Source organism: Albimonas pacifica (assembly GCF_900113695.1).
GTDB classification, from domain to species: domain Bacteria; phylum Pseudomonadota; class Alphaproteobacteria; order Rhodobacterales; family Rhodobacteraceae; genus Albimonas; species Albimonas pacifica.
On the sequence record NZ_FOQH01000001.1, the window covers coordinates 454,872 to 569,223 of the forward strand.

Consider the following 114,352-nt stretch of genomic DNA (forward strand, 5'->3'; position numbering starts at 1 on the left):
GGCCCGCGTCACGTCCTGCCCCGCGATCCGCACCTTCCCGCCCGCGATCCTCCCGTTGCGCTCCAGCAGCCCCGCGGCGGCCAGCATGGTCACGGTCTTGCCCGAGCCGCTCTCGCCCACCAGCCCCAGCACCTCGCCGGGGGCGACGGAGAGCGACACGCCCTTCACCGCCTCGCTCTCGCCGCCGCGGCCGGAGAAGGCGATGCGCAGGTCCTCGATCTCGAGGATCGGGCGCAGGGCGGCCTCGGCCTGGACTTCGGGGGACATCTTCACGGGCGGGTCCTCGGGTCCAGCAGGTCGCGCAGGCCGTCGCCGGCGAGGTTGAAGCACAGCACCGAGATCGTCAGCGCCAGCCCCGGGAAGGCCACCAGCCACCATTTGCCGGAGGTGATGTAGGTCGCCCCCTCGGCCACCATGATCCCCCACTCGGGCGTCGGCGGCTGCACGCCCAGGCCGATGAAGCTCAGCCCGGCGGCGTTGATGATCGCCCAGCCGAGGTTCAGCGACAGCTGCACGGCGAGGATCGGCAGCACGTTGGGCAGCAGGAAGCGCAGCACCGCCTGCGGATGCGAGGCGCCGGCCAGCCGCGCCGCCTCGACCCAGCCCGCGCCGCGGCGCGCATTCACCTCGGCCCGCACCACGCGGATGTAGAAGGGCAGGTTGATGACCGCGGTGGCGATGACGATGTTCACCGCCGAGTTCCCCAGCGCCGCCACCAGCGCCATCGCCAGCACGAACAGCGGGAAGGCCATCATCACGTCGACGATGCGCCCCACCACCCGATCCAGCCGCCCCCCGGCATAGCCCGAGAACGCCCCGATCACCGAGCCGACCAGCCCCGAGACCGCCACCGCCGCCACCGCGATCGTGAGGTCCAGCCGCGACGCCCAGATCAGGCGCGAGAACACGTCCCGCCCGATCTGGTCCGTCCCCGCCCAGTTGGTCGCGGAGGGCGGCGACAACGCGGGCCCGGTCCCCGACTGCAGCGGATCGAAGGGCGCGATCCAGGGCGCGAAGATCGCCACGCAGGCCAGCAGCGCGGCCCCGATCAGCGCGATCAGCGTCACCGGGTTCTGCCTCAGCACCCAGAAGGCGGCGCCAAGCCGAGAAGGGGCGCGAGGGTCCGAAGAAACGCTCATGACAGGCTCACCCGCGGGTCGATGACGGCGTAGAGCAGGTCCACCACCAGGTTCACGAAGACGAAGATGGTCGCCATCAGCAGAACGAAGCCCTGCACCGGCGCATAGTCCGAGGCCATCAGCGCATCCAGCGCGTAGCGCCCCACGCCGGGCCAGGAGAAAACCTTCTCCACCAGCACGTTGGCCCCGAGCATGGTCGAGAAGATCGACCCCGACACGGTCACCACCGGGATCAGCGCGTTGCGCAGCGCGTAGGTGACGATGACCTTCCAGCGCGGCAGGCCCACGGCATCGGCGGTCCTCACGAATTCCGAGGTCAGCACCGCCAGCATCGAGCCGCGCGTGATCCGGGCCAGCGGGGCGATGGTGAACAGCGCCATGGTGCAGGCGGGCAGGACCAGTCGGCTCAGCGAACTCCACCACGTGTCCCAGTCGCCGGCCAGCAGGCAGTCGATCAGCAGGAAGCCGGTGACGGTCTCGGGCGGGAAGGCGAAGATGTCGAGCCGCCCCGTCGGGTCCGGCGCCCAACCCAGCCAGTAATAGAAGATGTAGATCAGCAGCAGCCCCGAGACGAAGGTCGGCAGCGACACGCCCGCAGAGCAGATCACCCGCACCCCGTGGTCGAAGACCGACCCCGGCCGCAGCGCCGCCAGCACGCCCGCGGGCACCGCGATCGCCACCGCCAGGAACAGCCCGGCCAGAGTCAGCTCCAGCGAGGCCGGCAGCCGCTCCACCAGGTCGTCCACGACGGGCCGCCCGGTGGTCATCGCGGTCCCGAAATCCCCGGTCGCGAGGTCGCGCAGATAATAGAGGAACTGCATCGGCAGCGGGTGGTCGAGCCCCATCCGCTGCCGCACGATCTCCAGCTCCGCCTCGCCGGCGGTGGGGGAGGAGACGAAGAAGCTCGCCGGGTCCCCGGGCAGCACCCGCATCAGGATGAAGGTCAAGGCCAGCACCCCGAAGAGCGCCGGCAGGGCGGAGAGCAGACGCCCCCCGACCCCCTTCAGCGCCGACAGCGCCCCCCGGGAACCCGCCGCGCTCATGCCCGGTCCAGGGTCCGGAAGTCCGGGCCGAAGTGATACCACATGGTGTAGCCCGTCACGCCCTCGGCCATCGCGGCCTTGGTGGTGGGCTTCCACAGCATCACCATCGGCGTCTCCTCGAACGCCAGAGACACCAGCTTCTTCGTCATCTTCTCGTATTCCGCCGCATCGGCCTCGTAGCGGGCCACGGGCAGGATCTCGGCCACCTCCGGGTTGGCCCAGCTCGAGAAATTCCAGCGGCTGTCGCCGTTGAGGAAGATCCGGAAGAAGTAGTCGGGCGAGGGCAGCAGCGCCAGCGAGCGCTCCAGCAGCATCGGCGCGGTCTTGGCGGTGACGATCTCGGCGTACTGGGCGTCGGGGGTCTTCTGGATCTCGACGGTGATGCCGATCTTCGCCAGCGCCTCCTGGATCAGGGCCGCGGCCGGGTCGAAGTCCCCCGCCTTGCCGACGGTGTAGTAGAGGGGGACGGTGAGGCCGGCGTGGCCGGCTTCCTCGACCATCGCCTTCGCCGCCTCGATGTCGACGGTGTAGGGCATCGGCTGGGGGAACACGCCCGTCTCCGGCTCGCCCTCCCAGGTCCCGTCGTAGAGCTTCAGGCCCTGGCCGTTGGCGGCCGTCTCGAAGATCTGCTCGTAGGGCAGGGCCATCGAGATCGCCTTGCGCAGCTTCGGATCGTCGAAGGGCGCCATCTGGGTGTTGAACACCAGCGCCGCGAAGCCCGAGGGCTGCGGGGTCTGGATCACCTTCACCCCGTCCGCGGCCTCAAGCACCTCGAGATCCGTGGGCGAGAAGTCGAGGCACAGGTCCGCGTCGCCCTTCTGCAGCAGCGTGGCGCGGGTCGAGGCCTCGGGCACGCCCTGCACGATCACGCGGGCGAAGCCGGGCAGGGGGCCGCCGGTCCAGGCCTCGTTGCGGGCCAGCACCACCTGGGCGCCGTCGGGGGACATACGCTCGACCGTGTAGGCGCCCGAGGCGGCGGCGTTGGTGCGCAGCCACTCGATCGCCCAGGGGTCCGCCTCGGTCGCGTTGGCCTTCGCCAGCGTCGAGTTGATCATCGGCGCGAGATACATGGCGAGGTTGGGCAGCGCGAGACGGTCGGCCTGGGGCAGCGTCACCGTCACCGTGGTCTCGTCCACCACCGCGATCTGGTCGGGCGAGGTGATCGAGCCCGAGGCGAGCTGGCTCTTCGACATCGTCTCGGCCGAGACCGCGCGGTCGAGCGACCACTTCACGTCCTCGGCCGTCACCGGCGAGCCGTCATGCCACTTCGCCGCCGGATCCAGCGTGAAGGTCAGCACCAGCCCGTCGTCGGAAATGGAAAAACTCTCGCACAGCTCCGGCTCGATCACGTCGAAGTCGAACTCGAAGCCGCCGCCCGGCGCCTCCTTGCGGCCGAAGCGCACCAGGCGGTCGTAGACGTTGCAGCTCAGCGCCAGCGAGGCGCGGCTGCCGGTCAGGTCGCCCGCCGTCAGCGCGGTCCAGACCGAGCCGTGGACGAAGCGCAGCGTCTCCTCGCGCGACTGCGCGAGCGCGAATTTGGGCAGGCTGGCGGCGGCGGTCGCTGCGGCCGCGGCCATCAGCACCTGGCGTCGGTTGAACTCGGTCATGGGGCCCCCTTCGTGTGATCCCTGTCGGCGGTGGAGGTGGAGATGCGGGTCTCAGGCGCCCGCTTGATTAAGTATCTCAAAGGCTTCCGGGTAGTCCCGGGCGGCCGCCTCTGGCGTGACGTAACCCGCCGCCAGATCCGCGCGCAGCGCCTCGGGGTCCCGCTCGGCCGGGCGCCCATAGCCGCCCGAGCCGGGCACCTGGAAGATCAGCAGGCTGTCCTTGGGCGCGGCGAACCCGCCCTTGCCTTCCTTGCGCTCGCGGGTCCCGTCGGGCAGCACCAGCGTGACCTCGGCGCAGGCGCCCTCGCGCCCGCCGTCCAGCCCGAAGGCCGGGGTCATGGTGCGCTCGACGCAGGTGGCGCAGTTGGCGTCCGCCCCCAGCACCCGCCAGATCCGGCGCACGCCGAGGCCGCCGCGATACTTGCCCGCCCCCCCGGTGTCGGCGGCGAGCGTGTATTCCTCGATCCGCACCGGGAAGCTCATCTCCATGATCTCCACCGGCGTGTTGAGCATGTTGCCGATGCAGGTCGAGACGCCGTTCATCCCGTCCATCATCGGCCGCGCGCCGAAGCCGCCCTTGGTGACCTCGTAGGAGATGTAGGTGTTCCCGTTGCGGTAGTCCTGGCCGCCGAAGATCGTCACGCCCCCGGTCCCCTGGGACCCCGCGGGCGTGCGCCCCGGCGCGAGATCATGCAGGCAGCGGAACACGATGTCCGAGATCCGCGCCGACATCTCGTGGTTGGCGTAGGTCACCGGCGCCGGTTCCTGCGCGTTCACCACGCAGCCCTTGGGCGCGGTCACCGTCACCGGCCGCCAGGCGCCCGAGTTCGGCGGGATCAGCGCCTTGGGATCCAGCGCCCATTTCAGCGCCGCGAAGCAGCCCGAGGCGGTCACCGTCAGCGGCGCATTCATCGGCCCCTTCACCCGCGGGTCCGAGCCTTCGAAGTCCAGCGTGATCTCGTCGCCGGTCTTGGTGAGCGTCAGCGCCACCTTGAAGGTCTGGTCGTGGGCCTCGCCCGGCTCGACGATGCCGTCGCCGTCGATGGTGTCGACGAAGCGGGCCGTCCCGTCGGGGATCCCGCGCAGCGCCGCGCGCATCATCACCTCCGAGTAGTCGAGGATCGCGTCCATGATCCTCAGCAGCTCGTCGGTCCCGTATTTCTTCGCCAGCGCCCCCATCCGGTCGACGGCGCGCCTGTTGGCCGCCACCTGCGCGCGCAGGTCGCCCTGCCGCTCCGACGGCGCGCGGACGTTGGCGAGGATGAAGCGCTCGATGTTCTCGTCGGGCTTGCCGTCGACATAGATCCGGGTCGGCGGCATCCGCAGCCCCTCGCCGTAGATCTCGGTGACGGCCGAATAGGACCCCGGCGCGCCCCCGCCGATGTCGGGCCAGTGCGCGCGCACGCAGCCGTAGCCCAGCAGGCGCCCCTCGTAGAACGCGGGCATCACCACGTTCACGTCGGGCAGGTGCGAGCCGCCGTGATAGGGGTCGTTGTGGATGTAGACCTCGCCCTCCACCGGCTCCGGGAAGGTCTGCACGACCGACCTGACCGCATCGGGCATGGACCCGAGGTGGATCGGCAGGTCCGGCCCCTGCGCGACCATGTCCCCGGTCGCCGAGAAGATGCCGCAGGAATAGTCGCCTGCCATCTTCAGCAGCGGCGAGTAGGCGGTCTTGGCGAGGACGATCTTCATCTCCTCGGCCGCCGAGATCAGGGCGTTCTTCACGACCTCGAAGCGGGCCGCGTCGATTCCGGCGGTGGGGTTCGGGGTGTCGAAACCGGCCATGGCTCAGGCCCTCCGGGCGTGCAGGAAACCGTCGGCGTCGACCTTCACGGTCCAGCCGGGGGGGACCACGGTGGTGGCGTCGAGCGACTCCACGATCGCCGGCCCCGCGAACTCCGCGTCGGCGGCGATGCCGTCGCGCCAGATCACCGGGCAGTCGACCTCGCCCGCCTCGGGGAACCACACGGGCCGCGTCTCGCGCCGCGCCGCGGCGGGGTCGATGTCCATCGACAGCCGCAGGGACGGCAGCAGGCCGAGCGCCGAGAGCCGGATGTTCACCAGCTGGATCGGCTCCGCCTCGTTGGCGTGGCCGTAGGTCTGGCGATGCTTTTCATGGAAGGCCGTGGCGATGGCCTCCATCGCGGCGTCGTTCAGCTCCCCTTCCGGCACGTTCACGGTCAGCTCGTAGGCCTGGCGGCGATAGCGCACGTCGGCCTGGCGGACCAGGCGGCGGCGCGCCTCGGGCACCTTGGCGCCCTCCAGCATCTTCAGCCCGTCGGCCTCCATGGTGGTGTATTCGGCCTGCAGCGCCTGGGGCGTCATCCCGGCGAGGTCCGCATAGACCGTCTTCGACCAGTCCCGCTTGAGGTTGGTGGTCACCAGCCCCAGCGCCGAGAACACCCCCGGCGCCGGCGGCACCACCACCGAGGTCATCCCCAGCTCCTCGGCGAGGAAGATCGCGTGGATCGCCCCGGCGCCGCCGAAGGCCATCAGGGTGAACTCGGTCGGGTCCAGGCCACGTTCCACGGACACGATGCGCAGCGCCTGGGTCATGTTGGCGTTGACCACCTGCACGACCCGCTGGGCGGCCTCGTGGGCGCTCAGCCCCAGGGCGGCGCCGACCTCCGCCTCCATGGCGCGCACCGCGCCCTCGCGGTTGATCTTCAGCTCGCCGTCCAGCAGCGAGACGGGGTTCAGATACCCCAGGATGACGTTCGCATCCGTCACCGTCGGCTTGTCCCCGCCGCGCCCGTAGGCCACCGGCCCGGGCAGGGAGCCCGCCGAGTGCGGCCCCACCTTCAAGGCGCCTCCCAGGTCCACCCAGGCGATCGAGCCGCCGCCCGAGGACACCTCGGCCAGGTCCACCACGGGCACCCGGATCGGATGCCCCGACCCGTTCAGCCAGCGCTTGGCGTTCGAGGTGCCGCCGACCTCGTATTCCGCCGTCACCTGGATCTCGCCGTCCACGATCACCGAGGCTTTCGCGGTGGTCCCGCCCATGTCGAAGGACAGCACCCGGTCCAGGCCCAGCTGCTCGCCCGCCAGCGCCGCGGCGATCACCCCGGCCGCGGGTCCGGATTCCACCGCCTGCGCCGGCATCCGCAGGCACTCGGCGATGTCCACGACCCCGCCCGAGGAGCCCATCACATGCAGCTCCGGCAGCCCGATCCCCTCGACGGCCGAGGAAAGGCGGGTGAGGTAGCTCTCCAGCAGCGGGCCGACATATGCGCAGACGGCGGTGGTCGAGGCGCGCTCGAACTCCCGGATCTCCGGCAGCACGTCGGAGCTGAGGAAGATCTGCACGCCAGGCAGGGCCTCGCGCAGCAGCGCGCCGACCCGCTGCTCATGCGCGGGATTGAGGAAGGAGAACAGGAAGCTCACCGCGACCGTCTGCGCGCCGCTCGCCTTGATCTGCGCGACCAGCGCCGGGATCTCGCTCTCGTCGAGCGGGGTCACCACGTCGCCCTGCGCATCCACCCGCTCGGTGATCTCGAACCGGTTCTGGCGCGGGATGATGACCGGCGGCGGATCCTGCTCGAGGTCGTAGAGGTCGATGCGGACCGAGCGGCGCAGCTCCAGCACGTCGCGATGCCCGCGGGTGCCGACGAAGGCGCAGGGGGCGCCTTTCTTCTCCAGCAGGGCGTTGGTGACGATGGTGGTCGCATGGCTCAGCAGCGTCACCGCATCCGCGCCGACCCCCTGCCGCTCCAGCCCCTGCGCGAGGCCCGCCAGCACGCCTTCCGCGAAATCCAGGGGGGTCGTGGGCACCTTGGCGATGCCGATGCGCCCCGTCTCTTCCTCGACCATCGCGACGTCCGTGAAGGTGCCGCCGATGTCCACTCCGATGCGCCAGGCCACTGGGGCGCCTCCTTGTTCTTGTTATGGGTCAGACGGCGCGGGCGATGGCGCGCGGCGCCTCGCCGGCGTCGCCGAGCTCGGAAAGCGGGCCCACTTCCGCCTCGACCAGCGGGATCACCTCGGCGCCGAAACGCTCCAGCGAGGCCGCGGCCATCCGGATCGGCATGTCGCCGAACTGGAAGAAGCAGTTGTAGTGCACGGGGCCGAGCGTGCGGATGTCCGTTACGATCCGCTCGGCCACCTCGTGCGCGTCGCCGATGACCATGTTGCGCGCCAGATCCTCGAGGCTGGGCTCGTCCGGCAGCTCCAGCGGCACGATCTCGCCCTTGTCGGTCAGGTCGATCTTCGGCTGGCGCAGCGCCCAGACCATGCGGGCGTAGGAGCGGGCGCGCTCCGCCGCCTCCAGCGCCTCGGCGTGCGAGCGCACCACGGCGATATACTGCTGCATGGCGATGCGCATCGTGTCCTCGGGCAGGCCCGAGGCGATCCAGTTCGCCCGCAGCCCCGCCTTCGACTTCACCAGCGCGTCGGCCTTGCCCGACCAGGCGCCGGCGATGAAGGCGGTGGGCTCGTGCGGGCCCACGGCCTTCAGCACCTCCGGCGCCTGCGTGGTCAGGAACAGCGGCGGCAGCTTGCCGGAGGCGGGCCGCATCGCGAACACCGTCGAGGGCGCCTCGAAATGCCTGCCCCTGAACTCGACATGCCCCTCCTCCATCGCCTGGCGGAGCACCTCGAAATACTCGCAGAACACCTCGTTCTTGGCCTTGATGTCGATCTTGAAGCGGTCGAACTCGTAGGGCTGGTAGCCCGAGCCCAGTCCCAGCAGCGCCCGCCCCCCCGACATCTGGTCCAGCAGCGCGATCTCCTGCGCCACCCGCAGCGGGTTGTGCAGCGGCAGCACGACCACCGCCGGCCCGATCTTGATGGTCGAGGTGCAGGCCGCCATGTGGCTGGCCATCATCAGCGGGCTGACCGACAGCGAGTAGTTGGTGAAATGGTGCTCGGCGAACCAGGCGGCGTGAAAGCCCGCCGCTTCCGCGAGGCGGACCATGGTGCGGCCGTCCTCGATCACCCCGGCGATGCCGCCGGGATTGTCGCGATAGGTCAGCAGGTTGAACAGGCCGAACTGCATGGCTCTCCCCGGAAGTCTGGGCCTGGCGCGCTGGGGCGCGCCGGTCTTGGGGGCGACGGGGGGCGGGCTCGCCGCAGGGGCGGTCATGGCGCCGTCGTCGTCCTGTCATGAAGTCTTCGCTGCATCGCACCCTTGCGCAAACGAGAATTGCTGCGACGCAAACAAGCTGACCTAATGTCTGGACAATGGGCAAGCGCAGCTAATCCAAAGCGACGATTTTCCCGGCCGACCGGTCAGGGCATGGTGATCGGATGGGGCGGCGCGGGCCGGCGCGCGCCGCCTCTCACGACGCGGACAGGGGGCGCTCCCGGCGCCCGATCGTCGCGGCAAATTTCGACGGGCGGAATTATATTTCGCACCTCCGTCGCTTTCGATACGCTGCCCGGCAAAGAGGAACGCCGCGGCCGACTCGACCCGATACGGGCGGTCGCCGCCAGAAAACCGGAAGGACCCTGTCTTGAGCCTGCCCCCGATCCTGCAGAACCTGCGGCTGCCCGTCATGGCCTCGCCGCTGTTCATCATCTCCTATCCCGAGCTGGTCATCGCCCAGTGCAAGGCCGGCGTCGTCGGCTCCTTCCCCGCGCTCAACGCGCGCGAGAAGGACGGCGAGCCCCCGATGCTCGAGACCTGGCTGAAGCGGATCACCGAGGAGCTGGACCGCCACAACCAGGCCAACCCCGACGCGCCGGCGGCCCCGTTCGCGGTCAACCAGATCGTGCACAAGTCCAACGCCCGCCTCGACCGCGACGTCGAGCTCTGCGTGAAATACAAGGTGCCGCTCTGGATCACCTCGCTGGGCGCGCGGACCGAGGTCTACGACGCGGCCCACTCCTGCGGCGGCTTCGTGGTGCATGACGTGATCAACAACCACTTCGCCAGGAAGGCGATCGACAAGGGCGCCGACGGCCTGGTGGCGGTCGCGGCCGGCGCCGGCGGCCACGCGGGCGCCCAGTCGCCGCTGGCCCTGGTCTCCGAGATCCGCGAGTGGTTCGACGGCGCGCTGCTGCTCTCGGGCGCCATCGGCAAGGGCGATTCGATCCTCGCCGCCCAGGCGATGGGCGCCGACATGGCCTACATCGGCTCGGCCTTCATCGCGACCGAGGAAGCCAACGCGGTCCCCGGCTACAAGCAGATGATCACCGAGGCGGGCGCCTCGGACATCGTCTACTCGAACCTCTTCACCGGCGTGCACGGCAACTACCTCAAGCCCTCGATCCGCAACGCGGGCATGGACCCCGACAACCTCGAGACCTCGGATCCCTCCAAGATGTCGTTCAAGCTCGACGAGTCGGGCGAGCGCGAGAAGCCCAAGAAGTGGAAGGAGATCTGGGGCGCCGGGCAGGGCATCGGCATGGTCAAGGAGGTGGTGCCGACCGCCGAGCTGGTGAACCGGCTGGAGCGCGAGTACTTCGCCGCCCGCGCCCGCATGGACGCGACCGGCCCCAAGGCCGCGAACCCCGGCTACGCGCGCCTGTCGACGGCCGAAGCGGCCGCCGGCTGACGCCTGCGGGGGGGCGGCGCCGACGGGCCGCCTCCCCCTTTGACCGGAGCCCAGATGCGCAAGCGCTCGGCCATCCCCGAACACTCCGACCTGGCGGTCGGCCAGAAGCCCTTCGAGGGCGACCGCCAGTTCGTCTCGGCCCTGCATCGCGGCCTCGAGGTGCTGCGCGTGTTCCGCCCCGGCGACGAGGGTCTGGGCAACCAGGAGATCTGCGCGCGCTCCGGCCTCGGCGCCTCCACGGTCTCCCGCATCACCTACACGCTGACCCGGCTGGGCTACCTGCGCTACGACCCCCGCGACGGGCGCTATCGGCTCGGGGTGGCGGTGCTGGGCCTCGGCTACGCCTGCCTCGCGGGCCTGAAGATCCGCGACACCGCCCAGATCCACATGCAGGAGCTGGCCGAGCGCGTCGGCGGCGGCGTGGTCATCGCCCTCTCGGCGCGCGACAACCTGCGCATGACCTACATCGCCTGCGCCCGCTCCGAGGGGGTGATGAGCCTGCAGCTCGACGTCGGCTCCCGCATATCCCTCGCCCGCTCCGCCGCCGGCCGCGCCTGGCTGGCGGCGGCTCCGGAGGACGAGCGCGAGCGCCTGATCGAGGAGATGGAGGCCCAGGCCGACCCCGCCACCTGGCCCGCGATCCTGACCGGCATCCGCGACGCGATCCGCATGGTCGAGGAGCGCGGCTGGTGCATGTCGCTCGGCAACTGGCGCGCCCAGGTGAACACCGCCGGCGTGCCCCTGCGCACCGAGGGCGACGGCCAAGTCTACGCCCTGACCTGCGGCGGCGCGAGCTACACCCTCCCCCGCCTGCGCCTGGAAAAGGAGGTCGCCCCGATGCTCCAGGAGATGGCCGCCCGCATCTCCCGCGGCTGACCGCGCCGGCGCCGCGTCTCCCCGTGCGCCCGTGGCCGCCCCCTCGCCCGCGGCGCGCCCCCGCGGCGGCGGCCGCCGCCCCCGTCTCTCCGCCGGCCGACCTGGCGCCTGCGACGCCCGCCCCGATCGCCCCCCGGCAGCGCCTGTTCTCCGGAGCCGTCTCTCGCGGGCGCCGTCAGAGCGACTCGCCCCCTCCGGTCAAGGATCGCGAAGCGACCCCCCGAAGGGGGGCTCGTCCTTGACCGGAGGGGGCGAGTCGCTCAGGCAGCCCAGGCGAGAGACGGCTCCGGAGAACAGGCGCGGGCTTGTTCTTGGGTGAGTCAGGAGCCCGCCGGAGGCTCCCGCTCCGCTGGTTCCTCAAGACCTCCCCCCCATGCGCGGACCCGGCCAAGCCCGCCCGCAGGGCGCCTGTAGACCGCTGCTTCGACAAGCGGTCTACAGGCGCCCTGCGGGCGGGCTTGGCGGCGTCGCGCCGGCGTCCGACGCCGGGTCTCAGACGTCCAGCGTCCAGTCCCGCTCCCACGTGGTGAAGGCGGAGACGTAGCTCTGCCACTCCTGCCGCTTCAGCTTGAGGTAGGCCGTCGAGAACGCCTCCCCCAGCGCGCCCTGCAGGGTTTCGTCCGCCTCGAAAGCGCGCAGGGCGTCGAGCAGGTTCAGCGGCAGCCGCTGCGCCCCCTCGGCCTTCTGCGGCTCGGCGTACATGTCGAAGTCGCAATGCGCGCCCGGGTCCGCCTTCGTGGCGATCCCGTCGAGCCCCGCCGCGATCACCGCCGCCTGCAGCAGATACGGGTTCGTCGCCCCGTCCGCGAGCCGCAGCTCGAATCGCCCCGGCCCCGGCACGCGCACCATGTGGGTGCGGTTGTTCCCCGACCAGGTGATCGTGTTCGGCGCCCAGGTCGCCCCCGAATGCGTCGCCGGCGCGTTGATCCGCTTGTAGGAGTTCACCGTCGGATTGGTCAGCGCCGTGAGCCCGGCCGCGTGCTTCATGATCCCGCCCAGGAACCACCGCCCCTGCTCCGACAGCCCGAACTCGGCGGCCGGATCCGCGAAGGCGTTCACCTCGCCCGCCAGGTCCCAGACCGAGACATGGATGTGGCAGCCGTTCCCCGTCAGCCCCGCGAAGGGCTTGGGCATGAAGGTGGCGCGCAGCCCCGCGGCCTCGGCCTGCGACTTCACCATGAATTTGAAGAACGAGTGCCGGTCCGCCGTCACCAGGGCATCGTCGAAGTCCCAGTTCATCTCGAACTGGCCGTTCGCGTCCTCATGGTCGTTCTGGTAGGGGCCCCAGCCCAGCTCCAGCATCCCGTCGCAGATCGCCGAGATCACGTCGAAGCGCCGCATCAGCGCCTGCTGGTCGTAGCAGGGCTTGTCGGCCTTGTCCTGGCCGTCCGCGATCTCCGCCCCGTCGGCCGAGACCAGGAAGAACTCCGCCTCGACCCCCGTCTTCACCCGCAGCCCCAGCGCCGCCGCCTTCTCCACCTGCGCCTTCAGCACCTGCCGCGGCGACTGCGCCAGCGGCGCCTCGTCCAGCAGCAGGTCGGCGGGGACCCAGGCCACCTCCGGCTTCCACGGCAGCTGCATCACCGCATCCGCATCCGGGACCGCGAACAGGTCCGGATGCGCCGGCGTCAGGTCCAGCCAGGAGGCGAAGCCGGCGAAGCCCGCGCCGTCCTCCTGCATCATGGCGATGGCCTGCAGGGGGACCAGCTTCGCCCGCTGCCCCCCGAACAGGTCCGTGTAGCCGATCATGAAGTAGCGCACCCCGCGCTCCTTCCCCCAGGCGGCCAGATCCTTGGTCATCCGTCTATCCCTGTCGGTTGCTCCGCGCGGGGTTCCCCCGTCGTTGGTTTTTTCCAAGGGCGGTCAGAACCCGCCGCCCCCCGGAATCCAGCTGGTCCCCGCCAGAGGCACCCGCGCCATCGCGGCCGCCTCCATGGTCAGGGCGCAGAGGTCCTCCGGCTCCAGGTTCCTCAGGTCGGACTTGCCGCAGGCCCGCGCGATGGTCTGCGCCTCGAGCGTCATCACCGCGAGGTAGTTGGCCAGCCGCCGCCCCGCCGCCACCGGATCCAGCCGAGCGGCCAGTTCCGGGTCCTGCGTGGTGATCCCCGCGGGATCCTGCCCCGCGTGCCAGTCGTCATAGGCCCCGGCCGTGGTGCCCAGGGCCCGATACTCGGCCTCCCACCGGGGATCGTTGTCCCCCAGCGCCACCAGCGCAGCCGTCCCGATGGACACGGCATCCGCCCCCAGCGCCATGGCCTTGGCCACATCCGCCCCGTTGCGGATCCCGCCCGACATGATCAGCTGCACCTTGCGATGCATCCCCAGGTCCTGCAGCGCCTGCACCGCCGGCCGGATGCAGGCGAGCGTCGGCAGGCCGACATGCTCGATGAACACCTCCTGCGTCGCCGCGGTGCCGCCCTGCATCCCGTCCAGCACCACCACGTCCGCGCCCGACTTCACCGCCAGCGCCACGTCGTAATAGGGCCGCGAGCCGCCCACCTTCACGTAGATCGGCTTCTCCCAGCCGGTGATCTCGCGCAGCTCCCCGATCTTGATCTCCAGGTCGTCCGGCCCCGTCCAATCCGGATGCCGGCAGGCCGAGCGCTGGTCGATCCCCTCCGGCAGATCGCGCATCCCCGCGACCCTTTCGGAAATCTTCTGCCCCAGCAGCATCCCGCCCCCGCCCGGCTTCGCGCCCTGGCCGACCACCACCTCGATGGCGTCCGCCCGTCGCAGATCCCGCGGGTTCATCCCGTAGCGCGAGGGCAGATACTGGTAGACCAGCAGCTCCGAGTGCCCCCTCTCCTCCTCCGTCATCCCCCCGTCGCCGGTGGTCGTCGAGGTCCCCGCGATCGTCGCCCCGCGCCCCAGCGCCTCCTTCGCCTGCCCCGAGAGCGAGCCGAAGGACATCCCCGCAATGGTGATCGGGATCTTCAGATGAATGGGCTTCGAGGCGAACCGATCCCCCAGCGTGACGGCGGTGTTGCAGGCCTCCCGATACCCCTCCAGCGGATAGCGCGAGATCGAGGCCCCGAGGAACAGCAGGTCGTCGAAATGCGGAACCTTCCGCTTCGCGCCCCCGCCCCGGATGTCGTAGATCCCCGTCGCCGCCGCCCGGCGGATCTCGGAGAGGGTGTAGTCGTCGAAGGTCGCCGACTTGCGCGGGAAGGTGGGCGGGTTGTCGTAGGACATCAGTAGTCCCCCGCGTGATCGACGTTGAAGTGATAGAGTTTCCGCGCGGACCCATAGCGCCGGAACGACGCCGGATCCGCCTCGACCCCGGCGCGGGCCAGAAGATCCGAGAGCTGGGCCACATGCTCCGCCCGCATCTCCTTCTCGATGCAGTCCGCGCCCAGCGACTTCACCGAGCCGCGCACATACAGCCGCGCCTCATAAAGCGAATCTCCCAGCGCCTCGCCCGCATCCCCCAGCACCGCCATGGCGCCCTTCTGGGCCATGAACGCGCTCATGTGCCCGATGGAGCCCTTCACGACGATCTCGATCCCCTTCATCGAGATCCCGCAGCGCGAGGCCGCGTCCCCCTCGATCACCAAGAGCCCGCCGCGCCCGGTGGCGCCCGCATACTGGCTGGCGTTGCCCTTCACGGTCACCCGCCCGGACATCATGTTCTCCGCCACGCCCGGCCCGGCCGAGCCGTGCACGGTGATCTCGGCCGCCTCGTTCATGCCGGCGCAGTAGTAGCCGACGGACCCCCGCACCTCGACATGGACGGGCGCCATCGCGCCCACGGCGACGGAATGCGCGCCGCGGGGGTTCAGCACCTCGAACGCCTCGTTTTCGCCCTCGCGGACGCTGTGCAGCGCGCGGTGGAATTCGCGCAGCGGGGTGGTGGCCAGGTCGAAGACGGGCATCAGCGTTCCCAGAAATAGACGGTGGCGGGCTCCGGCTCCCAGACCCGTGCAAGGTCCATGCCGGGCAGGCCGACGAGGGCGCGGTATTCCGAGCCGAAGGCGACGTAGCGGTCGGTCTCGGCCATCACCGCGGGCTTGCAGGCGACCGGATCGCGCAGCACGCCGAACCCGTCCCGCGTCCCCACCACGAAGGTGTAGAACCCGTCGAGATCCCCCAGCGCCCCCTCCAGCGCCTCGCCCAGGTTGCGCCCCTCGGCGAGCCGGGCGGTGAGGTAGGCGGCGGCGACTTCGCTGTCGTTCTCCGTCTCGAACCGGATCCCCTCGCGCACCAGCTCGCGCCGCAGGTTGTTGTGGTTCGAGAGCGAGCCGTTGTGCACCAGGCATTGGTCCGCGCCCGTGGAGAACGGATGCGCCCCCAGGGTCGTCACCGCGCTCTCGGTCGCCATCCGCGTGTGCCCGACCCCATGGGTGCCGGCCATCCCCCGCACCCCGAAGCGGGTCACGACGTCGGCGGGCAGCCCGGTCTCCTTGTAGACCTCCATCGCCTCGCCCGTGCTCATGATGCGCAGGCCCGGCACGGCCTCGACCGCGGCGCGAAGCCCGGGCAGGGCCTCGGCGGGCAGGGTCAGGACCGCATGGGTGTCCTTGCGGGCCATCGCCGCGCCATGGGCGGCGGCGAGCTCCGCCAGCTTCGGGAACTCGCCGCCCGGGTCGGCCGACTGCACGGTCAGCCGCACGCGGCCGGGCTCCGTCCCGCCGTAGATGGCGATCCCGGCGCTGTCCGGCCCCCGGTCGGTCATCGTCACCAGCATGTCCGACAGGAGCCCGCCCAGCTCCGGCTCCAGCGTCTTGTCCTTCAGGAACAGTCCGACGATTCCGCACATGGCGCGCGCTCCCGCAAAATCCGCGAGGAAGCTAGCGAGCCCCTTGCGACTCGGCAAGATTTCAGGAAAGAAATTTTCCCCAGAGGCAAACCTGTCGCATCACCCCCCCGCGCCGCGGTAGCAGATGATCGACAGATACCTCGCGGGCAGGGCGGTGAGCACCTCGGGCCCGTGGGGGGCGTCGGCCTCGAAGTAGAGGCTGTCGCCCGGCAGCATCTGGTAGAGGCGATCGCGGTGACGATACTGAAGCTCCCCCTCCAGCATGTAGAGGAACTCCATCCCCTCGTGCTGGAAGGTGGGGAACACGTCCGACTCGTCGGTCAGCGTGATCAGGTAGGGTTCCACCACCACCCCGGCGGAGGCGTGATCGAGATGGCCGAGCAACGTGTACTGGTGGCCCGAGCGGGTGCCGCGCCGCTCCACGTCCACGCCCTCGCCGGCGCGGACGTGGACGGCGCCGCGGGTCTCCTCGAAGCGGCGGAAGAAGGCGGTCAGGGGCACGCCCAGGCCCTTGGACAGGGCCTGCAGGGTGGCGAGGCTGGGGGAGATGTTGCCGTTCTCGATCTTCGACAGCATCCCCAGCGACATGCCGGTCGCGGCGGCGAGGTCGGCGACCGTCACCCCCATCTTCTTGCGATAGGCGCGGACCTCGTGGCCGATGGCCTGCTCCAGGCTGTTCTCCAGCGCCTCGCGGGTGGCGTGGGGGTCCTGTTTCAGTCCGCGGCGTGGGGTCTCGGTCATGCTCGGGCCTCCGCTGATCCTGTCGTCTGGGTAAGGTTTCTTTCGCCCCGGTTGAAGGGGGCGCGTCTTCTCGCCCCGGCTCCGGGGGCCGGCGCATGAGCCGCTATTCCGCCCTCGCCCTCCTGCGCGAGGCGCTTCGCGGCAACGCCGGCTGGGCGCCGGCCTGGCGCGAGCCGGAGCCCGCGCCCGCCTACGACGTGGTGATCGTGGGCGGCGGGGGCCACGGGCTCGCCACCGCGCATTATCTGGCGCAGGTCTACGGCCTGACCAATGTGGCGGTGCTGGAGAAGGGCTACGTCGGCTCGGGCAACGTCGGGCGCAACACCACCATCGTGCGCTCGAACTACCTGCTGGAGGGGAACAACCCCTTCTACGAACTGTCGATGAAGCTGTGGGAGGGGCTGGAGCAGGACCTCAACTTCAACGCCATGGTCTCCCAGCGCGGCGTGATCAACCTGTTCCACACCGACGGCCAGCGCGACGCCTACCGCCGCCGCGGCAACGCCATGCGCCTGCACGGGGTGGATGCGGAGATCCTCGACGTGCCGGCCCTGCGCCGCATGCTGCCGATGCTGGATTTCGACACCGCCCGCTTCCCCATCAAGGGCGGGCTGATACAGCGCCGCGGCGGCACGGTCCGCCACGACGCGGTGGCCTGGGGCTATGCGCGGGCCGCCTCCTCCCGCGGGGTCGACGTGATCCCCCACTGCGAGGTCACCGGCATCCGGCGCGAGGGCGAGCGCGCCGTCGCCCTGGAGACCACCCGCGGCACGATCCGCTGCGGGAAGCTGGCGCTGGCCACCGCCGGCCACTCCTCTGTCACGGCCGCCATGCTGGGCCTGACGCTGCCCATCGAAAGCCACGTCCTGCAGGCCTTCGTCTCCGAGGGGCTGAAGCCCTTCATCGACCACGTGGTGACCTTCGGGGCAGGGCATTTCTACGTCTCCCAGTCCGACAAGGGCGGCCTGGTCTTCGGCGGCGACATCGACGGCTACAACTCCTACGCCCAGCGCGGCGGCCTCGCGGTCGTCGAGGACGTGATCGAGGCCGGCGTCGCCATGATCCCGGCGCTGAGCCGCGCCAAGGCCCTGCGCAGCTGGGGCGGCGTGATGGACATGTCGATGGACGGCTCCCCGATCATCGACCGCGCCCTGGAAAACGTCTACCTCAACGCCGGCTGGTGCTACGGCGGGTTCAAGGCGACCCCGGCCTCCGGTCTCTGCTTCGCCCACCTGATCGCCACCGGCGAGCCCCATCCCACCGCCCGCGCCTTCCGCCTGGACCGCTTCGCCTCGGGCGCGGTGCTGGACGAGAAGGGCGTGGGCGCCCAGCCGAACCTGCACTGAGGCGCGCATGGCCAGCCTGATCGACTGCCCCCACTGCGGCCCCCGCCCGCGCGAGGAATTCTCGGTGCGCGGCGACGCCGCCGCGACCCGCCCGGACCCCGAGGCGGGGCCGGAGGCCTGGCACGCCTACCTCCACCTGCGGACCAACCCGCGGGGCCTGCACAGGGAGCACTGGCGCCACTCCGGCGGCTGCCGCCGCTGGCTGGTGGTGGAGCGGGACGTCGTCACCCACGCCGTCCACGCCGTGCGCGACGCGCAGGAGGGCGCGCAGTGAGCGGCCGCCGCCTTCCCGTCGCCGCCCGCATCGACCGCGGCCGCCCGATCCGCTTTCGCTTCGACGGGCGCGAGCATCAGGGGTTCGAGGGCGACACGCTCGCCTCCGCCCTGATCGCCTCGGGCGTCGGGATCTTCGGGCGCAGCTTCAAGTATCACCGCCCGCGCGGCGTGCTGGCGGCGGGCTCCGCCGAGCCCAATGCGCTGGTCACGGTGGGGACCGGCGGGCGGCAGGAGCCCAACGTCCGCGCCACGATGCTGGAAATCTTCGACGGCCTCGAGGCGAGGAGCCAGAACGCCTGGCCCTCGCGCCGGCTGGACGTCGGCGCGCTGAACGGCCTGCTGTCGCCCCTGCTGGGCGCGGGCTTCTACTACAAGACCTTCATGTGGCCCCCCAAAGCCTGGGAGCGGGTCTACGAGCCGCTGATCCGCCGCGCCGCCGGCCTCGGCCGGGCGGGGATCGAGCCGGATCCGGACCGCTACGAAAAGACCTGGGCGCATTGCGACCTGCTGGTGATCGGCGCGGGGCCCGCGGGCCTCTCGGCCGCCGTCACCGCGGCGCGCGCCGGCGCCCGGGTGATCCTCGCCGACGAGGGGGCCGAGCCCGGCGGCTGGCTGCTCGACGACGGCGGCGACGCCTCGAGCGCGCTGCGCGAGGACCTGCTGGCGGAGCTGCGGGCCGCCCCGGAGGTCCGCATCCTGCCCCGCGCCACGGTCTTCGGCTGGTATGACGACAACGTCTTCGGCGCCCTTGAGCGCGTCGGAAAACACCTCCCCCCCGATCCCGACCGCCCGGTCGAGCGGCTCTGGCGGATCGTCGCGCGCTCGGCGGTGCTGGCCTCGGGCGCCGAGGAGCGCCCGCTGGTCTTCGCCGGCAACGACCTGCCGGGGGTCGCCATGGCCTCGGGCATCCGCCGGCGGCTGGTCGGGCAGGCGGTCGCGCCGGGGCGGCGCGTGGCGGTCGTGACCAACGGCGAGGCGGGCTATTCCCTCGCCGCCGCGCTGGAATCGCGCGAGGTCGAGGTGGCCGCGATCCTCGACTGCTCCCCGCCTTCCGCCCACGACCCCGAGCGCTATGCCCCCGCCCGGGGCGACTGGCGCGGCGGCCAGGCCGAGGACTGGCGCGGCGTCGCGCGCATCGTGCGCGGCCGGCCGCTCCGCGCGGTGGGGATGCGCGCGGTGGAGGCGCTGGAGATCGAGCGCCGCGACGGCTCGCGCCGCCGCCTCGCGGTCGACGCCGTGGCGATGTCGGGGGGCTGGAGCCCCAACGGCCAGCTCGCCTGCCAGCGCGGCGCGCGGCCGGAGTGGTCCGAGGCGCGGCAGGCCTTCCTGCCCCCGATCGACCAGCCGGGCCTGCATGTCGCCGGGGCCGCGGCGGGGCTGGTCGGCCGCGCCGCCTGCCTCGCCGACGGCGCCCGGCAGGCGGTCGCGGCGCTGGGCGAGATCGGCCTGGCCGCCGCCCCCGCCTTCGACCCCGCCCCCGAGGACGCGCCCCCGCCCCGCGCGCTGGGCGCGCAGGGCTCCGGCAGGGGCAAGAGCTTCGTCGATTTCCAGAACGACGTGACCGTCGACGACCTCGCCCGGGCGCGGCAGGAGGGCTACGGCCACCCCGAGCTCGCCAAGCGCTACACGACCTCGGCCATGGCCACCGACCAGGGGCGGATGGGGGCGGTGAACGCCGCCGTGATCCTGGCCGAGGCCCAGGGCCTCGCGCCCGGCGCCGTGCCGCTGACCACCCAGCGCCCGTTCTTCTCGCCCGTCTCCTTCGGCGCGCTGGCGGGGGCGGCGCGCGCGGAGGCGTTCCGGCCCGCGCGCCGCTCGCCGCTCCACGCCTGGTCGCAGGCCCGCGGCGCGGTCTTTCTCGAGACCGGCGCCTGGCTGCGCCCCGCCTGGTTCCCGCGCGCCGGCGAGCCCGACTGGGCGACCGCCGTGGCGCGCGAGGCGCGCATGGTGCGCCTGGCCGCGGGGCTCTGCGACGTCTCGTTCCTGGGCAAGATCGAGCTGACGGGGGCCGACGTGCCGGCCTTCCTCAACCGGGTCTACCTCAACGGCATGGCGAAGCTGCCGGTGGGGCGCGCCCGCTACGGGGTGATGCTGCGCGAGGACGGGTTCGTGATGGACGACGGCACCGTGGCGCGGCTCGCCGAAGACCGCTGGGTCCTGACCACCACCACCGCCAAGGCCGAGGAGGTCATGGCCCATCTCGAGTTCTGCGCGCAGGTGTTGTGGCCGGAGCTCGACGTGCGCCTCGCCTCGGTCTCCGACGCCTGGGCGCAGATGGCGCTGGCGGGGCCGAAGGCGCGCGAGATCCTGGGCGCGGTCGTGGACCTGGATCTCTCCGACGCGGCGATGCCGTTCATGGGCGCCGCGCAGGCGCCGCTGCGCGGCGCGCCGGGCGTGACCGCCCGGGTGTTCCGCATCTCGTTCTCGGGCGAGCTCGCCTACGAGATCGCGGTCCCCGCCGACCTCGGCCCCGCGGTCGCCGACGCGATCATGGCGGCCGGGCAGGGCGCGGGGATCTGCTGCTACGGGGCCGAGACGCTGGCCGTCCTGCGCATCGAGAAGGGGCATGTCACCCACGCCGAGATCGACGGGCGCGTGACCGCGCACGACCTGGGGATCGGGCGCATGGTCTCAGCGAAGAAGGCCGATTTCATCGGGCGCGCGATGCTCGGCCGTCCGGCGCTGACGGCGGCGGGGCGCCTCCAGCTCTGCGGGCTGCAGGCGGTGGACCCCGCGCAGGCCTTCCGCGCCGGCGCGCAGGTGCTGAACGCCGGCGCCGCGCCGAGCCTCGAGGGCGCGCAGGGCCATGTCTCCTCGACCTGCTGGTCGCCGCACCTGGGGCGCACTCTGGGGCTGGCGCTGGTGAGGGACGCCCGCGCCCGCCACGGCGAGGAGGTGCAGGTCTGGGACGGGCTGCGGGGCGAGACCTGCGCCGCCCGGATCGTGCCGCCCGTGCATTTCGACCCCGAGAACCGGAGGCTCCATGGCTGACGCGCTGACCCGCACCCCGGCGCTGGCCGGCGCGCCCTCCGGGCGGTTCGGACTGGCGGCGGGCGCGGCCCCGCAGGTGGCGGTGGAGGCGCTGGCCGACCTCGCCATGGCTCAGGCCTTCGCCGCGCCGGGCGTCGACCTCGACGCGCGGCTGGCGGGGCGGGGGGAGCTGCGCCGGCTCGGCCCCGGCCAGCGGCTGGTGATGGGCGCGACGGCGCAGGCGCTGGGCGATCTCGCGCCCGAGGTCTCGGCCGTCGAGCAGAGCGGCTCGCGCGCGCGCATCGGCGTCTCGGGGCCCGGCGCGGCGGTGCTGCTCGCCCGCGGCGTGGGGGCGGACCTGCACCCCTCCCGCTTCGCCGAGGGCGCCTCGGCGCCGATGCTCTTCGGGCGGATCGGGATCGTGCTGGCCCGCCAGGGCGCCGAGCGGTGGGAGGTCCTGGTCCCCCGCAGCTACGCCCTCTCCCTGTGGGAGGAGCTGCTGGAGGCCGGACGCTCCCTCGGGCTCGAGGCGCGGGGGCCGGGCGGGCGCTGACGGCCCGCGCCCGGCGGCCGAAGCCGCCGGGCGGGCGCGCTTAGGCGAACAGGAAGTCCGAGGCCGAGAGGTCGTCGAGGTCGGTGTCGACCAGCTTGATCCAGCCCGCGTCGGTGTCGAGGATCACGTCGCCGCCCTTCTGGCGGGCGTCCTCCATCAGCGCGCGGAAGCCGGCGTAGTCGTCGGCGTCGAACACGGCCTTGTCGCGGCCGGTCTGGAAATCCTGCACGATCTCCTTGCCGTAGCCGTTGGAGGTGAAGTCGAAGCGGTCCTTGCCCGGCCCGCCGACCAGCACGTCCGTGCCCGGGCCGCCCGAGAGCACGTCGGCCCCCTTGCCGCCGTAGAGCTTGTCGTCGCCGCCCCCGCCCGAGAGCACGTCGTTGCCGCCGCCGCCCTTCAGCACGTCGGCGCCGGGCCCGCCCAGGAGCTTGTCGGCCCCGCCGCCGCCGAGCAGCTTGTCGGCGCCCTTGGCGCCGCGCAGCACGTCGTTCCCGCCGCCGCCCTTGAGCACGTCGTTCGCCGAGCCGCCGGCGAAGACGTCGCGCCCGGCCCCGCCGATGAACTTGATCTTCTGGCCCCAGATCTCGTCGCGCAGGGCCGAGGTGGCGGCGCCGTCGCCGTCCTCGTCGAAGCCCATCAGGTCCACCAGGATCGAGCGGGCGAGGTCCTCGTCGCGGATGGTGCGCCCGAAGCTGATCTCGAAGTCGGTCCGCGCCAGCGACAGCTCGCCCGAGTCCGCGTCCTGCGCCGCGCCGTAGCCGAAGCGGATCGCGTCCATCGTGCCGCCGAGGCGGTGGGTGGTGATGTCGTAGCTGAGGTCGCCGTCGACCAGGAAGGCCTGCGACCGCCGCGCCGGCGTGTCGGTGATCGCGGTCTCGGCGCCGGCGTAGTCGCCCTCGGAGTCCTCCGAGAAGGTCCCGAAGCCCATCAGCGCGAAGTCGGCGTCGAAAGCGTCGAGATAGCGCTGGAAGTTCGTCTCGGAGGAGTTCCGGGAGATGATCTTGACGGTCATGTGGCCTCCGGCGCCCGCGCGGCGCGGGCGGCGTGCTGGGGCGCCGCGCGGAAGCCCGCGTCGGACGCTCGGGGGGGGAATCGGGGGCTGGGACGGCCGGGGCTGGCCCGTCGCCCGGGCGGACGAGGTCGGGCCGGCGCGGCGCCTGGCGACGCCCGGAACCTCGGATAACCGACGAATGAAGTCAAGAATGCCCGAAGCCGGTTGAAACCAAAGTGAAACGGTCGGATAAGGGCGCCGCGAGCCGATGGGCGGCTCGCCGATCCACCCATCCGGGGCGCGTGTGCGCGGGCTGGTCCTGAGCCGGCGCGCCTGTCCGGAGAGGCAGACGCTGCGATCCGGGTGGAGCGATGATCAGATTTCCCTGGGCGGCCTCGGCCGTCGCCGTCTCGGCCGCGGCGCTTTCCGCGGGCCTCGCCGCCGCGCAGGACCGGGCCCCGATGGCCGAGACGCCCGCGCCGGGCGCCGAAGCGCCCGCCTCCGCCATTGCGGACGACGGCGGCGAGGCGGTGCTGCTGAGCCCCATCGACGTCGACGCCCTGCAGCCGCCCCCCGCCCAGCCCCGGGCCGAGATCGGGCGCGCGGCGCTGGCCCGCACGCCGTTGCGCTCGGTCGGCGACGCGCTGGCGGACACGCCGGGCGTGACGGCGGTGGACGACCGCCGCAACCCGGGCGTGGCGGTCGAGGTGCGCGGCCTGCGCGACCGCGGCCGGGTGACCACCACCATCGACGGCGCGCGGCAGAACTTCCAGCAGGCGGGGCACGGCTCCTCCTCGCTGGCCTACGTGGATTCGAACCTGCTGCGCGCCATCGAGGTCGAGAAATCGGTGACCGCCGGCGTCGGCGGGGCGGGGGCGCTGGCGGGCTCGGTCGGGTTCCGGACCATCGAGCCGGACGACGTGATCCCGGCGGGCGACGACTGGGGCGCGCAGGGCAGGATCGGGGCCGGCGACAACGCCTATCGCTTCGACGGCTTCGCGGCCGGCGCCTGGCGGCCGAACGCCCGCGTCGCGGCGCTGCTGGCGATCTCGCGCAAGGAGTTGGGCGACTACGCCATCGGCGAGGCGGGGCGGGTCGAGACCTCGCCCACCTCCTTCGTGCCCACCGCGGACCCGGTCTCGCAGACCGGATCCGAGGAGGTCTCGGCGCTCGCCAAGGCGGTGATCTCGCTGACGCCGGCGGCGGACCTGACGCTGAGCTACCTCGACTACCGCGCCCAGTTCCAGACCAGCGCGGCGGGGGCGGTGGACGACCAGGACACGACCAACCGCACGGCGACGGCGCGGCTCGACTGGGCGCCGGCGAACTCGATCCACGAGGTGGAGACGACGCTCTACTGGAACGGGGTCGAGAACCGCCAGGACCGCGCGCCGCGGGCCTCCTACGGCGGGTTCAAGCTGGACTATGCGCTGGACACGTTCGGCGGCTCGATCTCCGACACCATGGGCTTCGAGACGCGCTTCGGCGTGCTGGAGCTGACGGCGGGGGGCGAGGCCTTCGGGGACGAGACCTCCACCGCCTCGGTCGCCGAGGATCCGACCGACGATCCCGACGACGTGTGGTTCTCGGGCGCGAACCCGGAGGGCGAGCGGCAGGTGGGCGGGCTCTTCGCGCGCGCCGCGCTGGCGCCGGCCGACTGGCTGCGGCTGCGCGGCGGCCTGCGCCTCGACGGCTACCGGCTGGAGGGGACGGCGAGCGTCTACGGCTGGCGGCGTGGGACGGCGGGCTACAGCGATCTGCCGGTCAGCCAGTCGGACTGGCGGCTGGTCCCCTCGGTCGGGGTCTCGGTCCTGCCGGCGCGCGGCTGGGAGGTCTTCGCCGACTACACCGAGGGCTGGCGCCCGCCGACCCTGTCGGAATCGGTCTTCGGGGGCAGCCACATCGGCTTCCTGCAGCCCTTCGCCCCCAACCCCGGCCTGCGGCCCGAGACCGCCCGGATGCTCGAGAGCGGCGTCGCCTTCGAGGAGCGCGCCCTGTTGCGCGACGACGACCGGCTGCGGGTGCGCGCCAGCGTCTACGCGCGGGACGTGAGCGACTACATAACCTCGCAGGAGGTCCTGCGCCGCGCGCCCGGCTTCGGCGACCTGCGCTACATCGCCTATGTGAACATCGACGGCACGACCCGGTTCCGCGGGGCCGAGCTGGAGGCCGCCTATTCCATCGGCCGCTTCGACCTCGGCCTCGGGCTGGAGGCGCTGGACGTCAACCTCGACGGGACCTTCGACGAGCGGCCCTGGAACGGCCGCCCCGACCCGAAGGCGGTCGCCGCCGCGCCGTCCTCGCCGCCGTCGTTCCAGGCGAGCGTCACCGCGCAGGCGCGGCTGCTGGGCGACCGGCTGACGCTGGGCGGGCGGATGCGGCTGGCGGGCGATTCGACCGACAGCCTCTCGGCCTACCGGCTCGACGGGTTCATGACCTTCGACGCCTGGGCGAGCCTTGCGATCACCGAGACGGCGGCGGTGCGGCTCTCGGCCGTGAACCTCACCGACCAGGCCTATGTCGATCCCAACGGCTCCACCGCCTACCCGGCCCCGGGCCGGACGCTGGCGCTGTCGCTCGAGGCGCGGTTCTGATGGCGGGCGGCGGGCTGCCCCCGCGTCCCGCGCGCCCGGCTCTTGACGGCGCGGGCGGAAACGGTGAATTCCTGAAATCACCGTGCGACCCCAGCCTCCGCCAGGTCCCCGCGCTTCTCCCTCACCGCTGGACTGGACGCGCCCTCCGCGGCGCGCGGAGGCTGCCTTGACCGACCTGGCCGCGACGCCGCTCGACTTCGCCGCGATTCTCGCCGCGATCCCCCCTGCATCCGACGCGGCGCCGCCGCCCCGCGCGCGCGATCTCGCCGACAGGCTGGGCGTGCCCGAGGCCGCGCTGTCGGAGGCGCGGCGCGCCACCGGCGAGACCCGGCGCCTGGCGCGCGGCGATCACAAGGGCGCCTTCCGCGACCTGCTGATCGGCGTGGGCGGGGTGGGCGAGGTGATGGCGCTGACCCGCTCCGACCATTGCGTGCACGAGAAGCACGGGGAATATCTCGCCCCCGAGATCGAGGGCCCCGTCGGCCTGTTCCTGGGCGAGATCGACCTGCGCCTGTTCCTGTTCAACTGGAAATACGCCTACGCGGTGAACGAGGTCACCCGATCCGGCCCGCGCCGCTCGCTCCAGTTCTTCGACGCCGCCGGCGAGGCGATGCACAAGATCTACGAGACGCAGGCGACCGATTCCGCGGCCTTCACCGCCCTGATCGAGGCCCACGCCGAGGACGACGCCCCCGCGGCCGAGTTCGCCCCGATCCCGCCCGCCAAGGCGCCGCGCCCGGACGCCGAGATCGACGTCGCCGCGCTCCGCGCCGACTGGGCCGCGATGAAGGACACGCACGAGTTCTTCGGCATGCTGCGCGCCCACGACGTGGCCCGCGAGCAGGCGATGCGCCTGGTGGGCGCCGACTGGGCGCGTCCCGTGCCGCTCGACGCCTGCCGCCATGTGTTCGAGCGCGCCTCCCAGACCGGCCAGCCGATCATGGTCTTCGCCTTCAACCGCGGCTGCGTGCAGATCCACACCGGCCCGGTGTCGACGATCAAGGTGATGGGCCCGTGGCTGAACGTGCTCGACCCCCGCTTCAACCTGCACCTGCGCGAGGACCGCATCGCCTCGGCCTGGATCGTGCGCAAGCCCGGCGACACCGGCGACGTGACCTCGCTGGAGCTGTTCGACAGGGACGGGTTCTGCTTCGTGCAGCTCTTCGGGGAGCGCAAGCCCGGCAAGCCCGAGCGCGAGGACTGGCGCGCCCTGCTGGCCGAGCTGGAAGGGGAGCCCGCATGAGCTCCGCCGCCCTCTCCCGCCGCGCCCTGCTCGCGCTGGGCGCGGGCGGCGTGCTGGCGCTGGGCCGGCCCGCCTTCGCGCAAGGCCCCGAGCGCCTGGTCGTCGCCGGCGGCGACCTGACCGAGATCGCCTTCGCGCTGGGCGCGGGGGAGCGGATCGTGGCCGTCGACACCACCTCGATGTTCCCGGCGGAGACCGGCCCGCTGCCGAAGATCGGCTACCTGCGCCAGCTCACGCCCGAGGGCATCCTGGCGCTGGCCCCCGACGCGGTGATCGCCTCGGCCGACGCGGGCCCCCCGCCGACGCTGGAGCGGCTCGCGGCCGCCGGCGTGCGGGTGGAGGTCGCGCCGGAGGGCAAGGACACCTCCGTGATCCCCGCCAAGATCGCCTTCATGGGCCGCGCGCTGGACCGCGAGGCCGAGGCCGAGGCGCTGGCCGAGGCCTTCCGCGCGCAGATGGGGGCCCTGCAGGCGGCGCTGGCGGGCGTCGAGACCCGCCCCGCCGTCATGGTGCTGCTCGCCGCCGGACGCGGGGCGCCTCTGGTCGCGGGGACCGGCACCGCGGCGGACGAGATCGTGGGCCTTGCGCGCGGGCTCAACGCGGTGACGGGCTACGAGGGCTACCGGCCGCTGTCGGCCGAGGCCGCCATCGCCGCCGCCCCCGACGTGCTGCTCGTGCCCGACCACGCCATCGGCATGATGGGCGGGCGGGAGGCGCTGCTCGCCCGGCCGGAGATCGCCGCCACCCCTGCCGGCGCGGCCGGCCGGCTGGTGGTGATGGACGGGCTGAAGCTGCTGGGCCTCGGCCTGCGCACGCCGCTCGCCATCGCCGAGCTCGCCCGGGCGCTGCACCCGCAGGCGCGGATCGAGGTCGCCGGGATGGAGACCCCGGGGTGAGCCTCGCCGGCGCCGAGGGCGAGGTCCGCGCCGCCGGCGCCCCCGGCGCCCGAGAGCCCCGGACCCGCAGGCCGGGTCTCCGGGTCGTCACGCGTCCTGCCCTGGCGCTGGCGGCGCTCGCCCTCGCCGCCCTCTGCGCCCTGCTGGCGGAACTGGTCTACGGCCCCGTTCACATCCCGCTCGCGGACATCCTCGCCGCCCTGCGCGGAGAGGCCGACCGGGCGACCGAGGCGATCCTCCTCCAGATCCGCGCGCCGCGCGCGGCGCTGGGCGTCGCGGTCGGCGCCGGGCTGGCGCTGGCGGGGACCGCGCTGCAGGGCGTGCTGCGCAACCCGCTGGCCGATCCGCAGCTGATCGGCGTCTCGGCCGGCGCCTCGGTGGGGGCGGTGGCGGTGATCGTCTTCGGCGGCGGGCTGGTCGCGGCGCTGCCCGCGGGCCTGGGCCTGTGGGCGCTGCCGGCCGCGGCCTTCCTGGGCGCGGCCGCCGTCACCGCCTTCGTCTTCGGCTTCTCGCGGCGGGCGGGCGAGACCTCGGTCGCCACGCTGATCCTCGCAGGCGTCGCGGCCAACGCCATCGCCATGGCGGGCGTCGGCGCGATGGTCTTCTCCGCCGACGACCAGCAGCTGCGCGAGCTGACCTTCTGGACCATGGGCGGCCTCGGCGCCGCCGGCCCCGTGCCCGTCGCCGTCGCCGGCGGCGCCGCGTTGATCGCGGGGGCGGGTCTCATGCGCATGGGCCGCGCGCTCGACCTCCTGCAGCTCGGCGAACGCGCCGCCTTCCATGCCGGCCTCGACGTCGAGCGGGCCAAGTTCGCCGCCGCCGGCTGGTCGGCGCTGGCCGTCGGCGCGGTCACCGCCTTCGCCGGGCCCATCGGCTTCATCGGCCTCTGCGCGCCGCATCTGGCGCGGCTGATGGTGGGCCCGGGCCACCGCGCGGTCCTGCCTGCCGCGGCGCTCGCCGGCGTCGCCCTGACGCTCGCCGCCGACCTCGTCGTGCGCACCGCCGTGCCCCCGGCCGAGCCCCCCATCGGCATCGCCACCTCGCTGATCGGCGGGCCGTTCTTCCTGTGGCTGCTGATGTCGCGCCTGCGGAGGTCCCATGCTTGAGGCCGTCGCCCTGACCGTCCGCCGCGGCGGGCGCGAGACCCTGTCGTCGGTCTCCCTCGCCCTCGCCCCCGGCGAGGTGCTGGCCGTCTGCGGCCCCAACGGCGCGGGCAAGTCCACCCTGCTGGCCGCCCTGGCGGGAGACCTGCGCCCCGCCTGCGGCGAGATCCGGATCGACGGCGCCCCCGCGGCCCGCCTATCCGCCCACGCGATGGCGGTGCGCCGCGCGGTGCTGGAGCAGGCGCCTGCCCTCTCGGCCCCCTTCACCGCGCGCGAGCTGGCGGCGCTGGGCCTCGTCTCCCGCATCCCCACGCCGGCGGAGGCCGCCGCGATGGTCGCCCGGGCGCTGGAGGCGACGGGCCTCGCCCGCCTCGCCGACCGCCCCGCCACGGCGCTGTCGGGCGGCGAGCAGGCCCGCGCCCACTTCGCCCGCGCCCTCGTGCAGATCGCCTGCGGCCGCGCCGAGGATCCCGCCCGCGGCGGCCGCTACCTTCTGCTGGACGAGCCCACCGCCAGCCTCGACCTCGCCCGGCAGGCGGGCGCCATGCAGGCGGCGCGCCGGGCGCGCGACGGCGGCGTGGGCGTGCTGGCGGTGCTGCACGACCTCAACCTCGCCGCCGCCTTCGCCGACCGCGTGGCGCTGCTCGCCGCCGGCCGCCTGGTCGCGGTGGGGACGCCCGCCGAGGTCCTGACCCCCGGCCTTCTCGGCGAGGTCTACGGCCTCCCGATCTCCGTCGGCACGGGCCCCCGCGGCGGCCCCGCCATCGCCCCCGACTTCTCGGCGGCGGCGGCCACCTGAGCCCGCCGTCGACGGGGACGCAGGGCGGGGCGGTCGCGGCCGCGCAGCGGACGCGCCGGGGCGCCCGCGTCCCGGGCGGGACGGCTCACCCCAGCGCCGCGTCCACCTCGGCGCGCATCGGCGCCGAGGCCGCCGCCCCCGGCCGGGTCACCGAGATCCCCGCCGCCGCATTGGCGAAGCGCACCGCCTCGACCGGCGCCCGCCCCTCGGCCAGCGCCGTCGCATAGGCCCCCGCGAAGACGTCGCCCGCGCCGACCGTGTCCACCACCGGCCCGCGCCCCAGCGCCGGCAGCCGATGCTCGCCGGAGGCCTCGCACAGCAGCGCCCCCCGAGACCCCATCGTCAGCACCACCGTCCCGACCCCCATCGCCCGCAGGGCCCGGGCGGCGCGGCGCGCGTCCTCCTCGCTCTCGACCGAGAGGCCGGTCAGCGCCTCCGCCTCCGGCTCGTTGGGCGTCAGGTGATCGCACAGCGCCAGCAGGTCGGCGGGCAGATGCGCCGCGGGGGCCGGGTTCAGGATCGTCGCCACCCCCGCCCCGCGCGCGATCTCCAGCGCCCGCCGCGTGGCCGGCAGGGGGTGTTCGAGCTGGGCGAGGAACACGGCCGATCCCTCGATCTGCGCCGCGAAGCCCTCCACGTCCGCCGGGCACAGCTCCGCCGCCGCGCCGGGGTGCACGGCGATGGCGTTCCGGCCGCTCGCCGTCTCCACCAGGATCAGCGCCGAGCCGGTGGGCTGCGTCTGAGAGACCACCACCAGCGGCTCCACCCCCGCCTCGGCCCAGGTCTCCCGCGCCAACGCGGCGCCGGCGTCCTGCCCCAGGCGCGTGATCAGCCGCGCCTTCGCCCCCAGCCGCGCCGCCGCCACCGCCTGGTTCGAGCCCTTGCCCCCCGGCCCCTCGTAGACCGCGTCGGCGAGCAGCGTCTCGCCCATCCGAGGCTGGCGGGGCGCGAGGCAGGTGACGTCGCGCGCGAAGATGCCCAGCACGCACACGGCGCCGGAACGGGGGTCGGTCATCGGGCGGGCTCCTCGAGCGGGATCGGGTCGGGCGAGGCGGCGGGGGCCCAGCCCTCGCCCTCCCGCGACAGAAGGGGCGTGCGCAGGACGCCGTGGATGCGGGCGGGGGCGGAGGGGAACTCCGCCGCCAGCGGCGCCCGCCAGCGCTCGGTCTGCAGCATGGCGCAGCCGATGGCGACGGGTTCGACGCCGATGCCGTGGAGCAGCCGCAGGCCCGCGGCGATCGAGGCGCCGGACGAGATCACGTCGTCCACCAGCGCCACCCGCCGTCCCTGCAGCAGCGGCAGCATCCGCGGATCGACATAGAGCCGCTTGCTCCCGCCCGGGCTGGTGATCGAGCTCAGCGGCGTCGACAGCGCCTCGTCGTACCAGAATTTGCGCGACGTCCCGAAGGGCGCGTAGCGGGCGTGGCCGAGGCGCTCGGCCACCGCGCGGGCCAGCGGCAGGCCCAGGGTGGGCAGGCCGGCCACGATCTCGGGGGCCGCGGGGCGCAGCAGCCCGGCGAGCGCGTCGGCGAGCGCGGCCTCGACGGCGAAACTGGCCTGGTTGAGGATCAGCGAGGCGATCCCGTTCGCCGTCCCCGCCAGCGGGCGGATCGGCAGGAACAGGACCCTGCCGTCAGGCAGGGAGGCGGGGAAGCGGTCGGTCCAGGGGGGCGGGGCGGCCGGGGGAGGCGCGATCTCCTGCCAGAAGTCGTGAGGCTGCATCGGGGGCCCTTGCGTGGAAGTCGCGTGGGTCTAGCATGCGCGGCCATGAGCCAGCCACTCCCCCCCGCCCCCGCCCCCGACCCGACCCCCGACCCGACCCCTGACGTCGACCCCGCCCACGTGCCGACCCGGGGCCCCGCCTCCGGCGGTCTGCCCGAGGGCGTTCTCGCCGATCTCGTCGCCCTGCGCCGGGACCTGCACGCCCACCCCGAACTCGGCTTCGAGGAGCATCGCACCGCCGCCATCGTGGCCGCGCGCCTGCGGGCCCTGGGCCTGGAGGTGGTCGAGGGGATCGCGGGCACCGGCGTGGTGGGCACGCTGCGGGCCCCGGGCGGGAACCGCGCGGTGGGCCTTCGCGCGGACATGGACGCGCTGGCGATGCCCGAGGCGGTGGGGCCGGAGCTCCGCCCCTGGACCTCGACGGTTCCGGGGAAGATGCACGCCTGCGGGCATGACGGCCACACGGTGATGCTGCTGGGCGCGGCCGAGCGGCTGGCGGCCGATCCGCCGCCCGGCACGGTGCATTTCATCTTCCAGCCGGCCGAGGAGGGCCGCGGGGGCGCGAAGAAGATGGTCGAGGAGGGGCTCTTCGAGCGCTTCCCCTGCGACATGGTCTTCGGGTTGCACAACATGCCGGGGCTGGCGCCGGACGAGATGGCGGTGGTCGCCGGGCCGCAGCTGGCGTCTTCGGATTCGTGGAAGGTCACGCTGCGCGGCGTCGGCACGCATGGGGCGAAGCCGCATCTCGGGCGCGATCCGGTGACGGCGCTGGGGGCGTTCCTGAGCGGGCTGCAGAGCATCGTGGGCCGGGTGGTGGACCCGCTGCAGCCCTCGGTGGTCTCGGCCTGCTCGGTGCAGGCGGGAGATCCGCGGGCGCTGAACGTGATCCCCGACGAGGTGCAGGTGGGCGGCACGGCGCGGGCCTATACGCCCGAGGTGCGCGACCAGCTGGAGGCGGAGATCGGGCGGCTGGCGCACGGGATCGCCGCGGCCTACGGGATCGCGGCGGAGTATGACTTCATCCGGCGGATCCCGCCGGTGGTGAACGATCCGGCGGCGACGGAGGTCGCGGCGGCGGCGGCGGGCGGCGTGACGGGCGCCTTGCGGCGGGCGTTCGCGCCCTCGACCGCGGGGGACGATTTCGCGTTCTTCGGGGCCGAGGCGCCGGGGTGCTACGTGTGGCTCGGGAACGGGCCGGCGCGGGACGGGGCGCTGCACCACAACACCGGCTACGACTTCTGCGACGCGGCCATTCCCACCGGGGTCGCCTGGTGGGCGGAGGTGGCGAGGCGGGCGCTGGCCTGAGGCGGCCCGCCCGGGACGCGGGCGCCCCGGCGCGTCCGCTGCGCGGCCGCGACCGCCCCGCCCTGCGTCCCCTTCGACGGCGGGCGTGCGCCCGCCCCGGGGAGGCGCGGACGTCGGAGGGGCGAAACGGCCGCCGCCGGGCGGCGCCCCGGGCTTGACCCGGGGCCTCTCGCGGTCCGCATCGGGCGCGGCGGCGCCGGGCGGGCGCTAGGCCAGCCCATCCTCCAGGACCGGGGAAGTCAGCAGGCGGCCCGCCTGCGGGTCGGCGATGCCCAGGTCGGTCTGGTGGGGGCCGGCGTTGCACGCCAGCGTCGCGCCGACCAGCGCCTTGAAGACCAGGTAGGGGGGCTGCCAGTCGACCACCGCCTCCATCGCCTCGCGCACCCGCTGGAAGGCCTGCGCGACCTCCGCGAGGGGGGCGTCGGAGACGAGGCCGGCGATGGGGAGGGGGAGTAGGGCCGCGACCTCTCCGTTCCGGACGACGGCCATGCCGCCGCCGGTCTCGGCCAGCGCGTTGGCGGCGGCGGCGAGGTCCGCGGGGTCGTGGCCGAAGACCGTGAGGTTGTGGCTGTCGTGGCTGACGGTCGTGGCGAAGGCGCCGCGCCACTCGCCCCAGTTCCCCAGGAAGCCGATGCGCGGGACCGCCGGGGCGTGGCCGTGGCGGTGGATCACGGCGATGCGGGTCAGCTCAGGGGGCAGGGCGAGGCGGCCGTCGCGGACGGGGACCTCGCGCTCCGCCCATTCGGTGAAGCGGGGGCGGTCGATGACGGCGATGCGGGCTTTGGGGCCGGCCGCCGCGGTCTCGAAGTCGGCGGGAGCGAAGCGGGGAAGGCTCGGGGCGCCGAAGTCGGGGCGCGGGGCGGCGGGGACCGGGAGGCTCGGGGGGCGGCCGTCGCGCAGGACGTGGGCGGGGGCGAAGTCCCGCAGGTCCCGCAACAGCGCCAGGTCCGCGCGGCGGCCGGGGGCGACGAGGCCGAGGTCGCTCCGGCCCAGCCGCTGGGCGGCGTTGAAGGTGGCGGCCTGGAGGGCGCGCAGGGCTGGAAAACCCTCGGCGACCAGGCGGCGGAGGAGGGCGTCGAGGCCGCCCGATTGCAGCAGGTCGTCGGGGAAGACGTCGTCGGTGCAGAGCGTCAGCGTGGGCGGGCAGGCGGGCAGGGCGGCCAGCGCCCGGGCGATCTCGGGGAGGAGATGGGGGTGGGAGCCGCGCAGCTCCACCCACAGGCCGGCGCGCAGTTTCTCGAGGAGGTCGTCGGCGGAGGTCAGCTCGTGGTCCGAGGTCACGCCGGCGGCGGCGTAGGCCTGCAGGGAGGGGCCGGTCAGGCCGCGGGCGTGGCCGCAGACGGGTTTGCTGGAGGCGAGCCCGGCCTGCACGATGCCGCGCATCCGCGGCGCGCGGGAGGTGACGGCGGCCATGTCCATGACCTCGGCCAGGCCGTGGATCCCGGGGCGGGCGAGCAGCAGGCCGATCTCGGCAGGGCCGAAGTCGGCGCCGGCGGTCTCGTAGCCCGGCGCGGAGGGGACGCAGGACGGGGCCAGCGGCAGGATCCGCAGGGGGGAGCGGGCGGCCTCGGCCACGGCCCAGTCGACGCCTTCGAGGCCGGCGACGTTGCCGAACTCGTGCGGGTCCCAGACGACGGTGGTGGTTCCGCGGGGCAGGACGGCCTGCGCGTAGACCGCGGGCGTGACCATCGAGCTTTCGACGTGCATGTGCGCGTCGATCAGGCCGGGGGCGACGATCAGGCCGGCGGCGTCGATCGTGCGCGCGGCGTCGGCGCGGGCGCCGGGGGCGTGGACCGAGGCGATCAGGGGGCCGACGACGCCCACGTCGGCGGGGCGCAGCTCCTGCATCGCGACGTCGGCGACCTGGCCGCCGAGGATCAGCAGGTCGAAGGGCGCGTCGCCGCGGGCGGCGGCGACGGCGCGGTCGCGCAGGGCCGCGTCGTCGAGGTCGTGGGGCTCGCTCATGCGGCCTCCACCAGGGCGGCGAGGCAGAGGGCCTTCACGGCGGGGGCGTCGAGGTCCTCGGCGATCTCGGCGTTGTGGGTGTCGGGGTGGCGGGTCTCGACCACGGTGCGGCCTCGGGTGTGGAGGCCGCCCAGCTCGGCGTCGAGGCGCACGGAGCGGAAGCGGAAGAGGTCGGGACGGAGCACGGCCGCGGCGGCGATGGGGTCGTAGAGGGCCATGGTCGGGCGGCCCCGCTCGAGCGCGATGTCGAGATAGCCGCCGAGAAGGTCCGCCAGCAGTCCCGCGTTGGGGCCGGGGGCGGCGCGCAGGGCGGTCACGTCCTCCTCGGCGATCTGCACGCGGCGGCAGGCGTCGAGGTCGATCATGCGGATCGGGACGCCTCGGGCGATCAGGATCGCCAGCGCCTCCGGGTCGGCGATGGCGTTGTACTCGGCCGAGGCCGTGTGGTTGCCGGAGGTGACGCCGCCGCCCATCCACACGATCCGCTCGATGCGGGGCAGCAGATCGGGGCGGGCCAGCGCCAGCGCCGCGAGGTTGGTCAGGGGGCCCAGCGCGAGGATCGTGGCCTGCTCCTGCGCTTCCAGCCAGGCCGAGAGGGCGGGGAGGGCGGGGGGGAGGGGCGGGGCCTCGACCTCGGGCAGGGTTTTTCCGCGGGAGCGGATGCCGGTCTCGCCCAGGATGCGGGTCGCATGCTCCTGCCCGCCGAGGACGGCGCGGTCGGCGCCCTGCGTCATCGCGAAGGACCAGCCGAAGGCGGACGCCGCGCCGGCGGCGTTCAGGCGGGCGCGGGGCAGGGGGGCGACGCCGAAGCCGAGCGACAGGCCGTCGATCTCGACCCGCCCCTGCAGGAGCAGGATGGCGAAGACGTCGTCCACGCTCATGTCCGTGTCGATCCACACGCCCATCACAGCGTCCCCGGCAGGCGGGCGGCGGTCTCCCGCGGGAGGTCGAAGGCGACCTCGGCGCCCAGCGGCAGGGGGGGCTCGGAGGCCGGCGTCTCGGCCTTCACCACGCCCAGCGGCGTGTCGAGCACGTATTCGCGTGCGGCGCCGGCGAAGGAGACGCCGCGCACGGCGCCGGTGTGGGGGCCGTGGCCCAGCGACACCGCGGCGGGGCGCCAGGCGAGGGCGCCGCCGGTCTCGGGGTCCGGCAGGATCGTCTCGAAGCCCACGAAGTCGGCGACGAAGGCCGAAGCCGGGGCGGTCCAGATCTCCTCGGGGGCGCCCACCTGCTCGATGGCGCCGTCGCGCATCACCACGATGCGGTCGGCCAGCGCCAGGGCCTCGGCCTGGTCGTGGGTGACGAAGACCATGGTGACGCCGGTCTCGCGCTGCACGCGCTGGAGTTCCAGGCGCATCTCCAGGCGCAGGCGGGCGTCGAGGTTCGACAGCGGCTCGTCCAGCAGCAGCACCTTGGGGTTCATCACCAGGGAGCGGGCCAGCGCCACGCGCTGCTGCTGGCCGCCCGACAGCGCCGCAGGCGCCCGGTCGGCGAAGTCCGAGAGGCCGACGGTGGCGAGGCCGGCGCGCACCTTGGCGTCCAGGTCCTTCTCGCGGCGCAGGCGCAGGCCGAAGGCCACGTTCTCGAAGACCGTCAGGTGGGGGAAGAGGGCGTAGGACTGGAACACCAGCCCCACCTCGCGCCGGGAGGGCGCCAGCCGGGTGATGTCGCGGCCATCCAGCCGGATGGTCCCCGACTTCGGCGTCAGCAGCCCCGCGATGGAGCGCATGGTGGTGGTCTTGCCGCAGCCCGAGGGGCCCAGCAGGGCGATCAGCTCCCCTTGCCGGATCGAGAGGTTCAGGCGGTCCACCGCGACCGTGCCGCCATAGGCCAGCGTCAGGTCCTGGAGCGTGAGGAAGTCAGACATACTTGGAGAACCCCAGGAATTTCTCCGCCGCGAAGACGATGGCGACGGACATGAAGGCCAGCAGGGCCGAGAGCGCGGCGACCGACGGGTCGTAGTTGATCTCCATGTAGGCGATCATGTCGACGGGCAGCGTCCGCACGCCGGGACCCGACAGGAACAGCGACACCGGCACCTGGTTGAACGAGGTCACGAAGCCCAGGATGAAGGCCGCCAGCACCCCGCCGCGGATGTTGGGCAGCACCACCTTGCGGAAGGCCCCGAAGCGGGTGCAGCCGAGCAGGACGGCCGCCTCCTCGATGTCGGTGCGAAGGTTCTCGATCGAGGCCGAGACCACCCGCACCGCATAGGGCAGGATCAGCGCGGTATGGGCGAGGAACAGCGCCAGCGTGATCCCGATGCCGGTGGGGATCACCAGATAGCGCAGCAGGCCCAGGCCCACGATGATCCCCGGCACGATGATCGGGGCGGAGACGACCAGCCGCACCGTCTCGGCCCCCGGCACCTTGTAGCGGTTCAGCCCGTAGGCCGCCGGGATCCCGAGGCCCAGCGCCGCCAGCGTGCCGAAGACCGCGAGGAACATCGACATGCCGAACGAGGCCTGGAAGCTCTCGATGGTGAAGACCTTGAGATACCATTGCAGGGAGATCCCCTGCGGCGGGAAGGCGAGGCTGTTGCCGGCCGAAAGCCCCGCCAGGATGATGATCACGAACGGCCCGATCAGGAAGGTCAGGACCAGCGCCAGGACCGCCCAGGCGGCGAGACGGGGGCTCATGACGCGGCCCTCGAGCGGCGGGCGGTGGCCATGCGCTTGAGCAGCAGGTTCGCGGAAAAGCTCATCACGATCAGGATCATGGCGATGACCGAGGCCGAGACGAAGTCGTTCGCCACCGTCACGCGCTGGTAGAGCAGGGTTTCGAGCATCAGCACCTTCGAGCCGCCCAGGATGGCCGGCGTGATGTAGGCGGTCAGCGAGCCGGTGAAGACCAGCGTGCCGCCGATCACCAGCCCCTCGCGCGTCAGCGGCAGGATCACCTTGAGGAACACCTGCGCCCAGTTGGCGCCCAGCACGCGGGCGGCGGGGATCGCGTCGCGGGGCATGTTCTCCATCGCCGAGACCAGCGCGATGACCATCAGCGGCAGGAACAGCTGCAGGAGGCCGATGAACACCGCGGTTTCGGTGAACAGGATGCGCAGGGGGGAATCCACGATCCCGAGCGAGACCAGAGCCTCGTTCACGAAACCCGTTCTGCCCAGGATCACCAGCCAGGCGTAGGTGCGCGCCACCGGCGAGATCATCAGCGGCAGGATCACCAGGCCGAAGACGCGGCCGCGGGCGGTCTTCGGCAGGGTCACGATGGAATAGGCGGCGGCGTAGCCGATTACGGCCGCGACGGCGGTGACCTCGGCCGCCAGCTTCAGCGAACGCAGGAACACGGTCTGGTTGCGGCCCGAGGAGAAGAACTCCCAATAGCCCATCAGGGTCCAGCCGCCCTCTGCTGTGCGGAAGGCCTCCGACAGCAGGATGCCCACGGGCAGCAGGAACAGGGCCGCGGCGAAGACCGCCGCGGGCAGGGTCAGGGCCAGGCCTTCGGCTCGGCTGGAGAACATCGGGGGCCTTTCGAGAGGTCGGGGGAGCGGCGCATTGAAATGCGCCCTACGAAGCCCGTAGGGCGCATCTCGATGCGCCATCCCCGGGCAGGTCCGGGCGCCCCCTGCCAGGGGCGCCCGAAGGCGCTTACTGCGCCACCTTGGCGTTCCACTGCTCCAGCCAGCTCTCGCGGTTGTCGAGCATCACCGCCGGCGGGATCAGGTCGAGCGACTTCACCGTCTCGGCCCCGTAGGTCAGGTTCTCGGCCACCTCGTCCGAGACCTGGACCTCGGCGTTGGCGGGGCTGTCGACCAGCGCCTCGGCCAGCGCCTGCTGGATGGGGGTCGAGAGCCAGAAGTCCATGAACTGCAGCGCCAGCTCCTGGTTCGCCGAGCCCTTGGTCAGCACCATCACGTTCAGGCCGCCGGTCTGGCCCTCCTTCGGGGTGGCCCAGGCCATCGGCAGGCCGTTGTCCTTGAAGCTCGCCCAGGCGAAGCGGCCCACGGGCGCGGCCCAGATCTCCTCCTGCTGCATCAGCTGCGCGAGCTGGGAGGAGCGGACGTAGAAGGTCACGATCTCGTCCTTGTGGCCGGCCACCGCCTCGATCGGCGCGGTCAGCGAGGGGTCCTGGTCGCCCATCGCCTTGCCGATCATGTGCAGCGCCGGCGGGCCCTGGTTGGTGGTCACGTCGGGCAGGGCGACGTTGCCGGCGAGCTCGGGGCCCAGCAGGTCGGCCCAGCTCTCCACCGTCACCTTGTCGGAGCGGTAGACGATCGAGGTCGCGTAGAACGTGTAGCCCACCGCCAGGTTGTCCCCCAGCGGGTCCTTGGCGACGTCGTAGAGCTTGTCGTAGTTCGAGAGCTGATCCACCGGAACCGGCGCGATCAGGTCCTTGCGCGCCAGCGCCAGCGCGTCGTGGGCGGACAGCACCGCCATGTCGATCACCGGAGCGGCGGCGTTGGCCTCGATCTTCGACATACGCTCGACCGAGTTGCCGGTCTCCACGACCAGCTCGCAGCCGCAGATCTCCTCGAACGGGTCGTAGACGATGGTTTTGAACTCGTCCTGGGCGAAGGAATAGACCGAGATGGTCAGGGTCTTGTCCTGCGCCTGGGCCTGGCCTGCGAGGACCAGCGCCGAGGCGCCGGCGAGAAGGGCTGCGGTCGTCTTCATCTGTCGTCTCCCTGTCAGAGATTGCCTGGGGTCGCGGGCGCGGGTCCGGTGGACTCGCGCTCGATCAGCGTCATCGCAACGGCCGCCTCCGGCGGCGCGGCCCGGCCCGCGATCCGGGCCGAGAGGGCGGCGAGCGCCCCCCGCGCCACGGCGTCGACGTCCTGGGCCATGGTGGTCAGCGCGGGCGAGACCGCGGCCGAGAAGGCGAGGTCGTCGAACCCCGCCACGCTGGCCTGCGCCGGCACGGCGAGGCCCGCGCGCTGCAGCGCGGTCAGCACGGTCAGCGCATGCAGGTCGGAGGTGGCGAGGAAGGCGGTCGCGCCCTCGCGCGCCAGCGCCGGGAAGTCCGGGGCGGGCGCATCCTCGAGCCAGATCGTGCGGGCCTGCGCGCCGGCGGCGGCGAGGGCCGCGGCCATGCCCCCGATCCGCTCGCGCTGGACGTTGGAATCGCGGTTGGCGCCGACCAGGACGAGGCTGCGGTGGCCGAGCGCCAGCAGCCGGGCCGCCAGCGCCGCGCCGCCGCCGCGATGGTCGGCGCAGATGGTGTTGCCCGGCGTGGAGGGCGCGTCGATCACGGCCAGCGGCACCTCGAGCTCCAGCACCCGCGTGCCGCGCCGGGGCACCACCACGATCCCGTCCGCGCCGCGGCGCACCAGCCGTTGCAGCGCCGCGGTCTGGGCGCCGACGTCGCCGTGGGAATCGGCGATCAGCACGCCGTAGCCCGCCGCCTCCGCCGCCGCGTCCACCGCCCGCGCATAGCGCGGAAACAGCGGGTTGGAGAGGTCCGCCAGCACCAGCCCGATCACCCCCGTGCGTCCCGTCCGCAGCGCCCGCGCCGGGGGCGAGGGCGCGTAGCCGATCTCCGCCGCCCGCGCGCGGATCCGGCGGGCGAGGTCCGCGGACACCCGCCCCTTGCCCGACAGCGCGTTCGAGACGGTGGCCGACGAGACCCCGAACTCCTCGGCGATGGTCTGGAGGGTCATCTCCCGCATCTCTGCGCGCCTGTCGACCGGATTAAACGTTTAACCAGCGTGCCGAGCCGGGCGCGCTGCGTCAAGCGTCGATTGTGCGATGCAGCGCGTGAATCCGGCGCGCCCGCGCCTGACGCGGCCCGCAGGGGCGCCCGGGCCGCCGGCCCGGCCCGCGGCGCGCGCGGCAGGCGATGTCCTGAGACGGACCGCGCGACGCCCCGCCCCGGGGCCCCCGGGCCCCGGGCGCGCCGCCCGCCCCGCGCCGCGGGCGCGCCCGGGCGGCAGGCGCGCGGGCCGACGCGGCGCCTCCGACGCGGGGCCTGGGCGGACCGCTCAGAGGCCGAGGCGCTTGCGCCAGGCCGCCTCGGTGATCTGGGAGACGTTGTCGATCTTGTAGGCCTTGCGCAGCTCCGGCAGCTTCGCGGCGAGCTGCCGGAACGCCGCCTCGAACCGGCGGCGGTTCTCGAAGAACCGCTTGGGATCGCGCTTCAGCCGGTAGCCGATGCCCGTCTGCGCATCCACCACCAGGCAATTCTCCCGCAGGAACACCTGGTTGGGCCGCGCACGGGTGTCCATGTCGAAGCGCCCGGTCTTCGAGTAGAAGAACGACTTCGGGATCCAGCGGTGCCCGTTGAAGGTCAGCTTGCGCAGGATCTGGAACGGCTTCGAGGTGTGCTTGGCCGGCGCCACGCCGGTGTTGCCGGACCTGCGCCACTTCAGCTTGTGCAGGTTCGCCTCCTCGCCGCCGATCTCCTTGATGCGGGCGCGCTTGGCCGACATCTCGGGATCCTCGTCGAAGAACTCCGGGCCCTTGCACACGTCCTCGATCGCCTCGATCACCGCGGCGGCGGCGCCGTAGTGGTAGCTCTCGTTCCACTGGCGATAGAGGAAGGTCAGCTGGTCCTTCAGCGTCGCCTCGTCGGACGGCAGCCCGTCGTGCGCCAGCATCTGGATCACGTGGTAGCGCGCGTCGAGATAGGCGGTCAGCGGGCTGCGCTTGGAGACGAAGTCGTCCTGGTGCGAGCACACCCCCAGCACCGTGCGGATGTCGAAGTCGTTGGCGAGCGAGAACCACACGTCGTCGCCGCGCACGAAGAAGGGGAAGGCCAGCCGTTTGACGTGGCTCAGCGGGAAGCAGAAGTACCACCACCCCGCATAGCGCCCCTGCACCCCGGTCAGGGGGCGGGCGAGCTCGAGCACGTTCTCGAACCGGCGCAGGTTCAGCCCCTGCAGGATCGGCCGGCACAGCTTGTCGAAGATCGCCGTGTTCTCCCACACCTGCCAGCGCTTGGCGGCGGGCAGCATGGTGCCGGCGACGGCGGTGTTCTTCGCCCGCGCCAGCCGCAGCGTGGCGAGCGTGCGGCGCAGATTCTCGGGGAAGAACTCGGCGTCGTCGTCCATGAACAGGACATGGGTGACATCCGGGTCCTCGCGATGCTCGAGCAGGCCGCGGGTGAAGCCGCCGGCGCCGCCGAGGTTGCGGTTCTTGATCACCCGCGCGCCGGGCGCCGCGTCGGTGTCGCCGCCGTTGTCGACCACGATCAGCGACAGCCGGTCGCCGATGTCGGGGTTGGTCTCCAGGTACCGCGCCAGCCGCTCGGTCGAGGCCTGCACCGCGTCGTTGCGCTTGAAGGTGGTGATCACCGCGCCGATCTTGACGTGCCGCGCGCGGGGCGACTGCACCAGCCAGTCGGTGCGGGTCACGTGCAGACGCGTGCGCGCGTTGAAGCGCAGGTGGATCACGCCGGCGTCGCGGATCGGGGGCAGGGCCAGGTCCAGCGGCCGCCCCGGCTTCAGCCGGATCACGGTCGAGAGCAGCGTCTCGTCGCTGTGCAGCGGCCGGGCCATGTGCACCTTCAGCAGCGCCACGCCCTCGCCCTCGACGCGCAGCATCACCGAATCGCGGGGGCCGATGTCCATGGCCGCCGCGTGGAAGCTGTTGAAATAGCTGTCGAACTTGAGCCGGGCCCCGGGCTTGGCGAAATAGGCCTTGCGCCCGTCGTCATGTCCCGCGCCCCGCACGCCGTGGCAGAACAGGCGGATGCGCGAGTTCACCGTCGGGTCCGGGAATACCAGCCGCTGGGCCAGGATCCAGCCGGCGTCCGACGCGCTGCGCTCGGGCGTCGTGGTCTCCGTCCCGGCGGAAGCCGTCGCGGCTGTGGAGTTCGCTTCCATATGCTCGCCTGTTTCGGGCCCGTAATGGCCGGGGAAAAGGGGGCGGGTGCTCGGGCTCGTCTGGTAGACCGCCCGCCGCGGCCCCGGCAAGCCCCCCCGTCGACCTGCGTCCGCCGCCCCTCCGCGGCATGCCGCCCCGCAGGCGGGTCCGCCGGCGCGCCTGTCCGCAGGCGCCCGCGTCGTCGCGTCCGGGGGGGCGGGCCTGCGCGCCTGCGCGCGGCGGGTTGAGCCGGCCGCGCGCATCGCTTAGCAGTCGGGCGACCCGAACGCCTCCGCGACCCTGCGCGCCCGCCATGCGAGGACGACCGTGACCGACAGACTGCTGATCCACCTGGGCGACTGCAAGACCGGGACGACGGCGATCCAGAACGTGCTCAAGCAGGGCGCCTGGTCGGCCGAGGGCCTGAGCTGGACCTACCCGGTCGACCCCGACCGGCTGCACCACTGCATCCTCGCCTCGACGCTCCACAAGCCCAAGCTGAAGGCCTCGCGCGCGCCGATATGGGGGCGGGTGAACCGGCGGCTGGCGGCCTCGGACGCGGACCTCGGCATTCTCTCGGGCGAGTGGTTCGAATTCGTGGACCCCGCCCTGATGCAGCGCACGCTCGAGCGCTTCCTGCCCGACCTCGCCCCCGACGCGCGCCTGATCGCCTATGTCCGCCCCCATGCCGAACGGGTGCTGTCCAGCTTCCAGGAGCGCACCAAGCTCGGTCAGTTCAAGGGCTCGCTCGACGAGTTCCACGACCGCGTGCTCGGCCGCGGCCGCTTCAACTATGCGCCGCGCCTGCGCCGCTGGCGCGAGGTCTTCGGCGACCGCTACGAGGTGCGCCCGATGATCCGCGAGGTGCTCAAGGACGGCGACGTGGTGCACGACTTCCTCGACTTCGCGACCCAGGGCCGGCCCTTCACGGTCGACGACGGCGCGGGCGGGGGCATGCAGGCCAACGAGAGCGTCTCGGTCCAGGACCTCGCCTGGCTGCGCGCGCTGCACCGCACGCGCCAGCTTCCCCAGCAGGTCGGCCGCCGCGCCGCCCGCGCGCTGCAGTCCTGCGGGCGCCCGGGCGACAAGCTGCGCCTCGACGCGGGCCTGCTGGAGCGGGTGCGCGCGGCCTATCTCGAGGACGCGCGGATCCTCGACGCCGAGTTCTTCGGCGGCGGCGGCGCGCCGGGCCCGATGGAGGCCGCCTTCGACCGCGCCGCCGAGACCGCGCTCGAGACGCCCCAGGACGTCTCGCCCGAGCGCTGGTACGACGCGGGCGAGCTGCGCCGGATCGAGGCCATGGCCGAGGTCTTCGCCGCCGACGCCGCGGACCTGCGCCGGGCCAAGCGGCAGCTGCGCAAGGCCCGCGGCGGCGGCGGCGGCCGGAAAGGCGGCGGCGGCGATCCGGAGGCGGACGCGGACTGATCGACGGCGCCGGAGCGGGCCATTCGGGGGAGAAACGTGGATCTCGTCATCTTCATGGGCCACCACAAGGTGGGCTCGAGCTCGCTGCAGAGCTGGCTGTCGACCAACTGGCTGGCGCTGGCGCGGGCCGGCATCCTCTATCCCGCCGTCGAGATGCAGGGGCTGGCGAGCAACCTCGCCACCGCGCTCCGCGGCGAGGCGGAGCCCGGCGCCACCAACCCGATCAACGTGCGCGAGGCGCACAACGCCCTCGCCTTCAAGATGATGGCCGAGAGCGCCGAGCGGCGCGAGGTGCCGCCCTGGCACCAGAAGCTGCCGCCCTCGGGCCAGATGATCCGTGCGATCCGCCAGCAGGCGGAGACGATCCGCCCCCGGGCCGTGGTGCTGTGCTCGGAGGTCTTCGCGAACTTCGCGCCGATGCCGCCGCGGCTGCTCAAGCGGCTGAAGACGCTGTTCCCCAAGGCCAACGTGCGCATCGTGTGCACCCTGCGTCGGCCGGACAGCTACGTCACCTCCTGGCACGGGCAGCGGCTGAAGTTCGGCCACCACCTGCGCGCGCTGCGCGAGGACGGGCTGGAGGAGCATTTCGGCTCGATCCACTTCAACTACCGCCGGATGCTGGGCAAGTGGGTCGAGACCTTCCCCAGGGCCGAGTTCGCGCTGCGCGACTACGCGCAGGTTCTGGCCTCGGGCGGCTCGGTCCCCGACTTCATGGCGACCTCGGGGCTGGAGTGGCCCGAGGGACTGGTGGAGGTGGCGGATTCCAACCCCTCGCTGCCGCTGGCGGCGATGGAGATCGCGCGGCGCGGCAACCTCGAGCTGCCGGGCGGGGCGGCGAAGCTGCTGCGCGAGCACCTGATCGGCTCGGGCAAGCGGCTGGACTACGTCCCCAGCGCCGAGGTGGAGATGTTCGGCGAGGCCAATCGCGCGCTGATGCTGGAGCGGTTCGCGCCCATCGACGCCTGGCTCGCGCAGGTGGTGGGGCGCGAGCGGTTCTTCGCCGACCTCGAGGAGGTGGGCCGGACGCGCCCGGTTCCCGAGATGGAGGCCGCGCGCGCGGGCCTGGAGCTGGTGCGCGCCGACCCGGCCTTCGCCGACCTGCGCCGCGACGCGCGGGGCTTCGTGAAGAAGCTGGCCTTCGCCTGACCGCGCGCGGCCGCAGGGGCCGATGCGGGGCGGAGTGGAGCCGGGGGAGGGCGCGCCCGGCTACGCGGCTCAGCCGTGGCTGAAGGTCCGGCGGATGGCGGCGACCAGCAGCAGGTTGGCCAGCGGCGCGGTCATCGCGGCCCAGCGCGCCTCGGCCGGGGGCAGATCGTCGATCAGCAGGGTCCAGGGCAGGCCGAGCGGCATCAGGAACACGCCCGCCAGGGGATCGCGCTCCTGCCCGAACAGGCCGAAGGTGCCGATGGCCAGCAGCGCCAGCGCTCCGATGTAGAGCGCGGCGTAGGCCCAGACGGCGACCTGGTAGAATCTCAGACCCATCGGGGTCTCCCTGCTGCACGGCGCCCGTCGCCGGCGATCAGGACATAAGGATCCGGAGCTCCCGCGTCCATGGGCGGGCGACAATCAACCATGAGTTGCGGCCCGGCGCAACCCGGCCGCGCCATCGCCGCGCTTCCCGCCCCCATCGCTCCAAATCGTTCGCCGTGCAAGCGTTTCCGCCGCGCCCGCGCGCCCGTCCGGCCCCAAGGGCGCCAGGGACGGAGGCAGGAGGCGCCGCGTCGGGCGTCGCGCGGGCCGCGCCGGTCCGCCCGCGGCGCGGCCTGTCCGACGCGCCCCGGGCCCGGTCCGCAGGGGGCGGCCGTCCGGCCCGGCGCCCCGCCCGCCGCGCGCCGCGGGCCTTCCCGACGCCAAGGGGCGCCGCGGTCGTCGCGGCGCCCCCTCCGCCTGCGCGGAGCGCATCCCTGGGGGGCGCTTCGCCCCCTCAGTCGTGCGCGCGTCCGGCGAGCCCGCCCGAGATCTCCTCGGTCTGGTCCTCGGTCAGGGGCGAGGGCAGCAGCAGGTTCAGCACGATCGCCAGCCCCGCCGCCGGCAGCAGGCCCGAGGTCAGCAGGATCCGCGGCGTCTCGGGCAGGTGCTGGAGGGCGCCGGGCTCGAGCTGCAGGCCGAGGCCCACCGAGAGCGAGACGCCGAAGATCACCATCGCCCGGCGGTCCCAGTCCACGTCCGCCAGCATGGAGACGCCGGAGGCGCAGACCATGCCGAACATCACGATGACGCCGCCGCCCAGCACCTCGATCGGCACGGTGGAGATCACCGCGCCGACCTTGGGGACCAGCCCGCACAGGATCAGGAACAGCGCGCCCAGCGTCACCACGTGGCGGCTCATCACCCCGGTGATCGCGATCAGGCCGACGTTCTGGGAGAAGGAGGTGTTGGGCAGCGCCCCGAACACCCCCGCGATGGCCGAACCGAAGCCGTCGGCGAAGGTGGCGCCGGTGATCTCGCGCGTCTCCGCCTCGCGGCCCGCGCCGCCCTTGCAGATGCCCGAGACGTCGCCGACGGTCTCGATGGCCGAGATCACCCCCATCAGGCAGAAGCCCAGCACCGCCGAGACGGTGAAGTCGACGCCGAAGTGGAAGGGCTCGGGGATCATGAACCAGCCCGCGCGCCCGACGTTCGCGAAGCTGACCATGCCGAAGGCGAAGGCGACGACGTAGCCCGCGACCAGCCCCGCCAGCACCGCGCCCAGCGACCAGATGCCGTGGGTGAAGAACTTCAGCCCCAGCGTGACCAGGATCACCACCAGCGCCACGAACCAGTTCTGCGCGCTGCCGTATTCCTCGGTCCCGATGGCCGGCACGCCGCCGGCGGCGTACTGGATGCCGACCTTGACCAGCGCCAGCCCGATCATCAGCACCACCAGCCCCGTGACCAGCGGCGGCAGGGCGAAGCGCAGCCGGCCGATGAAGAGGCCGAGCACGGCGTGGAACAGCCCGCCCGCCAGCACGCCGCCGGTGACCACGGCCATCGCCTCGACGCCCTTGCCCGCCACCAGCGGGATCATCACCGGCAGGAAGGCGAAGGAGGTGCCCTGCACGATCGGCAGCCGCGCGCCCACCGGCCCGATGCCGATGGTCTGCAGCAGCGTCGCCACGCCCGCGAACAGCATCGACATCTGGATCATGTAGACCAGCTCGCCGACGCCGGGCGTGCCGAAGCCGAAGCCCGCCGCCCCCGCCACGATGATCGCCGGCGTGACGTTCGAGACGAACATCGACAGCACGTGCTGCACGCCCAGCGGCGCCGCCTTGGCCAGCGGCGGGAAATAGTCCGGATCCTTGAGCTGGGCCTCGGTGCCCAGTCCTGCCATCGCCATGGTCGCCCCTCCAATCCCTCATGTTGCAACTGCGAACATTCCGGAGGGCGGTTGACGGGCCTGTCAAGCGGGAAGGCGCCGCCCCGGGCTCCCCGGCGGCGGAGCGCCCACGGGATGGGCGATCGAGCGGCCGGGCGCCGTCGGGACGGGCAGGGCGGAGGCGGATGCGGCCCGGACGGGGCGTGCGGACGCAGCCGGCGCGCGATGCGAGAGCGACCGGGCGTGGCGCGCGGAAGGGGCGGCGGCCGGTGCGCGAAAAGGCGTCGCGGAATGCGCAAGGGGCGGCCCGGATCGCTCCGGACCGCCCCTCGGGATGCGCCGCGCTCGGGGGCGCGGCGGCGGCTCAGACCTCCTGCAGGCGCAGGATCGAGGGCGGGCCGTCCATGAAGGCGCCCATCTTGCGCCCCAGGGTCTTGAAGTGATCCGAGGCGCGGTGCGCCTCGACCGCGGCGGCGTCGCGATACTGCTCGACGAAGACGTAGGTGTCGGCCTCGTCGCCCTTGCAGAGCCGGTAGAGCGAGCAGCCCTCCTCGTTGGCGTTGACGGCGGCCTCGAGTTCCTTGGCGGCGGCCTCGAACTCGGCGCCCTGGCCGGACTTCACCTTGATGGTCGCGACGACGACGGGCATGGGATCTCCTCCTCGATCTTGTTTTCACCGGCCGACAGGCAGGCCGGCCGTTCGCCGCGCAGGGGACATGACCGCGGGCGGCTTGTCCAGCGGGGAATTCATCGCGCGATGAAGAGGCGGCGGAAGCGGGCGCTCCGCGCCTTGCGATTCCGTTTTGACTAATCGGCTGATTAGCGATATTCCGAGTCCCGTCGACGACCACAGAACAAAGCGGGGCGGCCGGTCGACCCGTGGGGCCCTCGATGCGCGAACCGGCGGAAGGCGGGCGGGCAGGGGCCTCGGGCGGCGCGCTCCCAAGCAGGGAAACGCCCATGGCCATCGCCGCAGACGCCGGGTCCAGGACCCCGGCGGACGAGTCCGCCTATCTCGCCGCCCACCGCAAGCTGGTCGAGGCCCGCTGGCCCGCGGACCTGCCGCGCGAGCCGATCTATCCCTTCGGCGAGATCCCGCTGACCGACTACCTCCGCCGCTGGGCCGAGGCGGCGCCGGACCGCGTCGCGGTCGACTTCTACGGCCACGCGATCTCCTACGCCGCGCTCGACGCCCAGGCCGACCGCTTCGCCGCGATGCTCCAGCAGGCCGGCGCCGCGCCCGGCGCGCGGGTGGCGCTGTTCATGGGCAACTGCCCGCAGTTCATCGTCGGCTTCCTCGGCATCCTGCGCGCCGGCTGCGTGCATGTCCCCGTGAACCCGATGTTCCGCGAGCACGAGCTGGACTACGAGCTCAACGACGCGCAGGCCGAGTTCATCGTCGCCCAGGACCTGCTGGTCCCGCTGGTGGAGACGGTGCGCCCGAAGACCTCGCTGAAGAAGGTCTGGTCCACCGGCATGGCGGACCTGATCCCGGCCGCGCCCGCCTGGCCGGTCCCCGCCTCGATCGTCTCGGACCGCGCCGCGGCCGGGGGGGCGGAGGACCTGGCGGAGGCGATGGCGAAGGCGCCGGCGAAGCCCGCGCCGGTCGAGGTGGACCTCGATGCGCTGTGCAAGCTGAACTACACCGGCGGCACCACGGGGATGCCCAAGGGCTGCGTGCACACCCAGCGCGACATGATCTACACCGCCGCCACCGTGCAGGCCTGCGGCAACCGCCTGCAGCCGGGCGAGGTGATGGTCAACTTCTACCCGCTGTTCTGGATGGCGGGCGAGGACGTGGGCCTGATCTTCCCGATCTTCTCCGGCGCCACCTGCGTCCTGCTCGGCCGCTGGGACCCGGTGTCCTTCATGGCCGCCGTCCAGGCCCGCAAGGCGACGGCGGTGAAACTGCTGGTCGACAACGCGGTGGAGCTGATGGACCACCCCCGGGTCGGCGAGTTCGACCTGACCTCGATCGAGAAGACCCAGGTCTCCAGCTTCGTGAAGAAGCTCAACGGGGAGTTCCGGGCGCGCTGGAAGGCCCTGACCGGCTCGGTGATGGCCGAAGCCGCCTGGGGGATGACCGAGACCCAGACCTGCGACACCTTCACGACCGGCTTCCAGGACGACGACTACGACCTGAGCCTGCAGCCGATCTTCGTGGGCCTGCCGATGCCGGGGACCGAGTTCAAGATCTGCGATTTCGACACCGGCGTCCCCGTGCCCTTCGGCGAGGAGGGCGAGATCTGCATCCGCTCCCCCTCGATCCTGAAGGAATACTGGATGAAGCCCGAGGCGACGGCGGCCTCGATCAAGGGGGGCTTCCTGCACACCGGCGACATCGGGGTGATCGACGAGCTGGGCTTCCTCCACTTCCTCGGGCGGCGGAAGGAGATGCTGAAGGTCCGCGGCATGTCCGTGTTCCCCGCCGAGATCGAGGCGATGCTGGGCCGCCACCCCGCGATCCTCGGCTCCGGCGTCATCGGGCGCGAGGACGCCGACAAGGGCCAGGTGCCGGTCGCCTTCGTGGTGCTGGATGCGGAGAAGGCGCAGGGCCTCGACGGGCCCGCCATCGAGCGCTGGTGCGGCCAGGCGATGGCCACCTACAAGCGCCCCGAGGTGCGCCTCGTGGACAGCCTGCCGATGACCGCTACCGGCAAGGTGAAGAAGGACGAGCTCGCCAAGCTGTTGTGAGGGCTTGAAGAAATCACGGCGCGGCGGGAGCGTCCCGGCGCGCCGAAGATGCGGCGAAATGGGTTGGTGGTTGACCAATTACCCATTACGCTGCCGCCACGAGATCCGGCCGAATCAAGACCGGACCAGGGAGGAGACACGATCATGATCACCCGCCGTTCCGCGGGCCGCCTCTGCGCGGCCGCCGTCTGCGCGCTGGGCGCGCTGGGCGCCCTCGCCGCCGCCCCCGCCTCCGCCAAGGAGCTGCGCATCGTCATCGGCGCGCCGGGCGAAAGCTCGCTCCAGCAGGCGATGCGGATGTTCGCCGAGAAGATCGAGGAGAACACCGGGGGCGAGTACACCGGCAAGACCTACGAGGGCACGCTGCTGAGCTACGCCGAGTCCACCGCCGGCGTGCGCGACGGCATCGCCGACGTGGCCTACACGGTGCCCGCCTACACGCGCGCCGAATTCCCCAACACCAACCTCGTCGTCGACATGGCCACCGCCTCGGACGACCCGGTGGTGATGGCCGCCGCCTCGACCGAGTTCATGTATTCCTGCGAGCCCTGCATGAAGGAATACCGCGACCAGAACACCGTGTTCCTGGGCTTCGCGGTGATCGGGCCCTACTACCTGATGTCGGTCGACAAGATCACCGAGATGTCCGACTTCCAGGGCAAGACCCTGCGCGGCTTCGGGCCCTTCGGGCGCTGGGTGGACGCGATGGGCGCGACTTCGGTCGTGATCGGCGCCACCGACATCTTCGAGGCGATGAACCAGGGCCAGCTTCACGGCAACACCCACACGCTCGACACGCTCAAGTCGCTGTCGATCGGGGAGGTCGCCGACTACATCCTCGACGCGCCGATCGGCCTCTACATCGGCAACGCCATGTTCAACACCAACCGCGACCTGTGGGAGGAGCTGACGCCCGAGCAGAAGAAGGGCTTCATCATGGCGGCCTCGGATTCCATCGCCTGGGCGACCGTCGACTACTTCAAGGTCAACGCCAGCTACCTCGAGGACCCGGCCTCGGTCGGCGTCGAGGTGGTCCAGCCCTCGGCCGAGGTCGCGCAGGCCACCGCGACGTTCCGCAAGGCGGACCTGGAGACGGTCGCCGACCTGAACGTGCAGAAGTACGGCATCGCCGACGCCGAAGCGCAGGTCGCCCGGATGAAGGAGCTGGTCAGGAAGTGGACCGAGATCTTCGCCGGCGTCGACACCACGGACCCGGCGGCGGTGCAGGCGATCTTCGCCGAGCAGCTGTTCGGGCAGATCGACCCGTCCGCGATCTGATCGAGCGGACAGGGAGCGAACCATGCAGGCCATCGGCCGCGTGCTGAACTGGATCTCCCACGGCGCCGCCTTCGTCGGCGCCGTGGCGGTGGTCCTGATGATGTTCCAGATCGTTCTGGACGTCGTGATGCGGAACCTCTTCCAGGCGCCGGTGCCGATGACCACGACCGTCGTCGCGAAGTGGTACATGGTCGCCTGCGCCTTCCTGCCGCTGGCGATGAGCGAGATCGTCAACCGCCATATCGCGGTGGAGGTGGTGTTCTCGACCCTGTCGAAGCATCGCAAGCGGATCGTGGGCGGCTTCGCCTGCGCGGTGGCCTTCGTGGTGGCCGCCGCCATGGTCCGGCCGTTCTGGTTCGAGGCGGTCAAGAAATACGAGGCCGGCTCCTTCATCGTCGAGAACGGCCGCCAGCTTCCGGTCTGGCAGACCTACTTCTTCCTGCCCGTCGGCTTCGCGCTGTTCGCGGCGGTGCTGCTCTACCGGGTCGTGGTGCTGTGGACCGGCGCGAAGAGCGGCCTGGGCGAGACGCCCATCGACGCGGATCCCGAGGCGGATCCCGCCTCGGAAGGGGTCTGAGGGCATGGCGAGCGAATACGTCGGCCTGATCGGCCTCGGCATCCTGGTGTTCCTGCTGCTGGCGCGCGTGCCCATCGGCCTGAGCCTGGTGCTGGTCTCCTTCGGCGGCATCTACGCCCTGATCGGCGCCCGCCCCGCCTGGGGGATGCTGGCGGCGATGCCCTACGACTTCACCTCCAAGTGGACGCTGTCGTCGGTCCCCATGTTCCTGCTGATGGGCTTCGTGTGCTACCACGCGGGGCTTACGCGAGGGTTGTTCGAGGCGGCGCGAAGCTGGCTCGCGCGGCTGCCCGGGGGGCTGGCGGTGGCCTCGGTCTGCGGGTCCGCCGGCTTCGCGGCGGTCACGGGATCCTCCATCGCCTGCTGCGCGGCGATGGGGCGGATCGCGATCCCCGAGATGATGCGCGCGCGCTACGACCCCGCGCTCGCCACCGGCGCCATCGCGGCGGCGGGCACGCTTGGGGCCCTGATCCCGCCCTCGATCCTGCTCATTCTCTTCGGCGTCTTCGCCGAGGCGCCGATCTCCAAGCTCTTCATCGGGGGCATCGGGGCCGGCGTGACCACCGCGGTGCTCTACATCGCGATGATCATGATCCGGGCGAGCCTGAACCCCGCGCTGGCCCCGCGGCTCGACCACCTCCCCCCGATGGAGGAGCGGCTGCGCCACCTGCGCGAGACCTGGCCGGTGCTGGCGCTGCTGGTGGTCGTGATCGGCGGCATGTTCGTCGGTCTCTTCACCGCCACCGAGGCGGGCGCCGTGGGCGCGCTGGCGGCCATCGTCATCGCGCTCGCCAAGCGCTCGCTGACGCTGGGCGGGGTGTGGGAGTCGCTCAAGGAGACCCTGATCACCACCTCGTCGCTGTTCCTGATCGCGATCGGCGCGAACCTGCTGACGCGGTTCCTGGCGCTGTCGGGGGCGGGGGACTTCATCGCCGACGCGATCATCTCGATCCAGGCGGATCAGCTGACCCTGCTGATCGGCGTGTCGCTGATGTACCTGGTGCTGGGCATGTTCCTCGACCCGCTGGGGGCGATGCTGCTGACCCTGCCGGTGATGCTGCCGGTGCTCGATCAGGCCAACATCGACATCATCTGGTTCGGCGTGTTCCTCGCCAAGTTCCTCGAGATCGGGATGATCACGCCCCCCATCGGGCTGAACGTCTTCGTCATCAAGGGCGTGGTGGGGGACAAGGTCCCGCTGACCACGATCTTCCGCGGGATCGGGTGGTTCCTCGCCGCCGACTTCGTGGCCGTGGTCCTGTTCATCGCCTTCCCGGAAATCATCACCTGGCTGCCGCAGTTCATGGACTGAGCCGCGGCGGCTCCCCCCAAGGGAGACGCGCATGACCTACCATCTCGATCCCCGGATGCCGGCCCCCGAAGAGATCCTCATCCGCGACCTGATCGACCGCTTCGCCGCCGAGCAGCCCGACAAGACCTACGCCGTCTTCCCCGACATGTCGGAGTGGACCTACGCGCAGATGAAGGACCTGGTGGTGCAGACCGCCATCGGCCTCCAGCGGCTGGGGGTGAAGCAGGGCGACCACGTGCTGGTCTGGCTGCCCAACGGACCGGACATCCTGCGCATGTGGTACGCGCTGAACTACATCGGCGCGGTCAACGTGCCGATCAACACCGCCTACAAGGGCAAGCTGCTGGAGCATGTGGTCGAGAACTCGGACGCCGAGCTGATCGTGGTGCACGCGCAGCTCGCCCCCCGGCTCGCCGACATCGACCGCGCGAAGCTCAGGCGCGCGGTGATCCTCGACGGCCCGCCCGATCCGGTGGCGGACCTGGAGATGCACCCCGCCGACGCCGTGCTGCCCCAGGGCGGGGAACTGGCGCCGCTGGACCGCCCCATCGCGCCCTGGGACACGATGTCGATCATCTACACCTCCGGCACCACCGGGCCGTCCAAGGGGGTGCTGAGCAGCTACATGCACCTCTACGCCTCGGCGAAGGTGGCGCAGGTCGAGCCGACCGACCGGCAGATGGTGAACCTGCCGATGTTCCACGTCGGCGGCACGTTCCCCTGCTACCGGATGCTGCAGACCGGCGCCTCGCTGTCGATGATCGAGAGCTTCAGGACCGAGGAGTTCTGGGACGTGGTCCGGCGCACCGGCACCACCTACGTGATCCTTCTGGGCGTCATGGCCCAGTTCCTCGCCAAGCAGCCGCCGCGGCCCGACGACGCCGACAACCCGCTGCGGCGCTGCCTGATCATCCCCTACGACTTCGACACCCGCCCCTTCGCCGAGCGCTTCGGCGTCGACACCTACACCATGTTCAACATGACCGAGATCAGCTGCCCGCTGGTCTCGGAGATCAACTCCACCGTGCTCCACGCCGCCGGCCGCCCGCGCGAGGGCGTGGAGGCCCGCGTGGTCGACGAGAACGACTGCGAGGTTCCCGTGGGCGCGGTCGGCGAGCTGGTGCTGCGCGCCGACTGCCCCTGGACGATGACCCACGGCTACTACAAGAACCCCGAGGCGACCGCGAAGTCCTGGCGCAACGGCTGGTTCCACACCGGCGACGGCTTCCGCACGGACGCGGAGGGCAACTTCTACTTCGTCGACCGCATCAAGGACGCGATCCGAAGGCGGGGGGAGAACATCTCCTCCTACGAGGTGGAGGCCGAGGTGCTGGCCCATCCCGACGTCGCCGAGTGCGCCGTGGTCGCCGTGCGCTCGGAGGTGTCGGAGGACGAGGTGCTCGCCGTCGTCGCCCCCGTGGCCGGCAGGACGCTGAGCGCGGAGGATCTGACGCATTTCCTGCTGCCCCGCATGGCGCATTTCATGGTCCCGCGCTACGTTCGCATCGTGAACGAGCTGCCGCGCACGCCCACGGCCAAGGTCCGCAAGATCGAGCTGAGGGAGGCCGGCGTCACTCCCGACACCTGGGACCGGGAGGCCGCGGGCATCCGCGTGCGGCGGGAGAAGATCGGTGCGTGAGGATGCGCGCGCCGCGGCCAAGGAGGCGGGAGCGAGAGATGGACGATCACGGCCCCGCACCCGAACCGGAAGCCGGCCCGGTCGTCCTCGGCCCCAAGGAGGAGCGGCGCGAGAAATCCGACCGCCGCATGTTGCGCGCGGCCATCGCGCTGATCTCCAAGCACGGCTCGGTGGGGGCCTCGATGGCCCAGATCGGGCTGGACGCGGGCTATTCCCGCGGCCTGCCGGCGCAGCGCTTCGGCGCCAAGCTCAAGCTGCTGGAGACGGTGGCCGACGTCACGGCGGAGCGCTTCGACCAGCTGGTGGCCGAGCGCACGGCGGGCCTGAGGGGCCTGGCGGCGCTGGACGCGCGCATCCGCGCGCAGATGGAGGCGGTGCGCGACGCGCCCGAGGCGGCGACGGCCGTCTATCACCTGATGGTCGACGCCATCGGCTCGGTCCCCGAGCTGAAGCCCCGCATCGCCGCCCTGCACGAGGGCTACCGCCGCACCATCCGCAAGCATGTGCTGGAGGCCCGCCAGATGGGCGAGCTGCAGGAGGGCGTGGACGTCGAGGAGACGGTGCGCGCCATCCAGGGCGTGATCTCGGGCCTGTGCCTTCAGGCGCTGATCGCGGGCGACACGGCGCGCCTGGGCCGCGACGGAGAGGTTGCGGCGAATCTGCTGATCGCGAGCATTCGAAAGACGAGCTGACCGCCGCCCCCCGGATTCCCCGGGCGCGGACGGGCGCCATGGGAGGAGACCGGGAATGAGCGAAATCGAGCTGGAGTCCGAGGTGGCCGGCGTGGTCCTGAGCCTGACCGCCGCCGCGGGGGCCACCGTCGCCGAGGGCGACGAGATCATGGTCATCGAGTCCATGAAGATGGAGATCCCGGTGCTCGCCACCGGCCCCGGCGTGCTGGCCTCGCTGGCGGTCGAGGAGGGCGAGGCCGTCTCCGAGGGCCAGGTCCTGGCGAGGATCCGCCCGTGAGCGACCGCAAGCCCCCCGACGCGGCCGCCGAGATGGACGGACTGCTGGAGGCGCTCGCCTCCGACCGGGCCGCCACGCTGGACGCCGCCCGCCCCGCGGCCGTCGCGAAACAGCGCAAGCGCGCGGGAATGACCGCGCGTGAGCGCATCGCCCACCTGGTCGACCCCGGATCGTTCCGCGAGGTCGGCCAGCTCGCCCGCGAGGCCGACGCCGCGCCGGGCGAGCGCCCCGCCGACGGCATCGTCACCGGCGGCGCGATGATAGAGGGCCGCCCGGCGGTGGTCCTCGCCCAGGATTTCATGACCATGGGCGGCTCCTCGGGCGAGCTTGGCGGCAAGAAGCTGCACATGGCCGTGCGCCGCTCGATCCGCGAGGGCGCGCCGCTGGTGATGCTGCTCGACGGCGGCGGCCACCGCATCCAGATCGGCCAGAGCTCGCGCCGCTACGCGCCCTCGACGACCACCTTCCAGGAGTTCGCGCGCCTCTCCGGCTGGGCCCCGATGGCGGCCGCCATGCTGGGGGCGGGCTTCGCGGCGCCGACCAACTTCGCGGGGCTCGCCGACTTCATCGCCATGGTCCGCGGCCAGTCCACGATGGGCCTCGCCGGCCCGGCGCTGGTGAAAGCCGGAACCGGGGAGGACGTCGACAAATTTGAACTCGGCGGCGCCCAGGCGCAGGTCGACCGCAACGGCATCGCCGACCTCGGGGTCGAGGACGAGGCCGCCGCCCTCGACAGCCTCAAGCGCTTCCTCAGCTACCTGCCGAGCAACGCCCGCGCGCCGATGCCGATCACCGCGGCCCCTGCGGAAGACCGGTCTCGCGCGGAAGCCCTGCGCGGCCTGGTCCCGGCCAACACCCGAAAAGCCTACGACGTGCGCCGGGTGATCGACCTGGTGATGGACGAGGGCTCGGTCTTCGAGGTGAAGCCGACCTATGCGAAGAACGCCGTCACCTCGCTGGCCCGGCTCGCTGGCCGGCCCGTGGGGGTGATCGCGAACCAGGCGATGAGCCTGGGCGGCATGCTCACCGGGCCGGCTTGCGACAAGGTCGCCCATTTCGTGGCGCTGTGCGACGCCTTCGGCCTGCCGCTGGTCTATTTCATCGACGTCCCCGGCTTCTCGATCGGCTCGCCGGCGGAGAAGGCGCAGCTCGGCCGGCGCTCCGCCAAACTGATCTACGAGCTGGGCCACGCCACCGTCCCGCGGGTCTCGGTGGTCCTGCGCAAGGGCTATGGCCTGGGCTACGTCGCCATGGCCGGCGGCCGCAGCTTCGAGGCGGACGCGGCGCTCGCCTGGCCCACGGCCGAGATCTGCGCGATGTCCATCGAGGGCGCCGTCGACGTCGTCAACGCCCGCCGCTTCGCCGAGATGAAAGCGGCCGGAGAGGACCCCGCGCCCGAGCGCGCCCGCCTGATCGCCCAGATGCGGGCCGAGGTGACCCCCTTCGGCGGCGCCGAGTCCTTCGGCCTCGACGACATGATCGACCCCGCCGACACCCGCCCCCGCATCATCGAGGCGCTGGAGCGGGCGCCGGCCCGCCGCGACCTCGCCATGCCGCCCAAGATCCGCTCGATCTGCCCGATCTGACGCGCCGGAGACGTCCCCATGACCCAAGCCCGCCCCGGGCCCCTCGCCGGCCTGCGCGTCGTCGAGATGGCCGCCATCGGTCCCGTGCCCTTCGCCGGAACCATGCTCGCCTCGATGGGCGCCGAGATCCTGCGCATCGAGCGCCCCGGCAAGCAGTTCGCGCCCACCGACGTCACCGCCCAGGGCCGCGAGTTCGTGACCCTCGACCTCAAGGACCCCGCCGACCAGGCCCGCGCGCTGGACCTGATCGCCGCCGCCGACCTGCTGCTGGAAGGCTTCCGGCCGGGGGTGATGGAGCGTCTGGGCCTCGGCCCCGACAAGGCCCTCGCCCGCAACCCCGCGCTGGTCTACGGCCGGATGACCGGCTGGGGGCAGGAGGGGCCGCTGGCCTCGGCCCCCGGTCACGACATCAACTACATCGCCATCACCGGCGCCCTGCATGCCATCGGCACGGCCGAGCGCCCCACCCAGCCGCTGAACCTGGTGGGCGACTACGGCGGCGGCGCGCTCTACCTCGTGGTCGGCGCGCTGGCGGCGCTGCGCGAGGCCGCCGCCACCGGCCGCGGGCAGGTCGTCGACGCCGCCATGTGCGACGGCGCGCTGAACCTGCTGCTCCCCTACTCGATGGGCCGCAACACCGGCGGATGGGTGGGAGAGCGGGAGAAGAACCTGCTCGACGGCGGCGCCCATTTCTACGGGTCGTTCGAGTGCAAGGACGGCAAATTCTTCTCGCTGGGCGCGATCGAGCCGCAGTTCTACGCCGAGTTCCGCCGTCTCTGCGGGCTGGAGGGTCCGGAGTGGGACGCCCAGCTCGACAAATCCGCCTGGCCCGCGCTGCGCGAGAAGGTGCGGGCGGTGATGAAGACGAAGACGCGGGACGAGTGGACCGCGATCCTCGAGGGTTCGGACGTCTGCGCGGCGCCGATCCTGGACTACGAGGAGGCGCAGCAGCACCCGCACCTGAAGGCCCGCGGCGCCTTCGTGGACGGGCCCGCCGGGCCGCAGCCGGCCGCGGCGCCGCGCTTCTCGGGTCACCCGCGGCCTGCGCCTGCGCGACCGCCCGCCGCGCCGCTCGCCGTTGACGAAGCGCTCGCGCGCTGGACGGATGCGGCGAAATAACCAAAGCGAAATGACCAAGGGAGGTCTCTGAATGACGATCCGCCGCCTGCTGATCGCGAACCGTGGCGAGATCGCCGTCCGCATCGCCCGCACCGCCGCCGAGATGCGCATCGAGACGGTCGCCGTCTTCCCCGAGGATGACGCCAAGACCCTGCACGTGCGCGCCTGCGACCATGCCGAGCCCATCCCCGGCCGCGGCGCCCGCGCCTACCTGGACGCGCAGGCCCTCGTCGCCGCCGCCCAGCGGGCCGGCGCCGACGCGGTGCACCCGGGCTACGGGTTCCTCTCCGAAAGCGTCGCTTTCGCCAGGGCCTGCGAACATGCCGGGCTGACCTGGGTCGGGCCGACGCCGGCGTCGCTGGCGCTGTTCGGCGACAAGGTCGAGGCGCGGGCGCACGCCGCGCGCCACGACGTGCCCACCATCCCCGGCTCTTCCGGCCCGGTGGACGCGGCGGGGGCCGAGGCGGTGTTCGACCAGCTCCCCGAGGGCGCAGCCCTGGTCATCAAGGCCGTCGCCGGCGGCGGCGGGCGGGGGATGCGCGTGGTCCATGCCCGCGAGGAAATCGCCGAGGCCCACGCCCGCTGCACCTCCGAAGCCGCGGCCGCCTTCGGCGACGGCGCGGTCTACGCCGAACGGTTCCTCCCCGCCGCCCGCCACATCGAGGTCCAGGTGCTGGGCGACGGAACCGGCGAGTGCCTGCATCTGCTCGAGCGCGACTGCACCCTGCAGCGCCGCCACCAGAAGGTGCTGGAGATCGCGCCCGCCCCGGGCCTCGACGCCGCCGCGCGGGAGGCGCTGGTCTCCCACGCGCTGAAGCTGGCGCGGGCGGGGGACTATCGCAGCCTCGGCACCTTCGAGTTCCTCGCGCTGCCCGACGCTTCGGAGGTCTTCTTCATCGAGGCCAACCCCCGCATCCAGGTCGAGCACACCGTGACCGAGGAGATCCTCGGCCTCGACCTCGTGCGCCTGCAGCTGGAGATCGCCTCGGGCCGCACGCTGGCGGAGCTGGGGCTGGCGCAGAAGATGGTGCCGCAGCCCTCGGGCTACGCGATCCAGGCGCGGGTGAACGCCGAGCGGATGGACGCCAGGGGGCAGGCGCGGCCCTCGGTCGGCAAGCTGACCAAGTGGGAGCCGCCCTTCGGCCCCGGCGTGCGCATCGACACGCTGGCCTATTCGGGGTGGGGCAACTCGCCGGCCTATGACAGTCTGATCGCCAAGGTGATCGTGCACTCCCGCTCGCCCGACTTCGGCGATGCGCTGCGCAAGATCGACCGGGCGCTGGGCGAGCTGAAGGCCGTCGGCATCGAGACCAACGCCCGCTGGCTGCGCGCGCTGGCCCGGCGGCCGGAGGTCGAGGGCTACGCCGTCACCACCCGCTTCATCGAAAGCGTGGCCGGGGAGCTCGCCGAGGCCGCCGCCGCCCTCCCCGACCCAGCCGCGGAGGAGGAGACCGCGGAAACCGCCCAGGCCGCGAAGGCCGAGGCGCTGCCCGAGGGCGCGATCCCGCTCGCCGCCCCCACCATCGGCACGGTCACCCAGGTCCCCGAGCCCGGCGCCCGCCTGCGCCGGGGCGAGGTGGCGGCCCTGATGGAATCCATGAAGATGGAGCATGCGGTGACCTCGCCCGTCTCCGGCGAGGTGCTGAAGGTGCTGGCGGCGGCCGGCGACACGCTCGACGAGGGCGCCCCGATCCTCGCCCTGATGCCCGACGCCGAGCAGGACGAGACCGAGGACGCCGCCGCCGCCGTCGACCTCGACCACATCCGCGCCGACCTGCAGGAAGTGCGCGACCGCCTCTACGCCGGCATGGACGAGAGCAAGCCCGACAAGGTCGCCAAGCGCCACGGCCGCGGCCAGCGCACGGCGCGCGAAAACCTGGCGAGCCTCGCCGATCCGGGGTCGTTCCAGGAATACGGCGGGCTGGTCATTGCAGCGCAGGCGGCGCGGCGGTCGGAGGACGATCTCGTCAAGAACACCACCGGCGACGGGGTGGTGACCGGGATCGGCACCATAAACGCGGAAAAATTCGGGACCGAGAAGGGGCGCTGCGCCTTCACCATCTACGACTACATGGTGCTCGCCGGCACCCAGGGGCAGCGGCACCACCGCAAGCTCGACCGCATCTTCACGATGGCCGGCGAATACCGGATGCCGATGATCGTGCTGGCCGAGGGCGGCGGCGGCCGGCCCGGCGAGACCGAGCGCAGGTCCGTCGCGGGGCTCGACGGGCCGTCCTTCGCGCGCTTCGCGGCGCTGTCGGGCAAGGCGCCGCTGGTGGGCGTGGTCTCGGGCCGCTGTTTCGCGGGCAACGCGGCGCTGCTGGGGTGCTGCGACATCATCATCGCCGACGAGAGCTCCAACATCGGCATGGCGGGGCCGGCGATGATCGAGGGCGGGGGCCTGGGGGTCTACGCCCCCGAGGACATCGGCCCCATCGACGTGCAGTCCAGGAACGGCGTCGTCGACATCCGGGTGAAGGACGAGGTGGAGGCCTGCGCGGCCGCCAAGAAATACATCTCCTACTTCCAGGGCGACGAGGCCGAGTGGACCGCCCCCGACCAGCGCCTCCTGCGCCACGCGATCCCCGAGAACCGCCTGCGCGCCCATGACGTGCGCCACGTGATCGAGACCATGTCCGACGACGGCTCGGTGCTGGAGCTGCGGCGCGAGTTCGGCCTCGGCATCGTCACGGCGCTGGTCAGGATCGAGGGCAAGCCCTTCGGCCTGATCGCCAACGACAGCCGCTACCTGGGCGGCGCCATCGACGCGCCGGCGGCGGACAAGGCGGCGCGGTTCCTGCAGATCTGCGACACCTTCGGGCTGCCGGTGATCTCGCTGGTCGACACGCCCGGCTTCATGGTGGGGCCGGAGGCGGAGAAGACCGCGCTGGTGCGCCATGTCTCGCGCATGTTCGTGGCGGCCGCCGGCATCACCGTGCCGATCTTCGCGGTGGTCCTGCGCAAGGGCTACGGGCTGGGCGCCATGGCGATGACCGGCGGCGGCTTCCACGAGAGCCTGTTCACCATCTCCTGGCCCACCGGCGAGTTCGGCGGCATGGGGCTGGAGGGCGCCGTGCACCTCGGCTTCCGCAAGGAGCTGGAGGCCAAGACCGACCCCAAGGAGAAGCAGGCGCTGTTCGACGAGCTGCTGGCGAAGATGTACGCCTCCGGCAAGGCGATCCAGGCGGCGATCACCGCCGAGCTCGATGCGGTCATCGACCCGGTGGAGACGCGCCAGTGGATCCTCGCGGGCCTGCGCTCGGTCCCCGCCGAGCGGCTGACGGGCGGCAAGGGCCGGACCTACATCGACGCCTGGTGATCGGCCGGGGCCGGCGGCGCGCCGCCGGCCCCGCAGGGCGCGCCCCGGGCCTGACCCGGGGCCTCCCGCCGCCCGCCCCGCACGCGCCGGGCGGGCGGCGGCGCGTCGGGCGGGAGCGGCGGCGCCCTCAGGGCGTCACGACGTCGAACTGCATGTCGAACCGGTCGAGCATCGCGAAGAGGCCCGTGACGGCGGAGGCGTCGCCCTCCACGCGCATCAGCCCCTGCGCCACGGCGTCCTCGGGCGTCAGACGCGCGAGCGTCAGCTCGACCAGCGTGGCGCGGGTCAGGCGGGCGCAGGCGTCGGGGGAGGGCGCGGCCTTTCCGACGATCTGGCTCAGGGTCTCGTTGGACAGGGTCTGGGCCACGCGCGCCCCCTCGGGGCCGGCGTCGGTCACGTGCCAGTCGATCGTCCAGCGCATGCCAACGGCCTTCGAGGCGTCCAGCCGCACCGCGATGAAGTCGAAGAGGATGTCGAGCGACACCGCGTTCAGCAGATCCGGGCTCAGCATCGGCGTGGGGGGCAGGCGGATGACGCCGCGGCGCAGCTCCTGCGCGCCGTAGAGGTAGGCGTTGCGCCAGGTGGCGGACTCGGCCTGGTAGCCGAGCTGCTCGAACGCGTCCGCGGCCAGGGCGCGGGCGGCCGCGTTCTCGGGGTCCGCGAACAGCACGTGGTAGAGCACCTGCGCCACCCAGCGGTATTCGCCGCGGTCGAAGTCCGCCTGCGCCTTGGCGATCACCGAGCCGGCGCCGCCCATGTAGTCGAGGTATTTCCTCGCGGCCTCCCTGGGGGGCAGCGGCTCGAGGTTGGCCGGGTTGCCGTCGTACCAGCTCAGGTAGCGCTGGAAGACCGCCTTCACGTTGTGGCTGACCGTGCCGTAATAGCCCCGCATGCGGAAATCGCTTTCCAGAGAAGGGGGCAGGGTCACCGCCTCGGCGATCTCGGCCGGGCGCCAGCCGAGGTTCATCAGCCGCACCGTCTGGTCGTGGATGTGCTTGTAGAGGTCGCGCTGCCGCTCGAGGAAGTCGCGGATCTCGGCCGAGCCCCAGGTGGGCCAGTGGTGCTGGCAGATCAGCGCCTCGGTCCGGTCGGCGAAGCGGTCGACGGCGTCGGCGAGGTAGTGGGACCAGATCCGCGGGTCGCGCACCTCGGAGCCGCGCAGCGGGCAGAAGTTGTGCAGGAGCGGCGTCGCGTTCTCCGCCATGTTCAGGACCTTCAGGCCCGGAAAGAACATGTGCATCTCCGCCGGCGCCTCGGTGCCGGGGGCGAGGTGGAAGACCACCTCGACGCCGTCGATCACGTGCGTCTCCACCGGCTCGACGATCAGCCGGGTGGGGGCGATCAGGGTGGCCGGCCCGCGACCGGGACCTTTGCCGAGGCCCGCGTCCACCTGGCCTTTCGGGCCGGGGCGCACCAGCGCGCCCATCTGGAACTGCGCGCGCCGGGTCATGGCGACGCCGGCGAGCACGTTCTCGCCCCCCAGCGCCTCCATGAACCCGTCGGGCGCGATCACCGCGGCGCGGCCTTCGGCGGCGTCGGCGGGGTCGAGCACGCCATGGGCGCCGCCGTAGTGGTCGACGTGGCTGTGGGTGTAGATCAGCGCCTTCACCGGCCGGCGGCCGCGGTGGGCGTAGTAGAGCTCCAGCGCCGCCGTCGCGGTGGCGGGCGTCTGCAGGCAGTCGATCAGGATCACGCCCGTCTCGCCCTCGACCACCGTCATGTTGGCGAGGTCCATGCCGCGCAGCTGGTAGACCCCGTCCACCACCTTGAAGAGGCCGTTGTTCATGTTCAGCCGCGCCAGACGCAGCAGGCTGGGGTGGACGGTGTCGATCTCCGCGTCGCCGTCGAGGAAGGCGTAGGCCGAGAGATCCCAGGCCAGGCGCCCGTCCTCGCGCGCGATGCGCCCGCCGTCGGGGACGGGGGCGACGAGGCCGCGGGCGGCGTTCTGCGCGTCGCGGGTCTGCGCGAAATCCAGCTTCTCGCGCACCGCGGCGTGGATGGCGCGGGTCAGCGGCTCGGCCGCGCGCCGGGGGTCCTCGGGGGGGACGGCTTGGGTGGTCATGGGCGCTCTCCCTGGCGGTTCGGGCGCGGGGTCGCCGCGCGAGGTTGGCGCAAGATTGAATGCAGAGGCATTAAGTTTCAGCCGGACCTCCCGTGCCGCCGGCCTTGCTCCATGCCCTCCGGCGCCGCGTAATCACCTCCCATGGAGAATGAATCGCCGCACCCGCTCGCGCCTGTCCGAGATACGCGTTGCCGCTGAAATAATGAAGAGATATTAGTCGGGCGGCGACAATCGGAGGCGCAGCCGCTCATGTCCGACCTCGATCCCGCGCAGGACGGGCCGCCGCCCGCGGGCGAGGGCAAGGTCGGCGCGCGCGACCGGCGGGGGCGGGACACGCGCATGGCGCTGATCCTCGCGGCGGAGCGGGTGTTCGCGGCCGAGGGCATCGCCAACACCCCCCTGCGCCAGGTGGCCAAGGCCGCGAAGCAGCGCAACGCCTCGGTGGTGCAGTACTATTTCGACTCGCGCGAGGCGCTGGTGGCGGCGATCCTCGCCCTGCGCGCCCGCCCCGCCGACCGGGTGCGCGCGGGGATGCTGGCGGCGATGCGCGCCGCCGCGGGCGAACGCCCCCTCGCGCCCGAGGAGATCGCGCGCGCGATGGTCGAGCCGATGGCCGACCACCTGCGGGGCGAGCGGCCGGGGCATTTCATCCGCCTGTGCTCGCAGATCTGGCACGACCGGCCGGTCTGGCGCCATGTGGACGCCGGCCCCGACGCCCGCGCCCTGGCGCTCTGCCGCGAGGCATTGGCCGAGGCGCGCCCCGACCTGCCGCCGCCGCTGCTGCGCCAGCGCTACGGGCTGGCCTTCCAGACCCAGGTCGCAGGGCTCGGCCGGCTGGAGCAGGTGCGCGAGGCGACGGGGGAGGGCTGGGACGCAGGCCTCGCCGAGGTGCAGATCGCGGCCGTGGTCGACGCGGTGACCGCGGTGCTGGCGGCCCCGGTCTCGGTCCGCACGCTGGCGGCGATGCGCAAGGCGGGGATGGGCTGAGCGCCCGCCCCCGCCCCGCCGCTCAGATCGAGACGCAGATCTTGCCGAAATGGGCGCCGCTCTCCTCGTAGCGGAAGGCCTCGGCGAGCGCGTCCAGCGGGAAGCTGCGGTCCACCACCGGGCGCAGCTTCATCGCGTCCAGCGCCCGCACGAAGTCCCGCTGGTGGGTGCGCGAGCCCACGATCAGGCCCTGCAGGCGCTGCTGGCGGGCCATCAGCAGGGCGGTCGGGATCTCGCCCGAGCGCCCGGTCAGCACGCCGATCAGCGCCAGATGCGCGCCGGGCCGGCCGGCGACGATCGACTGCGCGAGCGTGCCCGGGCCCCCGACTTCGACCACCAGGTCGACGCCGCGCCCGCCCGTCAGGCGGCGCATCTCCGCGCCCCACTCGGGCGTGGTCCGGTAGTTGACGACGTGATCGGCGCCCAGCGCGGTCAGCCGCTCCAGCTTCGCGTCGGACGAGGAGGTGGCGATCACGCGCGCCCCCATCGCCTTGGCGAGCTGCAGCGCGTAGATCGAGACGCCCCCCGTCCCCAGCACCGCCACCGTGTCGCCGGCCTTCAGCCCGCCGTCCACCACCAGCGCGCGCCAGGCGGTCAGCCCCGCGGTGGTGATGGTGGCGGCCTCCTCGTGGGTCCAGCCCTTCGGCGCAGGGGTGAACCAGGTCGCGGGCAGCACGACCTGCTCGCGCGCGAAGCCGTCGCGCCCGTCGCCTGGGACGGTCGAGAAGTCGAAGGGCCGCTCGTCGCCCGCCTGCCACTCGGGGAAGAAGCAGGAGACGACGGCGTCGCCCCTCGCGAACTCGCTCACGCCCTCGCCCACCGCCTCGACCACGCCGGCGCCGTCGGCCATGGGGATGCGCCCGTCGGGCAGGGCGCCCGGCAGCGAGCAGACGCGGTAGTCGTGGTAGTTCAGCGAGCTCGCCTTCACCCGCACCAGGATCTCGCCCGGGCCGGGGGCGGCGGGGGCGTCGACCTCGGCCATCGTCAGGTTGTCGAGCCCGCCCGGCGCCTTGAGGGTCACCTGTTTCATGCGATCGCCTTTCCTGTTCGCGCGTCCTTCGGGGGCCGCCGTGCGGACCCCCGGGGAGAAGCTAGTCCCCGGACCAGCCCGCCAAGGCAAGCCCGGGCCGCGAGGCGCGCGCGCAGGCCCGGCTCTCAGGCCACCGCGGCGGCCGGGGGGCGGGGGGCGAGGGTCGCGACCGAGACCGCGCCGAAGCCCTTCATCCGCGAGGTGCGGGGGCGCAGGAGGGCGAACTCCTCCGACAGGTCGGCGGCCGCGCTCTCGCACACCGTGATCTCCATCGGGTCCGACAGCGCCTGCAGGCGCGCGGCGAGGTTCACCGCCGGGCCGAACACGTCGTAGACGTATTTCTGCACCCCCACGACCGAGCCCACCACCGGCCCCGAGGCCAGCCCGATCCGCGCCCGCCAGCGGTGCGGGTGGGTCTGGTTGCGCCGGTGCAGGTAGCGGATCATCTTGCTCGCGCAGCGCGCGGCCGAGAGCGTGTGCTCGGGGTTCGCGTGCGGCAGGCCGGCGACGGCCATGTAGCAGTCGCCGATGGTCTTGATCCGCTCGCAGCCATGCATCTCGCCGATCCGGTCGAAGGCGGTGAACAGGTCGTTGAGCTCCGCCACCGTGGTGGTCGGATCGGCCGAGGCCGCCATCTCGGTGAAGCCCACGAAGTCGAGCATGATCACCGACACCGGCTCGAACAGGCGCGGGGCGACGGAGCCGAAGGTCTTGTACTCGTCGTAGACCGTGCGGGGCATGATGTTCAGCAGCAGCTTCTCCACCTGCACCTTCTCGCGCTCCAGCTCGCGGTTGCGGCGCTCGGTCAGGGCCACGTAGCTGTCGATCATCGCCTCCGTCTCCTTGAGGCGGGAGACGTTCTGGCACTCCAGCACCAGGATCGGGCGGTCGTCGTGCATCGCCCGGCGGACCCGGGTCTCGAGGATCAGCTCGCGACGCTTCGGGCGCGCGCGCAGCTCCAGCGCGGGGCCGTCGACGGCGGCGAGCAGGGTCTCGGGCGGCAGCGCCTCGACCGCCGCGGCGACGGGGACGCCGGGCTCCGCCGCGGGGTAGAGCGCGGCGAAGGCGGGGTTGCGGAACAGGATCGTCAGCGACGGCGCGTCGACCAGGCACAGCCCGACGCCCATCGCGTCGAGCAGCTTCGCGGAGATGTTCGGGGGCGGCATGGCGGTCTCCTCATCCCACGATCAGCGGGCGGCGCGCCTCGACGGCGGCCAGCACCGCGCGCCGGTCCTCGTCCGAGAAGCCGGAGTCGGCGAGCGTGGCCGAGATCAGCGCGGCGATCTCGTCGAAATGCGCATGGGTCACGCCCAGGTGGGCGTGGGCGCGCGCCAGACGCTCCTCGGCGAAGCTGGCGGGGCCGCCCAGCAGCATGGCCATGAACTTGGTCTGGTGGTCGATCAGGCGGGCCATGTCGACCTGCTCGAAGAACGGCCCGACCAGGTCGCTGTCGAGCGCGCGGTCGTAGAAGTCCATGATCACGCCGCGCAGGACGGACATGCCGCCATATTTCTCGAACAGCGGCAGGGAGCGGGAGGCGGCGACGCGGGCGGCGGACATGGCAGGGACCTCGCAACTGGGGGAGGGGCGCGGGGCCGAAGGGGGCGGCCCCGCGCGACAGGCTCAGGCGCGGTAGACGATGATCTCGGCGTATTCGGCCGGCACGATCATCGCGGTCTCGTCGACGGAGGCCTCGCGGGCCAGCGCCGCGAGATCCGCCTCCAGGGCCGCGGCGCCCTCGGGGCCGACGGCGAGGAAGGCCTTGTTCATCGGCCCGTAGACCCGGCGCCACAGCTCGATCCAGTGGGCGGGGGAGCGGAAGCGGAACACGAACTCGCGCCGGTTGAACTCGATGGCGCGGGCGCCCGGACGGAGCAGCGCGTCGATGCGCGCCTCCGCGCCCCACTCGAGCGGCGAGCGCACGCCGGGCGGCGGGGGGACGTGGCGGCCGATGGTGCGGAACAGCTGGCCGATGAAGCCCTCGGGCGTCCAGTTGGCCAGTCCGATGCGCCCGCCGGGGCGGCAGACGCGGGCCAGCTCGCCCGCCGCGGCCTCCTGGTCGGCGGTGAACATCACCCCGAAGGTCGACAGCACGGCGTCGAAGGAGCCGTCGTCGAAGGGCAGGTCCTCGGCGTCGGCCACGCGGAAGGCGACGGGCAGGCGCTCGGCCTCGGCGCGGGCCATGCCGGCCTTCAGCCAGCTCTCCACATAGTCGGTCGAGACCACGTTGCAGAACCGCCGGGCGGCGGCGAGCGTGGCGTTGCCGTTGCCTGCGGCCACGTCCAGCACCCGGTCGTCGGGCCGCAGGTCCATGGCCTCGGCCAGGCGCTCGCCGACGATCTGCAGGGTGGCGCCGACGGCGGGATAGTCGCCGGCGGCCCAGGTCGCCTGCTGCTTCGCCTTCACCGCGGTCAGGTCCGCCGTGGCGGGGGTTTCGATGTTCATGGGCCGTCTCCTTGCGGTCCGGGTCGACGTTCAACGAGGCGGACCATGCCGCAGGCGGCCCGTCCGGGCTTGCAGGCGGTCTGCAGGCGGTCTGGAGAAACCTGCAGATCCCCGGGAAAACCCTGCGCAGCGCTGCGTCATTGGTTCGGCGCCGGTTTCGGGTTACCGTTGCGGAAAGGATCCGCCATGCGCTTCGCCTTCGAGAGCTTCGAACTGGACGTGGACCGCGCCGAGCTCCGGCGCGACGGCGAGCCCGTGCCGATCGAGCCGCAGGTCTTCGACCTGCTGCACCTGCTCGTCTCCGCCGGCGACCGCATGGTCACGCGCGAGGAGATCTTCGAGCGGATCTGGGGCGACCGCATCGTCTCGGACGCCGCCCTGTCGAGCCGGGTGCGCGACGTGCGCCGCGCCATCGGCGACGACGGCCGGGCGCAGCGCCTGATCCGCACCGTCCACAGCCGCGGCCTGCGCTTCGTGGGCCAGGCCGCGGTGCTGGACGACGCGCCCGAGGCGCCGCCGCTCCCGCCGGCCGGGGCGGCCCCGCCCGAAGAGGCGCCCTGCGCCGCCCACGACCCGCTCGACCGTCCGGCGGTGGCGGTGCTGCCGTTCGAGGATCTCTCGGACGCGCCCTCGCCGATGCTGGCCGACGCGGTCGCCGACGAGGTGGCCGCCGCGCTGGCGGCCTGGCGCTCGTTCCCGGTGATCTCGCGCAACTCCGCCTTCCGCTTCCGCGCGAGCCCGCTGGGCGCGCCGGAGATCGGGGCGGCGCTGCGGGCGCGCTACCTGGTCTCGGGCTCGATCCGCCGCACGGGCGGGCGCATCAAGGTGCAGGCGGCGCTGGTCGACGCGCAGAGCGACCGGAGGCTGTGGGACGAGCGCTTCGCCCGCGACCTCGACGAGCTGCGCGACGTCGAGGAGGAGATCGCCGCCCAGGTCGCCGCCGCCATCGTCCCCGAGCTGGAGGGCGCCGAGGCCCGCCGCGCCCACCGCCGCCCGCCCGGCGACCTGGGCGCGTGGGAGCTGGCGATGCGCGCCTCCTGGCTGATCGCCTCGGGCCTGGAGCACCACCCCGAGGCCGAGCGCCTGGCGCTGCGCGCCGCCGAGCTCGCCCCCGGCTGGGCGCTGCCGCTGACCCTGATCGCCACGGCCCGTTTCCAGCAGGCGATGTCGGGGTTCTCCGCCGCCGACAGCCGCGGCGCCTTCTCCTCGACGCTCGAGGCCGCCCGGCAGGCGCTGGACATCGACCGCGGGTCGTGGGTGGCGCATGCGCTGGCCGCGGTGGGGGAGCTGTGGACCAACCGCAACCACGAGCGGGCGCTGCTGCATGTGACCCGGGCGATCGAGCTGAACCCTTCGGCCGCGGTGAACTACCATTTCGGCGGCTGCATCACCGGCTTCTCCGGCGACCCCGGGGCCGCGCGGGCGCATCAGGAGCGTCTGTTCCGCCTCGACCCCGTCTATCCCTACCGCGCGGTGATCGAGGCCGACCTCGGCCTGTGGCATCTGCTGGAGAAGTCCTGGGACGCCGCCGACGAGCGGCTGACCCGCGCGCGGAGCTGGGATCCCGCCTACGGGCGCGCCCACCAGCGGCGCATCGCCCTCGCGGGCCTGACCGGCGATCGCGACGCGGCGCTGGAGGCGGCGCGGCGGCTCTCGGATCTCGGGCTGCCGCTGGAGTTCGAGGGGATCATGGCCACCTACCCGTTCCGCAACCCCGACCATGCGGAGATGTTCGGGGAGGGTCTGCGCCGCTCCGGCGTCAACTTCCGGCCGGGTCCGCGCGCCGGGCTCTAGGAAATAAACCGACCGACCGTTTTGTTATTGATGCCGGCGCCCGCCGGCGTCATGGTGCCCCCGGATCGGAAGGCGCCAGGGAGGGTCGCGGCGGTGGCATTGCGGACGCGGGTGACGGAGCTGCTCGGCATCGAGCATCCCATCGTGATGGGGGGATTGACGTTCTACGGCCGCGCGGAGCTCGCCTCGGCGGTCTCCAACGCGGGCGGGCTGGGGATGCTGACCGCGCTCACGCAATCCTCGCCCGAGGCGCTGGCGGCCGAGATCGCCCGCTGCCGGGAAATGACCGACCGGCCGTTCGGGGTGAACCTGACGATCCTTCCCACCATCGACCCGGTCCCCTACGACGCCTATCGCCGGGCGATCATCGAGGGCGGGGTGACGGTGGTCGAGACCGCCGGCCGCAACCCCGCCCCCCATGTCGAGGACCTGCGCGCCCACGGCGTGAAGGTGATCCACAAGTGCGCCTCGGTCCGTCACGCGCTGGCGGCCGAGCGGATGGGGGTCGACGTGATCTCCATCGACGGGTTCGAATGCGCGGGCCATCCGGGGGAGGAGGATATCGGGGGCCTGGTGCTGATCCCCGCCGCGGCCGACCGGGTGACGATCCCGATGATCGCCTCGGGCGGCTTCGCCGACGGCCGGGGGCTCGCCGCCGCGCTGGCGCTGGGGGCCGACGGGATCAACATGGGCACCCGCTTCTGCGCCACGGCCGAGGCGCCGGCCCACCCCGCGATCAAGGACTTCCTCGTCGCCAACGACGAACGGGCGACGAACCTGATCTTCCGCTCGCTCCGCAACACCGCGCGGGTGGCGAAGAACCGGGTCTCGGACGAGGCCGTGGCCCGGCTCTCGGCGCCCGGCGCGGGGTTCGAGACGGTGGCGGAGCTGGTCTCGGGCAAGCGCGGGCGCGAGGCGCTGGTCTCGGGCGACGTGGACGGCGGCATCATCTGGGCCGGGCAGGCGCAGGGCCTGATCCACGACGCGCCCCCCTGCGCCGAGCTGATCGCGCGGATCGTGGCCGAGGCCGAGGCGATCATCGACACGCGCCTGACGGGGATGCGGGCATGAGCGGCCGCACCCCGATCGAGGCGGCGAAGGCGCGGATGGAGGCGACCTTCGCCCGCTGGACCCGCGAGACGACCCTCGCCGAGATGCGCGCCGACTTCGACGCCGCGCTGGGCGGGGCCGAGGCGCCCCCCAGCCGCCCGGTCGAGGTCGCCGGCATGCCCGGCGCCTGGTTCGGGCCCGAGCCGGATCCGGCGTCTGGACAGGGCGCGATCCTCTACATCCACGGCGGCGGCTATCAGGTCGGCTCGATCCGCTCCCACCGCGGGCTGATGCACCGGCTGGCGACCGCGGCGGGCCTGCCGCTGCTGGCCTTCGACTACCGCCTGGCGCCGGAGCATCGCCATCCCGCCGCGCTCGACGACTGCCTCGCCGCCTGGCGCTGGCTGCTGGCGCAGGGCCATGCGCCCGGGCGGGTCGCCCTCGCGGGGGACAGCGCCGGCGCGGCGCTGGCGCTGGCCACGATGCTTCGCGCGAAGCGGGAGGGCGAAGCGCTGCCCGGCGCCGCCGCGCTGCTCTCGCCCTGGCTGGACCTGGAGGCGACGGGCGAGTCGCTCGTCACCCGCGCGGGCCTGGACCCGATGACCCCGCGCGAGAAGCTGCTGGCGATGGCGCGGATCTACCTCGGGCGCGGGGGCGACCCGCGCGACCCGCTCGCCTCGCCGATCCACGGCGACTTCGCGGGCCTGCCGCCGACGGTGGTCCACGTGGGCGACCACGAGGCGATCCTGAGCGACTCGGAGACCTTCGCCGCCCGCGCCCGGGCGGCCGGAGTGGAGGTGACGCTCGAGGTCTGGCCCGAGATGATCCACCACTTCCAGATCTTCCCCGAGCTGCCGGAGGCCGGACGCTCGCTGGCCCGGATCGGGGCGTTCCTGCACGACCGGATCGGCTGAGCGCGACGGCCCCGCCGGCGGGGCCTCGCCTTGCGCCCAGAAATCGAATCATCTTTAGAATATCGCCATCGGAGCGTGGGCGCAGGATCCGCGGGGGGGGCGAGGGGAGGAGACGGCCATGGTGATGATCGAGGGCCCCACCTGGGAGGACGTCGCCGCGCGCTTCGCCTGGCGTGTGCCCGAGCGCTACAACGCCGCCCGCGACGCCTGCGACCGGCACGCGGGGCGCGCCAATCCCGCGCTGGCGGTCGAGACTCCTGCCGGCGTGATCCGCCACGGCTACGACGAGCTCGCCGACATGGCCGCCCGCTTCGCCCATCTGGTGCAGGGGCAGGGGCTGGGGCGCGGCGACTTCGTGGGGGTGCTGGCGCAGCCGGGCCTCGCCACGCCCGCGGCGACGCTCGGGGCCTGGAAGGCCGGCGCCGCGATCTGCCCGATGTCCACCCACTTCGCCCCCGAGGCGCTTGCCTTCCGCCTGCGCGCCGCCGGCATCGGCCTGCTGGTCGCGGACCGCGAGAACGAGGCCCGCGCGCGGGAGGCCGTCCGCCTCGCCGGGCGCCCGGTGCGGATCCTGGTCTCGGACGCGGGCGGGAGCGAGGCGGATTCGCTTCCCGCCGCGCTCGCCGGCCTGCCCTCGCGCTTCGAGACGGCGGACACCCGCGCCGACGACCCGCTGTCGCTGAACTTCACCTCCGGCACCACCGGCCAGCCCAAGGGGGTGGTGGCCCCGCATTCGCACCTGCTGGGGCAGGTGGCGGCGATGGAATGGCTCTACGACTACCCTCAGGCCGGCGAGGTGATCTGGTCGCCCGCCGAATGGGCCTGGCTGGCGGGGCACATGTGCACGCTGATGACCGGCCTGTTCCTGGGCATGACCGTGGTTGCCCGGCCCCGCGCCGGCGCCTTCGATCCGGCCGAGACCTTCCGCACCCTCGCCGAGCACGGGGTGAACCGGGTGTTCCTGGTGCCCACGATGCTGAAGATGATGCGCCAGGTCCCGCCCGCGCTGCAGCGCCGCGGCGAGCTGCAGGTGCGCGCCGTGATCACCGGCGGCGAGCCCTGCGGCGCCGAGCTCTACCGCTGGGTCGAGGAGGTCTTCGGCGCCCCGCTCAACGAGACCTTCGGGCAGACCGAATGCTCGACCCTGCTGGTCAACAACCAGCGCCGGATGACGGCGCCCCACGGCTGCCTCGGCCGCCCGGTTCCGGGCCACGTGGCGGCGATCGTGGACGACGCGGGGGCGCCGGCGCCCGCCGGCGAGATCGGGCAGATCGCGGTGCGCGGGCCGCATCCGATCCTGTTCCGCGAGTACCTCGGCGACCCGCAGGCCACCGCGGAGAAGTGGGCGGGCGAGTGGATGCTGACCGGCGATCTCGGGCGGCAGGATGCGCAGGGGTTCTTCTGGTACGTGGGGCGCGCGGACGACGTGATCACCTCCTCGGGCTACCGCATCGGGCCCTCGGAGGTGGAGGACGCGCTGATCGCTCACCCCGCCGTGGCGCTCGCCGCCGTCATCGGCCTGCCGGACCCCGAACGCACCGAGATCGTGGCGGCCTTCGTGCGGCTCGCCGAGGGCGCGGCCCCCTCCGACGCGCTGAAGGAGGAGCTGCGGCTCTTCGTGCGCGGCCGGCTCGCCCGGCACGAGGCGCCGCGGCGGATCGAGTTTGTGGACGACCTGCCCACCACCCCCACCGGCAAGCTGATGCGCAAGGCCCTGCGCGAGCGGATGCTGGCGGCGGAGCGGGCCTGAGGCGGAGCGGACGGGTCGGGGACGCGGCGGGTCCGGGCGCGCAGCGGGGGGCGCAGCCTGGCCGGCGGACGGCGGCCCGGGGCCGGCCCCGGCCTCAGTCCGGGCGGGCGCGCAGCCCGTCGACGGCCATGCGCGCGAAGTCGCGCGCGACCAGCTCGGCGGGGCCGTTCTCGGGCTTGAACCAGACGATCGACCAGCTCATCGCGCCCAGCAGCAGCATCCGGATCGCCGACATGTCCACGTCGGCGCGCAGCGCGCCCGAGGCCTGCCCCTCGCGCAGCAGCCCGCGCCACAGGGCCATGAACTGTCGCCCGTTGGCCGAATGCTGGAGCTGCAGCCGCGGCGGCACCTGGCCCAGCAGGCGGCTGATGGCGCGGGTGTAGTCGTTCTCGTCGATCAGGGTCAGCAGGTGGCATTCCAGCAGCAGGCGCAGGCGCTCGACCTCGGGCGTGCCCTCGGGGATCGTCTCCATCCGCGCGCGCACGGCGGCGTGGACCTGTTCGACGCCCGCGCGCATCACCTCGGCCACCAGCTCCTCGCGCGAGGCGAAGTGGTAGTAGAGGCTGCCGGTCTGCATCCGCGCGGTGCGCGCGATGTCCGAGAGGCGGGCGTCCGAATAGCCCTTGCGCGCGAAGACGAAGGCGGCGGCGTCGAGGATGCGGGCGCGGGTCTGCTCGGACTTGCTGGCGGGCGTCTCGCCGCGCTCCGCCCGCCGCGGGGGGCGGGGGGCGCCCTTGCGGGCGCGCTTCGCCGGGGATGTCTGCTGCGCGGCCTCGTCCATGTTCCGTTTCTACACCGCGTATCCGCCGTCGGCCATCAGCAACTGGCCGGTCACGTAGGCGGCCTCGGGCGACATCAGGAAGGCCGCGACCGAGGCGATCTCGGCCGCGGTTCCCAGCCGCCGGAGGGCGATGTTGGCGCGCGACTTCTCGACGAAGCTCTCGGTGAAATGGCCTGCGGCCTGCAGCGCGTCGAACATCCCGTCGCTCAGCATCCCCACGCCGACGGCGTTGGCGCGCACGCCGAAGCGCCCCTCCTCGACCGCGACGCCGCGCACCAGCGCCGCGATCGCGGCCTTGGGGGCGACCGAGAGCATGTCGGTCGCGGGATACCGCCCCAGCGCGGCGGTCGCCATCGCCACCAGCGGCCCGCGGCTGCGGCGCAGGTGGGGGAGGGCGGCGTGGATCGCGTGATAGGCGCCGAAGACGTCGTCCTCCATCGTGCGGCGGAACTGCTCGGGCGGGATCGCGCTGACATGGGCCATGCGGATGAAGGGGCCGTGGGCGGTGACCAGCCCCGCGAGCCCGCCCTGCGCCTCGGCGAGCGCGTCGACGGCGGCCGCGGTCGCCTCCGCGTCGGAGAGATCGAGAGGCAGGGCGAGGGCCCGGGCGCCGTCGCCGCGAAGCTCGGCGGCCAGCGTCTCCGCCCGCTCGCGGCCCGAGCGCCAGGCCAGCGCCACGCCCCAGCCGTCCTGCGCCAGCCGCCGCGCCGTGGCGGCCCCGATGCCGCCGCTGCCGCCCGTGATCAGCACCACGCCGGTTCCGTCCATGCGCCTCTCCCCTGTCCGCGCCGCCGTTCGGGCGGGCGCCATGATTCGAATCTTCATTAGATTAATGGTCTGAAGGAGCGAAGTGCAATCGGATTATATAATTGATTTTGTTATATAATATGCGACATGGGCCAACTTGATCGGGGGTTGATTCATAGTGTATGCCTTAAAGTCTACATAAGTGGCCGTGGCCGGCCGACAGAAGCCGGCGCCGCCGAAGGGGAGGTCGGGAATGAAGACGATGCTTGCGGGCGCGGCGCTGGCCGCGCTGCTCGGCGCCGCGGCCCAGCCGCTGCAGGCCGAGACGGTTCTGCGCTACTCCAACTGGCTGCCCACGGGGCACCTGATCCTCGAGCACGCGATCGACCCGTTCATCGCCGAGGTCGAGGCGAGGACCGAGGGCCGGGTGCGAATCGAGACGCCGCCCAAGGTGATCGGCTCCGTCGCCGGCCAGTACGACGCGGCGGTGGACGGGCTGGCCGACCTCGCCTTCATCATCATGGGCTACACCCCGGGCCGCTTCCCGCTGAGCGAAGTGGTCGAGCTGCCCTTCATCGGCGACGACCCCGAGGCGGTCTCGGTCGCCTACTGGCGCGTCTACCAGGAGCGGCTGGAGCGCTATGGCGAGTTCAAGGGCGTGAAGCTGCTGGGTCTCTCGGTCGCCTCGCCCGCGCAGATCGTGACCCGCTCGGCGCCCGCGGCCTCGCTCGCGGACCTGCAGGGGCTGAAGATGCGCAACCCCATCGCCAGCTTCATCCCCGCCGCCGAGGCGATGGGGACCGTGCCGATCAACAAGCCGATCTCCGAGCTCTACGAGCTCGCCGCCAGCGGGGTGGTCGACGGGGCCTTCGCGCCGCTCGACAGCCAGAAGAGCTTCAACCTGATGGAGGTGCTGCCCTACGTCACCCTCGTCGAGGGCGGCCTGTTCAGCCCCGGCCTCGCATTCGTGATGAACATCGACAGCTGGAACGCGCTCGACCCTGCCGACCAGCGGATCGTGATGGAGGCGGCGGGCGAGACCTGGGCCCGCGCGGTGGGCCGGAACTACGCCCTCAACGACCAGGTGGCCCGCCGGGAGATGGAGGCCCGCGAGGGGACCCTCGTCCAGGCCGCTTCGCCCGAGCTGATGGCCGACCTGCACCGGCGCCTGGCCTTCGTGCGCGCGGCCTGGATCGAGAAGGCGACCGCCGCGGGCGTCGAGGACGCGGCCGGGGTGGCCGATGCGCTCTCGGCCGCGGTGGCGGCGGCGAAGTAGGGCGAGGCGGGCGCGGGGCCGCCCTGCGCCCGAAAATCGAACCGGAATTTGAAAGGAGGGGCGCATGACGCTCAGGATCGCGGTGATCGGCGCCGGCGCCTCGGGCATCGCCGCGGCGGCGCGGATGCGCGCCGCGGGGCACGAGACGACGGTCTTCGAGAAGGCCGCCCGGCTGGGCGGGACCTGGCGCGAGAACCGCTACCCGGGCGTCGCCTGCGACATCCCTTCCCATCTCTACCGCTATTCGTTCGCGCCGAACCCGGACTGGACCACGGAATACGCCGGCGGGGCGGAGATCCTGGCCTATCTCGACCGGGCCGCCGAGGCGCTGGGCGTCGCCGGCCTGATCCGCTGCGGCGAGGAGGTGCGCCGGGCCGAGCTGCAGGGCCGCCGCTGGCGGCTGACCACCACCACGGGCGACGCCGGCGCCTTCGACATGGTGATCGCGGCGATGGGCGTGCTGCACAAGCCGGTGCTGCCGGCGATCCCGGGGCGCGAGCGCTTCGCCGGCCCCGCCTTCCACAGCGCCCGCTGGCCGGAGGGGCTGGCCCTCGACGGGTTGCGCGTGGGGGTGATCGGGACCGGCTCCTCGGCCACGCAGATCGTCTCGGCGGCGGCGGAGGGGGCGGCGCGCATCGACCTCTTCCAGCGCACGCCGCAGTGGATCTTCTCGGTCCCCAACCGCCCGATCGCGGAGGCGAAGCGCGCCGCCTTCGCCGCCGAGCCCGAGCGGATGCGCAACCTCTACGACCTGCTGGGCGAGGCGATGAACGGCCGCTTCGCCGCCGCGCTCGTCGGGCGCAACCCCGAGGCGCTGGCCGAGATCGAGGCGAACTGCCGCGCGAACCTCGCCCGCGTGCGAGACCCCGATCTGCGCGCCCGGCTGACGCCGGACTACGCCGTGGGCTGCAAGCGGCTGGTGATCTCGGACCGCTTCTACGACGCGATCCAGCGCCCGAACGCGCGGCTGGTCACGGACCCGATCGCGGGGATCGAGCCCGAGGGCGTGCGCACCGCCGGGGGCGCGCTGCACGCGCTCGACGTGCTGGTCTTCGCCACCGGCTTCGACACGTTCAACTTCCACCGGCCGACGACCGTGCTGGGCCGCGGGGGGCGGGACCTGGATGCGGAGTGGGCGGTCTCCAGCCGCGCGCTGCGCTCGGTCGCCGTGCCGGGCTTTCCCAACTTCTTCTTCGTGGGCGGGCCCAACAGCCCGATCGGCAACTTCTCGTTCCTGATGACCGCCGAGGCGCAGGTGGGTTTCATCGAGGGGCTCGCCGCGCTGATCGAGGATGGCGGGACCCCGCGCCTCGTCGCGCCGCGCGAGGAGGCGACGCAGGCCTGGAACGCCCGGCTCGAGGCGGCGATGCCCGCGACCGTCTGGGCGGCCGGGGGCTGTTCGAGCTGGTATTTCGACCGCAGCGGCAAGGTCGCCTCCTGGCCCTGGACCTACGAGGACTTCACCGCCTCGCTCGCCCGCCCCAACCCCGCCGAATTCGAGATCGCCTGACGCCCCGCCCCCCGCTTCCGGAGCCCTGCCATGTCCCGTCCCCTGCCTGCGGCCCTCGACCTCTCCGGCCGGCCGGTGCTGGTCACCGGCGCCGCCAGCGGCATCGGCCGCGCCACGGCCGCCTGCCTGGCGGAGCTGGGGGCCGATCTGACGCTGGCCGACCTCGCCGACCTCGCGCCCGTGCGCGAGGCGCTGGCGGCGACGGGCGCGCGGGTGCGCGTCGAGCAGGGGGACCTGCGCGACGCCGCCTTCTGCGCCCGGCTGGTCGAGGCCGCGCCCTGGTTCGCCTTCGCCAACGTCGCCGGGGTCTTCCAGGGCCTGCCCGGGCAGTCGCCGGAGGAGGCCTTCGACTTCGTCATGCACGTCAATGTCCGCGCGCCCGTGCAGCTCGCCGCCGGCATCGTCGCGGGCATGGCCGCGCGGGGCGAGGGCTACGTGGCGCTGGTCGGCTCCGCCGCCGGGCGCAACGGCGGCGCCTCTCAGGAGGCGTCGCTGGCCTATGCGGCCTACGCGGCCTCCAAGGGCGGGGTGCACACCCTGGCGCGCTGGCTGTCGCGCCGCGCGGTGGGGCGGGGGGTGATGGTCAACGCCGTCGCCCCGGGCGTGGTGCGCACGCCGCTGTTCGAGGCGGTCTCGCGCTCGATCCGCTTCGATCCCGCCGCGCTGCCCGCCGGCCGCGCGGCGGAGCCCGAGGAGCTCGGCTGGCCCATCGCGCTTCTGTGCACGCGGGCGGCCTCCTACACCTCGGGCGCGGTGCTGGACGTGAACGGGGGCAGCTTCGTGGGCTGAGGCCGGGCGTCAGGCGAGCGGCATGCCGCCCGAGACCGCCAGCGTCTCCCCCGTCACGAAACCGGCCTCGCGCGAGGCGAGATAGGCGACGGCGGCCGCCACCTCCTCGGGCGCGCCCAGCCGGCGCAGGAGGGTCGAGCCCTCCATCGCGCGCAGCAGCTTGTCGCCCCCCTCCGCCACCGCCTGGCGCAGCAGGGGGGTGTCGATCGGGCCGGGCAGGACGGTGTTGACGGTGATCCCGTAGCGCGCGTTCTCCATCGCCAGCGACTTGCCGAAGGCCTCCAGCCCCGCCTTGGCGGCCGCGTAGACCGCGCCCCCGCGCGAGCCGAGGCGCCCCGCCTCGGATCCGATCATCACCAGCCGCCCGAACCCCTGCGCCTGCATCGCGGGCAGCACGGCGTGGGAGACGCAGAAGGCGGCCTCGAGATTGATCGCGAGCAGGCGGCGCCAGTCGGCCTCGGTCGTCTGCGTGAAGAAGGCGTGTTGGTCGACGCCGGCGTTGTTGACCGCGATGTCGAAGGGGCCGAGGCGGGCGACCGCCGCGCGCACCGCGGCGAAGTCGGTCAGGTCCGCCGCGGCGACGGCGGCGCCGGTCTCGGCGGCGAGCGCCTGCGCCCCCGCCGCGTCGCGGTCGAGGATCGCGACCCTGGCGCCCTCGGCCGCCAGCCGGCGGACCACCGCCGCGCCGATGCCCGCCGCGCCCCCGGTGACGAGGGCGTGCAGGTCCTGGAGGCGGGTCTGGAACGCCACCCTCAGCGGCCCTCGAACACCGGCTTGCGCTTCTCGATCACCGCCTTCAGCCCCTCGAGCGAGTCCGCGGTGCCCGAGAGCTGCGAGGTCTCGCGCGCCTCGTCGGGGAGCGAGGCGTCGAAGCCCCGCGCCAGCCCGTTCCACATCAGCCGCTTGGTGGCCGACTGCGCCCGCGGCGCCCCGTCGGCGAGCTGGCGGGCGAGCTTGCGGACCTCGGCGTCCAGGTCCTCGTCCGGAACCCTGCGGGTGACGAGGCCGATGCGCTCGGCCTCCTCGGCCTCGACGAAGCGGTTGGTGAGCACGATGTCCATCGCCCGGCGGAAGCCGACCAGCCGGGCCAGCGTCGCCGTGGCCCCGCCGTCGGGCGCCATGCCGACGCGGGTGGCGCCGGCCATGAACCGGGTCGAGGCGCCGCAGATCGCGATGTCGGCCGCGCAGGTCAGCCCCATCCCGGCCCCGCCGGTGGCGTAGCCCTGGATCTTCGCCACGACCGGAACCTCAAGGTTCGTCAGGCCGGAGACGCAGGTCTGCAGGTAGGCCGTGGCCATGCGCAGGAAGTTCGGCAGGTCCTCGCCCTTCGAGAAGAACTCCTTGATGTCGCCGCCCGCGCAGAAGATGCGGCCGCGGCCCGAGAGGATCACGGCGCGCACCCGGCGGTCGCCGTGGACGGTCATGATCGCCTCGTGCAGGCGGCGGCCCAGCTCCAGGCTGAAGCCGTTGGCGGCCTCGGGGCGGTTGAGCTCGATCTCGGCGATGCCGTCGGCGTAATGGACCAGGACCGGGCCCTCGGCGATCAGCGCCTCGGGGGCCGGGGGGGCGTGGTCTTGCATGGGGGTCTCCTCCCGCAGGCGCGTCTCAGACGAGGAAGGACAGGGTCCAGATCGCCTTGTTGTTGTTGACCAGGACGACCTTCTTGAAGGCCATCCGCAGCGCGCCGTCGATCCGGCGCAGGGTGTATTCGTTGCGCGCGCCCCAGACCGTGTCGCCGCGCAGGTTGGTCTCGAAGATCATCGCGTTGGCGGCGACGCGGATGTCCGACCCCGCGCTCTCCAGCAGCTCGATGTTGGAGATCGTGCGGGCGAGCTGGCTTGGCGGGGTCTGGGAGTGTCTGCGCCCGGTCTTCAGCTGCCGGATCCTGAGCCCGATGCGCGAGCGGTTGTCGTAGATCATCGACATCTGCCGCTCGGGGTCGATGTCGGCGCCGTTGGCGGGCGCCCAGTAGAGGGCGTCGTCGGTCCACAGCGCCTCCCACCCGTCGTAGTCGTGGGTGTCCTGGAGGCGCGCCTCCCGGTAGAGGAACTGCGAAACCTCGAAATGCAGGGCGGGGTCGGCGCGGATCGCGGTCTTGTCGGCGCCGGTCCATTCCTTGAGGATCTCGGGGCCGGCGATGTCCTGGGCAGGGATCGACATGGCTCAGGCCTCCTTCAGCGGGCGGGACATCACGGTCTTGTAGTGGTCCCAGATGTGGCGGCTGGGCAGGTCGTCGGTGGAATGGGCGATGGTGAAGCCGTCCGCGTCCTGCCGCTCGCGATGCTCGCCGCGTTTGAGGAACAGCCACTCGGGGTCCCGGATCTCGAGGCCGCGCTGGTTGCGCTCGTACATCTCGGTGTCGTCGGCGAGCAGGAAGCCCGCGGGCCCGACCGAGCCCATGGTCTGCTGGCGCAGCCGCCGGTTCATGTCGGGCGCGCCCTTGAACTGGATCGCGGTGACATGCTGGACGGATTCGTGGGCCGAGACCGGCTGGATCACGAAGATCTGGATCTCGGCGATGAAGAGGTTGGGGAAGATCATGACGTGGGGCATCCCGTCGATCATGATTTCGCGGGCCTTTTCCTCGCCGTAGGCCGCGTTCATCTGCTCCACGTAGGCGGGCAGCTTGGCGGCGGTGGTCCCGAACCAGCTCAGCGGCTCGTCGCGGCGGCGGAACTCGGGGCGCACGTCGACCTCGGTATGGCCCTGGCCCAGCGCGCGGGTCACGCAGATCGCGTCGTCGCCGTAGATCGAGCCGATCTGGCTGTCCGAGACCGAGAAGATCGAGGAGTGCACGAAGGCCGGGTGATAGCCGTCGCACTCGTTCTCGAGGATGAACTTCCAGTTGGCCCGGGTGCGGTGCTTGAGGAAGCCTGCGGTGACCTCGATCTCGCCGGTGGGGGAGTTGTCGCAGGCCTGGTCGATGGTGCGCTTGGCGCCGGCCAGGTGCTGCTCCAGCGGGATCACGTCGGGGTCCATGCAGCCGAAGACGAAGCCGCGGTAGGATTCGACCCGCGGGACCTGGCCGAGGCCGAGCTCGTTCTTCGGCGCGTCCTTGTAGCCTTCGGGGAAGGCGTAGCCGATCAGCCGGCCGTCGTTGGCGAAGGTCCAGGAGTGGTAGGGGCAGGTGAAGCGGGCGCGGTTGCCCTTCTCCTGCACGCAGACGGCGTTGCCCCGGTGGGGGCAGCGGTTCAGCAGCAGCCGGACCTCGCCCTTCATGTCGCGCACCATCAGCACCGGCATCGGCCCGAGGCTCTTGGTCACGAAGTCGTTCAGCTCCGGGATCTCGCTCTCATGGCCGATGTAGACCCAGGTGCGGAACCAGATCTTCTCGACCTCTTCGCGGAAAATCGCCTCGTCGTAATAGAGCGAGCCGTGGACCCGACCGGGTTCGATCAGGCCGTCCCAGCGGCCGGGGTGGGGGGAACCGTCCATGCGGGCCTCCGTTGCGGGGGTGGCGGGGCGCGGCTCGGGGCGAGGCGCGGCGGCATATGAATAAACCGGACAGACGTTCTATTAATATCGTTCGGCGCAGCGGTCAACCGTCGGCGGCGGGAGGGAGCCGGCTCAGGACGCTTGACCGCGACGGTTGCGGCGGCGTAACCAACATATTAACCGGACGTCCGTCTTGAAATTCAATGGCGCCTCCGCGCCGCTCCTGCAAGGGGGCGCGGAGGGCGCTGCAGGGAGGCTCCCGCCGTGAACGCTTTCGCCCAGACGCCCGAGACGGGCTTCCGACTGCCCGATCCCGACTTCGTGCCCGAGGAGCTGCAGATGCTCCGCGCCCAGGTGCGCCGCTTCGTGGAGACCGAGATCCAGCCGCACGCCGAGGCGTGGGAGGAGGCCGGCGAGATCCCGCGCGACCTCTTCCGCAAGCTGGGCGCGCTGGGCCTGCTGGGGATGCAGCACGCCGAGGACTACGGCGGCACGCAGATGGGCGCGCTGGCGTCGGTGGTGTTCGGCGAGGAGCTCAGCCGCTCCACATTCGGGGGCGTCACCGCGGCGATCACGGTGCACACCGACATGTCGGCGAGCCACCTCTCCCGCGTCGGCACGCCCGAGCAGAAGGCCGAGTGGCTGCCCCGGATCTGCGCCGGCGAGGTGGTCTGCGCCATCGCGGTGACCGAGGCCGGCGCGGGGTCGGACGTCGCGGGCCTGCGCACGAAGGCGCGGCGGGACGGGCCCGGCGAGGACGCGGACTGGATCATCGACGGCTCGAAGATGTTCATCACCAACGGCGTCTACGGCGACCTGCTGATCGTGGGCGCGCGCACCGGCGGCGAGGGCGCGCGCGGCCTGTCGCTGTTCCTCGTCCCGCGCGACACCCCCGGCGTCAGCGTGGCGCAGAAACTGAAGAAGCACGGCTGGCTGAGCTCGGACACCGCCGAGCTCTACTTCGACAATGTCCGCGTCCCGGCCTCCGCCCTGCTGGGCGGCGAGAACCGCGGCTTCTACGCGATCATGCAGGGCTTCGAGCATGAGCGGCTGATGATCGGCGCCTTCTCGGCCGGCGAGGGCGCCAAGGCCATCGAGCTGACGCTCGACTACGTCCGCCAGCGCCGCGCCTTCGGCAAGACCATCTGGGACCAGCAGGCCACCCGCCAGCGGCTGGCGATGCTGGCGAGCCAGGTGGCGATGGTGCGCGCCATGGTCTACCAGACCGCGCTCGCCCTCGACGGCGGCCGGCCGGTCAGCCTGGAGACGGCGATGATCAAGTCGACCGGGCCCGAGGTCCTGCACGAGGTCGTGCACGGCTGCCTCCAGCTCCACGGCGGGACCGGCTACATGCGCGGAACCCCGATCGAGCGCATGGCCCGCGACGCGCGCATCCTGCGCATCGGCGGCGGCGCGACCGAGGTGATGCTGGAGGAGGTCGCCAAGCGGATCTGATCCGCCGGACCGCCGGGGCAGGGGGCCGGGCCGGAGGTCGGGATCGGAGGCGCTCAGGCCTCCGTCTCGGCCTCGTCCTTCTTCCGGCGGGCCTTGGGTTTGGCGCCGTTGGCCTTGAAGCGCACGCGCACGTGGTTGGCGTCGTCCTTCTTCATGTCGAAGGGACCCGCCCGCCGGATCAGGTCCGAGAGCTTCGAGGATCCATACGTGCGGCTGTCGAAGTCCGGCGCCAGCGCCCCGATGCGCTGGCCGATCACGCCCAGCGAGACCCAGCCGTCCTCGTCCGTCATCCCCTCCATCGCCTTGCGGATCAGGGGCACCGCGCGGGAGGGCGCCTCGGGGCGGCGGGGCTTGGAGACCTCCTCCCCGCTGGTCGCCTCGCCCGCGGGTTCGGCGCCGGCGGCGGTCTCGGGGGCTTCCTCGATCGGCTCCTCGGTCCCGCGGGAGGCGGCCTCGGCCTCGGCCATCAGGTTCTCGATGTAGAAGAACCGCAGGCAGGCCTGGCGGAAGGCCTCGGGCGTCTTGCGCTGGCCGAAGCCGTAGGCGTGCATCCCCTGCTCGCGGATGCGCGAGGCCAGCCGGGTGAAGTCGCTGTCGGAGCTCACCAGGCAGAAGCCGTCGAAGCGGCCCGAATGCAGCAGGTCCATCGCGTCGATCACCAGCGCGATGTCGGAGCTGTTCTTGCCCTGGGTGTAGGCGAACTGCTGGTGGGGGATGATCGCGTAGTTGGCCAGGATCTTCGCCCAGCCCTTCAGCCGGTCGTCGGAGAAATCCCCGTAGATCCGGCGCACCGAGGCCTCGCCCAACTTGGCGATCTCGAGGAACAGGCCTTCGGCGACCTTGGGGGAGGTGTTGTCGGCGTCGATCAGGACGGCGAGGCGGGGCAGCGGCTCGGACATGGGCAGGCTCCCGGTGAGTTCGCCCCCTGTTGCAGGCGCGCCCCCCCGCTCGTCAAGCGCGCTCTGCTCCGAAAGCCCGCGATCCGCCCGGCGCGGGGTCGTGCCGCCGTCAGGCGGGATTTCCATCCGCAAGACGGCAAGTCGCTGGCCGCGCTGCGAGAATGCTGCAGAACCTTGGGGGCGGCCGGCGACGCGGCGCGCGGAAACCGTTTCCCCATGGAAACTGACGCTGGCTCAAACGGCGGGGCTGTGGCCGACTGCGCGAGGTGGCCCCTGAAGGGGCGAGGCGAGAGGGAATTGAAGATGGCGTTCCTCGAACAATTGTTCGGATATGTCGGCGATTTCACCTGGGGCTGGTCGCTGATCCCGTTCCTGGTGGTGCTGGGCGTGATGTTCACGCTGGTCTCCGGCCTGGTCCAGTTCCGCTTTTTCGGGCGCATGTTCGGGGTGCTGAAGCCCTCGACCGACCCCGGCGCGCAGGGGCACATCTCCTCGCGCGAGGCGCTGCTGGTCTCGGTCGGCGGGCGCGTGGGCGGCGGCAACATCGCGGGCGTGGCGGTGGCGATCACGCTCGGCGGCCCGGGCGCGGTGTTCTGGATGTGGATGATCGCCCTGATCGGCATGGCGACCAGCCTGTTCGAGTGCTCGCTGGCCCAGCTCTACAAGCGCAACGAGCCGGGCGGGACCTATCGCGGCGGGCCCGCGCAATACATCATCCACGGCCTGGGGCATGAGTTCCGCTGGCTGGCGATCCTCTACGCCGTGTGCCTGATCGCGGCCTTCGCGCTGGGCTTCAACGCCTTCCAGGGCAACACGGTGGCCGGCGCGGCCGAGGAGAGCCTGGGCGTCGACCCGCTCTACACCGGGGCGGCGCTGGCGATCCTGACCGGCTTCGTGGTCTACGGCGGCATCCGGCGCATCGCGGCCGCGGCTGACGTGATCATCCCGATCATGGCCATCGGCTACCTGCTGATGGCGGTTGTGGTGATCGTGATCAACCTGCCCGAGCTGCCGCGCGTGCTCTGGCAGATCGTCGCCAACGCCTTCGGGATCGAGGAGGCCGTCTCGGGCGGCGTCGGCGCCGCGGTGGCCCAGGGCCTGCGCCGGGGCCTGTTCTCGAACGAGGCGGGGCTCGGCTCGGCCCCCAACGTGGCGGCGACCGCCTGGGTGCGCCACCCGGTCAGCCAGGGGATCGTGCAGAGCCTGTCGGTGTTCATCGACACCATCGTGATCTGCTCGTGCACCGCCTTCGTGATCCTGCTGGGCGACGTCTACGTGCCGGGCGACGAGGCGGTGAACGGCGTGGTCCTGACCCAGCAGAGCCTGGCGAGCCACGTGGGCGAGTGGTCGAGCTACTACCTCACGGCCGCGATCCTGCTCTTCGCCTTCTCGTCGATCATCTACAACTACTATCTCGGCGAGACGGCGCTGACGGTGTTCACCGACCACCCGATGGCGGGGCACGTCCTGAAGGTGCTGATCATGATCCTGGTGTTCCTCGGCGCGGCGGCGCCGGGGGCGACGTCGGTGTTCTTCTTCTCGGACCCGATGATGGGGATCCTGGCGCTGGTGAACCTGGTGGCGCTGACCATGCTGTTCCCCACCGGCATGCGCCTGCTGCGCGACTACCGCGAGCAGCTCGCCGCCGGCGTCGAGCACCCGACGTTCCACATCTACAAGTACGAGGACCTCGACATCGACAAGGAGGCCTGGGCCGACGCCTCGAAGTGAGGCCTGGCCCGCCGGCCGACCATCGGGGGCCCGTCGCAGGACGGGCCCCTTTTCCATGCCCGCCCCCGGGATGCTATCGAGAGGGCCCGTCCCCTTCCGTCCCCCTCCCCGCCACGAGGTCCCGATGCGCTCCACCAAGGTCATCCACGTCGTCTCCGCCCATGCCGAGGGCGAGGTCGGCGATGTCATCGTGGGCGGCGTCGCGCCGCCGCCGGGCGAGACCCTGTGGGACCAGCGCCGCTGGATCGCGCAGGACGGCGCCCTGCGCGACTTCGTCCTCAACGAGCCCCGCGGCGGCGTGTTCCGGCACGTGAACCTCCTGGTCCCCCCGAAGCGCCCCGAGGCCGTCGCCGCCTGGATCATCATGGAGCCCGCCGACACGCCCCCCATGTCCGGCTCCAACGCCATCTGCGTCGCCACCGTCCTGCTCGACGCCGGCATCGTCGAGATGCGCGAGCCGGTCACCGAGATGATCCTCGAGGCGCCCGGCGGCCTCGTCCGCGTCCGCGCGCAATGCCGAAACGGCAAGGCCGAGCGCATCACGCTCGAGAACCTCCCCGCCTTCGCCACGCGCCTCGCCGTCCCGCTGGAGGTCGAGGGTCTGGGGACCCTGACCGTCGACACCGCCTTCGGCGGCGACAGCTTCGTGGTGGTGGACCCGCAGGCGCTGGGCGTGGCGCTGGCGCCGTCGGAGGCGCGCGACCTCGCCGAGCTCGGCGTGCGCATCACCGCCGCCGCCGACGCGGCCTTCGCCTTCGAGCACCCCGAGCGCCCCGACTGGCGCCACCACTCCTTCTGCCTCTTCGCAGGCCCGGCGACGCGCGCGGGCGCGGCGCTGTCGGCGACGTCGGTGGTCTCGATCCGCCCCGGCAAGCTCGACCGCTCCCCCACCGGCACCGCGGTGTCCGCCCGCATGGCGCTGCTGCACGCCCGCGGCGAGATGGCGGTGGGGGAGACCCTGACCGCCTCCTCGATCATCGGCTCGCGTTTCGAGGGCCGGATCCTGGGCGAGACGCAGGTCGGGGGCCTGCGCGCCATCCGTCCCGAGATCAGCGGGCGCGCCTGGGTGACCGGCATCCACCAGCACATGCTCGACCCCGACGACCCCTGGCCCCGCGGCTACCGCGTCGCGGACACCTGGCCCGGGGCCGGGCGGGCGGAGGGCTGAGCGGCCCGGCCTCGCCCCGGCCGCCGGCGCCCGGGCGAAAGAAAAGGGCGGCCCGAAGGCCGCCCTCTCCATCCCTGCGAAGCCGGGGTCTCGATCAGTAGATCACGACCGAGCGGATGCTCTCGCCCGCGTGCATCAGGTCGAAGCCCTTGTTGATCTCGTCGAGCTTCAGCTTGTGGGTGATCATCGGGTCGATCTCGATCTTCCCGTCCATGTACCAGTCCACGATCTTGGGCACGTCGGTGCGCCCGCGCGCGCCCCCGAAGGCCGAGCCCTTCCACACCCGCCCCGTCACCAGCTGGAACGGCCGGGTGGAGATCTCGGCCCCCGCCGGCGCCACGCCGATCACCACCGAGACGCCCCAGCCGCGGTGCGCGCACTCCAGCGCGTCGCGCATCACCTTGACGTTGCCGGTGCAGTCGAAGGTGTAGTCCGCGCCGCCGATCTGGTCGAAGGGCGTCTTGGTCAGGTTGACGATGTAGGGGACCAGGTCCTGGCCGATCTCGGACGGGTTGATGAAATGGGTCATGCCGAAGCGCTCGCCCCATTCCTTCTTCTCGTTGTTGAGGTCGACGCCGATGATCATGTCCGCGCCCGCCAGCCGCAGGCCCTGGATCACGTTCAGCCCGATGCCGCCCAGGCCGAAGACCACCGCCTTGGCGCCGATCTCGACCTTGGCGGTGTTGATCACCGCGCCCACGCCCGTGGTCACGCCGCAGCCGATGTAGCAGACCTTGTCGAAGGGCGCGTCCTCGCGGATTTTTGCAACGGCCACCTCCGGAAGGACGGTGAAGTTCGAGAAGGTCGAGCAGCCCATGTAATGCAGGATCGGATCGCCATCGAGCGTCGAGAACCGCGAGGTCCCGTCCGGCATCAGCCCCTGGCCCTGGGTCGCGCGGATCGAGGTGCACAGGTTGGTCTTGCCCGAGAGGCACGAGGCGCACTGCCGGCACTCGGGCGTGTAGAGCGGGATCACGTGGTCGCCCGGCTTGACGGAGGTCACGCCCGCCCCGACCTCGCGCACCACGCCCGCGCCCTCGTGGCCCAGGATCGCGGGGAACAGGCCCTCGGGGTCGGCGCCCGACAGGGTGAACTCGTCGGTGTGGCAGATGCCGGTGGCCATGATCTCGACCAGGACCTCGCCGGCGCGGGGGCCTTCGAGGTTGACCTCGTGGATCTCGAGAGGCTTGCCGGCCTGGACGGCGATGGCGGCGCGGGTTCTCATGGCGGACCTCCTGGGGCGCTGTCGGTTCGGCGCGGAAACTGGACCGGCGGGGGCGGTCCTGTCCAGCGCCAAGCGTATCGGAGCGCGTCGCCTCCGTCCCGCGTCGCGTCGCGATCGACCGCCGGCCGGGACGGTGGGACGCGGCGACGCAGGCGGGATCCGGCCTGACGCGGGCGCAAGGGAAATCGCGGCGGCTCGAAACCCTCCCTTAACCCGGCGGGGCGCAGAAGGCGTCTCAACTCAGCGGCTGCTCCGGGGAAAGACATGGGCAACCTCCGTTCGCGCGCGGCGCTGGCCGCGGCGGCCATCGTGCTCTTCGCCATCTTCGCCATGTCCGCGTCCATCGCCGTGCAGACGATGGAGCGTCTGGCGAGCCAGGCGCAGGAGCGTCAGGGCCAGTCCCTGCGCGCCGCCGCCGCCATCGTCGCCGCCGAGGTTCCGGGGATCGAGGCCAGCTTCGGCCCCGGCGGGGAGGTCCAGTCCCTGACCTGGGACGGCGAGCCGGATCTTTCCTCCCACGCCGTCATCGACCGGGTCGCCGCCGTGACGGGGGAGACCGCGACGGTCTTCGCCCTCGACCCCGCGCAGGGGGAGTTCGTGCGCCGCTCGACCAACATCATCAAGCCCGACGGCCAGCGCGCCGTGGGCACGGTGCTGGGCGCCTCGGGCGCGGTGCACCCGGTGGTGACCTCCGGCCGCGCCTACCGGGGCGAGGCGACGATCCTGGGCAAGGACTACTACACCGTCTACTTTCCGATCCGCGGCGCCTCGGGGGTCGAGGGCATCCTCTACGTCGGCGTCGAGAAGGCGGGCGTGGCGGGCGCGATGCTGAGCCAGATGGCCGGCGTGCTGGCCACCGCAGCGGTCACCCTGGCGCTCGCGGTGGCGCTGGCCTGGTGGCTCGCCGGGCGCGCCACCGCCCCGGTCCTGTCGCTGGAAGTCGCGGTCGGGCGGCTCGCCGCCGGCGACCGGCGGATGGAGATCCCCGCCCAGGCGCGCGGCGACGAGATCGGCGCGCTGGCCCGCGGGGTCGAGACCCTGCGCCGCGCGCTGGCCGAGGCCGAGGCCTCCGCCGGGCAGGAGCGCGAGCGCACCGAGGCCGCGCGCGCGGCCGCCACGCGCACCCTGACCGAGCTGCGCGACGGCGTGAACGCGGTGGTCGAGGCGGCCGTTCACGGCGACTTCTCGCGCCGCGTCGACGCGAATTTCGAGGCGCCGGAGCTGCGCGAGCTCGCCTCCGGCGTGAACCGCCTGGGCGAGAGCATCTCGGCCTTCCTCGCCGACCTCGACGCCATGCTCTCGGCGATGTCGAAGGGCGACCTCTCCCGACCGCTGGAGGGGCGCTACGGCGGCGGGCTCGCCCGGCTCGCCGAGACCTCGCGCGGCTCGCTGGGCGAGCTCGCCTCGGCCATCGCCGCGATGCGCGAGGGGGCGGAGAGCCAGCGCTCCGAGCTCGACCGGGTGGCGGACGCGATGCGCGCCCTCTCCGACCGGGCGGAGACCCAGGCCTCGACCATCGAGGAGACCGCCGCCACCATGACCGAGATGTCGGAGACGGTGGCCCAGTCCGCGCGCAACCTCACCGAGGCCGAGCGGATGACCGAGACCGCGCGCCAGCGCGCCCGCCAGGGGGCCGAATCCGCCGACAAGGCCACCGGCGCGATGGAGCGGATCGAGAAGTCCTCGGCCCAGGTCTCGGACATCATCAGCCTGATCGACTCGATCGCCTTCCAGACCAACCTGCTGGCCCTGAACGCGGCCGTCGAGGCGGCGCGGGCGGGCGAGGCGGGCAAGGGCTTCGCCGTCGTCGCCTCCGAGGTGCGGACCCTGGCGCAGCGCTCGTCGGAGGCGGCGCGCGACATCTCCGAGCTGATCAAGGGCAGCGCGGCGGAGGTGGCGGACGGCGTCAGCCTGGTCAACGCCACCGGCGCCTCGCTGGCCGAGATCGTGGAGTCGATCGACCAGCTCAACACCGCCATCGCCGACGCCGCCGCCGCGGGGCGCGAACAGGGGCAGGGCGTGCAGGAGATCAACGCCGCCGTGCAGCACATGGACGCGACGGTGCAGGAGAACACCCGCCAGACCACCGAGGCCGCCGCGGCCGCCGCCCGCGTGGCCGAGGACGTCGCCGCCCAGGTCCGCCGCCTCGAGGCCTTCGTCACCGCCCGCCACCCCCGCCGCGCCGCCTCGCACGCCGCCTGACCCTGCCGGGGCCGCCCCCGCGCCGCCGCGCGAATGACCCGACCGCCGCGCCGCCGCGCGAATGGCCCGGCCGCCGCGCCGCCGCGCGAATGGCCCGGCCGCCGCGCCGCCGCGCGGACGAGCCGACCGCCCCGCGCGCTCGCCGCGCCGCGGTCCGAACGCTCCGGGGGCGCTCGCCACGTCTCGGCCTGGCGGTACCGGGGCGCTCGCCGCCCGCGGCCCGACCGTCCCGGCGGGGCTCTCCGCGCCGCCGTGCCGGTGGCCTGACCCGCGCCGGAATGCTCGCCGCGTCGCCGGCTGAACGTCCTGATCGTCTGGGGCTCTCCGCCGCATCGCCGCGCGCGCGGCCCGGCGGGAGCGGGATCCCGGGTGTCGCGCATCGCCTTGCAGGCCCTCGGCGCAGCGGCGCCGGGCGCGCCCTCGCCTCCACGGGGGGCGGCGCAGGTCCGTCCTGCGTCCGGCGCAGGGGGCGGGCACGACCTCAGGCGACGGCGGAGGGCGGGGCGCCCGCGGGCGGGTCGTCGGGGAGATCGCGGGTCCAGACCTCGGCGAGGGCGTCGCGGCCGCGGATGCGGGCGCTCTCCAGGAAGCGCCAGCCGGAGGCGGCGGCATCCTCGCCGGCGGCGTCCAGCGTCTCGCGCGTCGCCACCAGCCGTCGGCCGTGGCGGCGCGCGATGTCCTGCAGGCGCGCGGCCAGGTTGACCGTGTCGCCCGCCAGCGTCACCACCGCCTGCCGCTCGCCCCCCAGCGCCGCCGCCGCCGTGGGCCCGTGGTGCAGCGAGACGCGCACCCGCGGCGCAGGTCCGGGGATCCGCCCCGCCAGCCGCGCCGGCGCCCGCAGCGCCAGCGCCGCCGCGCAGGCCAGCGCCCGGGCCGCGTCGTCGGGCGCGGGCTCGGGCAGGCCGAAGGCGATCATCGCCCCGTCGCCCTGCCAGTCGACCACCATGCCGCCGTGGGCCGCGGTCTCGGCCGCGAAGACCGCGTGCAGCTCGGCGAGGAAGTCGGCGGTCTCCAGCGGCGCCATCCGCTCGGCCAGCGTCGTAAAGCCCTCCACGTCCGCGAAGAGCACCGTCGCGTCCTGGGTGCGCCGCCCGAAGCCGCCCGCCCCGCCGCGCGCCAGCAGGTCCGCCAGCGCCGGGGGCACGAAGCCCGCGAGGTTCGCCCGCTCCCGCCCCAGGGCCGCCGTCTCGCGCACCGCCCGCATCCGCCGGCGCGCCGCCCCCGCCAGCAGGCCCGCGGCGACGCCGAAGCCCAGGCTCGCCCCGTCGAGCCAGATCCCCCCCGCCAGCGGCCCGATCCCCGCGAAGGCCGCCTGCGCCGCCCCGGCGCCGGCCAGCGCCGCCGCCGCCCCCAGCGCCGGGGCGAAGCGGCCGACGGGGCGCGCATGCGCCGCCCAGACCGCGAGGCACAGCGCCAGCGCCAGCGCCGCGGCGGCGGCCTCGACGCCGGGGCCGCGGCGGATCACCCGTCCCTCTGCGAGGCCGGCGGCGAGGCCCGCCAGCACCGTGACCCCGGACATCTCCGGCGCGTAGGGCGTGACGAAGACGTCGCGCAGGCTCTCGGCGGTGGCGCCGACGAAGACCATGCGCCCGCGCAGCGCCGCGGGCGGCGCCGCGCCGGCGAGCAGGTCGGCCAGCGAATGCTCGGCGATCACGCCGGGGCCGCCGGGATGGTCGACGATCACCCGGTCGCCGGGCAGCAGATCGATGACGCGCGGGCCGAAGCGGACCTCGCGGCCGCGCACCAGCTCCAGCGGCGCGCCTTGCGCCACGGCGGCGGCGGCGAGCGCGATCGAGGGCAGCAGCCGCCCGTCGCCCACGGGAAGGGCCAGCGGCGCCTCGCGCGGGACCCGGTCCGCCCCCTGGCGCAGGTTCACGTGGGCCAGCCGCGCCGCCCGCGCCAGCCCGTCCGTCGGCGCCAGCAGCTCGACCGCCGGCGCCTCCGCCGCCTCCCCGCGCGAGATCACCACCGGGATCGCGCTGCGCTCGAGCGCGGCGGCGAGGTCTGCGGACCGCGTCCCCGCGGACGCGGCGTTCAGCGCCGCCGCCCCCAGCAGCACCCGCGGCTCCCCCGCCAGCGCCGCGGAGAGCGCGGCGTCCGAGGGCGAGGGGTCCACCAGCAGCAGGTCGACGGCGACGGCCGAGGGTCCGGCCGCGAGGATCAGGGGCAGGGCCCGGGCGAGGGCCGCGCGCAGGGCGGCGGGATGACCGACCTTCGCCAGCGTGGCCTCGTCCACCGCGATCACCGCCGCCAGCTCTCCTGCCGGCCAGCCGCCGCGGAGCTGGAAGCGCAGGTCGACGGTCCAGCGGTCGAAGGCGTCGGTCCAGGGATCGCCCGCCAGCGCCCGCCACAGGGCGAACAGGAGCGTTGCGGCCAGCGCCGCCGTCAGCGGCCAGCGCCCGCCTCGGCGGGGGGCGGCGCCCCCGCGGGCCGCGCCGCGAGGCCGCCCGGTCATCGCCAGCCGTGGCCCAGGCGCGCGCCGAGCGCGGCGACCCGCGGCGCTCCCCAGGACCTGACCGGGCCCAGCGGCCCGGCGGGAGGCATGTCCACGCCCTCGCCGGCCGCCAGCACGGCGGCGCCCTCGCCCTGCGCCGCGCGCACCGCCACCACGCCCTCGCGCACGAAGACGGCCGAGCCCTCTGTCGGCTCGTGGATCACCGCCCATTCGGTCGAGCGCACGGCGGCGATCACCAGGGGCGAGCGGATCTCGAACTCCGGCCAGCCGCCCCGGGCGACCGCGGCCACCGCGCCGCGCAGCAGGCGGAGCAGGACGCCGCCGTCGGGGGAGGGTTCGGTCAGGGTGGCGAGGTTGAGCTCCGAGCTCACCCCCAGCGTCACCGCCACGCCGTCGTTGCAGGTCAGCTCGAGCCTCGCGTCGGGGCCGGTGCGCAGGATCGCGGCGACCGGGGGCAGGGGCCGGGGCAGGTCGGGCGCGGCGATCGCCCGCCAGCGCCCCTCGACCCACAGTTCGGCCCCCGCGCCCTCGATCGCCGCGATCGAGCAGGTTCGCGCCTCGGCCCCGCCGGCGGCGCAGAGAGCGGCGATCACGGCGGCCGTCGCCGCCAGGCGGCGTCGGGAAACGTGCGGCGACATGGGACCCCTCGCTTCGAGCACGAGGGAAGCCTAGCGGGCGCAGGGCCCGCCGGCCAGCCGCAGGAGGGCGAAAGGCGCCGCAACGGCGCCCCGGGCCGCCGGATTCACGCCCCGCCGCCGCATCCTGCGGCTGCGGGGCCCCCGGTCAGCCCGCGCGGCGGGCGCGCCGGCGCTCCGCCGCGGCCTTGATCTCGCCCACGATCCCGCGGCGGAACACCGAGACCACCAGCACGAAGATGCAGCCCTGGATCACCAGCACCCACTCGCCGAAGGAGGCGAGGTAGTTCTGCATCATCACGATCACCGCCGCCCCCACGGCCGGGCCCAGGATCGTGCCCATGCCGCCGACGATGGTCATCAGCACCACCTCGCCCGACATGGTCCAGTAGACGTCGGTCAGGGAGGCGAGCTGGAACACCAGCACCTTGGTCGACCCCGCCAGCCCCGCCAGCGTCGCCGACAGCACGAAGGCCACCAGCTTGTAGCGGTCGACCGAGTAGCCCAGCGAGATCGCGCGGGGCTCGTTCTCGCGGATCGCGCGCAGCACCTGGCCGAAGGGGGAGTGCACGATGCGGTGGATCAGCGCCACGCCCGCCACGAAGATCACCGCCACGACGTAGTAGAGCGTCAGGTCGTCGGTCAGGTCGATCAGGCCCAGCAGGGTCCCGCGCTCGACGCCCTGGATGCCGTCCTCGCCGTTGGTGAAGGGGGCCTGGAGGCAGAAGAAGTAGAACATCTGCGCCAGCGCCAGGGTGACCATGGCGAAGTAGATCCCCTCGCGACGGATCGCCAGCGCGCCGGCGACCAGGCCCAGCAGGGCGGCGAAGGCGGTGCCGGCGAGCAGGCCCGCCTCGGGCGGGAAGCCCATCACCTTCATCGTATGCGCGCAGATGTAGGAGGCGCCGCCGAAGAACATCGCGTGGCCGAAGCTCAGCAGCCCCGCATAGCCCGGCAGCAGGTTGAAGGCGCAGGCGAAGAGCGCGAAGCACATCACCTTCATCAGCAGCACCGGGTAGAAGCCGAAGGGCGCCGCGACCAGCAGCGCCGCGACGACCGCGGCGACCGCCAGCTTCGCGGGGGCGGAGAGGGCGGGGGACATCGTGGCGGCGGTCATTTCGCGGCTCCGAACAGGCCGGCGGGGCGCACCATCAGCACCAGCGCCATGATGACGAAGATCACGGTGTTCGAGGCCTCGGGGTAGAACACCTTGGTCAGCCCCTCGATCACCCCCAGGCCGAAGCCGGTGACGATCGCCCCCATGATCGAGCCCATGCCCCCGATCACCACCACCGCGAACACCACGATGATGAGGTTGGAGCCCATGTTCGGGCTGACCTGGTAGGCCGGCGCCGCCAGCACGCCCGCCAGCGCCGCCAGCCCCACGCCGAAGGCGTAGGTCAGGGTGATCATGCGCGGCACGTCGATGCCGAAGCTCTGCACGATCTCCGGCCGCTCGGTCGCGGCGCGCAGGTAGGCGCCGAGCTTGGTGCGCTCGATCACGAACCAGGTGGCGAGGCAGATCGCGAGCGAGGCGACGATGATCCAGCCCCGATACCAGGGCAGGTACATGAAGCCGAGGTTGACGCCGCCCGGCAGCGGATTGCCGTAGGGCATTCCCGCCGCCCCGAACTGCGAGCGCATCACCCCCTCGAAGATCAGCGCCAGCCCGAAGGTCAGCAGCAGCCCGTAGAGGTGGTCGAGGTCGTGCAGCCGGCGCAGGAACACCCGCTCGATCACGAGGCCGGTGGCCGCCACCAGGATCGGCGCGATGACCAGCGCCCCCCAGTAGGGAATGCCGAGCCAGTTCAGCAGCATCCACGCCACGAAGGCGCCCAGCATGTACTGCGCCCCGTGGGCGAAGTTGATGACGTTCAGCAGGCCGAAGATCACCGCGAGGCCCAAGGAGAGCATCGCGTAGAACGACCCGTTGATCAGCCCCAGCATCAGCTGGCCGAACAGGGCCTGCGGCGGGATTCCGATCAGCTCCATCATGGCGCGTCCCTCCCCTTCAGACGCCCAGGAACGCCTCGAGGCGCTCCGTGTTCGCCGCGATCTCGTCGCTGGTCATGTGGTCCACCACCTGGCCGTGCTCGACGACGTAGTGGCGGTCGGCGACGGTGGAGGCGAAGCGGAAGTTCTGCTCCACCAGCAGCACAGTCAGGCCCCGGCGTTTCAGTTCCAGCAGCGCATCGCGGATCTGCTGGACGATGACGGGGGCGAGGCCCTCGGTCGGCTCGTCGAGCAGCACCAGCGTCGCCCCGGTGCGCAGGATGCGCGCGATGGCGAGCATCTGCTGCTCCCCGCCCGAGAGCTTGGCGCCGGAGTTCCCCCAGCGCTCCTTCAGCCGGGGGAAGAGCGTGTCGATCTCGGCCTCGGTCATGCCCCCTTCGCGCAGGACGGGGGGCAGGTGCAGGTTCTCGCGCACGGTCAGGGCCGAGAAGATCCCGCGTTCCTCGGGGCAGAGCGCCACGCCCAGCCGGGCGATCTTGTGCGGGGCCATCGAGATGGTCTCGGTCCCGTCGAAGGCCACCGAGCCCTTGCGCTGCCGCAGCAGCCCCATGATCGCCTTCAGCGTGGTGGTCTTGCCCGCGCCGTTGCGGCCCAGCAGGGTGACCAGCTCGCCCTTGCGGACCTCGAAATTCATGCCGTGCAGGATGTGGCTTTCGCCATACCAGCCGTGCAGGTCGCTCACTTTGAGCAGCGTCTCAGGCATGGGCGTCGCTCCCCATGTAGGCCTCGACCACGGCGGGGTTCTTCGAGACCTCCGCATAGGGCCCCTCGGCCAGCACCTCGCCGCGGGCCAGCACCGTGATGCGGTCGGAGAGATCCGAGACCACCGAGAGGTTGTGCTCGACCATCAGCACGGTGCGGGACTGCGCCGCGCGGCGGATCAGGTCGGCGGTGCGGGCGATGTCCTCGCGGCCCATGCCGGAGGTCGGCTCGTCCAGCAGCAGCAGCTTGGGATCCAGCGCCAGCGTGGTCGCCAGCTCCAGCGCCCGCTTGCGGCCGTAGGGCAGTTCCACAGCCAGCCGCCGCGCGTCCCCCTCCAGCCCCACGTCGCGCAGCAGCCCCATCGCCTGGTCGTCGAGGACCGACAGCGCGTTCTCAGGCCGCCAGAACGAGAAACTGTCCCCGCGCGGCCGCTGCAACGCGATGCGCACGTTCTCCAGCACGGTCATGTGGGCGAAGGTCGCCGAGATCTGGAAGCTGCGCACCATCCCCTTGCGGGCGACCTCGGCCGCCCCGGTCGAGGTGATGTCCTCGCCGTCATAGGTGATGGTCCCCGAGGTCGGGTCGAGGAACTTGGTGATCAGGTTGAAGCAGGTGGTCTTGCCCGCCCCGTTCGGTCCGATCAGGGCGTGGATCGTGTTGCGCTCCACCGCCAGGTCGACGCCGTTCACGGCCTTGAAGCCCTTGAAGGACTTGGTCAGCCCCTTGATGTCGAGGATCGCGTCCATCTAGCCGGCCCTCCCCGGATGCCAGTGGAAGTCGCGCGCCTCGATGGCCGCGGCGCGCAGGCCGGAGGTCACCCAGGCGCGGGTCTCGGCGGGGTCGATCACCGCGTCGATCTCCAGGAAGCCCGCCATGGTCGTGGCCTTGCCGACCTCGTAGAGGTGGGCGAGCTTCTCCTGGTAGAAGGCCTCGCGCTTCTCCGGGTCCTCGATGGCCTCCATCTCGCGCCGGTAGCCGAGCCGCACGGCGCCCTCGAGGCCCATGCCGCCGAACTCGCCCGTCGGCCAGGCGACGGTGAAGACCGGCGCATGGAAGCCGCCCGCGGCCATCGACTGGGCGCCCAAGCCGTAGCCCTTGCGCAGCACCACGGTGAACAGCGGCACCGAGAGCTTCGAGGCGATGGTGAACAGCGCGGCCGAGGCGCGCATCTGCCCCGCCGCCTCCGCCTCCGGCCCCACCATGAAGCCCGGCGTGTCGCAAAGCGACAGCACCGGCAGGCCCCAGCGGTCGCAGAGCTTCAGGAACTCGCCGGACTTGCGGGCGCCCTCGGCGTCCACCGCGCCGCCCAGGTGGCGGGTGTCGTTGGCGACCAGGCCCATGGCGCGGCCCTCGATGCGGATCAGGGCGGTGACCATGCCCGGCGCGTGGTCGCGCTTCAGCTCGGTGACGCTGCCGGCGTCGGCCAGCGTCTCGATCACCTCGCGCACGTCGTAGGCGCGGCGGCGGTTCTCGGGGATCTTCCAGCGCAGGAGGCGCTGGTCGGCGGCCTCCCAATGCGCCGCGGGGCCCTGGACGTAGGAAAGGAGGCGCCGGGTCATCTCGGTCGCCGCCTCCTCGTCCTCGACCACCAGGTCGACGGCGCCGATGGGGGCGAGGGTGGAGACGGGGCCGATCTCGTTGGGCGCATAGACGCCCAGGCCCCCGCCCTCGACCATCGCGGGGCCGCCCATGCCGATGCAGGCGTTCTTCGTCGCCACGATCACGTCGCAGCAGCCGACCAGCGCCGCGTTGCCGGCGAAGCAGAAGCCGGAGACGACGGCGATCATCGGGACCTCGCCCGAGAGGTCCGCGAAGCGGCGGAAGCTGGGCGTGTCGAGCCCGTGGACCATCAGCCCGTCGGTCTCCCCCGGCCGCCCGCCGCCGCCCTCGCCATAGAGCACCAGCGGCAGCTTCAGGCGGTGGGCGAGCTCCAGCAGCCGGTCCTTCTTCTTGTGGTTCATCCAGCCCTGCGTGCCCGCGAAGACCGTGAAGTCGTAGGCCATCGCCATCATCTGCGTGCGCTCGGGGCCGTAGAGGTCGGCGTTGACCGTGCCGATGCCCGCCACCAGGCCGTCGGCGGGGGCCATGTCGATCAGCTCGTCCATGGACCTGCGCTGGCGCTGGGCGGCCAGCGCCAGGGCGCCGTATTCGGTGAAACTGCCCGGATCGCAGAGCTGGGCGATGTTCTCGCGCGCCGTGCGCTGGTTGCGCGAGCGGCGGCGCTCGATGGCCTTGGGGCGGTTCTCGTCCAGCCCGCGGGCGTGGCGCTCGATCACCGCGGCGAGGTCGGGACGGATGGCGTCGAGGTCGATCTCCTCGGCCTCCACCACCGCGGCGCCGGCGGCGTCGGAGGGCTCGATCCAAAGGATCGGGTCGCCCTCGACCAGCGCCTCGCCGGCGGCGGCGGCGAGGCGGCGCACGATGCCGGCGGCGTCGGCGGTGACCACATGCTCCATCTTCATGGCTTCGAGGATGGCGACGGGCTGGCCCTCGGCCACCGCGTCGCCCTCGGCGATCTCGAGCGAGGCGAGGACGCCGGTGAGGGGGGCGGGAAGGGGCGCCGTGCCCTCCGGCCCCTCGGCGGCGGGCTTCGCGGGGCCGGGGGCGGCGGAGGCGGGCAGGGCGGGCGCGTCGGCCATCTGGGCGATGACGGCGCCCGCGATCTCCTTGACCCAAGACGTGTGGACGGCGTTGCGGGCGACCTCCGGGCGGGCGAGCAGGCCCGCGAGGAACGGCGCGTTGGTCTGCACGCCGGCGATGCGGAATTCGCCCAGGCTACGGGCGGCGCGGGCGATGGCGGCCGGGAAGCCGAGAACCGCGGAGCGCACGATCAGTTTCGCGAGCAGGCTGTCGAAGCGCGGGTTGATCTTCATCCCCGCGAAGCCCTGGCCGTCGACGCGCACGCCGGGGCCGGTCGGGGGCTCGTAGAGCGCCAGCGTCCCGCCCTGGGGGCGGCTCTCGCCGGTCGGCGTCATCGTCTCGGCGTTGACGCGAAGCTGCACGGCGTAGCCGGGGCGCAGGGCAGGGGGCTCGGTCAGCGACAGCGAGGCCAGCGTCTCGCCGCCCAGCAGCAGGATCTGCGTGGCGACGAGGTCGAGGCCGGTGACCTCCTCGGTCACCGTATGCTCGACCTGGAGGCGGGGGTTGGCCTCCATGAAGTGGAACGTCTCAGGATCGTCGAGGTCGACCAGGAACTCGAAGGTGCCGAGGCCGCGGTAGCCCACGGCGCCCGCGATCTGCAGGGCGGCCGAGAGGATCGCCTCGCGCAGACCGGGCGCCAGGTCGGGGGCGGGGGCGATCTCGACCAGCTTCTGGCCCTGGCGCTGGAGGGTGCAGTCGCGCTCCCACGCGTGGACCACGGCCGAGCCGTCGCCGATCACCTGCACCTCGATATGGCGGGCGCGCCTGACCAGTTTCTCGGCGTAGAGGGACCCGTCGCCGAAGGCGCCGAGCGCCTCGGAGGCGCAGCGGGCGTAGGCGTCGGTGACCTCGCCGGGCGCCTCCACGGCGCGCATCCCGCGCCCGCCGCCGCCGGCGACGGCCTTGATCATGGTGGGGCCGTGGGCCTCGACGAAGGCGCGCACGGCGTCCTCGGAGGCGCCGCCCGGAAGACCCGGCAGCAGGGGCACGCCCAGCTCGGCGGCCAGCGCCCGGGCGGCCGACTTGTCGCCCAGCCGCGACAGGATCTCGGCCGACGGCCCGATGAAGACGATCCCGGCGTCCGCGCACATCGCGGCGAAACCGGCGTTTTCCGACAGGAACCCGTAGCCCGGGTGGATCGCGTCGCAGCCGGCCGCCTTCGCGGCCTCGATCACCGCGGCCTTGTCGAGATAGGCGGCGGGGCCCGTCCCCTCCAGCGCGCGGCAGGCGTCGCCGGCGCGGGCGTGCAGCGCCTCGGCGTCGTCGGCGGAGGCGAGCGTCACCGCCCGCAGCCCGAGGTCGGCGGCCGCCCGCGCAATGCGGATGGCGATCTCTCCACGGTTGGCGATCAGGATCGAGCGGATGGGCATGGCGTCTCGCGTCGGCGGCTCGGCCCGGCGGCGGGGGGCGCGGCCCGGGCGGAAGCGTCGTGAAAAAGGGGGGCGGAGACGGGGGCGCGCCGCGGCGCGCCCCCGGAACGGGGCTTACTGCACCAGCGGGCAGCCGCCCTCTTCGAGGGTCTGGAACGCCTCGCCGTCCTCGAGCGTGCCGATGCGGGTCAGCATGTCCCACTCGCCCGAGGAGTCGCCCGGCGCCTTCACCTGGTAGAGCGAGAAGTCCCGCATCACCCGGCCGTCCTCGCGGACCGTCGCGCCCTTGGTGTAGAAGTCCTCGACCGGCATCTCGCGCATCTTGGCGGCGACGGCCTCGGCCTCGGTGGTGCCGGCGGCCTCGACGGCCTTGAGGTAGTGCAGCACCGAGCCGTAGACGCCCGCCTGCATGCCGTTGGGCATCTCGCCGGTCTTGGCCTTGTAGCGCTCGGCCATCGCCCGGGTCTCGTCGTCCTGGTCCCAGTAGAAGGTCTCGGCGAGGTAGAGGCCCTGCGCCGCGGTCAGGCCCAGGGCCTTGATGTCGTTGACGAAGATGATGAAGCCGGCCATCGCCTGGCCCTGCTCGGTCACGCCGAACTCGGCCGCCTGCTTGATGAAGGTCACCAGGTCGCCGCCGGCCAGCGCCAGCCCGATGGTCTTCGCGCCCGAGGCCTGGGCCTGCAGGATGAAGGACGAGAAGTCCGCCGTGCCCAGGGGCGCGTTGACCTGGCCCAGCACGGTGCCGCCCGCGGCCTCGGTGAACTTGCGCGCGTCGTCGGCCAGCGCGTGGCCGAAGGTGTAGTCGGCGGCCACGATGAACATCGTATCCGCGCCGGACTCGACGACCGACTGGGCGATGGTCTTCGACAGGGCGAAGGTGTTGTAGACCCAGTGGAAACCGGTCTTCGAGCAGGCCTCGCCGGTCAGCGCGTTGGTGCCGGCCGAGGTCGAGATGTTGACCTTGTTCTTCTCGGTCGAGATCCCGCGCACGGCGAGCGCGACCGAGCTGTTGCCGAGCCCCGTGATCATCTCGACCCCGTCGACGTCGTACCACTTGCGCGCGATCGAGGCGCCGACGTCGGCCTTGTTCTGGTGGTCGGCCGACAGCACCTCGATCGGCCGGCCGAGCACCGTGCCGCCGAAGTCCTCGACCGCCAGCTCGGCGCCGGCGACGGAGTTCGCGCCGGTGATGTCGGCGTAGACGCCCGACATGTCCTCGAGCACGCCGATGCGCAGCGGCTCCTGCGCGTTGGCGGCGCCCCAGCCGCCCAGCGCGAACGCGGCGAGCGCCGCGCCCATAAGGGTGCGTTTCATGGTCTCTCTCCTCCCATGTTGGTTCGGGCCGGCCCTTGTCGCGGGCCTTCCTGTCAGCCCGCCGACGCGGTCGCGCCGGTGTGGACGGCGGTCTCCTCTCCGCCATGGACCCGGCGCAGCTCCCGCTTGAGGATCTTGCCCGACGCGTTTCGCGGCAGGTCCTCGACGAAGATGATGCGCTTGGGGATCTTGTAGTGCGCGAGGCTTTTCTTCGCGTGCGCGATCAGCTCGGCCTCCGAGGGGGCGTGACCCTCCTTCAGCACCACCATCGCGGCGATCGCCTCGAGCCATTTTTCGTCCGGCAGGCCGACCACGGCGACCTCGAAGACGGCCTCGTGGGTGAAGAGCACGTCCTCCACCTCGCGGCTCGCCACCAGCACGCCGCCGGTGTTGATCACGTCCTTCACCCGGTCGACGACATAGAGGAAGCCTTCCTCGTCGAAGCGGCCCATGTCGCCGGTGTGGAACCAGCCGTTCTTGAACGCCTCGTCGGTGGCGTCCTCGCGGTTCCAGTATTCGGTGATCACGTGGGGGGTGCGGTGGACGATCTCGCCGGTCTCGCCGACGGGGACGTCCTCGTCGTTCTCGTCCACGACCCGGGTCTCGACGTTCAGCACCGGGCGCCCGCACGAGGTCAGGCGGCCGTCATGCTCCTCGGGCTTGAGCACGGTGGCGAGCGGCCCCGTCTCCGACTGGCCGTAGCAGTTGAAGACGCGCGCGCCGTTGAGGCGCTTGCGCAGCTCCACCAGGATCGGCTCGGGCATGATCGAGGCGCCGTAGTAGACCTTGTTGAGGCTCGAGAGGTCATGGGCGTCGAAGCCCGGGTGGCGCAGCAGGCCCACCCACACCGTCGGCGGCGCGAAGAACGAGGTGATCCGGTTCTCCTCGATGCAGCGGAACACGTCCTCGGGCTTGGGCTGCTCGAGCAGCGCGCAGGTCGAGCCCACCATGATCTGGGGGTTCGAGAAGGTGTGGATCTGGCCGGAGTGGTAGAGGGGCAGGGACCACAGGCAGCGGTCCGTTTCCACGTATTCCAGCGCGTGGATGCAGGAGTAGAACTCCGCCATCAGCGCGCGGTGCTTCATCAGCCCGCCCTTGGGCTTTCCGGTGGTGCCCGAGGTGTAGAGGATCTGGACGTAGTCGTCCTCGGTCACGTCCCACTCGCGCTCGGGGTCCGTGGTCCCCTGGGCGGCGGCCATCACGTCGATCTCGTCGCCGCCGTCGAAGGCCGAGAGGAAGTCGAGCCCCGCGACCGGCCCCATGTCGTCGACCGAGCCCTTCAGCGCGCGGTCGTAGACCAGGGCGCGCGCGCCCGACTGCTCGACGATGTATTTCAGCTCCGGACCCGTCAGGCCGTAGTTGGCCGGCACGTGGATCAGGCCGGACTGGGCGCAGGCCAGCCACAGCAGGTAATAGGCGTCGGAGTTGCGCGCGAAGGCCGCGACCCGGTCGCCCTTGCGCAGCCCCGCGTCGCGCAGGTGGGTCGCGATGCGGAAGGCCGCCGTCTCCATCTCCGCGTAGGACCAGGTGCGGTCGCGGAAGATCAGGGCGTCCTTCCTGGGGTTGCGGGCCACGGCGCGGCGCAGGCCGTCGCCGATGCCGTTGCGACCGGCGCGGGCGCGAAGATCGATCATCGATGTCCTCCCTTGGGACCGCCGTCTGCGGGCGGTTGCGGCGGGACCATGGCGCAACGCGCGGCGCGCGTCACGACCTGCCGGCCGTTCGACTGACGAGAAAAGACGCCGCAAGGCGCGGCGGGGTCGACGGTCACGTCGCTTTTCCTCCCAGGGCGCGGGGGCGTCGCGCCCGCTGCCCGGGCGTCGCGTCCTCCGTCGTTGTCGTCCGCGATATAGTCGCGGTTAGGATTTGCTAGCGGCGAGCATATTTTGTTGCGCCGAGTCGTCAAGCGTCTCTTTCCGCGACGAACCCGCCGGGCCGCCGCCTGCGCCCGGGCGCGAGCCGGCCGAGGCCACCTCGAACGGCACGCCGAGGGCGGCCAGCACCAGGGTCTCCATCCGGGCGGCGATCGTCTCGGGGCTCTCGGGCCCGTCGGGGCTGAACCAGTTGAACGGCCAGGTGAGCATGCCGGTGACGGTCTGGTTGGCGATCGAGGCGTCCTCGAACCGGAACACCCCCGCCTGGCGCCCCTGCTCCAGCAGGTGGTGCAGGGCGCGGGCGAAGCGCTGACGGTCGGCGCGCAGCCGCTCGTAGATCTCGGGGGGGAGCTGCTTGCCCTCCACGAACAGGATCGAGAGGAACTCGCGCTCCTCGATCACCCGCAGGCACATCTCGCGCACGAAGCGGCGGAAGCGGGTCAGCACGTCCTCGTCCGAGTGGGCGAGCGCGCTTTCCGCCAGATCCGCCGACATCACCGAGGTCTGGGCGCAGATCGCGGTCAGCAGCTCCAGCTTCGAGGCGAAGTGGTAGTAGATGAACGGCGGCGTGACCCCGAGCTCGGCGGCGATGTCGGAGATCTTGGTGCGCGTGTAGCCGTTGCGGAAGAACAGCGTGGCGGCGGTCTTGAGCACCAGCTCCTTCTTGAACGCGTAGGCGGCCGAGCGCGCCGGCGTGCGGCCGCCGCCGCGGCGCAGGCCCGGCGGCGGGCGACCGACGGGGGCGTGCGGCCGCGGCGCGGCGCCGGCTGGGTCTTCGGTGGGGCGGGGATCGTCGGTCATGGGCTCCGGTCGCCGAGGCGCCCGCGTGCGTGGGCGCCCGCGCATGATCCCCGATCCGCCCCGGCGGCGCCAAGAGGCGAAGCGGACCCGCCCGGGCGGGGGGGGCGCCCGGGCCGCCCCCCGGGCCGCGGCCTCCGCCGGCCCGCGAAGCCCGTGGACGCGCGCCCCGGCGCCGGCTAGCCTCGCGCCGTTCGACCCGCTTCGGAGGCGCGCCAGATGGTTCCCGGTTCCGCCCGCGCCGCGCTGCTCCCGCTCTTCGGCTGGGCCTCGCCCGCCCTTGCCGGCGGGGATTTCCCGATCCCGATTCCGCTCGACCACCTGCCCAACGTGGTCGCCGTGGGGGTGGGCTTCGCGCCGACCTGGCTGGGCTCGGACGACGACTTCCTGGGCGCCGCGCCGGCCGCGATGCTCGAGACGCCGCTGGGCCGCCTGACGGTGCTGGGCAACTACGCGGCGCTGAACCTGCTCGAGACGCGCTTCGACCGGAGCGGCTGGCGCGCCGGTCCTGCCGCGATCTACCGCTTCGGGCGCAGCGACGTGGACGACCCGGTCGTGGCGCGCCTGCCGGAGGTCGACGATTCGCTCGAGCTGGGCGTGAACCTGGGCTACGAGTTCGTCGACCCCGCCCGCCCCGCGCGCCGCCTGGCGCTGGGCGCGGACCTGACCTTCGACGTGACCGAGGGCGACGGCGCGGCGGCGCTGAACCTCTACGCCCGCGCCGTGCACCCGCTGCCCTGGCCCGGCGGCGCCGTCGCGGCGCTCGCCGGCGTCACCCTGACCAACGACGCCTATGCCGAGCGCTACTGGTCCGTCTCCGCCGCCGGCGCCGCCGCCTCGGGCCTGCCGGCCTTCGACGCCGGCGGCCCCGGCCGGGACCTGCGCGTGGGCTTCGGCGTGCTGCAGAGCCTCTCGCCCCGCTGGCACCTGGGCGCGGGCGCGGTCTACAGCCGCCTGCTCGGCGACGCCGCCGACACCCCGATCGTCGCCCGGCGCGGCGACGCCGACCAGCTCCTCTTCGGCCTCGGCGTGGCCTACGCCTGGGGCTTCGAGGGTTAGGCCGCGCCCCACGCGCCCGCCGCCCCCAGGCCCCTCGCGGAGCGCCTGTTCCCCGGAGCCGTCCATCGCGGATGCCGATCAGAGCGACTCGCCCGCCCCGGTCAAGGATCGCGCAGCGACCGGCGAAGCCGGCTCGTCCTTGACCGGGGCGGGCGAGTCGCTCAGGCATCAGACGCGATGGACGGATCCGGGGAACAGGCGCGGGCCCTTGTTCCCGGGTGAGTCCGGAGCCCGCCGGAGGCTCTCCCCTCCCCCTCCCGGACCGCCGTTCGCCCCCTGCGCGCCAGCCAAGCCCGCCCGCAGGGCGCCCAGGCGCCCGCAAGCCGCGGCTCAGGCCGCCAGCATCTCCACCAGCCGCTTCATGAAGGCCTCGCCCTTGTCGAGCTGGTCGGCCTCGAGGAACTCGTCGGGCTGGTGGGCCTGGGCGATGTCGCCCGGCCCGCAGACGATGGTGGAGTAGCCGGCCTCCTGGAAGAAGCCCGCCTCGGTGCCGTAGGCGACGGCGCGTTCGGCGTTGTCGCCGGTGATCGTGCGGGCGACGCGCTCGGCCTCGCCGTTCTCCTCGCGCCGGCAGGGGGGCACGGGGATGCGGGGTTGCGGGTCGATGCGCGCCTCGGGCCGGATCTTGCGGATCTCCGCCTCCAGCCGCGCGCATTCGGCGATGTAGCGCTCCGCCCACTCGGCCGGGACCTCGGGCGGCACCACCCGGATGTCGGTCGAGAACCAGGCGTCCTTGGCGGTGATGTTGCCCGCCGTGCCGCCATGGAACAGGCCCACGTGGAGCGTGGTCCAGGGCGGCTCGAAGCCCTCCGCCTCGGGGTAGGGCCCGGCCTCCGCCTTCGCGCGGTTCTCGGCCATCCGGTCCTCGAGCCAGGTGACCAGCCGCGCCGCGGTCATCACCGCCGAGACGCCCTTGTGCACCTGGGAGGAATGCACCTCGAACCCGTGCACGTAGGTGGTGAAGCCCGCCCCGCCCTTGTGGGTCGAGACCACGCCCATCATCGTGGGCTCCCCCACGATCACCGCCGAGGCCGGGGGCAGCACCTTGCGCATCTCGGCCACCAGCGGCGGCGCGCCGCGGCAGCCCAGCTCCTCGTCGAAGGAGAAGGCGATCTGCAGCGGGCGCTTCAGCCCCACCTTGGCCGCATCCGCTGCGGCGCAGAGCGCCAGCGCATCGAAGCCCTTCATGTCGCAGGTCCCGCGGCCATAGAGCCGGCCGTCCCGCTCGACCACCGAGAACGGGTCGGTGCTCCAGGCCTGCCCCTCCACCGGCACCACGTCGGTGTGGCCCGACAGGACCATGCCGCCGGGGACCTCGGGGCCGATGTTGGCGAGCAGCCCCGCCTTCTCGCCGGTCTCGTCGGGCATCAGGTGGACGCGCGCGCCGTGGCCCTCGAGGTAGTCCTTCGCGAACTGCACCAGCGCGAGGTTCGACTTGGCGCTGACCGTGTCGAAGCCGACCAGCTTCTCCAGCATCTCGCGCGGGGTGTAGGTCACGGGCATCCGGGGGGCTCCTCAGGGGGACGACGCGGGCAGCCTGCGCCGCCTTCGCCCGCCCGGTCAAGCGCGCCGGCGGCGTGTTCCCGACCGCCGGCAGGCAGGTGACGCAAGGCGCGGCTCACATTATCGATAATCCGCCCTTCCCCCGCGTTTTTGCGTTGCGGCGCCTTGCGTATTGGTATTCTCTGACTCGCGCAGAACCCGAAAAACAACTGGGTCCGACAGGGAAAAGAGAACCATGCGAACGGCCGACGCCCATGCGGCGGGACGGGATGCCCTTGGCTGACGGCGCCCCGGCGACCGCGCAGCAGACGAACGGCGTGGACGACGCGCCGGTGCTCGAGGTCGAGGGCCTCGAGACCGTCTTCGACACGCGCGACGGCGCGGTCCATGCGGTGAACGGAGTGTCCTTCCACCTGCGCCCCGGCGAGCTGCTGGGCGTGGTGGGGGAGAGCGGCTCCGGCAAGTCCGTCACCATGATGAGCGCGCTGCAGCTGCTGCCGAGCCCGCCCGCCCGGCGCACCGGCGGCATGGTGCGCTTCCGCGGCCAGGACGTCGACGCGATGACGCCGAAGGCGATGCGGCGCCTGCGCGGCGGCGAGATCGGCTTCGTCTTCCAGGACCCGATGACCTCGCTCAACCCGGTGTTCACGGTGGGCTTCCAGATCATGGAGCCGCTGCGCAAGCACCTCAGGCTGAGCAAGCCCGAAGCCCGCAAGCGCGCGGCCGAGCTGCTGGCGATGGTCGGCATCCCCTCGCCCGAGGCGCGGCTGAACGACTATCCCCACCAGTTCTCGGGCGGCATGCGCCAGCGGGTGATGATCGCCATCGCGCTCGCCTGCGAGCCGGGCGTGGTGATCGCCGACGAGCCGACGACCGCGCTCGACGTCACCATCCAGGCCCAGATCATCGAATTGGTCAAAGACCTGCGCCAGCGGCTCGGCGCGGCGATCGTGTGGATCACCCACGACCTCGGCGTCATCGCCGGCATCGCCGACCGCGTGGCGGTGATGTACGCCGGCCGGATCGTGGAGGAGGGGCCGGTGCTCGAGATCTTCGAGGACCCCCGCCACCCCTACACCCGCGCCCTGCTGGAGACGATGCCCCACCTCGAGGGCGACCGCCCCCAGCGCCTGCGCACCATCCCCGGCCAGCCGCCGGTGCTGATGGAGACGCCCGTCGCCTGCTCCTTCGCGCCGCGCTGCCCGCACGCCTTCGACAAGTGCCTCGCGGCCGACCCCAGGCTCGAGCCCTGCGGCGCGGCGGGCCACCGGGTCGCCTGCTGGTGGACCCCGCCCGAGGCGGAAACGGAGGTTCCGGCATGAGCGACGCCGCCGCCCTCGACGCCCCGCGCGCCGCCCCCACGGCCGAAACGCTGCTGCGGGTGCAGAACCTCTCGGTCCATTTCCCGATCCACAAGGGCCTGCTGCGCCGCCAGGTGGGCGCGGTGCAGGCGGTGGACGAGGTCAGCTTCGACGTCCTGAAGGGCGAGACGCTGGGCCTGGTGGGAGAATCCGGCTGCGGCAAGTCCACAACCGGCCGCGCCATCCTGCGCCTGACCCCGATCACGCAGGGCAGGGTGATCCTCGACGGCGAGGACATCACCCATATCGAGGGCGAGACCCTGCGCCAGCGCCGCCGGAAGATGCAGATGATCTTCCAGGACCCGCAGGCCAGCCTCAACCCGCGCATGAACGTCTCGGGCATCATCTCCGAGCCGCTGGTCGAGCACCGCTCGCTGTCGCGCAAGCAGATGCAGGAACGGGTCTACGAACTGATGGACGCGGTGGGCCTGCGGCGCAGCTTCGCCAACCGCTACCCGCACGAGTTCTCGGGCGGCCAGCGCCAGCGCATCGGCATCGCCCGCGCGCTCGCCCTCGACCCCGGCTTCATCGTCTGCGACGAGCCGATCGCCGCCCTCGACGTCTCGATCCAGGCGCAGGTGGTCAACCTGCTGGAGGAGCTCCAGCAACGCCTTGGACTTACGTATCTCTTCATCTCCCATGACCTTTCCATGGTCCGCCACATGGCGACCCGGGTGGCGGTCATGTACCTGGGCCGGATGGTGGAGCTCGCGCCCCGCGAAAAGCTCTATTCCGTGCCCAGGCATCCCTACACGCAGGCCCTGCTCTCGGCCGTGCCCGAGCCGGATCCCCGGCGCGAGGCGACGCGCCAGCGGATCATCCTGACCGGCGACGTGCCGAGCCCCGCGAACCCGCCCTCGGGCTGCCGGTTCCGCACGCGCTGCCCCCATGCCTTCGACCGCTGCGCGGTCGAGACGCCTGCCTTCCGCAAGCTGAGCGACGGCCATTTCGCCGCCTGCCACCTTTCGGAATGACCCGAGCTTCCATGCGGGACCGGGAAAAAAGCCGGACCGCTTCCATCAACAGGGAGAGAAGGAAGAGATCATGAAAGCGACCCATAAACTGCTCGCGGGCGCCTGCGCCGCGGCGCTTCTCGCCGGCGCGGCCCCCGCGCAGGCCGAGCGCGGCGCCGACGGCCAGCTCAACATCATCTACTGGCAGGCCGTTTCGATCCTGAACCCGTTCCTGTCGGGCGGCACCAAGGACGTCGAGGGCTCCTCGCTCGTGCTCGAGCCGCTGGCCCGCTACGACGAGACCGGGACCATGGTCCCCTGGCTCGTGGACGTGATCCCCTCGCTGGAGAACGGCGGGGTGTCCGAGGACCTGAAGTCGATCACCTGGAAGCTGAAGCCCGGCATCAAGTGGTCCGACGGCACGGACTTCACCGCCGAGGACGTGGCCTTCACCGCCGCCTACTGCATGGATGAGAGCGGCGGCTGCCAGCAGGTCGCGGCCTTCACCGACGTCGAGAGCGTCGAGGTGATCGACCCGCTGACCGTCAAGGTCAACTTCGCGGTCGCCAAGCCCTTCCCCTACGGGCCCTTCGTCGGCGCCCAGTCGCCGATCATCCAGAAGGCCCAGTTCGCCGACTGCATGGGCGCCAAGGCCCCCGAGTGCACCGACGCCAACTTCGGCCCCAACGGCACCGGCCCCTACGTGGTGTCCGAGTTCAAGCCCAACGACGTGGTGGTCTTCGCCCCGAACCCCCACTACCGCGACGCCGCCAAGCCGGCCTTCTCGACGGTGGTGTTCAAGGGCGGCGGCGACGCGGCCGCGGCCGCGCGCTCGGTCCTCGAGACGGGCGAGTTCGACTACGCCTGGAACCTGCAGGTGGAGCCCGAGATCCTGACCCAGATGGCCGCCGCGGGCAAAGGCACGGTGGTCTCGGCCTTCGGCACCTCGGTCGAGCGCATCCACACCAACTTCTCCAACCCCGACCCGGCGCTGGGCGACGCGCGCTCGACGCTGGAGGGCGGCAAGCATCCGTTCCTGACCGATCCGGCGGTGACCAAGGCCCTGTCTCTGGCCATCGACCGCGAGATCCTGGTCGAGGCCGGCTACGGCGCCGCGGGGCAGGTGACCTGCAACGTGCTGCCCGCGCCGGAGATCTACAACTCCACCAACAACGACTGGTGCAAGACCCCGGACGTCGACGAGGCCAACCGCCTGCTCGACGAGGCGGGCTACGAGATGGGCTCGGACGGGGTGCGCGCCAAGGACGGCGTGCGTCTGTCGATCCTGTTCCAGACCTCGACCAACTCGGTCCGCCAGGGCACCCAGGCGCTGCTGAAGCAGATGTGGCAGGAGATCGGGGTCGAGACCGAGCTGCGCAACATCTCGGCCTCGGTGTTCTTCGGCGGCGACCCGTCCTCGCCGGACACGTTCCAGAAGTTCTATGCGGACCTGGAGATGTACACCAACAACTTCGACGGCACCGACCCCGAGGCCTACATGGCCTCCTGGCGCTGCTCGGAGATCCCGTCGCCGAAGACCAACTGGCTGGGCGCCAACATGCCCCGCTTCTGCTCCGAGGAGTATGACGCGCTGGTCGCCGAGATGGCCGGCACGGCCGAGCTCGAGAAGCGCGCGGAGCTCGCGATCAAGATGAACGACATGCTGATGGAATCCGGCGCGATCATCCCGCTGATCCACCGCGGCGGCGTCTCGGCCCACGCCGTGACGCTCGAGGGGGTCAAGATGAACGAGTGGGACTCCGAGCTGTGGAACATCGCCGACTGGACCCGCGCCGAGTGATCGGACGGACCTGAGCCCCGGGGGAGGGGCGCCGCCCCTCCCCCTCCGCCCCTTTCGGGGGCAGTCCGGGGGCTCCGCGCCTCCCGGCCCAGGCCGAGTCCCAGAGACGCACATGCTGACCTACACCCTCAGACGGCTCGCTTTCGCGGTTCCCGCGCTTCTGGCGATCAGCTTCATCATCTTCGCGATCCTCGACCTCGCCCCCTCGGACCCGACGGCGCAGCTTCCGCTGACCATCCCGCCCGAGGTGCGCGAGAAGATCCGCCTGTCGCTGGGCCTCGGCGAGCCCTTCGCCGTGCGCTACTGGAAGTGGCTGATCCAGTTCTTCGTCAACGAGCCCCTGAACCTGATCGAGCAGTGGACCGGCTGGAGTTTCGGCGACGGCGACCGGCTGCGCGTCCTGTCCTGGCAGACCCGCTCCCCCGTGGTCGACCTGATCGCCCAGCGGATGCCGCAGACCCTGTGGGTGGTGGGGATGAGCTACGTGCTCGGCGCGCTGATCGCGATCCCGATCGGGGTGATCTCGGCCTATCGGCAGTATTCGTGGTTCGACCAGTTCGGCACGCTGTTCTCGATGGTCGGCTTCTCGATCCCCACCTTCTTCACGGGCCTCCTCTTCATCGTGATCTTCTCGGTGAACCTGGAGTGGTTCCCCTCGATCTACGACACCACGCACGAGGTCACGGACTGGGAGAGCTTCGTCTTCCAGATCAAGCAGATGATCATGCCGACGATGGTGCTGGGCCTCTACAACGCCTCCCAGATCAGCCGGTTCATGCGGGCCTCGATGCTCGACAACCTCGGGCAGGACTACGTTCGCACCGCCCGCGCCAAGGGCATGACCGAGAAGGTCGTGGTGCTGGTGCACGTGATGCGCAACTCGCTGATCCCGGTCGTCACGGTGCTGGCCCTGAACCTGCCGCAGGTCTTCGGCGGCGCGATCATCACCGAGCAGATCTTCAAGGTGAACGGCCTCGGACAGCTGCTGATCGGCGCCATCGAGGGCGGCGACATCCCCACCGTCCAGACCCTGACCTTCATCTTCGCGGTGCTGATCGTGCTGTTCAACCTGATCGCCGACCTGCTCTACGGCATCCTGGACCCGAGGATCCGCTATGACTGACCAGCCGATCCCCGCCGGAGGCGCCACCCCCGCGGGCGGCCCCGCCCTCGTCGCCGCCCCCGCGATGCCGAAACACCGCTCGCAATGGTCGGACGTGTGGCGTCAGTTCGCCTCCCACCGGGGCGCGCTGGCGGGCATGGCGGTGTTCCTGTTCATCATCCTTCTGTGCACGCTGGGGGCCTTCATCCACGACGTGGACCCCCAGAAGCTCGACATCCGCGCCAAGAACCAGCTGATGAGCTGGGAGCATCCGCTGGGCACCGACAACCTCGGGCGGGACATGCTGGCCCAGATCATCGCGGGCGGGCAGGTGTCGCTGGCGGTGGGCGTCACCGCGATGCTGCTCTCGCTGCTGGTGGGCACGCTGATCGGGGTGCTGTCGGGCTATTTCCGCCGGCTCGACGGCCCCTTGATGCGCTTCACCGACCTGTTCCTGGCCCTGCCGCTGCTGCCGCTGCTGCTGGTCATCATCATGCTGTTCCGCGACATGCTGCGCACCGCCTTCGGGCCCGAGAGCGGCATCTTCATCCTGATCGTCTTCGTGATCGGCATCACCAGCTGGATGCAGACCGCGCGCATCGTGCGCGGCGACGTGCTGGCCCTGAAAGAACGCGAGTTCGTGCTGGCGGCGAAATCCATCGGCACGCCGTCCCGCCGGATCATCCTGCGCCACATCCTGCCCAACGTGCTGAGCCCGATCATGGTCTCGGCGACGCTCGGCGTCGCCAACGCCATCATCACCGAGAGCGCGCTCTCGTTCCTGGGCCTCGGCTTCCCCTCGGACTTCCCGACCTGGGGGCGGCTGCTCTACGACGGCGCGAACTTCATGACGCTGACGCCCGACCGGGTGATCTGGCCCGGCCTCGCGATCTCGCTGACGGTGCTGTCGGTGAACTACATCGGCGACGGTCTGCGCGACGCGCTCGACCCCCGCATCCGGGGGCGCTGAAACGGAAAGGGCGGCCCCCGGGGCTGCCCTTCCTCGTTCCGGGAGGGCGGTTCAGCCCTTCTTCTTCATCGGCCGCATCAGCCCTTCCTGGGCGACCGAGCAGACCAGCTCCCCGGCCTGCGTGAACACCTGGCCGCGATTGAAGCTGCGGGCGCCGCCGGAGAAGGGGCTGTCCATCGAATACAGCAGCCAGTCGTCGAAGCTGACCGGCTTGTGGAACCACATCGCGTGGTCCAGCGAGGCCTGCATCGCGTCGCCGCGGCGCCACGAGATCCCGTGCCGCCGGGTGCCGGAGCTGAGCAGGTTCATGTCCGACGCATAGGCCAGAAGGCACTGGTGCACCTCGGGCGGCTGCTCGGCGGGCGCCTGGAGCTTCATCCACAGCCGGTTGAAATCCGAGAGCTTCCTGGGCTCCAGCAGGTCCTGGGGCTCCACCTCGCGCATCTCGATGGCGTAGATGTGGGTCGGGCCCAGCGGGTCGAACTTGCCGGTCTTGCGCCGGATCTCCTCGCGGATCTCGTGGCGCGAGCGCAGGCCGCTGTCGGGACCGGGCGTGTCGGGCATGTCGTGCTGGTGGGCCCAGCTCTCCTCCGGCCGCTGGAAGGAGGCGGCGAGGTTGAAGATCTGCCGGCCGTGCTGGATCGCGATCACCCGGCGGGTGGCGAAGCTGCGGCCGTCGCGGGCGCGGTCGACCTCGTAGATCACCGGGATCGCGGGATCGCCGGGGTGGATGAAATAGGCGTGCAGCGAGTGGCAGGCCATGCCCTCGACCGTCTTGTAGGCCGCGCGCAGCGCCTGGGCGATCACGTGGCCGCCGTAGATGCGGACGTGGTCCTCGTCCGCCTCGGCGACCCGGCCGCGGAACAGGTTCATCTCCAGACGCTCGACGTCCAGCAGGTCGATCAGCTCCGCGACCAGCTGCGGTCCGGGGACGGGGTGGGGGATCGGGTCGGACACGGCGTCTCCTGTGGCGGCGGCGGGCAGGGCGGCCGACGCAGGGACCGGCCGGGTCGGACTTTACTCCCCGCCGCGGCGCGGCGCCATGGGTGCGGCGCAGCAGGAACGCCGCGGCCCGACCGGCCGGCCGGCCGACGACGCCTGCGTGACAACGCTTCGCTCCCCGATTAAGGTCCAGGTCGATGAACCGGGGGACCGTTTAA

General features: G+C 72.5%; 93 protein-coding genes (1 of these 93 running past the window's edge). 42 read left to right on the forward strand and 51 right to left on the reverse strand.

What is annotated here, in order from left to right; genetic code table 11:
* The 7 genes in view from BM064_RS28275 to BM064_RS01850 are tightly spaced (at most 51 nt apart) and all read right to left on the reverse strand, a layout consistent with a single transcriptional unit that may run on beyond the window.
* On the reverse strand, positions 1 to 267 hold the start of the coding sequence (locus tag BM064_RS28275) for a dipeptide ABC transporter ATP-binding protein (RefSeq protein ID WP_092857228.1). Its footprint begins 1,401 nt before the window's first position; the window shows 267 of its 1,668 coding nt (coding positions 1-267); the start codon lies at positions 265 to 267; its stop codon lies beyond the left edge, outside the window.
* Between the two features lie 2 nt (positions 268 to 269).
* Positions 270 to 1,139: an ABC transporter permease gene (locus BM064_RS01825; protein ID WP_092857230.1), complete on the reverse strand. Its 870-nt coding sequence runs from the start codon at positions 1,137 to 1,139 to the stop codon at positions 270 to 272.
* A complete protein-coding gene (locus BM064_RS01830) occupies positions 1,136 to 2,182 on the reverse strand; it encodes an ABC transporter permease (protein WP_092857232.1) in 1,047 nt (348 codons plus the stop codon). Before BM064_RS01830 ends, BM064_RS01825 begins: the two co-directional genes overlap by 4 nt.
* Positions 2,179 to 3,789 carry an ABC transporter substrate-binding protein gene (locus tag BM064_RS01835; protein WP_092857234.1) on the reverse strand — a complete coding sequence of 537 codons (1,611 nt, stop codon included), beginning with the start codon at positions 3,787 to 3,789 and terminating at the stop codon, positions 2,179 to 2,181. Before BM064_RS01835 ends, BM064_RS01830 begins: the two co-directional genes overlap by 4 nt.
* Positions 3,790 to 3,840: 51 nt before the next feature.
* On the reverse strand, positions 3,841 to 5,577 hold the full coding sequence (locus BM064_RS01840) for a hydantoinase B/oxoprolinase family protein (RefSeq protein ID WP_092857236.1): 1,737 nt from the start codon (positions 5,575 to 5,577) through the stop codon (positions 3,841 to 3,843).
* 3 nt (positions 5,578 to 5,580) lie between these two features.
* Complete coding sequence (locus tag BM064_RS01845; protein WP_092857238.1) at positions 5,581 to 7,653, reverse strand: hydantoinase/oxoprolinase family protein; 2,073 nt, start codon at positions 7,651 to 7,653, stop codon at positions 5,581 to 5,583.
* Between the two features lie 28 nt (positions 7,654 to 7,681).
* Positions 7,682 to 8,785: an LLM class flavin-dependent oxidoreductase gene (locus BM064_RS01850; RefSeq protein ID WP_092857240.1), complete on the reverse strand. Its 1,104-nt coding sequence runs from the start codon at positions 8,783 to 8,785 to the stop codon at positions 7,682 to 7,684.
* A gap of 499 nt (positions 8,786 to 9,284) precedes the next feature.
* Here BM064_RS01850 and BM064_RS01855 point away from each other — a divergent pair, with 499 nt between their 5' ends.
* Positions 9,285 to 10,286 (forward strand): NAD(P)H-dependent flavin oxidoreductase, encoded by a 1,002-nt coding sequence (locus tag BM064_RS01855; RefSeq protein WP_092857667.1) that lies wholly within the window; start codon positions 9,285 to 9,287, stop codon positions 10,284 to 10,286.
* A 54-nt stretch (positions 10,287 to 10,340) separates the two neighbouring features.
* Positions 10,341 to 11,162: an IclR family transcriptional regulator gene (locus tag BM064_RS01860; protein ID WP_092857242.1), complete on the forward strand. Its 822-nt coding sequence runs from the start codon at positions 10,341 to 10,343 to the stop codon at positions 11,160 to 11,162.
* Positions 11,163 to 11,654: 492 nt separating this feature from the next.
* Here BM064_RS01860 and glnT read toward each other — a convergent pair whose 3' ends face one another.
* The 5 genes from glnT to BM064_RS01885 form a co-directional block, all read right to left on the reverse strand.
* Entirely contained in the window at positions 11,655 to 12,962 is a 1,308-nt protein-coding gene (gene glnT, locus BM064_RS01865; RefSeq protein ID WP_092857244.1) for a type III glutamate--ammonia ligase, read from the reverse strand.
* Between the two features lie 63 nt (positions 12,963 to 13,025).
* Complete coding sequence (locus BM064_RS01870) at positions 13,026 to 14,354, reverse strand: FMN-binding glutamate synthase family protein (protein WP_092857246.1); 1,329 nt, start codon at positions 14,352 to 14,354, stop codon at positions 13,026 to 13,028.
* Positions 14,354 to 15,034, reverse strand: a complete 681-nt coding sequence (locus tag BM064_RS01875; RefSeq protein WP_092857248.1) for a GltB/FmdC/FwdC-like GXGXG domain-containing protein — start codon at positions 15,032 to 15,034, stop codon at positions 14,354 to 14,356. Before BM064_RS01875 ends, BM064_RS01870 begins: the two co-directional genes overlap by 1 nt.
* A complete protein-coding gene (locus BM064_RS01880; protein WP_092857250.1) occupies positions 15,034 to 15,918 on the reverse strand; it encodes a class II glutamine amidotransferase in 885 nt (294 codons plus the stop codon). Before BM064_RS01880 ends, BM064_RS01875 begins: the two co-directional genes overlap by 1 nt.
* A 99-nt stretch (positions 15,919 to 16,017) precedes the next feature.
* Complete coding sequence (locus BM064_RS01885) at positions 16,018 to 16,659, reverse strand: helix-turn-helix domain-containing protein (RefSeq protein WP_092857252.1); 642 nt, start codon at positions 16,657 to 16,659, stop codon at positions 16,018 to 16,020.
* Between the two features lie 95 nt (positions 16,660 to 16,754).
* Between BM064_RS01885 and BM064_RS01890 the strand changes: the two genes are divergently transcribed.
* From BM064_RS01890 to BM064_RS01905, 4 genes are read left to right on the forward strand one after another with little or no spacing between them, the layout of a single operon-like run.
* Entirely contained in the window at positions 16,755 to 18,005 is a 1,251-nt protein-coding gene (locus BM064_RS01890) for a sarcosine oxidase subunit beta family protein (RefSeq protein ID WP_092857254.1), read from the forward strand.
* Between the two features lie 7 nt (positions 18,006 to 18,012).
* Positions 18,013 to 18,279 carry a sarcosine oxidase subunit delta gene (locus tag BM064_RS01895; protein ID WP_092857256.1) on the forward strand — a complete coding sequence of 89 codons (267 nt, stop codon included), beginning with the start codon at positions 18,013 to 18,015 and terminating at the stop codon, positions 18,277 to 18,279.
* Positions 18,276 to 21,272, forward strand: a complete 2,997-nt coding sequence (locus BM064_RS01900) for a sarcosine oxidase subunit alpha family protein (protein ID WP_092857258.1) — start codon at positions 18,276 to 18,278, stop codon at positions 21,270 to 21,272. Before BM064_RS01895 ends, BM064_RS01900 begins: the two co-directional genes overlap by 4 nt.
* Entirely contained in the window at positions 21,265 to 21,804 is a 540-nt protein-coding gene (locus BM064_RS01905; RefSeq protein WP_092857260.1) for a sarcosine oxidase subunit gamma family protein, read from the forward strand. Before BM064_RS01900 ends, BM064_RS01905 begins: the two co-directional genes overlap by 8 nt.
* A gap of 40 nt (positions 21,805 to 21,844) precedes the next feature.
* Here the strand turns inward: BM064_RS01905 and BM064_RS28280 are convergent, their stop codons facing one another.
* On the reverse strand, positions 21,845 to 22,816 hold the full coding sequence (locus BM064_RS28280; protein ID WP_092857262.1) for a calcium-binding protein: 972 nt from the start codon (positions 22,814 to 22,816) through the stop codon (positions 21,845 to 21,847).
* 350 nt (positions 22,817 to 23,166) lie between these two features.
* On the opposite strand from BM064_RS28280, the gene BM064_RS01915 reads away from it, so the two are divergent.
* The 5 genes from BM064_RS01915 (at position 23,167) to BM064_RS01935 (ending at position 29,430) form a co-directional block, all read left to right on the forward strand.
* Positions 23,167 to 25,389: a TonB-dependent receptor domain-containing protein gene (locus BM064_RS01915; RefSeq protein WP_092857264.1), complete on the forward strand. Its 2,223-nt coding sequence runs from the start codon at positions 23,167 to 23,169 to the stop codon at positions 25,387 to 25,389.
* Positions 25,390 to 25,555: 166 nt separating this feature from the next.
* Positions 25,556 to 26,632 (forward strand): hemin-degrading factor, encoded by a 1,077-nt coding sequence (locus BM064_RS01920; RefSeq protein WP_218160919.1) that lies wholly within the window; start codon positions 25,556 to 25,558, stop codon positions 26,630 to 26,632.
* Entirely contained in the window at positions 26,629 to 27,528 is a 900-nt protein-coding gene (locus BM064_RS01925) for a heme/hemin ABC transporter substrate-binding protein (protein ID WP_092857266.1), read from the forward strand. Before BM064_RS01920 ends, BM064_RS01925 begins: the two co-directional genes overlap by 4 nt.
* Entirely contained in the window at positions 27,525 to 28,634 is a 1,110-nt protein-coding gene (locus tag BM064_RS01930) for a FecCD family ABC transporter permease (protein WP_092857268.1), read from the forward strand. Before BM064_RS01925 ends, BM064_RS01930 begins: the two co-directional genes overlap by 4 nt.
* Positions 28,627 to 29,430: a heme ABC transporter ATP-binding protein gene (locus BM064_RS01935; protein WP_143103237.1), complete on the forward strand. Its 804-nt coding sequence runs from the start codon at positions 28,627 to 28,629 to the stop codon at positions 29,428 to 29,430. The genes BM064_RS01930 and BM064_RS01935 overlap by 8 nt, the downstream gene beginning before the upstream one ends.
* Before the next feature lie 85 nt (positions 29,431 to 29,515).
* Here BM064_RS01935 and BM064_RS01940 read toward each other — a convergent pair whose 3' ends face one another.
* Together BM064_RS01940 and BM064_RS01945 are read right to left on the reverse strand one after the other, a co-directional pair.
* On the reverse strand, positions 29,516 to 30,445 hold the full coding sequence (locus tag BM064_RS01940; RefSeq protein WP_092857270.1) for a ribokinase: 930 nt from the start codon (positions 30,443 to 30,445) through the stop codon (positions 29,516 to 29,518).
* Positions 30,442 to 31,152, reverse strand: coding sequence for a phosphoribosyltransferase (locus BM064_RS01945; protein ID WP_092857272.1), 711 nt, complete (start codon positions 31,150 to 31,152; stop codon positions 30,442 to 30,444). The genes BM064_RS01940 and BM064_RS01945 overlap by 4 nt, the downstream gene beginning before the upstream one ends.
* Positions 31,153 to 31,197: 45 nt before the next feature.
* Between BM064_RS01945 and BM064_RS01950 the strand changes: the two genes are divergently transcribed.
* A complete protein-coding gene (locus BM064_RS01950) occupies positions 31,198 to 32,457 on the forward strand; it encodes an amidohydrolase (protein WP_092857274.1) in 1,260 nt (419 codons plus the stop codon).
* Between the two features lie 207 nt (positions 32,458 to 32,664).
* On the opposite strand, the gene BM064_RS01955 is transcribed toward BM064_RS01950, so the two are convergent.
* The 8 genes from BM064_RS01955 to BM064_RS01990 form a co-directional block, all read right to left on the reverse strand.
* The gene (locus BM064_RS01955) at positions 32,665 to 34,422 is read right to left on the reverse strand and encodes an adenine deaminase (protein ID WP_092857276.1); all 1,758 of its coding nucleotides are present in this window, start codon (positions 34,420 to 34,422) and stop codon (positions 32,665 to 32,667) included.
* The gene (locus tag BM064_RS01960) at positions 34,419 to 35,327 is read right to left on the reverse strand and encodes a nucleoside hydrolase (protein WP_092857278.1); all 909 of its coding nucleotides are present in this window, start codon (positions 35,325 to 35,327) and stop codon (positions 34,419 to 34,421) included. Before BM064_RS01960 ends, BM064_RS01955 begins: the two co-directional genes overlap by 4 nt.
* The gene (locus BM064_RS01965; protein ID WP_092857280.1) at positions 35,327 to 36,289 is read right to left on the reverse strand and encodes an ABC transporter ATP-binding protein; all 963 of its coding nucleotides are present in this window, start codon (positions 36,287 to 36,289) and stop codon (positions 35,327 to 35,329) included. The genes BM064_RS01960 and BM064_RS01965 overlap by 1 nt, the downstream gene beginning before the upstream one ends.
* Positions 36,282 to 37,061, reverse strand: coding sequence for an ABC transporter permease (locus BM064_RS01970; protein ID WP_092857282.1), 780 nt, complete (start codon positions 37,059 to 37,061; stop codon positions 36,282 to 36,284). The genes BM064_RS01965 and BM064_RS01970 overlap by 8 nt, the downstream gene beginning before the upstream one ends.
* Positions 37,058 to 37,897: an ABC transporter permease gene (locus BM064_RS01975; RefSeq protein WP_092857284.1), complete on the reverse strand. Its 840-nt coding sequence runs from the start codon at positions 37,895 to 37,897 to the stop codon at positions 37,058 to 37,060. Before BM064_RS01975 ends, BM064_RS01970 begins: the two co-directional genes overlap by 4 nt.
* 127 nt (positions 37,898 to 38,024) lie before the next feature.
* Positions 38,025 to 39,050, reverse strand: coding sequence for an ABC transporter substrate-binding protein (locus BM064_RS01980; protein ID WP_092857286.1), 1,026 nt, complete (start codon positions 39,048 to 39,050; stop codon positions 38,025 to 38,027).
* 14 nt (positions 39,051 to 39,064) lie between these two features.
* Positions 39,065 to 40,033 carry a LacI family DNA-binding transcriptional regulator gene (locus tag BM064_RS01985; RefSeq protein ID WP_218160920.1) on the reverse strand — a complete coding sequence of 323 codons (969 nt, stop codon included), beginning with the start codon at positions 40,031 to 40,033 and terminating at the stop codon, positions 39,065 to 39,067.
* Positions 40,034 to 40,354: 321 nt separating this feature from the next.
* Positions 40,355 to 42,196: a glycosyltransferase family 2 protein gene (locus tag BM064_RS01990; protein WP_177236113.1), complete on the reverse strand. Its 1,842-nt coding sequence runs from the start codon at positions 42,194 to 42,196 to the stop codon at positions 40,355 to 40,357.
* Between the two features lie 307 nt (positions 42,197 to 42,503).
* Between BM064_RS01990 and BM064_RS01995 the strand changes: the two genes are divergently transcribed.
* Both BM064_RS01995 and BM064_RS02000 read left to right on the forward strand, forming a co-directional pair.
* A complete protein-coding gene (locus BM064_RS01995; protein ID WP_092857292.1) occupies positions 42,504 to 43,601 on the forward strand; it encodes a hypothetical protein in 1,098 nt (365 codons plus the stop codon).
* Positions 43,602 to 43,637: 36 nt separating this feature from the next.
* Entirely contained in the window at positions 43,638 to 44,747 is a 1,110-nt protein-coding gene (locus BM064_RS02000; protein ID WP_092857294.1) for a hypothetical protein, read from the forward strand.
* A 69-nt stretch (positions 44,748 to 44,816) separates the two neighbouring features.
* Here the strand turns inward: BM064_RS02000 and BM064_RS02005 are convergent, their stop codons facing one another.
* From BM064_RS02005 to BM064_RS02015, 3 genes are all read right to left on the reverse strand, one after another.
* On the reverse strand, positions 44,817 to 45,083 hold the full coding sequence (locus BM064_RS02005; RefSeq protein WP_092857296.1) for a hypothetical protein: 267 nt from the start codon (positions 45,081 to 45,083) through the stop codon (positions 44,817 to 44,819).
* A 442-nt stretch (positions 45,084 to 45,525) separates the two neighbouring features.
* Positions 45,526 to 46,920 carry a uracil-xanthine permease family protein gene (locus tag BM064_RS02010; RefSeq protein WP_092857298.1) on the reverse strand — a complete coding sequence of 465 codons (1,395 nt, stop codon included), beginning with the start codon at positions 46,918 to 46,920 and terminating at the stop codon, positions 45,526 to 45,528.
* A 343-nt stretch (positions 46,921 to 47,263) separates the two neighbouring features.
* Positions 47,264 to 47,548: a putative quinol monooxygenase gene (locus BM064_RS02015; protein WP_092857300.1), complete on the reverse strand. Its 285-nt coding sequence runs from the start codon at positions 47,546 to 47,548 to the stop codon at positions 47,264 to 47,266.
* A gap of 311 nt (positions 47,549 to 47,859) precedes the next feature.
* Between BM064_RS02015 and BM064_RS02020 the strand changes: the two genes are divergently transcribed.
* The 10 genes from BM064_RS02020 (at position 47,860) to BM064_RS02065 (ending at position 61,392) form a co-directional block, all read left to right on the forward strand.
* Positions 47,860 to 49,593: an AMP-binding protein gene (locus tag BM064_RS02020; protein ID WP_092857302.1), complete on the forward strand. Its 1,734-nt coding sequence runs from the start codon at positions 47,860 to 47,862 to the stop codon at positions 49,591 to 49,593.
* A 144-nt stretch (positions 49,594 to 49,737) separates the two neighbouring features.
* Positions 49,738 to 50,871 (forward strand): C4-dicarboxylate TRAP transporter substrate-binding protein, encoded by a 1,134-nt coding sequence (locus tag BM064_RS02025; RefSeq protein ID WP_177236114.1) that lies wholly within the window; start codon positions 49,738 to 49,740, stop codon positions 50,869 to 50,871.
* A gap of 22 nt (positions 50,872 to 50,893) precedes the next feature.
* Positions 50,894 to 51,448 carry a TRAP transporter small permease gene (locus BM064_RS02030; RefSeq protein ID WP_092857306.1) on the forward strand — a complete coding sequence of 185 codons (555 nt, stop codon included), beginning with the start codon at positions 50,894 to 50,896 and terminating at the stop codon, positions 51,446 to 51,448.
* A gap of 4 nt (positions 51,449 to 51,452) precedes the next feature.
* On the forward strand, positions 51,453 to 52,760 hold the full coding sequence (locus tag BM064_RS02035) for a TRAP transporter large permease (protein WP_092857308.1): 1,308 nt from the start codon (positions 51,453 to 51,455) through the stop codon (positions 52,758 to 52,760).
* A gap of 31 nt (positions 52,761 to 52,791) precedes the next feature.
* Positions 52,792 to 54,399 carry an AMP-binding protein gene (locus tag BM064_RS02040; RefSeq protein ID WP_092857310.1) on the forward strand — a complete coding sequence of 536 codons (1,608 nt, stop codon included), beginning with the start codon at positions 52,792 to 52,794 and terminating at the stop codon, positions 54,397 to 54,399.
* A 38-nt stretch (positions 54,400 to 54,437) separates the two neighbouring features.
* The gene (locus BM064_RS02045; protein ID WP_092857312.1) at positions 54,438 to 55,091 is read left to right on the forward strand and encodes a TetR/AcrR family transcriptional regulator; all 654 of its coding nucleotides are present in this window, start codon (positions 54,438 to 54,440) and stop codon (positions 55,089 to 55,091) included.
* Positions 55,092 to 55,146: 55 nt separating this feature from the next.
* Complete coding sequence (locus tag BM064_RS02050; RefSeq protein WP_092857314.1) at positions 55,147 to 55,368, forward strand: acyl-CoA carboxylase biotin carboxyl carrier protein subunit; 222 nt, start codon at positions 55,147 to 55,149, stop codon at positions 55,366 to 55,368.
* Positions 55,365 to 56,954, forward strand: coding sequence for an acyl-CoA carboxylase subunit beta (locus BM064_RS02055; RefSeq protein ID WP_092857316.1), 1,590 nt, complete (start codon positions 55,365 to 55,367; stop codon positions 56,952 to 56,954). Before BM064_RS02050 ends, BM064_RS02055 begins: the two co-directional genes overlap by 4 nt.
* Before the next feature lie 18 nt (positions 56,955 to 56,972).
* Positions 56,973 to 58,073, forward strand: a complete 1,101-nt coding sequence (locus BM064_RS02060) for a CaiB/BaiF CoA transferase family protein (RefSeq protein ID WP_092857318.1) — start codon at positions 56,973 to 56,975, stop codon at positions 58,071 to 58,073.
* Positions 58,074 to 58,104: 31 nt separating this feature from the next.
* Positions 58,105 to 61,392 carry an acetyl-CoA carboxylase family protein gene (locus BM064_RS02065; protein WP_092857320.1) on the forward strand — a complete coding sequence of 1,096 codons (3,288 nt, stop codon included), beginning with the start codon at positions 58,105 to 58,107 and terminating at the stop codon, positions 61,390 to 61,392.
* Positions 61,393 to 61,519: 127 nt separating this feature from the next.
* On the opposite strand, the gene BM064_RS02070 is transcribed toward BM064_RS02065, so the two are convergent.
* The gene (locus BM064_RS02070) at positions 61,520 to 63,454 is read right to left on the reverse strand and encodes an alkyl/aryl-sulfatase (RefSeq protein ID WP_092857321.1); all 1,935 of its coding nucleotides are present in this window, start codon (positions 63,452 to 63,454) and stop codon (positions 61,520 to 61,522) included.
* A gap of 249 nt (positions 63,455 to 63,703) precedes the next feature.
* Between BM064_RS02070 and BM064_RS02075 the strand changes: the two genes are divergently transcribed.
* Complete coding sequence (locus tag BM064_RS02075; protein ID WP_092857323.1) at positions 63,704 to 64,441, forward strand: TetR/AcrR family transcriptional regulator; 738 nt, start codon at positions 63,704 to 63,706, stop codon at positions 64,439 to 64,441.
* 22 nt (positions 64,442 to 64,463) lie between these two features.
* On the opposite strand, the gene BM064_RS02080 is transcribed toward BM064_RS02075, so the two are convergent.
* The 4 genes from BM064_RS02080 to BM064_RS02095 form a co-directional block, all read right to left on the reverse strand.
* Positions 64,464 to 65,471: a zinc-dependent alcohol dehydrogenase family protein gene (locus BM064_RS02080; protein ID WP_092857325.1), complete on the reverse strand. Its 1,008-nt coding sequence runs from the start codon at positions 65,469 to 65,471 to the stop codon at positions 64,464 to 64,466.
* 125 nt (positions 65,472 to 65,596) lie between these two features.
* Entirely contained in the window at positions 65,597 to 66,637 is a 1,041-nt protein-coding gene (locus BM064_RS02085) for an adenylate/guanylate cyclase domain-containing protein (RefSeq protein WP_092857327.1), read from the reverse strand.
* A 10-nt stretch (positions 66,638 to 66,647) separates the two neighbouring features.
* Positions 66,648 to 67,031, reverse strand: coding sequence for a group I truncated hemoglobin (locus tag BM064_RS02090; RefSeq protein ID WP_092857329.1), 384 nt, complete (start codon positions 67,029 to 67,031; stop codon positions 66,648 to 66,650).
* Between the two features lie 63 nt (positions 67,032 to 67,094).
* The gene (locus BM064_RS02095) at positions 67,095 to 67,916 is read right to left on the reverse strand and encodes a class I SAM-dependent methyltransferase (protein WP_092857331.1); all 822 of its coding nucleotides are present in this window, start codon (positions 67,914 to 67,916) and stop codon (positions 67,095 to 67,097) included.
* A gap of 186 nt (positions 67,917 to 68,102) precedes the next feature.
* Between BM064_RS02095 and BM064_RS28285 the strand changes: the two genes are divergently transcribed.
* The 4 genes from BM064_RS28285 to BM064_RS02115 all read left to right on the forward strand — a co-directional run bounded on the left by BM064_RS28285 (position 68,103) and on the right by BM064_RS02115 (position 73,424).
* Positions 68,103 to 69,710 carry a winged helix-turn-helix domain-containing protein gene (locus tag BM064_RS28285; protein WP_177236115.1) on the forward strand — a complete coding sequence of 536 codons (1,608 nt, stop codon included), beginning with the start codon at positions 68,103 to 68,105 and terminating at the stop codon, positions 69,708 to 69,710.
* Positions 69,711 to 69,803: 93 nt separating this feature from the next.
* Positions 69,804 to 70,781 (forward strand): NAD(P)H-dependent flavin oxidoreductase, encoded by a 978-nt coding sequence (locus BM064_RS02105; RefSeq protein WP_092857671.1) that lies wholly within the window; start codon positions 69,804 to 69,806, stop codon positions 70,779 to 70,781.
* Complete coding sequence (locus BM064_RS02110; RefSeq protein WP_092857335.1) at positions 70,778 to 71,674, forward strand: alpha/beta hydrolase; 897 nt, start codon at positions 70,778 to 70,780, stop codon at positions 71,672 to 71,674. Before BM064_RS02105 ends, BM064_RS02110 begins: the two co-directional genes overlap by 4 nt.
* A 118-nt stretch (positions 71,675 to 71,792) precedes the next feature.
* A complete protein-coding gene (locus BM064_RS02115; protein ID WP_092857337.1) occupies positions 71,793 to 73,424 on the forward strand; it encodes an acetate--CoA ligase in 1,632 nt (543 codons plus the stop codon).
* Positions 73,425 to 73,518: 94 nt separating this feature from the next.
* On the opposite strand, the gene BM064_RS02120 is transcribed toward BM064_RS02115, so the two are convergent.
* Both BM064_RS02120 and BM064_RS02125 read right to left on the reverse strand, forming a co-directional pair.
* Positions 73,519 to 74,205, reverse strand: a complete 687-nt coding sequence (locus BM064_RS02120) for a TetR/AcrR family transcriptional regulator (RefSeq protein ID WP_092857339.1) — start codon at positions 74,203 to 74,205, stop codon at positions 73,519 to 73,521.
* 9 nt (positions 74,206 to 74,214) lie between these two features.
* A complete protein-coding gene (locus BM064_RS02125; protein WP_092857341.1) occupies positions 74,215 to 74,973 on the reverse strand; it encodes an SDR family NAD(P)-dependent oxidoreductase in 759 nt (252 codons plus the stop codon).
* 232 nt (positions 74,974 to 75,205) lie between these two features.
* Here BM064_RS02125 and BM064_RS02130 point away from each other — a divergent pair, with 232 nt between their 5' ends.
* The 3 genes from BM064_RS02130 (at position 75,206) to BM064_RS02140 (ending at position 78,527) form a co-directional block, all read left to right on the forward strand.
* The gene (locus BM064_RS02130) at positions 75,206 to 76,228 is read left to right on the forward strand and encodes a TRAP transporter substrate-binding protein (protein ID WP_092857343.1); all 1,023 of its coding nucleotides are present in this window, start codon (positions 75,206 to 75,208) and stop codon (positions 76,226 to 76,228) included.
* A 64-nt stretch (positions 76,229 to 76,292) separates the two neighbouring features.
* On the forward strand, positions 76,293 to 77,738 hold the full coding sequence (locus tag BM064_RS28290) for a flavin-containing monooxygenase (protein WP_092857345.1): 1,446 nt from the start codon (positions 76,293 to 76,295) through the stop codon (positions 77,736 to 77,738).
* A gap of 30 nt (positions 77,739 to 77,768) precedes the next feature.
* On the forward strand, positions 77,769 to 78,527 hold the full coding sequence (locus tag BM064_RS02140) for an SDR family NAD(P)-dependent oxidoreductase (protein WP_092857347.1): 759 nt from the start codon (positions 77,769 to 77,771) through the stop codon (positions 78,525 to 78,527).
* A 9-nt stretch (positions 78,528 to 78,536) separates the two neighbouring features.
* Here BM064_RS02140 and BM064_RS02145 read toward each other — a convergent pair whose 3' ends face one another.
* Genes BM064_RS02145 through BM064_RS02160 form a run of 4 tightly spaced genes read right to left on the reverse strand, consistent with a single transcriptional unit; the run spans position 78,537 to position 81,962 of the window.
* The gene (locus BM064_RS02145) at positions 78,537 to 79,277 is read right to left on the reverse strand and encodes an SDR family NAD(P)-dependent oxidoreductase (RefSeq protein ID WP_218160921.1); all 741 of its coding nucleotides are present in this window, start codon (positions 79,275 to 79,277) and stop codon (positions 78,537 to 78,539) included.
* A 2-nt stretch (positions 79,278 to 79,279) separates the two neighbouring features.
* Positions 79,280 to 80,107, reverse strand: a complete 828-nt coding sequence (locus BM064_RS02150) for an enoyl-CoA hydratase/isomerase family protein (protein WP_092857349.1) — start codon at positions 80,105 to 80,107, stop codon at positions 79,280 to 79,282.
* Between the two features lie 25 nt (positions 80,108 to 80,132).
* Positions 80,133 to 80,687, reverse strand: coding sequence for an aromatic-ring-hydroxylating dioxygenase subunit beta (locus BM064_RS02155; RefSeq protein WP_092857351.1), 555 nt, complete (start codon positions 80,685 to 80,687; stop codon positions 80,133 to 80,135).
* A 3-nt stretch (positions 80,688 to 80,690) separates the two neighbouring features.
* On the reverse strand, positions 80,691 to 81,962 hold the full coding sequence (locus BM064_RS02160) for an aromatic ring-hydroxylating oxygenase subunit alpha (RefSeq protein ID WP_092857353.1): 1,272 nt from the start codon (positions 81,960 to 81,962) through the stop codon (positions 80,691 to 80,693).
* 264 nt (positions 81,963 to 82,226) lie between these two features.
* Between BM064_RS02160 and BM064_RS02165 the strand changes: the two genes are divergently transcribed.
* Positions 82,227 to 83,417: an acyl-CoA dehydrogenase family protein gene (locus tag BM064_RS02165; RefSeq protein ID WP_245779019.1), complete on the forward strand. Its 1,191-nt coding sequence runs from the start codon at positions 82,227 to 82,229 to the stop codon at positions 83,415 to 83,417.
* 53 nt (positions 83,418 to 83,470) lie between these two features.
* Here the strand turns inward: BM064_RS02165 and BM064_RS02170 are convergent, their stop codons facing one another.
* Entirely contained in the window at positions 83,471 to 84,316 is an 846-nt protein-coding gene (locus BM064_RS02170; RefSeq protein WP_092857355.1) for an NYN domain-containing protein, read from the reverse strand.
* Between the two features lie 303 nt (positions 84,317 to 84,619).
* Between BM064_RS02170 and BM064_RS02175 the strand changes: the two genes are divergently transcribed.
* Complete coding sequence (locus tag BM064_RS02175) at positions 84,620 to 86,047, forward strand: alanine/glycine:cation symporter family protein (RefSeq protein ID WP_092857677.1); 1,428 nt, start codon at positions 84,620 to 84,622, stop codon at positions 86,045 to 86,047.
* 124 nt (positions 86,048 to 86,171) lie between these two features.
* Complete coding sequence (locus tag BM064_RS02180) at positions 86,172 to 87,215, forward strand: trans-3-hydroxy-L-proline dehydratase (protein WP_092857357.1); 1,044 nt, start codon at positions 86,172 to 86,174, stop codon at positions 87,213 to 87,215.
* Between the two features lie 94 nt (positions 87,216 to 87,309).
* On the opposite strand, the gene BM064_RS02185 is transcribed toward BM064_RS02180, so the two are convergent.
* The gene (locus tag BM064_RS02185) at positions 87,310 to 88,440 is read right to left on the reverse strand and encodes an S-(hydroxymethyl)glutathione dehydrogenase/class III alcohol dehydrogenase (RefSeq protein WP_092857359.1); all 1,131 of its coding nucleotides are present in this window, start codon (positions 88,438 to 88,440) and stop codon (positions 87,310 to 87,312) included.
* Between the two features lie 264 nt (positions 88,441 to 88,704).
* Here BM064_RS02185 and BM064_RS02190 point away from each other — a divergent pair, with 264 nt between their 5' ends.
* On the forward strand, positions 88,705 to 90,642 hold the full coding sequence (locus tag BM064_RS02190; RefSeq protein ID WP_092857361.1) for a methyl-accepting chemotaxis protein: 1,938 nt from the start codon (positions 88,705 to 88,707) through the stop codon (positions 90,640 to 90,642).
* A 481-nt stretch (positions 90,643 to 91,123) separates the two neighbouring features.
* Here the strand turns inward: BM064_RS02190 and BM064_RS02195 are convergent, their stop codons facing one another.
* From BM064_RS02195 to BM064_RS02240, 10 genes are all read right to left on the reverse strand, one after another.
* On the reverse strand, positions 91,124 to 93,097 hold the full coding sequence (locus tag BM064_RS02195) for a CHASE2 domain-containing protein (RefSeq protein WP_177236116.1): 1,974 nt from the start codon (positions 93,095 to 93,097) through the stop codon (positions 91,124 to 91,126).
* Positions 93,094 to 93,735: a FecR domain-containing protein gene (locus BM064_RS02200; protein ID WP_092857365.1), complete on the reverse strand. Its 642-nt coding sequence runs from the start codon at positions 93,733 to 93,735 to the stop codon at positions 93,094 to 93,096. Before BM064_RS02200 ends, BM064_RS02195 begins: the two co-directional genes overlap by 4 nt.
* A 145-nt stretch (positions 93,736 to 93,880) precedes the next feature.
* On the reverse strand, positions 93,881 to 94,849 hold the full coding sequence (locus BM064_RS02205) for a branched-chain amino acid ABC transporter permease (RefSeq protein WP_092857367.1): 969 nt from the start codon (positions 94,847 to 94,849) through the stop codon (positions 93,881 to 93,883).
* Positions 94,846 to 95,727 (reverse strand): branched-chain amino acid ABC transporter permease, encoded by an 882-nt coding sequence (locus BM064_RS02210; protein WP_092857369.1) that lies wholly within the window; start codon positions 95,725 to 95,727, stop codon positions 94,846 to 94,848. Before BM064_RS02210 ends, BM064_RS02205 begins: the two co-directional genes overlap by 4 nt.
* A 16-nt stretch (positions 95,728 to 95,743) precedes the next feature.
* A complete protein-coding gene (locus BM064_RS02215; protein ID WP_092857371.1) occupies positions 95,744 to 96,448 on the reverse strand; it encodes an ABC transporter ATP-binding protein in 705 nt (234 codons plus the stop codon).
* Entirely contained in the window at positions 96,441 to 97,193 is a 753-nt protein-coding gene (locus BM064_RS02220) for an ABC transporter ATP-binding protein (protein ID WP_092857373.1), read from the reverse strand. Before BM064_RS02220 ends, BM064_RS02215 begins: the two co-directional genes overlap by 8 nt.
* Positions 97,194 to 100,457: an acetyl-CoA carboxylase family protein gene (locus BM064_RS02225; protein ID WP_092857375.1), complete on the reverse strand. Its 3,264-nt coding sequence runs from the start codon at positions 100,455 to 100,457 to the stop codon at positions 97,194 to 97,196.
* 114 nt (positions 100,458 to 100,571) lie between these two features.
* On the reverse strand, positions 100,572 to 101,771 hold the full coding sequence (locus BM064_RS02230) for an ABC transporter substrate-binding protein (protein WP_092857377.1): 1,200 nt from the start codon (positions 101,769 to 101,771) through the stop codon (positions 100,572 to 100,574).
* A 53-nt stretch (positions 101,772 to 101,824) separates the two neighbouring features.
* Positions 101,825 to 103,405: a fatty acyl-CoA synthetase gene (locus BM064_RS02235; RefSeq protein WP_092857379.1), complete on the reverse strand. Its 1,581-nt coding sequence runs from the start codon at positions 103,403 to 103,405 to the stop codon at positions 101,825 to 101,827.
* Between the two features lie 225 nt (positions 103,406 to 103,630).
* On the reverse strand, positions 103,631 to 104,446 hold the full coding sequence (locus BM064_RS02240; RefSeq protein ID WP_177236117.1) for a TetR/AcrR family transcriptional regulator: 816 nt from the start codon (positions 104,444 to 104,446) through the stop codon (positions 103,631 to 103,633).
* Positions 104,447 to 104,662: 216 nt separating this feature from the next.
* Between BM064_RS02240 and BM064_RS02245 the strand changes: the two genes are divergently transcribed.
* Entirely contained in the window at positions 104,663 to 105,502 is an 840-nt protein-coding gene (locus BM064_RS02245; RefSeq protein ID WP_092857383.1) for a MipA/OmpV family protein, read from the forward strand.
* 330 nt (positions 105,503 to 105,832) lie between these two features.
* Here BM064_RS02245 and argE read toward each other — a convergent pair whose 3' ends face one another.
* The gene (argE, locus tag BM064_RS02250) at positions 105,833 to 107,005 is read right to left on the reverse strand and encodes an acetylornithine deacetylase (protein WP_092857385.1); all 1,173 of its coding nucleotides are present in this window, start codon (positions 107,003 to 107,005) and stop codon (positions 105,833 to 105,835) included.
* A gap of 275 nt (positions 107,006 to 107,280) precedes the next feature.
* Between argE and BM064_RS02255 the strand changes: the two genes are divergently transcribed.
* From BM064_RS02255 to BM064_RS02275, 5 genes are all read left to right on the forward strand, one after another.
* Complete coding sequence (locus BM064_RS02255; protein WP_281244846.1) at positions 107,281 to 108,327, forward strand: ABC transporter ATP-binding protein; 1,047 nt, start codon at positions 107,281 to 107,283, stop codon at positions 108,325 to 108,327.
* Positions 108,324 to 109,340, forward strand: a complete 1,017-nt coding sequence (locus BM064_RS02260; RefSeq protein WP_092857387.1) for an ABC transporter ATP-binding protein — start codon at positions 108,324 to 108,326, stop codon at positions 109,338 to 109,340. The genes BM064_RS02255 and BM064_RS02260 overlap by 4 nt, the downstream gene beginning before the upstream one ends.
* A 70-nt stretch (positions 109,341 to 109,410) precedes the next feature.
* A complete protein-coding gene (locus tag BM064_RS02265; RefSeq protein ID WP_092857389.1) occupies positions 109,411 to 111,120 on the forward strand; it encodes a peptide ABC transporter substrate-binding protein in 1,710 nt (569 codons plus the stop codon).
* 112 nt (positions 111,121 to 111,232) lie between these two features.
* On the forward strand, positions 111,233 to 112,243 hold the full coding sequence (locus BM064_RS02270) for an ABC transporter permease (RefSeq protein WP_092857391.1): 1,011 nt from the start codon (positions 111,233 to 111,235) through the stop codon (positions 112,241 to 112,243).
* Positions 112,236 to 113,192 (forward strand): ABC transporter permease, encoded by a 957-nt coding sequence (locus BM064_RS02275; RefSeq protein ID WP_092857393.1) that lies wholly within the window; start codon positions 112,236 to 112,238, stop codon positions 113,190 to 113,192. Before BM064_RS02270 ends, BM064_RS02275 begins: the two co-directional genes overlap by 8 nt.
* A 51-nt stretch (positions 113,193 to 113,243) precedes the next feature.
* On the opposite strand, the gene BM064_RS02280 is transcribed toward BM064_RS02275, so the two are convergent.
* On the reverse strand, positions 113,244 to 114,065 hold the full coding sequence (locus BM064_RS02280; protein ID WP_092857681.1) for an acyl-CoA thioesterase: 822 nt from the start codon (positions 114,063 to 114,065) through the stop codon (positions 113,244 to 113,246).
* Positions 114,066 to 114,352 lie beyond the last annotated feature (287 nt).

Coding starts and splice junctions, on each gene's coding strand:
- BM064_RS02120 (WP_092857339.1), bottom strand. CDS start 74,205: ATGGACGAGGCCGCGCAGCAGACATCCCCGGCGAAGCGCGCCCGCAAG.
- BM064_RS01905 (WP_092857260.1), top strand. CDS start 21,265: ATGGCTGACGCGCTGACCCGCACCCCGGCGCTGGCCGGCGCGCCCTCC.
- BM064_RS01885 (WP_092857252.1), bottom strand. CDS start 16,659: ATGACCGAGACCCCACGCCGCGGACTGAAACAGGACCCCCACGCCACC.
- BM064_RS01915 (WP_092857264.1), top strand. CDS start 23,167: ATGATCAGATTTCCCTGGGCGGCCTCGGCCGTCGCCGTCTCGGCCGCG.
- BM064_RS02230 (WP_092857377.1), bottom strand. CDS start 101,771: ATGAAACGCACCCTTATGGGCGCGGCGCTCGCCGCGTTCGCGCTGGGC.
- BM064_RS02050 (WP_092857314.1), top strand. CDS start 55,147: ATGAGCGAAATCGAGCTGGAGTCCGAGGTGGCCGGCGTGGTCCTGAGC.
- BM064_RS28285 (WP_177236115.1), top strand. CDS start 68,103: ATGCGCTTCGCCTTCGAGAGCTTCGAACTGGACGTGGACCGCGCCGAG.
- BM064_RS02270 (WP_092857391.1), top strand. CDS start 111,233: ATGCTGACCTACACCCTCAGACGGCTCGCTTTCGCGGTTCCCGCGCTT.
- BM064_RS02060 (WP_092857318.1), top strand. CDS start 56,973: ATGACCCAAGCCCGCCCCGGGCCCCTCGCCGGCCTGCGCGTCGTCGAG.
- BM064_RS02085 (WP_092857327.1), bottom strand. CDS start 66,637: ATGCCGCCCCCGAACATCTCCGCGAAGCTGCTCGACGCGATGGGCGTC.
- BM064_RS02115 (WP_092857337.1), top strand. CDS start 71,793: ATGGTGATGATCGAGGGCCCCACCTGGGAGGACGTCGCCGCGCGCTTC.
- BM064_RS02175 (WP_092857677.1), top strand. CDS start 84,620: ATGGCGTTCCTCGAACAATTGTTCGGATATGTCGGCGATTTCACCTGG.
- BM064_RS01890 (WP_092857254.1), top strand. CDS start 16,755: ATGAGCCGCTATTCCGCCCTCGCCCTCCTGCGCGAGGCGCTTCGCGGC.
- BM064_RS02030 (WP_092857306.1), top strand. CDS start 50,894: ATGCAGGCCATCGGCCGCGTGCTGAACTGGATCTCCCACGGCGCCGCC.
- BM064_RS02200 (WP_092857365.1), bottom strand. CDS start 93,735: ATGTCGCCGCACGTTTCCCGACGCCGCCTGGCGGCGACGGCCGCCGTG.
- BM064_RS02265 (WP_092857389.1), top strand. CDS start 109,411: ATGAAAGCGACCCATAAACTGCTCGCGGGCGCCTGCGCCGCGGCGCTT.
- BM064_RS28290 (WP_092857345.1), top strand. CDS start 76,293: ATGACGCTCAGGATCGCGGTGATCGGCGCCGGCGCCTCGGGCATCGCC.
- BM064_RS02205 (WP_092857367.1), bottom strand. CDS start 94,849: ATGACCGCCGCCACGATGTCCCCCGCCCTCTCCGCCCCCGCGAAGCTG.
- BM064_RS02160 (WP_092857353.1), bottom strand. CDS start 81,962: ATGGACGGTTCCCCCCACCCCGGCCGCTGGGACGGCCTGATCGAACCC.
- BM064_RS02035 (WP_092857308.1), top strand. CDS start 51,453: ATGGCGAGCGAATACGTCGGCCTGATCGGCCTCGGCATCCTGGTGTTC.
- BM064_RS01870 (WP_092857246.1), bottom strand. CDS start 14,354: ATGTCCTACGACAACCCGCCCACCTTCCCGCGCAAGTCGGCGACCTTC.
- BM064_RS01980 (WP_092857286.1), bottom strand. CDS start 39,050: ATGAAGACGACCGCAGCCCTTCTCGCCGGCGCCTCGGCGCTGGTCCTC.
- BM064_RS01840 (WP_092857236.1), bottom strand. CDS start 5,577: ATGGCCGGTTTCGACACCCCGAACCCCACCGCCGGAATCGACGCGGCC.
- BM064_RS02125 (WP_092857341.1), bottom strand. CDS start 74,973: ATGGACGGAACCGGCGTGGTGCTGATCACGGGCGGCAGCGGCGGCATC.
- BM064_RS01990 (WP_177236113.1), bottom strand. CDS start 42,196: ATGGAAGCGAACTCCACAGCCGCGACGGCTTCCGCCGGGACGGAGACC.
- BM064_RS01950 (WP_092857274.1), top strand. CDS start 31,198: ATGAGCCAGCCACTCCCCCCCGCCCCCGCCCCCGACCCGACCCCCGAC.
- BM064_RS01975 (WP_092857284.1), bottom strand. CDS start 37,897: ATGTTCTCCAGCCGAGCCGAAGGCCTGGCCCTGACCCTGCCCGCGGCG.
- BM064_RS01970 (WP_092857282.1), bottom strand. CDS start 37,061: ATGAGCCCCCGTCTCGCCGCCTGGGCGGTCCTGGCGCTGGTCCTGACC.
- BM064_RS01830 (WP_092857232.1), bottom strand. CDS start 2,182: ATGAGCGCGGCGGGTTCCCGGGGGGCGCTGTCGGCGCTGAAGGGGGTC.
- BM064_RS01875 (WP_092857248.1), bottom strand. CDS start 15,034: ATGCCCGTCTTCGACCTGGCCACCACCCCGCTGCGCGAATTCCACCGC.
- BM064_RS02020 (WP_092857302.1), top strand. CDS start 47,860: ATGGCCATCGCCGCAGACGCCGGGTCCAGGACCCCGGCGGACGAGTCC.
- BM064_RS02235 (WP_092857379.1), bottom strand. CDS start 103,405: ATGATCGATCTTCGCGCCCGCGCCGGTCGCAACGGCATCGGCGACGGC.
- BM064_RS01945 (WP_092857272.1), bottom strand. CDS start 31,152: ATGCAGCCTCACGACTTCTGGCAGGAGATCGCGCCTCCCCCGGCCGCC.
- BM064_RS02065 (WP_092857320.1), top strand. CDS start 58,105: ATGACGATCCGCCGCCTGCTGATCGCGAACCGTGGCGAGATCGCCGTC.
- BM064_RS02260 (WP_092857387.1), top strand. CDS start 108,324: ATGAGCGACGCCGCCGCCCTCGACGCCCCGCGCGCCGCCCCCACGGCC.
- BM064_RS02140 (WP_092857347.1), top strand. CDS start 77,769: ATGTCCCGTCCCCTGCCTGCGGCCCTCGACCTCTCCGGCCGGCCGGTG.
- BM064_RS01895 (WP_092857256.1), top strand. CDS start 18,013: ATGGCCAGCCTGATCGACTGCCCCCACTGCGGCCCCCGCCCGCGCGAG.
- BM064_RS02005 (WP_092857296.1), bottom strand. CDS start 45,083: ATGGGTCTGAGATTCTACCAGGTCGCCGTCTGGGCCTACGCCGCGCTC.
- BM064_RS01825 (WP_092857230.1), bottom strand. CDS start 1,139: ATGAGCGTTTCTTCGGACCCTCGCGCCCCTTCTCGGCTTGGCGCCGCC.
- BM064_RS02045 (WP_092857312.1), top strand. CDS start 54,438: ATGGACGATCACGGCCCCGCACCCGAACCGGAAGCCGGCCCGGTCGTC.
- BM064_RS02040 (WP_092857310.1), top strand. CDS start 52,792: ATGACCTACCATCTCGATCCCCGGATGCCGGCCCCCGAAGAGATCCTC.
- BM064_RS02275 (WP_092857393.1), top strand. CDS start 112,236: ATGACTGACCAGCCGATCCCCGCCGGAGGCGCCACCCCCGCGGGCGGC.
- BM064_RS01965 (WP_092857280.1), bottom strand. CDS start 36,289: ATGTCTGACTTCCTCACGCTCCAGGACCTGACGCTGGCCTATGGCGGC.
- BM064_RS01935 (WP_143103237.1), top strand. CDS start 28,627: ATGCTTGAGGCCGTCGCCCTGACCGTCCGCCGCGGCGGGCGCGAGACC.
- BM064_RS02180 (WP_092857357.1), top strand. CDS start 86,172: ATGCGCTCCACCAAGGTCATCCACGTCGTCTCCGCCCATGCCGAGGGC.
- BM064_RS02190 (WP_092857361.1), top strand. CDS start 88,705: ATGGGCAACCTCCGTTCGCGCGCGGCGCTGGCCGCGGCGGCCATCGTG.
- BM064_RS02170 (WP_092857355.1), bottom strand. CDS start 84,316: ATGTCCGAGCCGCTGCCCCGCCTCGCCGTCCTGATCGACGCCGACAAC.
- BM064_RS02080 (WP_092857325.1), bottom strand. CDS start 65,471: ATGAAACAGGTGACCCTCAAGGCGCCGGGCGGGCTCGACAACCTGACG.
- BM064_RS02130 (WP_092857343.1), top strand. CDS start 75,206: ATGAAGACGATGCTTGCGGGCGCGGCGCTGGCCGCGCTGCTCGGCGCC.
- BM064_RS01855 (WP_092857667.1), top strand. CDS start 9,285: ATGGCCTCGCCGCTGTTCATCATCTCCTATCCCGAGCTGGTCATCGCC.
- BM064_RS02210 (WP_092857369.1), bottom strand. CDS start 95,727: ATGATGGAGCTGATCGGAATCCCGCCGCAGGCCCTGTTCGGCCAGCTG.
- BM064_RS02025 (WP_177236114.1), top strand. CDS start 49,738: ATGATCACCCGCCGTTCCGCGGGCCGCCTCTGCGCGGCCGCCGTCTGC.
- BM064_RS02010 (WP_092857298.1), bottom strand. CDS start 46,920: ATGGCGATGGCAGGACTGGGCACCGAGGCCCAGCTCAAGGATCCGGAC.
- BM064_RS02245 (WP_092857383.1), top strand. CDS start 104,663: ATGGTTCCCGGTTCCGCCCGCGCCGCGCTGCTCCCGCTCTTCGGCTGG.
- BM064_RS02215 (WP_092857371.1), bottom strand. CDS start 96,448: ATGCCTGAGACGCTGCTCAAAGTGAGCGACCTGCACGGCTGGTATGGC.
- BM064_RS01925 (WP_092857266.1), top strand. CDS start 26,629: ATGAGCTCCGCCGCCCTCTCCCGCCGCGCCCTGCTCGCGCTGGGCGCG.
- BM064_RS02150 (WP_092857349.1), bottom strand. CDS start 80,107: ATGCAAGACCACGCCCCCCCGGCCCCCGAGGCGCTGATCGCCGAGGGC.
- BM064_RS02220 (WP_092857373.1), bottom strand. CDS start 97,193: ATGGACGCGATCCTCGACATCAAGGGGCTGACCAAGTCCTTCAAGGGC.
- BM064_RS02090 (WP_092857329.1), bottom strand. CDS start 67,031: ATGTCCGCCGCCCGCGTCGCCGCCTCCCGCTCCCTGCCGCTGTTCGAG.
- BM064_RS01850 (WP_092857240.1), bottom strand. CDS start 8,785: ATGCAGTTCGGCCTGTTCAACCTGCTGACCTATCGCGACAATCCCGGC.
- BM064_RS01940 (WP_092857270.1), bottom strand. CDS start 30,445: ATGACCGACCCCCGTTCCGGCGCCGTGTGCGTGCTGGGCATCTTCGCG.
- BM064_RS02070 (WP_092857321.1), bottom strand. CDS start 63,454: ATGACCACCCAAGCCGTCCCCCCCGAGGACCCCCGGCGCGCGGCCGAG.
- BM064_RS01985 (WP_218160920.1), bottom strand. CDS start 40,033: ATGACCCTCCAGACCATCGCCGAGGAGTTCGGGGTCTCGTCGGCCACC.
- BM064_RS01955 (WP_092857276.1), bottom strand. CDS start 34,422: ATGAGCGAGCCCCACGACCTCGACGACGCGGCCCTGCGCGACCGCGCC.
- BM064_RS02095 (WP_092857331.1), bottom strand. CDS start 67,916: ATGAACATCGAAACCCCCGCCACGGCGGACCTGACCGCGGTGAAGGCG.
- BM064_RS01960 (WP_092857278.1), bottom strand. CDS start 35,327: ATGGGCGTGTGGATCGACACGGACATGAGCGTGGACGACGTCTTCGCC.
- BM064_RS01880 (WP_092857250.1), bottom strand. CDS start 15,918: ATGTGCGGAATCGTCGGACTGTTCCTGAAGGACAAGACGCTGGAGCCG.
- BM064_RS02015 (WP_092857300.1), bottom strand. CDS start 47,548: ATGCCCGTCGTCGTCGCGACCATCAAGGTGAAGTCCGGCCAGGGCGCC.
- BM064_RS02110 (WP_092857335.1), top strand. CDS start 70,778: ATGAGCGGCCGCACCCCGATCGAGGCGGCGAAGGCGCGGATGGAGGCG.
- argE (WP_092857385.1), bottom strand. CDS start 107,005: ATGCCCGTGACCTACACCCCGCGCGAGATGCTGGAGAAGCTGGTCGGC.
- BM064_RS02185 (WP_092857359.1), bottom strand. CDS start 88,440: ATGAGAACCCGCGCCGCCATCGCCGTCCAGGCCGGCAAGCCTCTCGAG.
- BM064_RS02225 (WP_092857375.1), bottom strand. CDS start 100,457: ATGCCCATCCGCTCGATCCTGATCGCCAACCGTGGAGAGATCGCCATC.
- BM064_RS28280 (WP_092857262.1), bottom strand. CDS start 22,816: ATGACCGTCAAGATCATCTCCCGGAACTCCTCCGAGACGAACTTCCAG.
- BM064_RS02195 (WP_177236116.1), bottom strand. CDS start 93,097: ATGACCGGGCGGCCTCGCGGCGCGGCCCGCGGGGGCGCCGCCCCCCGC.
- BM064_RS01835 (WP_092857234.1), bottom strand. CDS start 3,789: ATGACCGAGTTCAACCGACGCCAGGTGCTGATGGCCGCGGCCGCAGCG.
- BM064_RS02155 (WP_092857351.1), bottom strand. CDS start 80,687: ATGTCGATCCCTGCCCAGGACATCGCCGGCCCCGAGATCCTCAAGGAA.
- glnT (WP_092857244.1), bottom strand. CDS start 12,962: ATGACCAAGGATCTGGCCGCCTGGGGGAAGGAGCGCGGGGTGCGCTAC.
- BM064_RS02240 (WP_177236117.1), bottom strand. CDS start 104,446: ATGACCGACGATCCCCGCCCCACCGAAGACCCAGCCGGCGCCGCGCCG.
- BM064_RS01860 (WP_092857242.1), top strand. CDS start 10,341: ATGCGCAAGCGCTCGGCCATCCCCGAACACTCCGACCTGGCGGTCGGC.
- BM064_RS02280 (WP_092857681.1), bottom strand. CDS start 114,065: ATGAACCTGTTCCGCGGCCGGGTCGCCGAGGCGGACGAGGACCACGTC.
- BM064_RS02075 (WP_092857323.1), top strand. CDS start 63,704: ATGTCCGACCTCGATCCCGCGCAGGACGGGCCGCCGCCCGCGGGCGAG.